The 113,613-nt window shown below is 69.7% G+C and carries 109 protein-coding genes (2 of these 109 running past the window's edge); 46 read left to right on the plus strand and 63 right to left on the minus strand.

Annotated features, from left to right (window positions below):
• Positions 1-216, plus strand: partial view of a 3-hydroxybutyryl-CoA dehydrogenase gene (locus KZJ41_RS24930; RefSeq protein WP_102800588.1) — the end only. 633 nt of this gene lie to the left of the window's left edge; the window shows 216 of its 849 coding nt (coding positions 634-849); its start codon lies off the left edge, out of view; its stop codon occupies positions 214-216.
• A 110-nt stretch (positions 217-326) separates the two neighbouring features.
• Here the strand turns inward: KZJ41_RS24930 and KZJ41_RS24935 are convergent, their stop codons facing one another.
• Genes KZJ41_RS24935 through KZJ41_RS24945 form a run of 3 tightly spaced genes read right to left on the minus strand, consistent with a single transcriptional unit; the run spans position 327 to position 3,315 of the window.
• Positions 327-971 carry a GTP pyrophosphokinase family protein gene (locus tag KZJ41_RS24935; protein ID WP_050035970.1) on the minus strand — a complete coding sequence of 215 codons (645 nt, stop codon included), beginning with the start codon at positions 969-971 and terminating at the stop codon, positions 327-329.
• Positions 943-2,277 (minus strand): nitrate/nitrite transporter, encoded by a 1,335-nt coding sequence (locus KZJ41_RS24940; protein WP_251549786.1) that lies wholly within the window; start codon positions 2,275-2,277, stop codon positions 943-945. The genes KZJ41_RS24935 and KZJ41_RS24940 overlap by 29 nt, the downstream gene beginning before the upstream one ends.
• A 42-nt stretch (positions 2,278-2,319) precedes the next feature.
• A complete protein-coding gene (locus tag KZJ41_RS24945; RefSeq protein WP_050035972.1) occupies positions 2,320-3,315 on the minus strand; it encodes an aldo/keto reductase in 996 nt (331 codons plus the stop codon).
• A 131-nt stretch (positions 3,316-3,446) separates the two neighbouring features.
• Between KZJ41_RS24945 and KZJ41_RS24950 the strand changes: the two genes are divergently transcribed.
• A complete protein-coding gene (locus KZJ41_RS24950; protein WP_050035973.1) occupies positions 3,447-4,019 on the plus strand; it encodes a TIGR03086 family metal-binding protein in 573 nt (190 codons plus the stop codon).
• The gene (ilvD, locus tag KZJ41_RS24955; RefSeq protein WP_251549788.1) at positions 4,016-5,767 is read left to right on the plus strand and encodes a dihydroxy-acid dehydratase; all 1,752 of its coding nucleotides are present in this window, start codon (positions 4,016-4,018) and stop codon (positions 5,765-5,767) included. Before KZJ41_RS24950 ends, ilvD begins: the two co-directional genes overlap by 4 nt.
• Positions 5,768-5,820: 53 nt before the next feature.
• Here ilvD and KZJ41_RS24960 read toward each other — a convergent pair whose 3' ends face one another.
• Both KZJ41_RS24960 and KZJ41_RS24965 read right to left on the minus strand, forming a co-directional pair.
• On the minus strand, positions 5,821-6,183 hold the full coding sequence (locus KZJ41_RS24960) for a helix-turn-helix transcriptional regulator (protein WP_006930324.1): 363 nt from the start codon (positions 6,181-6,183) through the stop codon (positions 5,821-5,823).
• A gap of 115 nt (positions 6,184-6,298) precedes the next feature.
• On the minus strand, positions 6,299-7,423 hold the full coding sequence (locus KZJ41_RS24965; RefSeq protein ID WP_231772402.1) for an MBL fold metallo-hydrolase: 1,125 nt from the start codon (positions 7,421-7,423) through the stop codon (positions 6,299-6,301).
• Positions 7,424-7,614: 191 nt separating this feature from the next.
• Between KZJ41_RS24965 and KZJ41_RS24970 the strand changes: the two genes are divergently transcribed.
• The 5 genes from KZJ41_RS24970 to KZJ41_RS24990 are packed head-to-tail and all read left to right on the plus strand — an operon-like array spanning position 7,615 to position 13,950.
• Entirely contained in the window at positions 7,615-8,124 is a 510-nt protein-coding gene (locus KZJ41_RS24970; RefSeq protein WP_006930336.1) for a DsrE/DsrF/DrsH-like family protein, read from the plus strand.
• Between the two features lie 24 nt (positions 8,125-8,148).
• Positions 8,149-8,382, plus strand: a complete 234-nt coding sequence (locus KZJ41_RS24975) for a sulfurtransferase TusA family protein (protein ID WP_029546361.1) — start codon at positions 8,149-8,151, stop codon at positions 8,380-8,382.
• Between the two features lie 4 nt (positions 8,383-8,386).
• A complete protein-coding gene (locus tag KZJ41_RS24980; RefSeq protein WP_102800585.1) occupies positions 8,387-9,907 on the plus strand; it encodes a 4Fe-4S dicluster domain-containing protein in 1,521 nt (506 codons plus the stop codon).
• 42 nt (positions 9,908-9,949) lie between these two features.
• On the plus strand, positions 9,950-12,817 hold the full coding sequence (locus tag KZJ41_RS24985; RefSeq protein WP_102800584.1) for a molybdopterin-dependent oxidoreductase: 2,868 nt from the start codon (positions 9,950-9,952) through the stop codon (positions 12,815-12,817).
• Positions 12,814-13,950: an Mrp/NBP35 family ATP-binding protein gene (locus KZJ41_RS24990; RefSeq protein WP_102800583.1), complete on the plus strand. Its 1,137-nt coding sequence runs from the start codon at positions 12,814-12,816 to the stop codon at positions 13,948-13,950. The genes KZJ41_RS24985 and KZJ41_RS24990 overlap by 4 nt, the downstream gene beginning before the upstream one ends.
• 26 nt (positions 13,951-13,976) lie before the next feature.
• On the opposite strand, the gene KZJ41_RS24995 is transcribed toward KZJ41_RS24990, so the two are convergent.
• Complete coding sequence (locus KZJ41_RS24995; RefSeq protein WP_006930345.1) at positions 13,977-14,639, minus strand: hypothetical protein; 663 nt, start codon at positions 14,637-14,639, stop codon at positions 13,977-13,979.
• A gap of 44 nt (positions 14,640-14,683) precedes the next feature.
• Positions 14,684-15,469 (minus strand): DUF6319 family protein, encoded by a 786-nt coding sequence (locus tag KZJ41_RS25000; protein ID WP_065922025.1) that lies wholly within the window; start codon positions 15,467-15,469, stop codon positions 14,684-14,686.
• A gap of 145 nt (positions 15,470-15,614) precedes the next feature.
• Between KZJ41_RS25000 and KZJ41_RS25005 the strand changes: the two genes are divergently transcribed.
• Both KZJ41_RS25005 and KZJ41_RS25010 read left to right on the plus strand, forming a co-directional pair.
• The gene (locus KZJ41_RS25005) at positions 15,615-16,649 is read left to right on the plus strand and encodes an adenylate/guanylate cyclase domain-containing protein (protein ID WP_029546367.1); all 1,035 of its coding nucleotides are present in this window, start codon (positions 15,615-15,617) and stop codon (positions 16,647-16,649) included.
• Positions 16,650-16,841: 192 nt separating this feature from the next.
• Positions 16,842-17,783: a diiron oxygenase gene (locus KZJ41_RS25010; RefSeq protein WP_102800582.1), complete on the plus strand. Its 942-nt coding sequence runs from the start codon at positions 16,842-16,844 to the stop codon at positions 17,781-17,783.
• A gap of 85 nt (positions 17,784-17,868) precedes the next feature.
• On the opposite strand, the gene KZJ41_RS25015 is transcribed toward KZJ41_RS25010, so the two are convergent.
• The gene (locus KZJ41_RS25015) at positions 17,869-18,795 is read right to left on the minus strand and encodes a DUF5996 family protein (protein WP_006930350.1); all 927 of its coding nucleotides are present in this window, start codon (positions 18,793-18,795) and stop codon (positions 17,869-17,871) included.
• A gap of 249 nt (positions 18,796-19,044) precedes the next feature.
• On the opposite strand from KZJ41_RS25015, the gene KZJ41_RS25020 reads away from it, so the two are divergent.
• The 3 genes from KZJ41_RS25020 (at position 19,045) to KZJ41_RS25030 (ending at position 22,446) form a co-directional block, all read left to right on the plus strand.
• Positions 19,045-20,157, plus strand: coding sequence for a glutamate--cysteine ligase (locus tag KZJ41_RS25020; RefSeq protein ID WP_043802883.1), 1,113 nt, complete (start codon positions 19,045-19,047; stop codon positions 20,155-20,157).
• Between the two features lie 174 nt (positions 20,158-20,331).
• A complete protein-coding gene (locus KZJ41_RS25025) occupies positions 20,332-20,844 on the plus strand; it encodes an OsmC family protein (RefSeq protein WP_006930353.1) in 513 nt (170 codons plus the stop codon).
• A gap of 276 nt (positions 20,845-21,120) precedes the next feature.
• Positions 21,121-22,446, plus strand: a complete 1,326-nt coding sequence (locus KZJ41_RS25030; RefSeq protein WP_065922022.1) for a bifunctional o-acetylhomoserine/o-acetylserine sulfhydrylase — start codon at positions 21,121-21,123, stop codon at positions 22,444-22,446.
• Positions 22,447-22,512: 66 nt separating this feature from the next.
• On the opposite strand, the gene arsA is transcribed toward KZJ41_RS25030, so the two are convergent.
• The 3 genes from arsA to KZJ41_RS25045 are packed head-to-tail and all read right to left on the minus strand — an operon-like array spanning position 22,513 to position 25,156.
• Positions 22,513-24,303 carry an arsenical pump-driving ATPase gene (arsA, locus tag KZJ41_RS25035; protein ID WP_102799537.1) on the minus strand — a complete coding sequence of 597 codons (1,791 nt, stop codon included), beginning with the start codon at positions 24,301-24,303 and terminating at the stop codon, positions 22,513-22,515.
• A gap of 26 nt (positions 24,304-24,329) precedes the next feature.
• Complete coding sequence (gene arsD, locus KZJ41_RS25040) at positions 24,330-24,716, minus strand: arsenite efflux transporter metallochaperone ArsD (RefSeq protein WP_006945082.1); 387 nt, start codon at positions 24,714-24,716, stop codon at positions 24,330-24,332.
• Positions 24,717-24,739: 23 nt separating this feature from the next.
• Positions 24,740-25,156 carry a low molecular weight phosphatase family protein gene (locus tag KZJ41_RS25045; RefSeq protein ID WP_102799536.1) on the minus strand — a complete coding sequence of 139 codons (417 nt, stop codon included), beginning with the start codon at positions 25,154-25,156 and terminating at the stop codon, positions 24,740-24,742.
• A 71-nt stretch (positions 25,157-25,227) separates the two neighbouring features.
• On the opposite strand from KZJ41_RS25045, the gene KZJ41_RS25050 reads away from it, so the two are divergent.
• The 6 genes from KZJ41_RS25050 (at position 25,228) to KZJ41_RS25075 (ending at position 29,461) form a co-directional block, all read left to right on the plus strand.
• Positions 25,228-25,629 (plus strand): helix-turn-helix transcriptional regulator, encoded by a 402-nt coding sequence (locus KZJ41_RS25050; RefSeq protein ID WP_043797947.1) that lies wholly within the window; start codon positions 25,228-25,230, stop codon positions 25,627-25,629.
• On the plus strand, positions 25,626-26,705 hold the full coding sequence (arsB, locus tag KZJ41_RS25055) for an ACR3 family arsenite efflux transporter (protein ID WP_050035983.1): 1,080 nt from the start codon (positions 25,626-25,628) through the stop codon (positions 26,703-26,705). The genes KZJ41_RS25050 and arsB overlap by 4 nt, the downstream gene beginning before the upstream one ends.
• A 23-nt stretch (positions 26,706-26,728) precedes the next feature.
• Positions 26,729-27,379: an arsenate reductase ArsC gene (locus tag KZJ41_RS25060; protein WP_006945075.1), complete on the plus strand. Its 651-nt coding sequence runs from the start codon at positions 26,729-26,731 to the stop codon at positions 27,377-27,379.
• Between the two features lie 19 nt (positions 27,380-27,398).
• The gene (locus KZJ41_RS25065; RefSeq protein ID WP_006945074.1) at positions 27,399-27,815 is read left to right on the plus strand and encodes an arsenate reductase ArsC; all 417 of its coding nucleotides are present in this window, start codon (positions 27,399-27,401) and stop codon (positions 27,813-27,815) included.
• A gap of 121 nt (positions 27,816-27,936) precedes the next feature.
• Positions 27,937-28,344: a DUF2703 domain-containing protein gene (locus tag KZJ41_RS25070; protein ID WP_006945072.1), complete on the plus strand. Its 408-nt coding sequence runs from the start codon at positions 27,937-27,939 to the stop codon at positions 28,342-28,344.
• 49 nt (positions 28,345-28,393) lie between these two features.
• On the plus strand, positions 28,394-29,461 hold the full coding sequence (locus KZJ41_RS25075) for an ArsO family NAD(P)H-dependent flavin-containing monooxygenase (RefSeq protein WP_251549791.1): 1,068 nt from the start codon (positions 28,394-28,396) through the stop codon (positions 29,459-29,461).
• A gap of 174 nt (positions 29,462-29,635) precedes the next feature.
• Here the strand turns inward: KZJ41_RS25075 and KZJ41_RS25080 are convergent, their stop codons facing one another.
• Complete coding sequence (locus KZJ41_RS25080) at positions 29,636-29,965, minus strand: three-helix bundle dimerization domain-containing protein (protein ID WP_006945068.1); 330 nt, start codon at positions 29,963-29,965, stop codon at positions 29,636-29,638.
• Between the two features lie 540 nt (positions 29,966-30,505).
• Between KZJ41_RS25080 and KZJ41_RS25085 the strand changes: the two genes are divergently transcribed.
• Both KZJ41_RS25085 and KZJ41_RS25090 read left to right on the plus strand, forming a co-directional pair.
• Complete coding sequence (locus KZJ41_RS25085; RefSeq protein ID WP_102799538.1) at positions 30,506-30,928, plus strand: hypothetical protein; 423 nt, start codon at positions 30,506-30,508, stop codon at positions 30,926-30,928.
• Positions 30,929-31,038: 110 nt separating this feature from the next.
• Positions 31,039-31,575, plus strand: a complete 537-nt coding sequence (locus KZJ41_RS25090; protein ID WP_006945064.1) for a DUF1269 domain-containing protein — start codon at positions 31,039-31,041, stop codon at positions 31,573-31,575.
• 72 nt (positions 31,576-31,647) lie between these two features.
• On the opposite strand, the gene KZJ41_RS25095 is transcribed toward KZJ41_RS25090, so the two are convergent.
• The 3 genes from KZJ41_RS25095 to KZJ41_RS25105 form a co-directional block, all read right to left on the minus strand.
• Complete coding sequence (locus KZJ41_RS25095; protein WP_180986969.1) at positions 31,648-31,851, minus strand: hypothetical protein; 204 nt, start codon at positions 31,849-31,851, stop codon at positions 31,648-31,650.
• 183 nt (positions 31,852-32,034) lie between these two features.
• The gene (locus tag KZJ41_RS25100) at positions 32,035-32,466 is read right to left on the minus strand and encodes a PLDc N-terminal domain-containing protein (protein ID WP_043797958.1); all 432 of its coding nucleotides are present in this window, start codon (positions 32,464-32,466) and stop codon (positions 32,035-32,037) included.
• A gap of 525 nt (positions 32,467-32,991) precedes the next feature.
• Positions 32,992-35,055 (minus strand): phage holin family protein, encoded by a 2,064-nt coding sequence (locus KZJ41_RS25105; RefSeq protein WP_043797961.1) that lies wholly within the window; start codon positions 35,053-35,055, stop codon positions 32,992-32,994.
• Between the two features lie 35 nt (positions 35,056-35,090).
• On the opposite strand from KZJ41_RS25105, the gene KZJ41_RS25110 reads away from it, so the two are divergent.
• Positions 35,091-35,912, plus strand: a complete 822-nt coding sequence (locus tag KZJ41_RS25110) for an MBL fold metallo-hydrolase (RefSeq protein ID WP_006945056.1) — start codon at positions 35,091-35,093, stop codon at positions 35,910-35,912.
• A gap of 16 nt (positions 35,913-35,928) precedes the next feature.
• Here the strand turns inward: KZJ41_RS25110 and KZJ41_RS25115 are convergent, their stop codons facing one another.
• The 4 genes from KZJ41_RS25115 to KZJ41_RS25130 all read right to left on the minus strand — a co-directional run bounded on the left by KZJ41_RS25115 (position 35,929) and on the right by KZJ41_RS25130 (position 42,807).
• Positions 35,929-36,939 carry a dihydroorotate dehydrogenase-like protein gene (locus KZJ41_RS25115; RefSeq protein WP_043797962.1) on the minus strand — a complete coding sequence of 337 codons (1,011 nt, stop codon included), beginning with the start codon at positions 36,937-36,939 and terminating at the stop codon, positions 35,929-35,931.
• Positions 36,939-40,511 (minus strand): pyruvate:ferredoxin (flavodoxin) oxidoreductase, encoded by a 3,573-nt coding sequence (nifJ, locus tag KZJ41_RS25120; protein WP_102799534.1) that lies wholly within the window; start codon positions 40,509-40,511, stop codon positions 36,939-36,941. Before nifJ ends, KZJ41_RS25115 begins: the two co-directional genes overlap by 1 nt.
• The gene (locus tag KZJ41_RS25125; RefSeq protein ID WP_161997090.1) at positions 40,508-42,184 is read right to left on the minus strand and encodes an NAD(P)-binding protein; all 1,677 of its coding nucleotides are present in this window, start codon (positions 42,182-42,184) and stop codon (positions 40,508-40,510) included. The genes nifJ and KZJ41_RS25125 overlap by 4 nt, the downstream gene beginning before the upstream one ends.
• A 128-nt stretch (positions 42,185-42,312) precedes the next feature.
• Positions 42,313-42,807, minus strand: a complete 495-nt coding sequence (locus tag KZJ41_RS25130) for an ArsI/CadI family heavy metal resistance metalloenzyme (RefSeq protein WP_029546394.1) — start codon at positions 42,805-42,807, stop codon at positions 42,313-42,315.
• 91 nt (positions 42,808-42,898) lie between these two features.
• Between KZJ41_RS25130 and KZJ41_RS25135 the strand changes: the two genes are divergently transcribed.
• Positions 42,899-43,258: an Rv2640c family ArsR-like transcriptional regulator gene (locus KZJ41_RS25135; RefSeq protein WP_006935749.1), complete on the plus strand. Its 360-nt coding sequence runs from the start codon at positions 42,899-42,901 to the stop codon at positions 43,256-43,258.
• A 69-nt stretch (positions 43,259-43,327) separates the two neighbouring features.
• Here KZJ41_RS25135 and KZJ41_RS25140 read toward each other — a convergent pair whose 3' ends face one another.
• From KZJ41_RS25140 to KZJ41_RS25160, 5 genes are all read right to left on the minus strand, one after another.
• A complete protein-coding gene (locus KZJ41_RS25140; protein ID WP_044475904.1) occupies positions 43,328-44,203 on the minus strand; it encodes an amidohydrolase family protein in 876 nt (291 codons plus the stop codon).
• A gap of 83 nt (positions 44,204-44,286) precedes the next feature.
• A complete protein-coding gene (locus KZJ41_RS25145) occupies positions 44,287-45,042 on the minus strand; it encodes an ABC transporter ATP-binding protein (protein WP_102799533.1) in 756 nt (251 codons plus the stop codon).
• Positions 45,039-46,025 carry an iron chelate uptake ABC transporter family permease subunit gene (locus tag KZJ41_RS25150; RefSeq protein WP_251549793.1) on the minus strand — a complete coding sequence of 329 codons (987 nt, stop codon included), beginning with the start codon at positions 46,023-46,025 and terminating at the stop codon, positions 45,039-45,041. The genes KZJ41_RS25145 and KZJ41_RS25150 overlap by 4 nt, the downstream gene beginning before the upstream one ends.
• Positions 46,022-47,050, minus strand: coding sequence for an ABC transporter permease (locus KZJ41_RS25155; protein ID WP_006935724.1), 1,029 nt, complete (start codon positions 47,048-47,050; stop codon positions 46,022-46,024). Before KZJ41_RS25155 ends, KZJ41_RS25150 begins: the two co-directional genes overlap by 4 nt.
• A gap of 13 nt (positions 47,051-47,063) precedes the next feature.
• Positions 47,064-48,032: a siderophore ABC transporter substrate-binding protein gene (locus tag KZJ41_RS25160; protein ID WP_006935723.1), complete on the minus strand. Its 969-nt coding sequence runs from the start codon at positions 48,030-48,032 to the stop codon at positions 47,064-47,066.
• A gap of 169 nt (positions 48,033-48,201) precedes the next feature.
• Here KZJ41_RS25160 and KZJ41_RS25165 point away from each other — a divergent pair, with 169 nt between their 5' ends.
• A complete protein-coding gene (locus KZJ41_RS25165; RefSeq protein ID WP_006935722.1) occupies positions 48,202-49,206 on the plus strand; it encodes an acryloyl-CoA reductase in 1,005 nt (334 codons plus the stop codon).
• Positions 49,207-49,213: 7 nt separating this feature from the next.
• Here KZJ41_RS25165 and KZJ41_RS25170 read toward each other — a convergent pair whose 3' ends face one another.
• Both KZJ41_RS25170 and KZJ41_RS25175 read right to left on the minus strand, forming a co-directional pair.
• Positions 49,214-49,801, minus strand: a complete 588-nt coding sequence (locus KZJ41_RS25170) for a ribonuclease H (protein WP_231772393.1) — start codon at positions 49,799-49,801, stop codon at positions 49,214-49,216.
• A gap of 94 nt (positions 49,802-49,895) precedes the next feature.
• Complete coding sequence (locus KZJ41_RS25175; protein ID WP_306430622.1) at positions 49,896-50,894, minus strand: IS30 family transposase; 999 nt, start codon at positions 50,892-50,894, stop codon at positions 49,896-49,898.
• 372 nt (positions 50,895-51,266) lie between these two features.
• Between KZJ41_RS25175 and KZJ41_RS25180 the strand changes: the two genes are divergently transcribed.
• Together KZJ41_RS25180 and KZJ41_RS25185 are read left to right on the plus strand one after the other, a co-directional pair.
• On the plus strand, positions 51,267-52,205 hold the full coding sequence (locus tag KZJ41_RS25180) for a DNA-3-methyladenine glycosylase (RefSeq protein WP_251549795.1): 939 nt from the start codon (positions 51,267-51,269) through the stop codon (positions 52,203-52,205).
• Between the two features lie 125 nt (positions 52,206-52,330).
• Entirely contained in the window at positions 52,331-52,795 is a 465-nt protein-coding gene (locus KZJ41_RS25185; RefSeq protein WP_006939806.1) for a MarR family winged helix-turn-helix transcriptional regulator, read from the plus strand.
• A gap of 36 nt (positions 52,796-52,831) precedes the next feature.
• Here the strand turns inward: KZJ41_RS25185 and KZJ41_RS25190 are convergent, their stop codons facing one another.
• From KZJ41_RS25190 to KZJ41_RS25210, 5 genes are all read right to left on the minus strand, one after another.
• A complete protein-coding gene (locus tag KZJ41_RS25190) occupies positions 52,832-53,983 on the minus strand; it encodes an acyl-CoA dehydrogenase family protein (protein ID WP_006939807.1) in 1,152 nt (383 codons plus the stop codon).
• A 77-nt stretch (positions 53,984-54,060) separates the two neighbouring features.
• Positions 54,061-55,578 (minus strand): acyl-CoA synthetase, encoded by a 1,518-nt coding sequence (locus KZJ41_RS25195; RefSeq protein ID WP_102800124.1) that lies wholly within the window; start codon positions 55,576-55,578, stop codon positions 54,061-54,063.
• Between the two features lie 56 nt (positions 55,579-55,634).
• Positions 55,635-56,435 (minus strand): enoyl-CoA hydratase, encoded by an 801-nt coding sequence (locus tag KZJ41_RS25200; protein WP_102800125.1) that lies wholly within the window; start codon positions 56,433-56,435, stop codon positions 55,635-55,637.
• Positions 56,436-56,445: 10 nt separating this feature from the next.
• Positions 56,446-57,333, minus strand: coding sequence for an alpha/beta fold hydrolase (locus tag KZJ41_RS25205; RefSeq protein ID WP_006939810.1), 888 nt, complete (start codon positions 57,331-57,333; stop codon positions 56,446-56,448).
• Between the two features lie 202 nt (positions 57,334-57,535).
• Positions 57,536-58,510: an LLM class F420-dependent oxidoreductase gene (locus KZJ41_RS25210; protein ID WP_065922004.1), complete on the minus strand. Its 975-nt coding sequence runs from the start codon at positions 58,508-58,510 to the stop codon at positions 57,536-57,538.
• Positions 58,511-58,594: 84 nt separating this feature from the next.
• Here KZJ41_RS25210 and KZJ41_RS25215 point away from each other — a divergent pair, with 84 nt between their 5' ends.
• The gene (locus KZJ41_RS25215) at positions 58,595-59,320 is read left to right on the plus strand and encodes an MOSC domain-containing protein (protein ID WP_065922003.1); all 726 of its coding nucleotides are present in this window, start codon (positions 58,595-58,597) and stop codon (positions 59,318-59,320) included.
• An 86-nt stretch (positions 59,321-59,406) separates the two neighbouring features.
• Here KZJ41_RS25215 and fahA read toward each other — a convergent pair whose 3' ends face one another.
• The 14 genes from fahA to KZJ41_RS25285 form a co-directional block, all read right to left on the minus strand.
• Positions 59,407-60,594: a fumarylacetoacetase gene (gene fahA, locus KZJ41_RS25220; protein WP_065922002.1), complete on the minus strand. Its 1,188-nt coding sequence runs from the start codon at positions 60,592-60,594 to the stop codon at positions 59,407-59,409.
• Entirely contained in the window at positions 60,591-61,475 is an 885-nt protein-coding gene (locus KZJ41_RS25225) for a hypothetical protein (RefSeq protein WP_065922001.1), read from the minus strand. The genes fahA and KZJ41_RS25225 overlap by 4 nt, the downstream gene beginning before the upstream one ends.
• Positions 61,472-62,668: a homogentisate 1,2-dioxygenase gene (locus KZJ41_RS25230; protein WP_006939821.1), complete on the minus strand. Its 1,197-nt coding sequence runs from the start codon at positions 62,666-62,668 to the stop codon at positions 61,472-61,474. Before KZJ41_RS25230 ends, KZJ41_RS25225 begins: the two co-directional genes overlap by 4 nt.
• 114 nt (positions 62,669-62,782) lie before the next feature.
• Positions 62,783-63,316, minus strand: coding sequence for a MarR family winged helix-turn-helix transcriptional regulator (locus KZJ41_RS25235; RefSeq protein WP_006939823.1), 534 nt, complete (start codon positions 63,314-63,316; stop codon positions 62,783-62,785).
• A 160-nt stretch (positions 63,317-63,476) separates the two neighbouring features.
• Positions 63,477-65,210 carry an iron ABC transporter permease gene (locus KZJ41_RS25240; protein WP_029546405.1) on the minus strand — a complete coding sequence of 578 codons (1,734 nt, stop codon included), beginning with the start codon at positions 65,208-65,210 and terminating at the stop codon, positions 63,477-63,479.
• 5 nt (positions 65,211-65,215) lie between these two features.
• Positions 65,216-66,382 carry an ABC transporter ATP-binding protein gene (locus tag KZJ41_RS25245; protein WP_065922000.1) on the minus strand — a complete coding sequence of 389 codons (1,167 nt, stop codon included), beginning with the start codon at positions 66,380-66,382 and terminating at the stop codon, positions 65,216-65,218.
• A 29-nt stretch (positions 66,383-66,411) separates the two neighbouring features.
• Entirely contained in the window at positions 66,412-67,584 is a 1,173-nt protein-coding gene (locus KZJ41_RS25250) for an acyl-CoA dehydrogenase family protein (RefSeq protein ID WP_006939831.1), read from the minus strand.
• Between the two features lie 40 nt (positions 67,585-67,624).
• Positions 67,625-67,906: a hypothetical protein gene (locus KZJ41_RS25255; RefSeq protein WP_006939834.1), complete on the minus strand. Its 282-nt coding sequence runs from the start codon at positions 67,904-67,906 to the stop codon at positions 67,625-67,627.
• Positions 67,907-67,949: 43 nt separating this feature from the next.
• A complete protein-coding gene (locus tag KZJ41_RS25260; RefSeq protein ID WP_065921999.1) occupies positions 67,950-69,011 on the minus strand; it encodes an ABC transporter substrate-binding protein in 1,062 nt (353 codons plus the stop codon).
• Positions 69,012-69,092: 81 nt separating this feature from the next.
• Positions 69,093-70,337, minus strand: coding sequence for an acyl-CoA dehydrogenase family protein (locus KZJ41_RS25265; protein WP_029546409.1), 1,245 nt, complete (start codon positions 70,335-70,337; stop codon positions 69,093-69,095).
• A 64-nt stretch (positions 70,338-70,401) separates the two neighbouring features.
• Positions 70,402-71,577, minus strand: coding sequence for an amidohydrolase family protein (locus tag KZJ41_RS25270; protein ID WP_029546410.1), 1,176 nt, complete (start codon positions 71,575-71,577; stop codon positions 70,402-70,404).
• Between the two features lie 144 nt (positions 71,578-71,721).
• Positions 71,722-72,783 carry an LLM class flavin-dependent oxidoreductase gene (locus tag KZJ41_RS25275; RefSeq protein WP_232334142.1) on the minus strand — a complete coding sequence of 354 codons (1,062 nt, stop codon included), beginning with the start codon at positions 72,781-72,783 and terminating at the stop codon, positions 71,722-71,724.
• Positions 72,780-73,997 carry a CaiB/BaiF CoA-transferase family protein gene (locus tag KZJ41_RS25280; protein WP_006939844.1) on the minus strand — a complete coding sequence of 406 codons (1,218 nt, stop codon included), beginning with the start codon at positions 73,995-73,997 and terminating at the stop codon, positions 72,780-72,782. Before KZJ41_RS25280 ends, KZJ41_RS25275 begins: the two co-directional genes overlap by 4 nt.
• Positions 73,998-74,254: 257 nt before the next feature.
• The gene (locus KZJ41_RS25285; RefSeq protein WP_065921998.1) at positions 74,255-75,061 is read right to left on the minus strand and encodes an SDR family NAD(P)-dependent oxidoreductase; all 807 of its coding nucleotides are present in this window, start codon (positions 75,059-75,061) and stop codon (positions 74,255-74,257) included.
• 126 nt (positions 75,062-75,187) lie between these two features.
• Between KZJ41_RS25285 and KZJ41_RS25290 the strand changes: the two genes are divergently transcribed.
• The 4 genes from KZJ41_RS25290 to KZJ41_RS25305 all read left to right on the plus strand — a co-directional run bounded on the left by KZJ41_RS25290 (position 75,188) and on the right by KZJ41_RS25305 (position 79,206).
• Positions 75,188-75,976, plus strand: a complete 789-nt coding sequence (locus tag KZJ41_RS25290) for a FadR/GntR family transcriptional regulator (protein ID WP_006939847.1) — start codon at positions 75,188-75,190, stop codon at positions 75,974-75,976.
• A 302-nt stretch (positions 75,977-76,278) separates the two neighbouring features.
• Positions 76,279-77,394 carry an MFS transporter gene (locus tag KZJ41_RS25295; protein WP_006939852.1) on the plus strand — a complete coding sequence of 372 codons (1,116 nt, stop codon included), beginning with the start codon at positions 76,279-76,281 and terminating at the stop codon, positions 77,392-77,394.
• A gap of 141 nt (positions 77,395-77,535) precedes the next feature.
• Entirely contained in the window at positions 77,536-78,438 is a 903-nt protein-coding gene (locus KZJ41_RS25300; RefSeq protein ID WP_065921997.1) for an enoyl-CoA hydratase, read from the plus strand.
• Positions 78,439-78,489: 51 nt separating this feature from the next.
• Positions 78,490-79,206 carry an SDR family NAD(P)-dependent oxidoreductase gene (locus tag KZJ41_RS25305; protein ID WP_043797999.1) on the plus strand — a complete coding sequence of 239 codons (717 nt, stop codon included), beginning with the start codon at positions 78,490-78,492 and terminating at the stop codon, positions 79,204-79,206.
• A 3-nt stretch (positions 79,207-79,209) separates the two neighbouring features.
• On the opposite strand, the gene KZJ41_RS25310 is transcribed toward KZJ41_RS25305, so the two are convergent.
• From KZJ41_RS25310 to KZJ41_RS25375, 14 genes are all read right to left on the minus strand, one after another.
• The gene (locus KZJ41_RS25310; protein WP_029546416.1) at positions 79,210-80,088 is read right to left on the minus strand and encodes a TIGR03619 family F420-dependent LLM class oxidoreductase; all 879 of its coding nucleotides are present in this window, start codon (positions 80,086-80,088) and stop codon (positions 79,210-79,212) included.
• Between the two features lie 88 nt (positions 80,089-80,176).
• Positions 80,177-81,298, minus strand: coding sequence for a phosphotransferase family protein (locus KZJ41_RS25315; RefSeq protein WP_065923375.1), 1,122 nt, complete (start codon positions 81,296-81,298; stop codon positions 80,177-80,179).
• The gene (locus KZJ41_RS25320) at positions 81,298-82,587 is read right to left on the minus strand and encodes an acyl-CoA dehydrogenase family protein (RefSeq protein ID WP_029546418.1); all 1,290 of its coding nucleotides are present in this window, start codon (positions 82,585-82,587) and stop codon (positions 81,298-81,300) included. The genes KZJ41_RS25315 and KZJ41_RS25320 overlap by 1 nt, the downstream gene beginning before the upstream one ends.
• 44 nt (positions 82,588-82,631) lie before the next feature.
• Positions 82,632-83,774, minus strand: coding sequence for a thiolase family protein (locus KZJ41_RS25325; protein WP_102800127.1), 1,143 nt, complete (start codon positions 83,772-83,774; stop codon positions 82,632-82,634).
• The gene (locus tag KZJ41_RS25330; RefSeq protein ID WP_029546420.1) at positions 83,771-84,208 is read right to left on the minus strand and encodes a Zn-ribbon domain-containing OB-fold protein; all 438 of its coding nucleotides are present in this window, start codon (positions 84,206-84,208) and stop codon (positions 83,771-83,773) included. The genes KZJ41_RS25325 and KZJ41_RS25330 overlap by 4 nt, the downstream gene beginning before the upstream one ends.
• A complete protein-coding gene (locus KZJ41_RS25335) occupies positions 84,205-84,693 on the minus strand; it encodes a Zn-ribbon domain-containing OB-fold protein (protein ID WP_102800128.1) in 489 nt (162 codons plus the stop codon). The genes KZJ41_RS25330 and KZJ41_RS25335 overlap by 4 nt, the downstream gene beginning before the upstream one ends.
• Positions 84,690-85,877, minus strand: coding sequence for a lipid-transfer protein (locus KZJ41_RS25340; protein ID WP_102800129.1), 1,188 nt, complete (start codon positions 85,875-85,877; stop codon positions 84,690-84,692). The genes KZJ41_RS25335 and KZJ41_RS25340 overlap by 4 nt, the downstream gene beginning before the upstream one ends.
• Positions 85,878-85,977: 100 nt before the next feature.
• Complete coding sequence (locus KZJ41_RS25345; RefSeq protein ID WP_050036000.1) at positions 85,978-86,790, minus strand: SDR family NAD(P)-dependent oxidoreductase; 813 nt, start codon at positions 86,788-86,790, stop codon at positions 85,978-85,980.
• On the minus strand, positions 86,787-87,614 hold the full coding sequence (locus KZJ41_RS25350) for a mycofactocin-coupled SDR family oxidoreductase (protein WP_006939872.1): 828 nt from the start codon (positions 87,612-87,614) through the stop codon (positions 86,787-86,789). Before KZJ41_RS25350 ends, KZJ41_RS25345 begins: the two co-directional genes overlap by 4 nt.
• Positions 87,615-87,698: 84 nt before the next feature.
• Complete coding sequence (locus tag KZJ41_RS25355) at positions 87,699-88,814, minus strand: extracellular solute-binding protein (protein ID WP_251549797.1); 1,116 nt, start codon at positions 88,812-88,814, stop codon at positions 87,699-87,701.
• A gap of 94 nt (positions 88,815-88,908) precedes the next feature.
• Entirely contained in the window at positions 88,909-89,673 is a 765-nt protein-coding gene (locus KZJ41_RS25360; RefSeq protein ID WP_029546425.1) for an SDR family NAD(P)-dependent oxidoreductase, read from the minus strand.
• A 125-nt stretch (positions 89,674-89,798) separates the two neighbouring features.
• Positions 89,799-90,869, minus strand: a complete 1,071-nt coding sequence (locus tag KZJ41_RS25365) for an NADP-dependent oxidoreductase (protein WP_102800131.1) — start codon at positions 90,867-90,869, stop codon at positions 89,799-89,801.
• A 62-nt stretch (positions 90,870-90,931) separates the two neighbouring features.
• Positions 90,932-92,419 carry a class I adenylate-forming enzyme family protein gene (locus tag KZJ41_RS25370; RefSeq protein ID WP_102800132.1) on the minus strand — a complete coding sequence of 496 codons (1,488 nt, stop codon included), beginning with the start codon at positions 92,417-92,419 and terminating at the stop codon, positions 90,932-90,934.
• A 275-nt stretch (positions 92,420-92,694) separates the two neighbouring features.
• Positions 92,695-92,892 carry a hypothetical protein gene (locus tag KZJ41_RS25375; protein ID WP_006939881.1) on the minus strand — a complete coding sequence of 66 codons (198 nt, stop codon included), beginning with the start codon at positions 92,890-92,892 and terminating at the stop codon, positions 92,695-92,697.
• Positions 92,893-93,103: 211 nt separating this feature from the next.
• Between KZJ41_RS25375 and KZJ41_RS25380 the strand changes: the two genes are divergently transcribed.
• From KZJ41_RS25380 to KZJ41_RS25395, 4 genes are all read left to right on the plus strand, one after another.
• A complete protein-coding gene (locus tag KZJ41_RS25380; protein ID WP_102800133.1) occupies positions 93,104-94,429 on the plus strand; it encodes a YhgE/Pip domain-containing protein in 1,326 nt (441 codons plus the stop codon).
• 260 nt (positions 94,430-94,689) lie between these two features.
• Entirely contained in the window at positions 94,690-95,355 is a 666-nt protein-coding gene (locus tag KZJ41_RS25385; protein WP_065921991.1) for a TetR/AcrR family transcriptional regulator, read from the plus strand.
• Complete coding sequence (locus KZJ41_RS25390) at positions 95,352-96,218, plus strand: 3-hydroxyacyl-CoA dehydrogenase (RefSeq protein ID WP_102800134.1); 867 nt, start codon at positions 95,352-95,354, stop codon at positions 96,216-96,218. Before KZJ41_RS25385 ends, KZJ41_RS25390 begins: the two co-directional genes overlap by 4 nt.
• A gap of 274 nt (positions 96,219-96,492) precedes the next feature.
• Entirely contained in the window at positions 96,493-98,040 is a 1,548-nt protein-coding gene (locus KZJ41_RS25395; protein WP_373566452.1) for a bifunctional 3'-5' exonuclease/DNA polymerase, read from the plus strand.
• Here KZJ41_RS25395 and KZJ41_RS25400 read toward each other — a convergent pair.
• From KZJ41_RS25400 to KZJ41_RS25415, 4 genes are read right to left on the minus strand one after another with little or no spacing between them, the layout of a single operon-like run.
• Entirely contained in the window at positions 98,019-98,882 is an 864-nt protein-coding gene (locus tag KZJ41_RS25400) for a DNA-3-methyladenine glycosylase (RefSeq protein WP_251549799.1), read from the minus strand. The genes KZJ41_RS25395 and KZJ41_RS25400 overlap by 22 nt on opposite strands.
• Positions 98,879-99,466 (minus strand): methylated-DNA--[protein]-cysteine S-methyltransferase, encoded by a 588-nt coding sequence (locus KZJ41_RS25405; RefSeq protein ID WP_029546432.1) that lies wholly within the window; start codon positions 99,464-99,466, stop codon positions 98,879-98,881. The genes KZJ41_RS25400 and KZJ41_RS25405 overlap by 4 nt, the downstream gene beginning before the upstream one ends.
• A complete protein-coding gene (locus KZJ41_RS25410; RefSeq protein WP_006939896.1) occupies positions 99,463-99,954 on the minus strand; it encodes an RNA polymerase sigma factor in 492 nt (163 codons plus the stop codon). The genes KZJ41_RS25405 and KZJ41_RS25410 overlap by 4 nt, the downstream gene beginning before the upstream one ends.
• Positions 99,941-100,438 (minus strand): methylated-DNA--[protein]-cysteine S-methyltransferase, encoded by a 498-nt coding sequence (locus tag KZJ41_RS25415; RefSeq protein WP_102800137.1) that lies wholly within the window; start codon positions 100,436-100,438, stop codon positions 99,941-99,943. The genes KZJ41_RS25410 and KZJ41_RS25415 overlap by 14 nt, the downstream gene beginning before the upstream one ends.
• A gap of 389 nt (positions 100,439-100,827) precedes the next feature.
• Between KZJ41_RS25415 and KZJ41_RS25420 the strand changes: the two genes are divergently transcribed.
• The 11 genes from KZJ41_RS25420 to KZJ41_RS25470 all read left to right on the plus strand — a co-directional run.
• Complete coding sequence (locus KZJ41_RS25420; RefSeq protein WP_102800138.1) at positions 100,828-101,865, plus strand: AraC family transcriptional regulator; 1,038 nt, start codon at positions 100,828-100,830, stop codon at positions 101,863-101,865.
• A gap of 56 nt (positions 101,866-101,921) precedes the next feature.
• A complete protein-coding gene (locus KZJ41_RS25425; RefSeq protein WP_029546435.1) occupies positions 101,922-102,965 on the plus strand; it encodes a YeiH family protein in 1,044 nt (347 codons plus the stop codon).
• 336 nt (positions 102,966-103,301) lie between these two features.
• A complete protein-coding gene (gene ppk2, locus KZJ41_RS25430; RefSeq protein WP_102800139.1) occupies positions 103,302-104,213 on the plus strand; it encodes a polyphosphate kinase 2 in 912 nt (303 codons plus the stop codon).
• Positions 104,214-104,241: 28 nt separating this feature from the next.
• Positions 104,242-107,028 (plus strand): cation-transporting P-type ATPase, encoded by a 2,787-nt coding sequence (locus KZJ41_RS25435; protein ID WP_065921982.1) that lies wholly within the window; start codon positions 104,242-104,244, stop codon positions 107,026-107,028.
• Between the two features lie 479 nt (positions 107,029-107,507).
• A complete protein-coding gene (locus KZJ41_RS25440; RefSeq protein WP_065923373.1) occupies positions 107,508-108,482 on the plus strand; it encodes a quinone oxidoreductase in 975 nt (324 codons plus the stop codon).
• Positions 108,483-108,546: 64 nt separating this feature from the next.
• Entirely contained in the window at positions 108,547-109,446 is a 900-nt protein-coding gene (locus KZJ41_RS25445; RefSeq protein WP_065921981.1) for a TauD/TfdA family dioxygenase, read from the plus strand.
• A 42-nt stretch (positions 109,447-109,488) separates the two neighbouring features.
• Complete coding sequence (locus tag KZJ41_RS25450) at positions 109,489-110,541, plus strand: 3-keto-5-aminohexanoate cleavage protein (RefSeq protein ID WP_006939913.1); 1,053 nt, start codon at positions 109,489-109,491, stop codon at positions 110,539-110,541.
• A 175-nt stretch (positions 110,542-110,716) separates the two neighbouring features.
• Positions 110,717-112,048, plus strand: coding sequence for an MFS transporter (locus tag KZJ41_RS25455; protein ID WP_006939914.1), 1,332 nt, complete (start codon positions 110,717-110,719; stop codon positions 112,046-112,048).
• Positions 112,049-112,099: 51 nt separating this feature from the next.
• Positions 112,100-112,693: an alpha/beta hydrolase gene (locus tag KZJ41_RS25460; protein WP_029546440.1), complete on the plus strand. Its 594-nt coding sequence runs from the start codon at positions 112,100-112,102 to the stop codon at positions 112,691-112,693.
• A gap of 97 nt (positions 112,694-112,790) precedes the next feature.
• On the plus strand, positions 112,791-113,555 hold the full coding sequence (locus tag KZJ41_RS25465; protein ID WP_006939916.1) for a CoA transferase subunit A: 765 nt from the start codon (positions 112,791-112,793) through the stop codon (positions 113,553-113,555).
• Positions 113,552-113,613: the 5' portion of a CoA transferase subunit B gene (locus tag KZJ41_RS25470; RefSeq protein ID WP_065921980.1), read on the plus strand. The gene runs 586 nt beyond the window's last position; 62 of the gene's 648 nt are visible here — the first part of the coding sequence; its start codon is at positions 113,552-113,554; the stop codon falls past the right edge of the window. The genes KZJ41_RS25465 and KZJ41_RS25470 overlap by 4 nt, the downstream gene beginning before the upstream one ends.

The following is a 113,613-nucleotide window of genomic DNA, read 5'->3' on the forward strand; positions in this document are numbered from 1 at the left end:
GACATCGACGCCGCGATGAAGGGCGGCTGCGGCTACCCGATGGGCCCGCTCACCCTCATCGACACCGTCGGTCTCGACGTCACCCTCAACGCCGCCCAGTCGCTGTACGACGAGTTCGCCGAGCCGCACTACGCGCCCCCGGCGCTGCTGCGCCGCATGGTCGACGCCGGCCGCCTCGGCCGCAAGACCGGCCAGGGCTTCTACAGCTACAACTGAGCCCCGCAGCACGAACCCCGTCGCGACGCGCTCGCGGCGGGGTTCGTCGTATCCGTGATCCCCCGCGCGCATCGGTGCCGTCCGCGCGCGGCCACGCCGGGCGAGCGGACCTACGCCGGGGGTGCGTCCCGGTCCGCCTCGGACCGCTCCTCCACGTGCCGCTGCAACGCGCCGATCCGCGAGTCGAGATCCCGGGCGCTCTCCGCGGCGGCGCGCAGTTCGTCGAGCATCTCCCGCGGGACGTGACCGTCGAACTCGGTGCGCAGCCGCGTCGCCACGCTCTCCCACGACTCCATGACCCCGGTGCGGATCTGCACCTCCACGTACACCGTCCGCACCCGGCCGGTCGACGCCACCGGCACCTCCACGACGAGGCACAGCCCGCGGTACCCGTCCGGGCCGGCGCGCTTGATGTAGTCCCTCGCCTCGATCACCCGCACGTCCCGCCGGGCGACGAGCAGGTCCCGTACGCGGTACACGTCGGCGGTGACGGCGCACGTGAGCCGGATCCCGGCGACGTCCCGCCCGAGGTCCTCGACCCGCAGCGGTGGATCGGCCTCGTCCAGGACCGAGTCGGGCGTGGTCAGCCACGTTTCGGCATGCTCGACGGGATCGTAACCGTGGGTGTCGGCGAACTCGCTGCGGACGATGTCGATCTTCGTCCGCAACTCTTCGACACCGAACCCGCAGGTCTTCAGGAACCGAGCCAGATCCCGCCGGAGGATGTCAGTCCGCCCGGGTCCGCTCCCCGTCATCGCCAGCCTCCTCGATCCGCGTCTGCGAATTCGCCGGCCCCGCGCGACGACCGTCGCGCAGCACCTCCCGCAGCGTCCGCGGCGACACGCCCGCCTCGCGGCGGGCCTTGCCGCGGGTGACGAGCACCCCGATGATCGCCACGACCCACACGGGATACTGCGCCAGCCAGGCGACCCGGAACGCCTCGAAGGTGTAGCCGCCGAGACGCTGCAGGATCAACCCCATCGCCTGGATCACCAGCAGGGACGCCAGGAATCCGCCGATGTTGACCATGCCCTGGGCGGTGCCGAGCGCGGTGCTCGGGTTGAATGTCCGCGCATAGTCGAATCCGATCATAGACCCGGGTCCGCCCACCGAGATGGTCACGATCAGGAGGACGAGCAGCCACATCGGGGCCGGCGCCGGCAACAGCAGCACGACCGTCCACATCGCGGCGTTGCTCACCATGATCGACAGCACCAGCCACGATCGGTGCAGCGGGAACCGGCCGCTGAGGATCCCGAGCACCGGGCCGGCCGCGATCGCCGAGACCACGGAGAGGGTGAGCAGCGAACCGGCGGCCGCCGCGGACAGGCCCTGCGCCGACTGGAGGTACGGCACGCCCCACAGCAACGCGAACGTGGTGATGGAGAATTGGGTGCCCATGTGGGTGAAGAAGCCGAGCCGTGTGCCCGGTCTGCGCCACACCACCCTGATCTGCCCGAGCACCTGCCGCATCCCGGCAGCCTCGGTCCGCACGACCACCCCCGGCGGCGCGTCGCGCACCACTGCGACCGCGAGCACGCAGGCGAGCACGCCGAGCGCCGCGGCGCTCGCGAACGCCGCGCTCCACCCCGCTCCGCCCAGGATCAGCACGAAGGGCAGCGCCGAGAGCACCTGACCCAGCTGCCCCAGGATGCCGGTCAGCTGCGACACCAGCGGCACCCGCCGCGTGTCGAACCACACCGGCACCAGCCGCAGCACCGAGATGAAGGTCAGCGCGTCGCCCGCCCCGACGAAGACGCGGGCCGCATAGGCGGCGGGCAGGGACTCGGTGAACGCCAGCACCAGCTGCGCCACCGCCATGATCGCCGCACCCGAGGCGATCATCACCCGGGAACCGAACCGGTCGAGCAGCACCCCGGCCGGGATCTGCATGCTCGCGTACACCACGATCTGCAGGACCACGAAGCCCGACAGCACGGCCGGGGTGATGTCGAAGCGTTCGGTCGCGGCGAGTCCGGATACGCCGAACGACGTGCGATGCATGACGGCCACGACATAGGCGAGGACACCCACGCCCCACACCCACCAAACCCGTTTCATGATGAAACGACCCTACGCGGCGACGCGACTACCCGCCGGTAGTCACTCCCGGCCCCACGACACCCAGGTCGGGTCCGCGGCCCGCCCACCCACGACCGCGTCGGCGAGGGTGTCGAGCCTGGCGACGTGCTCGTCGGTGAGACGCACGTCGAGCGCGCCGGCGTTCTCGGTGACCCGCGCGGCGGAGCGGCTGCCCGGGATCGCCACCGACGGCAGCCCGAACTGCCGCGCCTTGGCGTCGAGCCACGCCAGCGCCACCTGCGCGATCGTCGCGCCCACCTCGTCGGCCACCGCGCGCACCGCGGCACGCACCTGCAGGTTCGCGGGCAGCGCGTCGGCGGCGAATCGGGGGAAGCGCCGGCGCAGGTCCTTCTCCCCGATCCGGGCGGCATCGAACGCGTCGGTGAGCAGACCTCGGCTGACCGGCGAGTACGGCACGAAGCCGATGCCCAGCTCGGCGGCGGTCGGCACGACGTTCTTCTCGACGTCCCGGGAGACGATGCTCCACTCGGACTGGATCGCGGCGATCGGGTGCACGGCGTGCGCGCGGCGCAGCTCGTCGCCGGTGGCCTCGGACAACCCGATGTGCCGGATCTTGCCGGCCTGCACCAGCTCGGCCAACGCGCCGACCGTGTCCTCGATGGGCACGTCCGGGTCCACACGGTGCAGGTAGTACAGGTCGACGCGGTCCACCCCGAGCCGGCCGAGGGACTCGTCGAGGGCCTTCTTCGCGTACTCGGGACGGCCGTCGATGCCGCGATTACCGCTGCCCAGCGCACCGACGAGCCCGAACTTCGTGGCCACCTGCACCTCGTCGCCGCGGTCCTGCAGCAGCTTCCCGACGACCCGTTCGCTGGTGCCGTCGCCGTAGACGTTCGCGGTATCGACAAACGTGACCCCCAGGTCGACGGCGTGATGCAGCGTCGCCAAGGCCTCGTCGAGATCGACGGGTCCGTAGGCGGGCGAGACCGACATCGCGCCGTATCCCTGTGCGCTGACGGTCAGGCCGGGGGCGAGGTCGACGGTGGGGACGGGCATGACTACTCCAGTACTGTCCGGACGATCGGGGGACCGCACCAGGTGCGGCGACACCGATCCTTCCGAACATCGCGGGCCGCCGCACGCCGGGAAACCCGGTGCCGCCGCCACCGCCCGCCTAGGCTGAATCCATGTCGTACGACTGGCTCGAACTGCAGCACATCGCCCGGCAAGGTTTCGAGAGCCGGCTCTCGGCGGTCACCGACTGGTCCGCCCCCACCCCCGACACCGAATGGGACGTCGCCACCCTGGTCCGGCACGTCGTGGACGAGCAGCGGTGGGTGCCGCCGCTGCTCGCCGGCAGGACGATCGCCGAGGCGGAGGCCGAACTCGACCCGCTCGGCGACGACCTGTCCGCCGAATGGGACCGGCACGCCGTCGACGCCTCCGTCGCGTGGGCGTCCACCGACCCGGACAAGCAGGTGCACCTGTCCTACGGGATGGTGCCCGTCCGCGACTATCTGCGGCAGCAGGTCGCGGACATCGCGATCCACACGTGGGACCTGGCCCGGGCCGTGGGGGCCGACGAGCGCCTCGATCCCGACCTGGTGGCGGCCGTGTGGGAGGACATACAACCGCAGCGGGACATGCTGGCCGCGAGCGGGCTGTTCGCGCCGCCCGTGCCGGTGCCCGACGACGCGGCCGTGCAGGACCGGTTGCTGGCGCTGACCGGGCGTGATCCCCGGTCGGGAGGAACGCGATGAGCACGCCGACCGAGCCGGAGGCGAGCAGCGCGACCGAGCCGGAGGCGAGCAGCGCGACCGAGCCGGACATCAAGCCCCGCAGCCGCGACGTCACCGACGGCCTCGAGAAGACCGCGGCGCGCGGCATGCTCCGCGCGGTCGGCATGGGCGACGACGACTGGGGCAAGCCGCAGATCGGGGTGGCCTCGTCGTGGAACGAGATCACCCCGTGCAACCTGTCGCTGGACCGGCTGGCGCAGGCGGTCAAGGACGGCGTGCACGCCGCCGGCGGGTATCCACTCGAGTTCGGCACGATCTCCGTCTCCGACGGCATCTCGATGGGCCACGAGGGGATGCACTTCTCGCTGGTGTCGCGGGAGGTGATCGCCGACAGCGTGGAGACGGTCATGCAGGCGGAGCGGCTCGACGGGTCGGTACTGCTCGCAGGATGCGACAAGTCCCTGCCCGGAATGCTGATGGCCGCCGCGCGTCTCGACCTGGCGGCCGTGTTCCTGTATGCGGGGTCGATCCTGCCGGGCGTCGCGAAGCTGTCCGACGGATCCGAACGCGACGTGACGATCATCGACGCCTTCGAGGCGGTCGGCGCCTGCGCCCGCGGGCTGATGAGCCGGGAGGACGTCGACGCGATCGAGCGGGCCATCTGCCCCGGCGAGGGCGCGTGCGGCGGCATGTACACGGCGAACACGATGGCCAGCGCGGCCGAGGCGCTCGGCATGTCGCTGCCGGGAAGCGCGGCGCCGCCGGCGACGGACCGCCGCCGCGACGGGTACGCCCGCCGCAGCGGGCAGGCCGTGGTGAACCTGCTGCGCCGCGGCATCACCGCCTCCGACATCCTCACGAAGGAGGCGTTCGAGAACGCGATCGCCGTGGTGATGGCGTTCGGTGGGTCGACCAACGCGGTGCTGCATCTGCTCGCGATCGCGCACGAGACGCAGGTCGAGCTGAGCCTGGACGACTTCTCCCGCATCGGTGCGCGCGTCCCGCACCTGGCCGACGTCAAGCCGTTCGGCCGGCACGTGATGCAGGACGTCGACCGCATCGGCGGCGTGCCGGTGATCATGAAGACCCTGCTCGACGCGGGCCTGCTGCACGGCGACTGCCTCACCGTCACCGGGCGGACCGTCGCCGAGAACCTGGCCGAGATCGCTCCGCCCGACCCGGACGGGAAGGTGTTGCGCGCACTGAGCGAACCCATCCATCCCACGGGGGGCATCACGATCCTGAAGGGCAGCCTCGCCCCGGGCGGCGCGGTGGTGAAGTCCGCCGGGTTCGACGAGTCGGTGTTCGAGGGCACCGCCCGGGTCTTCGAGCGCGAGCGTGCCGCGATGGACGCGCTCGAGGACGGCACGATCACCGCGGGAGACGTGGTGGTGATCCGGTACGAGGGCCCGAAGGGCGGGCCGGGAATGCGGGAGATGCTCGCCATCACCGGCGCGATCAAGGGTGCCGGCCTCGGTAAGGACGTGCTGCTGCTCACCGACGGGCGGTTCTCCGGCGGCACGACGGGCCTGTGCGTCGGGCACGTGGCTCCCGAGGCGGTGGACGGTGGCCCGATCGCCTTCGTCCGCGACGGCGACCCGATCCGCCTCGACGTCGCGAACGGCACCCTCGACGTGCTGGTCGACGAGGACGAACTCGCGTCCCGCCGGCAGGGGTGGGAGCCGCTGCCTCCCCGCTACACCCGCGGGGTGCTGGCCAAGTACACGAAGCTGGTCGGTTCGGCGTCGAGCGGCGCGGTCTGCGGCTGACCCGATTCGCGGATCCGTCGAGGCGGTGGAGAATCGGCCTGCGCGACGGCGCCCTACAGATCGAGGCCGAGGTCGACGTCCCGGCCGTCGAGGGCGCCCCGCAGGATCGCCTGGTCGGCCAGGTCCTCGGCCAGGAATTCCCGGAGCAGGTCCACCGCCTGCACGATCTTCCGGCTGCGCAGCGAATAGAAGACGTTGTTGCCGGAACGTCGCGCGTTCACGATGCCGCGCTCGCGGAGAACGGACAGATGCTGGCTGGCGTTGGACTGGCTGAAGCCCAGCGCCTCGCACAGGTCACCGACGCTGAGTTCGCCGTCCCGCAGCTCGTTGATGATGAGCAGTCGCTTGGGGTCGGCGATGGCCTTGCAGACTCGGGCGTGGAGTTCCTGCAACTGTGCCGCGATGTCCTGTTCCATCACCCCTCCGAACCGAGCGTCGGGTGCCGATTATAGGTGCGCCGGCCGGGCGGCAGCGGATCGCGGCGGGGCGCCGGCCCGGCGAGCGCGACGGTGCCGTCGGTGGCCGCACCGCTCAGTGGGCGGTCTTCAGCGAGGTGGCTGCCGCGCATTGGTTGCGGCCGACGTCGAGGACCTCGAGCTCGTCGTCGGCGGGGGCGAGTTGTCCGGCGTTCACGCGGCGGATCGTCTCGTAGGTGTGCGGGGCTGCGGGCAGCGAGTTCACGATCTGCTCGACGAAGCGTTCGAGGGCGTGCTCGTTCAGCAGTGTGGCGGTGAAAACCTCCTCCAACGTGGTGACGACCAGTCCTTCGGCGTTGATCTCCTCGCTGCTCGACCAGTGGGCCGGGGCGATCATCGTTCGCGGGTCGAGGGGGCGCAGCCTGTCGTGCACGCTGCGGAACAGATCCCGCGCCAGCTCCTCGGCCCGGCCGGTCAGGTCGGGCCGGCCGAGTCCCCGGACGAAGACGGTGTCGCCGACGAGCAGGACCGAATCGCTGACCAGCAGCGCCGTCGTGCCGGGGGTGTGGCCCGGCAGGTGCATGGTCATGGCCCGGACGACGGTGGACCCCAGGTCGAGTGCGTCACCCTCCTTCAGCGGCCGGTTGGGGAACGGGACGATGCCGCCGGCGTCCTCCGGCGGCAGGTGATACTCCGCATCGAGCCGGGCGGCCAGTGCCGGGCCACCACTGACATGGTCCGCGTGCACGTGGGTGTCCACGACGTGCACGATCGAAACATCTTGCATTCGAGCAAGTTCCAGGTATGCCTCGGTCGATCTGGCGGGGTCGACGACGATGCCGCGGCCGCCGGGCACGCCGACGAGGTACGACAGGCAGGCCTTCGCCGGGCGCTGGAACTGCCAGATGCGCACGTCGCCGGGGAGTCCGGTGATCTCGACGGGAACGAGGAGCCGGTTCCACGCGTCGGTACCGCCCTCGAGGGAGCGGGTGCGCAGGCCCAGCGTCTCGAACTCCTCGGCGACCAGTTCGGAGCCGTTGCCCTGTCCGCAGACGACGACGGCGCCCGCCCGCGTGACGGCGGCCTGTTCCTCGAGTTCTTCCATCACCCGATAGACCGGGACGTGGCGAGTGGGAACGGGCCGGGGTCCTTCGATCCGGCCGGCCCGGAAATCCTCGGTGCTACGGATGTCGAGGATCTCGGGAACGGTGCCCGCCTGGAGCTCGCGAAACAGTTCCAACGCTGTGACGGTATCGGCCACGTGTCCTCCCAGGGACGAAACGGGCGGGTGGTCCGCACACCGGGAGGGTGACTTTCCGAACCATCTTGCGGTATGCGCATACACGAATGTAGTGTTCTGGATCACATATCGCAACACTCCGCGCGAAGGCCGCACGAGGCCTCCCCGGCAACCACGAAAGGGGCCGGCGCATGTCGGACAACCCGCAGCGTGACGTCGACGACGCCCCGGAGAGCATGACGATCGTGGCGTGGAGCGGCGATCTGGACAGAATGTGGCCAACCCTGATCCTCGGCTCCACCGGCGCCGCCTACGGCATGTCCACGACGATCTTCTTCACCTTCTGGGGACTGTTCCCCCTGGTGCGCGACGACGTCCGGATCACCGGCACCGACGCGATGACCAAGGCGCTGGCCGGCATGAACCGGCCGGGCATGCGGCACATGAAGCTGTCGAAGCTCCACCTGGCCGGCGCCGGGCCCTGGATGATGAAAAGACTTGCGCGCCAGAAGAACGTGGCCCACCCGGCCGAGCTGGTCGAGATGTGCACCGAGCTGGGCGTGAACCTGTGGCCGTGCGAGATGACCATGGACCTGCTGGGCCTTCGCCGCGACCAGCTCCTCGAGGGAGTGGGCGAGCCCGTCGGTGCCGCCACCGCCCTGTCCGCGATGAGCAGGTCCCAGATCAGCCTCTTCATCTGACCCTTCGGAACCCAGGAGCGGACCGTGGACTACCAGATCGACGTCGTCGTCGACGCCAAGGGACAGAAATGCCCGATGCCCGTGCTGCTCGCCTCGCGTGCGATCAAGAAGCTCGAGTCCGGGCAGATCCTGCTCGTCGAGGCCACCGACGGCGGATCGAAACGCGACATCCCGTCGTGGGCGACCGACACGGGAAACGAACTGCTGGACAACAACAGCGAGGACGGCGTCCACCGCTACCTCATCCGGAAGAAGTGAGACGGTGCGCTACGGCTTCGCGATCGATCAGCGCACGTGCATCGGCTGCCACGCCTGCACGGTCGCCTGCAAGACCGAGCACGAGGTGCCGCTCGGCCAGTTCCGCACGTGGGTGAAGTACGTCGACGCGGGTGAGTTTCCGAACACCACAAGATCTTTCGGTGTGATGCGCTGCAACCACTGCACCGACGCACCGTGCGTGAAGATCTGCCCCACCGGCGCGCTGTTCAAGCGCGACGACGGAATCGTCGACTTCGACAACGAGCGCTGCATCGGCTGCAAGAGCTGCATGCAGGCGTGCCCCTACGACGCCATCTACATCGATCAGGACACCCACACCGCGGCGAAGTGCAACATGTGCGCGCACCGCGTCGACAACGACATGGAGCCTGCCTGCGTCGTGGTGTGCCCCACCCACTCGATCTGGGTCGGCGACCTCGACGACCCGACCAGCGGCATCGCCACCCTGGTCAGCACGCAGCAGACCGCCGTGCGCTCGCCGGAACAGAACACCGGGCCGAACGTCTTCTATCTCGGTGCCGACCGGGCGGTCCTCGATCCGCTGGTCGCCCCGGTCGCCGACACCTACATCTGGGCCGAGCCGGACGCGCACCGCCGCGAGACCGCGGCCGACCTGCCCGGGGATCGCACCACGAAGGCTCGCACCACGCTGAACACCGCGCATCCCCGGCCGTGGGGATGGCGCGTGACGACCTACCTGTGGACCAAGGCCGTCGCCGCCGGCGCCCTCGCCGTCGCGGGGCTGGCCCACATCCTGGGCATCGACCTGGGGTGGCTGGGCGACTACGCGGCGCCCGCAGTGGCCATGGCGGGCGCAGCCCTCACCGGAGTCCTGCTGATCTGGGACCTGAAGCGGCCGGAGCGTTTTCTCTACATCTTCCTGAGATCCAACTGGTCCTCGTGGCTCGTGTGGGGCGCCTACGCGCTGGCCGCCTTCGGCGGGGTGGCCGCCCTGTGGGTCCTCGCCGCCTTCCTCGGATCGGCTTGGGGCGCAACCGTGCTCGCCTGGGCCGCCCTGGCCTCCGGCGCGCTGGTCGCCGGCTACACCGGATTCCTCTTCGGGCAGGCCGAGGGCCGCGACCTGTGGCAGTCACCGTTGTTGTTCTGGCACCTGCTGGTTCAGGCCGCCATGGTCGGGACCGGGGCGCTGCTCGTCGTCGCGCCGTTCGCGGGTCTCTCCGACGGGGCGGTCGGCTTCCTCGTGCGCGTCTTCGTGCTCTCGACCGGACTGCACCTGCTGATGCTGGTCATCGAGTACTCCGGCCGGCACGCCAGCCGGCAGGCGACCCTGGCCGCGCACATCATCACCCGCGGCCGCTACGCCCGGCTGTTCTGGCTGGGGGCGATCGTCCCGGCAGTGGTGGCGGCCGCACTGGCCGCCCCGTCGTGGAACGGCTCCGCCGGTGCCGCCCTCCTCGTCGCGGCCGGCCTGCTGACGCAGATCTCACTGCTGGCCTACGAGACTGCGTTCGTCCGGGCGGGCCAGGACCCACCCCTGTCGTGAGCGGCCCGACCGGCACCCGACCACCCACCCGAAGGGAACCCCATGACTGCCGAGACGGAGCACACCCCGACCGGGTCGGCGCTGCCCGGTCAGCGCACGCACGAGCGGCTGCGGAACTTTCCTCCGGTCGAAAACTGGGACCACCACGTCGAATACGACGCCAAGGCCCACCCTCGTAAGGTGCCGCACGAATACATGCTGGTGCCCACCACCTGCTTCAACTGCGAATCGGCGTGCGGCCTGCTCGCATACGTGGACAAGTCCGACCTGTCCATCAAGCGGCTCGAGGGGAACCCGGCGCATCCGGGCTCACGCGGACGCAACTGCGCCAAAGGTCCCGCGACCATCAACCAGATCAAGGACCCCGAGCGCATCCTGTACCCGCTCAAGCGCGTCGGTGCCCGCGGCAGTGGGCAGTGGGAGCGCATCGGCTGGGACGAGGCCCTCGACGACATCGCCGCCCGGATCCGGGCCGCCATCGTCGAGGACCGCCGGGACGAGGTCGTCTACCACGTGGGCCGACCCGGCGAGGACGGCTTCGCCGAGCGGTTCCTGCTGGCGTGGGGGGTGGACGGACACAACAGCCACACCAACATCTGCTCCGCCGGCGCCCGGCTGGGCTACGCCCTGTGGGGTGGCTACGACCGGCCCTCACCGGACTACGCGAACGCCAAGGTCATCCTGCTGATCTCGAGCCACCTCGAGACCGGGCACTACTTCAACCCGCACGCGCAGCGGATCATGGAGGGCAAGGTCGAGGGCGGCGCCAAGGTCGTCGTGCTCGATCCGCGGCTGTCGAACACCGCGTCCCACGCCGACCTGTGGATCGCCCCGTGGCCCGGCAGCGAGGCGGCGATCCTGCTGTCCGTCGCGTCGTACCTGCTGCGCACCGGCCACATCGACCGGGCATTCCTGCGCCGCTGGGTGAACTGGCCCACCTACATGAAGCACCGCCACCCCGACCTGCCCGCCGACGACTTCGACGTGTTCGTCGGCGCACTGACCGAGGACTACGCCTGCTTCACCTTCGCCTTCGCCGCGCAGGAGGCGCAGGTACCCGAGAAGCAGATCGCCGAACTCGCCCGGATCGTCGCCACCGCCGGCTCGGCCCTGTCGGCGCACGTGTGGCGGGCGGCGACCGCCGGCAACCTCGGCGGGTGGCAGGTCTCGCGGGCCCTGTTCTTCCTCAACGTCCTCACCGGCAGCGTCGGCACCAAGGGCGGCACCAGCCCCAACGGCTGGGACAAGATCATCGCCCACGGCCCGAACCTGCCCCAGGGACACGAGTCCTGGAACGAGCTGCTCTGGCCCCCCGAGTTCCCCCTGTCGACCAACGAGATGTCGATCCTGCTGCCGCATCTGCTCCAGGACGGCCGCGGCACGCTGTCGATGTACTTCTCGCGCGTCTACAACCCGGTGTGGACCAACCCCGACGGCTTCAGCTGGCTGGAGGCCCTGACCGACGAATCGCTCGTGGGCTGCCACGTCGCACTCACCCCCACGTGGTCCGAGACGGCAACCTTCGCCGACTACGTCCTGCCCATGGGGCACAGCACCGAGCGGCACGACACCCAGTCCTACGAGCAGTACGCCGGCAAGTGGCTCGGATTCCGCCAGCCCGTCACCCGGGTGGCGCTCGAGCGCATGGGCCGGAGCGTGTCCGACTCCCGCGAGTCCAATCCCGGAGAGGTGTGGGAGGAGAACGAGTTCTGGTTCGAGCTGTCCTGGCGCATCGACCCCGACGGCAGCCTCGGCATCCGCAAGTTCTTCGAATCCCCCTACCGGCCCGGGCAGAAGGTCACCGTCGACGAGTACTACCGGTGGGTGTTCGAGAACAGCGTGCCCGGCCTGCCGAAGGCCGCGGCCGACCAAGGGCTCACCCCACTGGAGTACATGCGCAGATACGGCGTCTTCGAGGTCGCCAAGGACACCTACCGGCTCGACGAGCGGCCGCTGACGGCCGCCGAGACCGAGGGGGCGGACCCGGACGAGCACGGGGTGCTGCGCAAACCCGTCACCCTGGACTCGACCCCGCCGCTCGTCGGCGAGGCGGGTGCCGTCGGTGTCGTCCACGAGGACGGCAGCAGGACCGCCGGGTGGCTCACCCCGTCGCGCAAACTCGAGCTGTTCAGCGAGACCATGGTCGACTTCGGGTGGGAGGAGTACGCCACGCCCGGCTACATCGAGTCCCACGTCGGGCACCGCTCGATCGACCCGGCGAACAACGAGATCGTGCTCGTGCCGACCTTCCGCCTGCCGACCCTGGTCCATACTCGGTCCGCGAACGCGAAGTACCTCAACGAGATCAGCAACACGCATCCGCTGTGGACGAATCCCTCGGACGCCGCGCGCTTCGGCGTCGGCACGGGTGACCTGGTCCGGGTCAACACCGAGATCGGGTACTTCGTGGCCCGTGTGTGGGCGACCGAGTCGATCCGCCCCGGCGTCCTCGCGCTCTCGCACCACATGGGCCGCTGGCGCACGTCCGAGAACGCCGGATCCCGTTGGGCTATGGGCCTCGTCGATCTCGACAACGACGGAGACGGGGTGTGGCGGTTGCGCTACAAGCAGGGCGTACAGCCGTTCCGCAGCGACGACCCGGACAGCGAGCGGATCTACTGGGAAGACCCCGGCGTGCATCAGAACCTCGCCTTCGCCGTGCACCCCGACCCGCTGTCGGGCATGCACTGCTGGCACCAGAAGGTGCGCGTGGAGAAGGCCCACACCGACGACCGGTACGGCGACGTGGTGGTGGACACCCGGCGGTCCCGCGAGGTCTACCGCGCCTGGCTGGCATATACCCGGCCCGGCCCCAGCCGGTCCGGGCTGCGCCGCCCGGAGTTCCTGATGCGCCCGGTCAAACCCCGCCGGCGTGCCTTCCGCGCGCCCGGGACGGAGGAGCGAACATGAGCCTGCTGTCGCGGAGGACGTCCGGCCCGGCGGTCTCCGCGGCTGCGGTGCGTGCCGCGCTGGCCCGGGTCGAGGATCCCGAGCTGCATCTGCCGCTCGAGCAGGCCGGCATGCTCGGCGAGGTGAGGATCGATCGCTCCGGACTCGTCCGGGTGACCGTCCGGCTCACCACCTCCTCGTGTCCGATGCAGGCCTCCCTCTCCGCCGACGTCACCGCGGCCGCCGGGGCAGTCGCCGGCGTGACCGGCGTCGAGGTCGTCTTCACGGCGATGAGCGAAGCCGAGCGGAGGCGGCTCGCCGCCCGCTTGCGCGGCACGAGACCAGAGGACGCTCCCCCCTTCGGTCCCGATTCGGCGACCCGGGTGTACGCCGTGGCCTCCGGCAAGGGCGGCGTCGGCAAGTCGACGCTCACGGCCAACCTCGCGGTGGCGCTGGCCCAGCAGGGCAAGCGGGTCGGCGTTCTCGACGCCGACGTCTGGGGTTATTCCGTTCCGCATCTGTTCGGGGTGCACCGCGCACCGGTCGCCCTGCACGGAACGATGCTGCCGGTCGAGGCGTGCGGCGTCGCCCTCATGTCCGTCGGGTTCTTCGTCCGCGACGACGAGCCGGTCGTCTGGCGCGGCCCCATGCTGCACAAGGCGATCGAGCAGTTCCTGCGCGACGTGTACTGGGGTGAACTCGACGTCCTGCTCATCGACCTGCCACCGGGCACCGGAGATGTGACACTCTCGCTGCTCGAACTCGTGCCGGACGCGGCGCTCCTCGTCGTCACCACGCCCCAGCCGGCGGCCCAGACCGTCGCTCAACGGGTGGGCCGCATGGCGCGTGATCTGCGGATGCCGGTTGCCGGCGTCGTGGAGAACATGTCGGCGCTGGTGTGCTCGTCGTGCCACGCGAGCACACCGTTGTTCGGTACCGGAGGCGGCGAGCGCCTCGCCCGGGCCGTCGCGGCACCGCTCCTCGGGCAGGTGCCCCTCGACCTCGACCTTCGCGCGGCGGGCGACAGCGGCATCCCGGCCATGGTGGCGACGCCGCACGCCCATTCCGTCTCGCAGATCCGGCAGATCGCCGCGGCCCTGCCGGCCCCGAGACGAAGCCTCGTCGGCCGGCCGCTACCGCTGTCGGTCCCGTAGCCGGCCGACGAGCCCGCGCCTGTACGTCAGATGGGGCGGTAACCCGCGCCGACGCCGCCCCGGGCGTCGACGTCGCCGAGGATCGTGACGAAGTTGGTGCCCACCTCCGGGCCGATGCACGGTGTGAGCAGGTAGGCGTTGACCATCGCGACGAGCGTCGTGCCGACGACCAGCGGGGCGCCGGAGTCGCCCTCGACGACGCACACCTGCGTCCAGGTCTCCTGGGAATTGAACACGTCGCCCCACACGACACCACAGGTGTTGCCGGTGGTGCGGCCTTCCTTGCACGCCACGTTGGGGAACCCCACGGGGGTGCCGACGCCGGTGATGGTGACGTTGCCGACCCGGTTCACCGGCGCGACGCGGCCGCGGTCGAACTCGATCACCGAGTAGTCGAGCACCTCGTTGGTGCCGACGATGCGCCCGACGACCCCGGCCCCGGGGTCCGCCTCGGACTTCACGGTCGTCCCGGGACCGCCGCAGTGGCCGGCGGTGAAGCCGACGAGCCGGCCGGCACGGTCGTTGCCGATCGTGGCGAGCGTGCAGTCGAACAGATCCTCGGATCCGTTGCCGAGCGTGATGCCCGACCCGCCCCCGAGCGGAACCGGCGGCGCCGCCACCGCGACCCCCGTCCCACCTGTCAGCAGTGCGACCCCCGCGACGATCGCCATCGCAACGCGCTTGAACATGAGCCCTCCCGCCCGGCCGGTTCCGGCCGCATCAGCGGATCAGACTACCCGGTCGGGCCCGATCCCAGGCTCTCCAACGCCTTTCTGGCCTCCTCGAGTTCGCGGCTGAGCTGCGCGACGCGTTCCTCCGCGGCCTGGCGCGCCGCGTCGATCACGGACCGGACCGCCTCGAGGGCCGCCTCGTCGCCGAGCTCGAGCACGGCGCGCTCCACGGCGTCGGGGCTGACGGGATTGGCCTTGCTCAGGCGCCGGGTGCCCTGCGCGACACCGACCGTCCACTCCTGCTCGGGGTCGATGGTGATGGTGACGGTCACGCCGGGCTGCTTCTTGGGCCGGCGCGACGCCGCCTTCGGCTTCGGGGTCGCGCCGGTCTGCGGTTCGGGTGCGGTCGGCGGCACGGTGGTGGTCTCCTTCGTGGCGGGGGTGGATGCCGGGGACGACGAGCTCTTCGGGGCGGGAGCGCGGGAGGGACCCGACGTGGTGGGCTGCGACGCGGACGTGCGCGGGGTGGTGGGGCGCGGGGTGGTGGGGCGCGGGGTCGATCGATCCGCGGCCTTGCGGACCGGCTTCGACGGCTCCTTCGTCAGACGCAGCTCCTCGGCCTCGAAGGGCAGCTCGTCGTCGACGCCCTTGGGACGGACGGTGACCGTGCGGCCCGCCACCGACACCGCCCGGGCCGACGCGCCCGGGGCGATGCCCAGGCTCGTAATGCCCTCGATGAGATAGACGGTGGCGCGGCGACCGTCCGCGACGGCGGTGGTCAGCTCGGCGAGCTGCTCGTCGGTGAGGTGATCCGGGCCGGTTGTGCCGGCTCGTCTGCGGGGCGGCATGCCACGTCCTTTCGGGCTGGGTGGTGCAGGAGGCGCGACCACTGTCGCACACAGGTGCGACACTCTCGCGGATTCGTTGCGCGCCCGAACCGAGGTGGGCCATGCTGGGTCGGCCGGTCACGTTCGGCGGCCGGGAAGGAGCGACGTGAGCGCGTCGGAGCAACCGGAGCTCGAGCCCGAGCTCCTGCAGGCCGTGCAGGCCGAACTCGAGCGGACCCTGCTCGGCGGCGAGCGCCGCTACACCCAGCGGGAGAGCGCCGACCTGGCCGGGGTGGACTCCGAACGCGCCCAACGACTCTGGCAGGCGCTCGGATTCACCGTGGATCCGGACCCGGACGCGCGGACCTTCACGGACGGCGACGTCGCGGCGCTGCGGAACATCGACGCGATCGTGGCGAGCGGCGCCCTGCACCCCGACCTGGAACTGGCGGCCGCGCGGTCGCTGGGACAGTCCATGTCGCGGCTGGCCGAGTGGGAGGTGGCCCTGATGAACACCCACATCCTCGATCGGCTCGAGACCGAGTACACCGGGACCACCCCCTCCGAGCGGGAGATCCGGTCGTTCGTCGACGAACTGCTGCAACGGGTCCTGCCCCTGACCGAGACCTTGCAGCTGTACGTGTGGCGACGGCACCTGGCGGCAACGACGGGACGCAACGTGGTGCGGGCCGGGGGCGAGTCGGCCGGCCGGGTCCTGGTCGTCGGCTTCGCCGACATGGTGGGGTACACGCGCCTGACCCGCCGGATCGACGCCGACGAGCTCAACGACCTGCTCGAGGACTTCGAGTCGACCGCGACGGGGATCGTGACCCAGGGCGGCGGCTGGGTGATCAAGACCGTGGGCGACGAGGTGATGTTCGCCGCCGAGGATCCGGCGGACGCCGCGCGGATCGCGCTGGCGCTGCAGGAGTCGTCCGGCTCCCGTCCCGACGCCCCGGATCTCCGGGTGGGAATGGCGCAGGGGCCGGTGCTGGCCCGGTTCGGGGACGTGTTCGGGTCGGCGGTCAACATCGCAGCGCGGCTGACCGGTGCCGCGCGTCCGGGAACGGTGCTGGTCGATTCGACCCTCGCCGGCGTGCTCGACGGCGACGACCGGTTCCGGCTGCGTCCCCTGCGCGCGCTGCGGGTCAAGGACTTCCACCGGCTGCGGCCGTCGGTGCTGCGTCCGCCTCAGGACTGAGCGGTGCCCGTGCCCGACGGGTTCGCGGCGGGCACGTCGTCGACGATCCGCCCGCATGCGTCGCGGCCCGTGCTGGCGGGCGCGGTGCCGTGCGCGTGGTGGCCCGGGCCGGAAGTCACCGTTGTGCGACGGCGGCCGTCGAGGTAACCTCGGATTAACAGTTACCAGTCGTCACACTAAAAAGGTGGAGACATGACCGCATCGCTCACCCGCCCGTCGGAAGCCGAGAGCACGGGCTTCGTCCCCGGCGTCCCGCTCTCCGACCGCGAGGAGACGGCGCAGCGCCTGCTCGCCTCGTCGGCCCGCAAGTCCTACGACCCGACGGTCGAGGTCGACTGGGAGGCCCCCGTCCCCGCCGACAAGTACGGAATGACCCCCGAGTGGAGCACGCTGTACGGCACCGCGCTGTGGGACGAGATGACCGAGGAACAGCGCATCGAGCTGACCAAGCACGAGGCCGCGAGCGTCTCGAGCGTGGGTCTGTGGTTCGAGATCCTGCTCATGCAGATGCTGCTGCGCGACGTCTACAACCGCGACAAGCACTCCCGACACGTCCAGTTCGCCCTCACCGAGGTCGCCGACGAATGCCGTCACTCCGTCATGTTCGGCCGCGCCGGCGAGCGCCTCGGCATGCCGGACTACGGTCCCGCCCGCTACATCCACCGCCTCGGCCAGCTGTGGGGCGGATTCTTCCGGGGCGCCAACGCCTACGCGAGCGTCATGGCCGCCGAGGAGATCCTGGACATGATGCAGCGCGACTTCATGCGCGACGAACGCGTCCAGCCGGTCACGCGCACGGTCAGCAAGATCCACGTTCTCGAGGAGGCCCGGCACATCCGGTTCGCCCGCGAGGAGGTCGCGCGCCGCCTGGCCGGCGCGAGCCGCACCCGCCTACAGTTCGAGCGCATCAACACCGCCGTGACCGTGTACTTCGTGGTCAAGAGCATGATCCACCCCGACGTGTACAGCAACGCGGGCGTCGACCGCGACCGGGCAATCGCCGAGGCCCGGAACAACACCCACTACCACGACCGCGTGCGCAAGTCCGGCGCCAAGCTGATGACGTTCCTCGACAGCGTCGGCCTGATCGGCGGTCCGTCGAAGATCCTCTACAAGAAGGTCCATCTCCTCTGAGCCGCCGACTCGGAGGTCGCGCGAGCTCGTGGGGTCTCGCGCGACCCCGCCCGGCCGTCGGGCCGCCCGGATTCGTCGAACGTGCTCACTGCGGTCGACGCTCGAGGTAGGCCCGATCCCAGTGGCCGAGCTCGGCGGCTGCCTCATAGGTGCTGCGCAGGAACCGCAGCAGTTCCGCGTCGGGGTCGGCGGCGGTCCGCACCGCCTCGTACGGCAACAGGAACTCACCCAGCTCGGCGGAGTAGTAGGCGGCGTCCGGGCGCACCGGATGCGCGGCGAAGCCCTCCGGTGCGGGGTAGGCGTAGGAATAGAAGGCCCCTTCGTCCGCACCGCCGGGCCAGAATCCGCAGCTGCTGAGCTCGTGCGAGTACGCCTCGGTCATCACCCAGTCGGCACAGTTGGGGATTCCTCCGGGGTGCGGTGGCGCGGTGCGTCCGGAGAAGCGGGTACAGGCGAGATCCATCGCGCCCCAGAAGAAGTGCACCGGACTGACCTTGCCGAGGAAGTCCCCTCGGAACTCGTGGAGGATGCGGTCGGCGTGTAGCAGTTGCCGCCAGAAGAGGTGGGCCGCATCGGGGTCGTACGTGTTGTGCTCGCGGTCCTGCGCGAACGGGATCGCCGGATCCACCTCGTTGGGGGTGCCCTGGATTCGCGTGGCGATGCCCAACTCGTCCAGGGCGCCCAGAGTGCGGGAGTAGAAGTCCGCCACCGATTGTGCGGTGAGCGGGACGAAACGGCTGCCGCCGTCGCTCGAGCGGATGTGCAGGCGGTGCTCGCAGAAGTCGAACTCGACGTCGAAGGCGGCGTGCCGGTAGGGGATCGACGAGGTGCCCAGCCCGCGTGGAGTGACATACAGCGTCGCCTGCCACCAGTGGTTGACCATCGGCGCGTGGGCCAGCCGGATCTTGCCGACGATCTGCAGCCACATGTGCAGGGTGTCCCGGGTCGCGGCCCAGTCGGCCGTCCGCAGAGTCGGCCACGCCCCTCCGGGAACCGGTGTCGATTCGTTCACTACGCCTCCCACGGTCCGGGAATCGACCCTACTCGGCCGGACCGCCGGCCGGGGCGCTGTCGACGGGATTCTCCGCTCCGGCCGAGGCACCGGTCCTGTGCGCGTTCGTCGCCCGCGGAGCCGGGGAGGGCCGTACTGTGCGGGCGGCGACGCACGCCGATCGGCAAACCCGGATTCGTGCAAGTGCTGCAGCACCGTCACCGGCGGCGCAGAATTCAGGTACGAACCGCGAGTCCCGCCGGGAGCACCATGGCCACATCGTCCGACCTCCCCACGGTGGGGGTCGAGGAGGAGTTCCTCCTCGTCGACGCGGAAACCGGGGAACCCGCCGTCAACAACTCCGAGGTCGTCGCGCAGGCCCGCGACCTCGGCGTGGAACTGCAGTACGAGCTGGACCGGTGTCAGGTCGAAACGGCGTCGGACGTGTGCCACGACGCCCTCGAGCTGTACACCGACCTGTCCACCCGGCGGTCCCTGGTCGCCGAGGCCGCCCGCCGCTGCGGCTCCCGGCTGGTGGCGGTCGGTGTCCCGGTCGTCGGGTCGCGCGAGCTGCCGGTCACGGCGAAGCCGCGCTACCTGCGCATGGAACGCGTCTTCGGCATGCTGGCCCGGGAACAGGGCATCTGCGGCTGTCACGTGCACGTGGCCGTGCCGGATCGCGCCACCGCCGTGCAGGTGAGCAATCATCTCCGGCCGTGGCTGCCGTCCCTGCTGGCGCTGTCGGCCAACTCCCCGATCCACCGCGGCGTCGACACCGGGTACGCGAGCTGGCGCTCGATCCTGTGGTCGCGCTGGCCGAGCGCCGGTCCGCCACCGTACTTCTCGTCCCTCGAGGAGTACGACCGCACCGTCGCGGCGATGCTGGAGTGCGGCAGCATCCTCGACAAGGCGATGGTCTACTGGGACGTCCGCCCGTCGACCAATTTCCCCACCGTCGAGGTGCGGGTGTGCGATGTCCCCTCGACCGTCGCCGAGACGGTCCTCGTGGCCGTCCTCGTCCGCGCTCTGGTGCTCACCGCTCTGCGTGCCCTCGATGCCGGCCGCATCGCCGAGCCGTTCTCCTCCGAAGTGCTGCGGGCCGCGTACTGGCGCGCGGCGCACGACGGGCTGCCCGGTGACGGCATCGACCTTCCGTCGACCGCCCGTCGCCCGACCGCGCACCTGCTCCGGGCGATGATCGAGCACGTCCGGCCGGCCCTCGAGGACCTCGACAGCTACCAGCACGCCCGCGAGGGCCTGCACACCGTGCTGGCGTGCGGCAACGGGGCCGTCCGGCAGCGGCAGGTGCTCTCGGCCGGCGGCACCGCCCGGGACGTGATCGCCCGGCTGGCCGAACTGACGCCCGCCGGGTGCCCCCACTGAGCCGCGGAACACACGCACCTATCCCTAGCTTTCCGGTCGGGAATTGGTTACGGTCTGCGCCGTGCTCCTGCTGACCCGTCGCCGCCACATCGACTTCGCCCGCACGGCGACGTCCACGTGTCCGTGCCCGTAGGCCCGTCTCTCCCCCGAACCGACTGTCGAGGAAGCACATTCATGACCACTGCTCCGTCCACCCACCTGCGCGCCGTCGTCGACACGAATCGTGAGGCGATCGCCGACGACCCCACCCGGGCTCACGCCGTCTTCCGCGCCGAAGCGCACGGGCACGACGCCGTCGCCAGCACCGTCGCCCTCGGCAGGTTCAGCGTCGAGGTCGACGAACCGCCGGCCCTGGGCGGGGAGAACACCGCGCCGAACCCCGTCGAGTACTACCTCGCCTCGCTGCTGTCCTGCCAGGTGGTGACCTACCGCGTCTGGGCGGAGCGGCTCGGGATCCGCGTCGACGACATCTCGGCGCGCGCCGAGGGCGATCTGGACGTGCGCGGGTTCTTCGGCTTCGACGACGTCCGCCCCGGATTCGGGGAGGTGCGGGTCGCCGTCACGCTGTCGGGACCGGAGCCGCGCGAACGCTACCTCGAACTGCAGGAAGCGGTGGACGCCCACTGCCCCGTCCTCGATCTGACGCGCAACCCCACCCCGGTGCGGACCGTGGTCGAGATCGCGTGAATTCCGGGGAGCGCTGGTCGGCGCCCCGCACAACAGATAGTGTCGGGCGCGTGAGCCGGACACGAATGCAGGCAATGCCGGGGCCTTCCGCCCGCTGCCGGGCCGTGCGCATGTGTATCTGCGGGTGTCCGGCCGCCTGACCGGCCGCACCCGGACCTCGCCCGTATCGGGCATCCCGATTGTGCATCCGACGTGGCGTTCCCCGTGTCGAGTCCCGCGCGGGAACCGTCACGTCACCTCGAGACGATTGTCGAACGAAAGACGGAGCAGCAACCCATGAGCGAAACCCCCGCAACCGATCCCGCCGCCGGCTGGAGCTTCGAGACCAAGCAGATCCACGTGGGCCAGCCCGGCGGCGGCGACACCCGCGCCCGCGCCCTGCCGATCTACCAGACCACCAGCTACACCTTCGACAGCACCGACCACGCCGCCGCCCTGTTCGGCCTCACCGAACCGGGCAACATCTACACCCGCATCATGAACCCCACCCAGGACGCGGTCGAACAACGCATCGCCGCCCTCGAAGGCGGCGCCGCCGCCCTGCTGCTGTCCTCCGGCCAGGCCGCCGAAACCTTCGCCGTGCTCAACCTCGCCGCCGCCGGCGACCACCTCGTCTCCAGCCCCTACCTCTACGGCGGCACCTACAACCTGTTCCACTACACCCTGCCCCGACTCGGCATCGAGGTCACCTTCGTCGACGACCCCGACGACCTCGACCAGTGGCGCGCCGCGATCCGCCCCACCACCCGCGCCTTCTACGGCGAAACCATCGCCAACCCCAAGAACCACCTCCTCGACCTGCCGGGCATCTCCGGGGTGGCCCACGAGCACCACCTGCCGCTGATCGTCGACAACACCGTCGCCACCCCCTACCTGATCCGCCCCCTCGAGCACGGCGCCGACATCGTCGTGCACTCGGCCACCAAATACCTCGGCGGCCACGGCACCGCCATCGCCGGCGTCCTCGTCGACGGCGGCACCTTCGACTGGACCGCCACCGGCCCCGACGGCACCGCGCGCCACCCCCAGTTCGTCACCCCCGACCCCAGCTACCACGGCGTGGTCTACGCCGACCTCGGCGCCCCCGCCTACGCCCTCAAGGCCCGCGTGCAACTGCTGCGCGACCTCGGCGCCGCGGTCTCCCCGTTCAACGCCTTCCTCATCGCCCAGGGCCTGGAAACCCTGTCGCTGCGCATGGAACGGCACGTCGCCAACGCCGCCCGCGTCGCCGAGTTCCTCACCACCCGCCCCGAGGTCACCGCGGTGTCCTACGCCGGCCTGCCCTCCTCCCCCTGGTACCGGCGCGGCCGGCAGCTCGCCCCCCGCGGCACCGGCGCCATCGTCACCTTCGAACTCGCCGGCGGCGTCGACGCCGGCAAGAAGTTCGTCGACGCACTGACCCTGCACAGCCACGTCGCCAACATCGGCGACGTCCGCTCGCTGGTCATCCACCCCGCCTCCACCACCCACTCCCAGCTCACCGCCACCGAGCAACTCGCCGCCGGCGTCACCCCCGGCCAGGTCCGCCTCGCCGTGGGCATCGAAGGCATCGACGACATCCTCGCCGACATCACCACCGGCCTCGAGGCCGCCGGCGCCTGATCACGGCCGCACGCATCGATCCCGCCCCGGATGCCGGGGCGGGATCGCGCATGTCGGAACCGGGCGCTACCGCACGGCGACCGGGGCGGACACTTCGCCGAGCGCCCTGAGCGCCGGCACCCCGACCGGTTCGGTCGCGAGCAGCGGCACGACCGCGTAGCGATCGGCGAGTTCGGTACGGATCTTGTCGATCTGCTCGAGCTCGGCGGCGGCGCGGCGGCGCAGCAGCGGCGCAGTGGGCGCGGCGGCGGCCACGGAGTTGTCGATCACCCACGCCCAGGGGTGAATACCGGCACGTTCGAGGTCGGCCTGGAGCCCGGCGGCCTCGAGCACGGGGGTGGTCTCGGCGAGGGTGATCAACAGGACCTTGGTCGAAGCCGGGTCCTGCAGGCGCATCATCGGGGTGACGGCGTGCAGGCCCGGGCCCAGCTGCCGGGTGACGTCGCGGTGGTAGGACCCGGTGGCGTCGAGCAGCAGCAGGGTGTGGCCGGTGGGCGCGGTGTCGACGACGACGAACTTGCGCCGGGACTCCTGGATCACTCGCGAGAAGGCTTGGAAGACAGCCACTTCCTCGGTGCACGGGGAGCGCAGGTCCTCGGCGAGGGTCGCGCGGCCCTGCTCGTCGAGGTGCGCACCCTTGGTGGCCATCACCCGCTCGCGGTAGGCGCGAGTGGCCTCGGCGGGATCGATGCGCGAGACGTGGAGGTGTTCGACGTCGCCGTGCAGGGTCTCGGTCAGGTGTGCGGCGGGGTCGGTGGTGGTCAGGTGGACCTCGTGTCCGCGTTCGGCCAGGGCCACGGCGACGGCCGCGGCGACCGTGGTCTTCCCGACCCCGCCCTTGCCCATGCACATCACGAGACCGTGCCCGTCCCGCTCGATCTCGTCGATCAGGGCGCGCAGCGGTGCATCCGCGACCTCCGACACCGCGCCGGTCTCCGGCGGGAGGTCCGTGCCGCCGTCGGCCGTCTCGAACAGCGTCCCGAGGGCATCGAGACCGATCATGTTCGCGGCCTTGAGCTCGATCAGGTCCAGTGGCAACGGTTTCAGCGCCGCCGGCATGCCCGCCAATGCGGCCTGTTCTCGACGGTGGATCGAGAGGGCGAGGGGGTCCGTGTCGCCGGACGGCGCCGGCAGGACGCCGTTGACGACGACGTGCTGGCGGCTCAGCCCGAGGGTGGCGAGTTCGCCGTGCGTGCGGTCGATCTCGGCGAGGGCGGAGCGAGTGGCGCGGGCGACGAGCACGAGCCGGGTGCGCTGCGGGTCCGCCAGTGCGTCGACCGCGGCGGCGTACATGGCTTTCTGCTTGTCGAGCCCGGCGAGCGGTCCGAGGCACGACGCGTCACCCTTGCCCGCCTCGAGGAACTCGGTCCAGTTCCCGGGCAGCTGTAGCAGCCGGATGGTGTGTCCGGTGGGGGCGGTGTCGAACAGCACGTGGTCGAACGAGGCGATCTCGCCGTCGGTGTCGGTCAGCAGGGAGGTGAACTCGTCGAAGGACGCGACCTCGGTGGTGCACGAACCGGAGAGCTGCTCGGTGATCGAGGCGATCTCCGCGTCGGGCAGCAAACCCCGCACCGGTCCGACGATGCGTTCACGGTAGGCGTCGGCGGCCTGCTCGGGATCGATCTCGAGCGCCGACAGGCCCGGCACCGCGGGAATTGCGGTGAGGGCGTTGCCGATCGCCAGGCCGAAGACCTGGCCGACGTTCGAGGCGGGGTCCGTCGAGACCAGCAGCACCTTCTTCCCGGCGCGGGCGAGGCTCAGCGCGCTCGCACAGGCGATGGAGGTCTTGCCGACGCCGCCCTTGCCGGTGAAGAACACGAACCGCGGCGGGTCGGTCAGGAACGTGGGGGTGGTCATCCGGTGATCTCCTCGTCCTCGACAGCTCAGCAGCAGGTGGAGTCGCCGGGTGTGCAGCAGGCATCGTCCGCGAGATTCAGCATCGTCGCGCCGACGGGCGCCTGCGCGGCGTCGAGTCCCGCCCACGCGGCGAGCTGGGTCCGATCGGGGTAGCGGCCGGTGAGCACGGTGACGTCGTCGACGAGCACGAGCGGCAGACCGGCGGAGCCGGCGACCTCGAGGAAGCGCTTGACGGCGGGATTGTGCGCGAAGGCCAGCGGATCGTTGGCGAGGTTGTGCCGGGTGATGGCGGCACCCTGATCCTTCAGCCACTGCATGTCGGCCGTGAAGGTGACGAGGTTCCGGTCCACGTCGTCGCCGCACACGCCGGTGTTGCAGCACAGGGCCGGCTCGAAGACTGCAATGGTGCTCATGAGTTTCTCCTGGATCGGTCGGATCAGCGGGTGGGGGAGGCGGAGTCGAGCAGGCGGGCGGCGAGCGCGTCGACGCGGGCGGCGATGTCGTCGCGCACGAGGCGCATCCGTTCGATGCCGTCGATGCCGCGCTCGGACGGCTCGTCGGTGTCCCAGTTCTCCACGTACGCCGCGTCGACGCGGGCGTCACGGCCGAGGGTGACGACGAGGTCGACCTCCCGCAGCAGCTGCGGATCGATCGGCTTGGGGTACTCGCCGTCCACCGGTGCGCCGACCTCCTCGAGCGCCTGCACCGAGAGGGCGTTGAGCGCCGGACCCGGTGCCGTTCCGGCGGAGTGCACGGCGATGCGGCCGCCGGCGGCCTTGCGCATCAGCGCGGCGGCCATCTGGGACTTGCCGCCGTTCTTCACGCAGACGAACAGCACCGAGGGTGTGCGCACGTGAGGGTTTCCTTCCGACCGGGCCGGCTGTCCGTTTGACGCCGTGTTTCGACAACCGTCAATATAGACGCATGCCGAATCAACCGCCGCGCGGGGACGAGCCCTGCTGCCCGCCGCTCAGCCGCGAGCCGCTCACCTCCGATTGGGCCGGTGACCTGGCTCGCATGTTCAAGGCCCTGGGCGATCCGGTGCGCCTGCGGATGCTGAGCCTGATCGCCAGCCACGAGGGCGGCGAGTGCTGCGTGTGCGACATCTCACCGTCCTTCGACCTGTCGCAACCGACCATCTCGCACCATCTGAAGGTGCTGCGGGAGGCCGGCCTCCTCGACTGCGAACGTCGCGGCACCTGGGTGCACTACCGGGTCGTCCCCTCCGCTCTGGCCCAGCTGTCCGCGGTGCTGTCCGTCGAATCCGGGATCGTCGCGAACTCGTCCTGCACGCCCGCCGTCACCCTCGAGGAGGTCGCCTCGTGACCACCACCAGCGACCACCCGGCCGTGGTCGGCAAGCTGTCCACACTCGACCGGTTCCTGCCGGTGTGGATCGGCGTCGCCATGGTCGCAGGCCTGTTGCTCGGCCGCCTGATCCCGGGCCTCGGCGACATCATCTCCGCCGTCGAGATCGACGGCATCTCGCTGCCGATCGCCCTCGGCCTGCTGATCATGATGTACCCGGTGCTGGCCAAGGTGCGCTACGACCGGCTCGACACCGTCACCGGCGACCGGCGGATGCTGATCGGCTCGCTGGTCCTGAACTGGATCGTCGGGCCGGCGTTGATGTTCGCCCTGGCCTGGCTGATGCTGCCCGACCTGCCCGAGTACCGCACCGGACTGATCATCGTCGGTCTGGCCCGCTGCATCGCCATGGTCATCATCTGGAACGACCTCGCCTGCGGCGACCGCGAAGCCGCCGCCGTGCTGGTCGCGCTGAACTCCGTCTTCCAGGTGATCATGTTCGCCGGCCTCGGCTGGTTCTATCTCTCGGTGCTGCCGGGCTGGCTCGGACTCGAACAGACCACCCTCGACGTCTCGCCCTGGCAGATCGCCAAGTCGGTGCTCATCTTCCTCGGCATCCCGCTGCTCGCCGGTTTCCTCACCCGGCACTTCGGCGAGAAGGCCAAAGGCCGCACCTGGTACGAGCAGAAGTTCCTGCCCAGGATCGGGCCGTGGGCCCTGTACGGGCTGCTGTTCACCATCGTGATGCTCTTCGCGCTGCAGGGCGAGCAGATCACCTCCCACCCGTGGGACGTCGCCCGCATCGCCCTGCCGCTGCTGGCGTACTTCGCGATCATGTGGGGCGGCGGCTATCTCCTGGGCGCCGCGATGGGTCTGGGCTACGAGCGCACCACCACCCTCGCGTTCACCGCGGCCGGCAACAACTTCGAACTCGCCATCGCCGTGGCCATCGCCACCTTCGGCGTCACCTCCGGGCAGGCCCTCGCGGGCGTCGTCGGGCCGCTCATCGAGGTGCCCGTGCTCGTCGGCCTCGTCTACGTCTCGCTCGCCCTGCGCAAGCGCTTCACCCCCTCCGCCACCCCCGCTGCTTCGTGAAGCCCGAGAGCCAGGGAGACGGCATGTCCGACCGCCACCAGCCCGAACTGCTCATGCCGCAGGCAGTACTCCAGCGTGCCGCCGAGCACCTCGCCGACAAGTACGACGGAATCTTCTCCCCGCAGACCGTCGAACGGGTGGTGTTCGAGTCCTATGCGGCACTGCGCCGCACCGCCACCGTCTGCACCCACCTGACCGCGCTCGCCCCGCGGTTCGCCGCCGAACGCCTGACCGCGCTGGCCCAGGCCGAAGGCGCCGTCGCCAAGGACGTTCCGGAGGTGCTGTTCGTCTGTGTACACAACGCCGGCCGCTCCCAGATGGCCGCCGCCCTGCTCGACCACCGTGCCGGTGGCCGCGTCCACGTCCGCTCCGCCGGCTCCGCGCCGATCGCGGCGATCAACCCGGTCGTGGTCGAGGCCATGGCCGAACTCGGACTCGATCTCGGCGCCGAGTTCCCCAAGCCGCTCACCGACGACGTCGTCGCCGCCGCGGACGTGGTCGTGACCATGGGCTGCGGCGACGCCTGCGCCGTCTACCCAGGCAAGCGCTACCTCGACTGGACCGTCCCCGACCCGGACGGACAATCCCTCGAGGTGGTCCGCACCCTCCGTGACGACCTCGACGCCCGGGTCCGCGCTCTGCTCGCCGACCTCACCGCCGTTCCCACCGTCTGACACCCGAAAGGTTCCCTCGATGACCACCAAGCCGTCCGTGCTGTTCGTGTGCGTGCACAACGCCGGCCGCTCCCAGATGGCCGCCGGATTCCTCACCGCCCTCGCCGGCGACGCCGTCGAGGTCCGTTCCGCCGGCAGCGCCCCCGCCGATCAGGTCAACCCCGCCGCCGTCGAGGCCATGGCCGAGCTCGGCATCGACATCTCCACCCAATCCCCGAAGATCCTCACCACCGACGCCGTCGAAGCCTCCGACGTGGTGATCACCATGGGCTGCGGCGACACCTGCCCGGTCTTCCCCGGCAAGAGCTACCGCGACTGGGTGCTCGAGGACCCGGCCGGCAAGGGCGTCGAGTCGGTCCGCCCCATCCGCGACGAGATCAAGACGCGGGTCGAGGCACTGATCGCCGAACTCGTCCCCGGCGCCGTCCGCAGCTGACCCGACCGCAGGGCGGGCCCCGGCCGGATCCGTCGGGACACGCCCTGCGGCCCGGCCGGGTCGGCCACACTGGAGCCCGGGGCGACTCCCACCTTCCCCGCGAACCGAGAAGGGGTGTGCGATGACGGCACTGCCCATCGTCTGGCAACGCCTGGTCAGCCAGGGCCAGACGTGCCGCCGCTGCGCCGGCACCGGTGAGCAGGTCCAGCACGCGGTCGGCACGCTCGAGCAGGTCCTGCGCCCGCTCGGCATCGCACCGCAACTCGAGGTCCGCGAACTCGACGACGCCGCCTTCGCCGCGAACCCGGCCGAATCCAACCGCATCTGGATCGCCGGCCGTCCGCTCGAGGACTGGCTCGACGCCGACGTCGGCAGCAGCCGCTGCTGCTCGGTGTGCGGCGACTCCCCGTGCCGGACCGTCGCACTCGGACCGGTCACGTTCGAGGAGATCCCCGAACGACTGATCGTCAAAGCCGCCCTGATCGCCGCGGCGAGCCTGCTCGACGCCCCCGAACACCCTGACGGCTGACACCGGTAGCTCTGCGCACGACGACGGGCCACGGGTGACGAGGGAGACGATGAGCGCGATCGAGGTGGACGTCGTGGTGATCGGGGGCGGGCAGGCCGGCCTGGCCGCCGGGTACTACCTGCGCCGGGCCGGGCACGAGTTCGTCATCCTCGACGACCGGTCCGCGCCGGGCGGGGCGTGGCCGCACACCTGGCCGTCGCTGCGGCTGTTCTCCCCGGCGGAGTACGCGTCGCTGCCGGGATGGCCGATGCCGCCGTGGCAGGACGGGTTCCCACCCGCTCGGCATGTGATCGAGTATCTGACCGCGTACGAGCGTCGCTACGGCCTGCCGGTGCGGCGGCCGGTGCGGGTGCGGGCGGTCACCCGTGACGACGACCGGGAGCGGCTGCGGGTGGACACCGCGGAGCAAGTGTGGCGGGCACGGCGGGTGATCAGTGCCACCGGCACCTGGCAGCAGCCGTTCTGGCCCGTCTATCCCGGAGCCCGCAGCTTCGCGGGCAGACAGTTGCACACCGTGCAGTACCGCACCCCGGATGACTTCGCCGGTAAGACGGTGGTGGTGATCGGCGGCGGCAACTCCGGGGCCCAGCTGGTCGCCGAGATCTCGGAGGTCACAGGCACCACCTGGGTGACCCCCCGGCCGCCGCGATTCCTGCCGGACGACGTCGACGGACGCGTGCTGTTCGAGATGGCCTCGCGGCGCGCGCTGGCGCTGGCGGCCGGACGCCCCGATCCGGGCGGCATCACCGACCTCGGTGACATCGTGATGGTCCCGGAGGTCCTCGCGGCCCGGGACCGCGGCGCCCTGGATCCGCTGCCGATGTTCGACCGACTGACCCGTGACGGCGTCTTCTGGGACGACACCGGCGAGAGCCGGCACGCGGAGGTGATCGTGTGGGCCACCGGTTTTCGACCCGCCCTGACGCCTCTGCGGCCGTTGCACCTGCGTGGGCCGGACGGTTCGATCGCTGTGGCGGGCACCCAGGCGTTGAAGGAACCCCGGCTGCATCTGCTCGGCTACGGGGACTGGACCGGCCCCGGCTCGGCCACGCTGATCGGGGTCGGGCGCACCGCCAAGGCCGCCGTCGCCGGGCTGGCGATGGACCCCCGCCCCTGAGCCCCCGTCGTTGATTCGTGTCGGATTCCCAACCGTTTCAGGACGTGACTCCGGTTTCGGGCATGGGTGTGTCGCCGACACCCTGGCTGCGTGCCGAGCATCCCGCCCGCCCGGGTGTGGTGGACGACCGTCGACTCCGGTTCCGACCCGGGTCTCGCCGTCTCTTGTCACCGCCTACGACAGGCGTGATGAGCGACGCACGAGAACGGCCCACCGCACCCGGACGCTGCTCGCGGTCCGCACCTCGCCGGTCTCGGTCACCGCGGGCGGTTCGGGGGTGCGCATCGGTTCTCGAGACTCCGGTGCACGGTGGTACGTCGCGTCGAGTGTGCGCGTGGCGGCCCGTTCGACCAGCAGGGGGACGAAGTCTCGGATGCGGCATCCGTCGAGCCGGCCGAGCGTGGCCTCGATCAGGCCCCCCACCACCTCGGGGTCGAGGTCGGGGTAGCGCTGGCCGAGTCGGATTCGGACGACGTCGATGGCGTGCACTTCGCTGTCGTCCATGAGAAGTATTGTCCCGCAGAACAGGACGGGTAGGAACACGTTTCGATACCACTTCGATCTGCGCACCCGCGGCGGAATCAGGCCCCTCTGCACGAGGCCGGTGGGGTCTGTTCGGATCGTCGGCCGGCCCGGGTCATGTCGAACGCCTGCGGCGGTGGGCACGGGCCGGCGGCGGGCCACTCGATGACGAGATGGTCGATTGGGCCAGGCTCCTCGCTGTCGATAACGGCCGTCGCAGAGCCTCTCCCACCGTAGAGAAACGCTCGAACCGACTCCGCCCGAGGCCCTATCCTCTGCACGGCGGGTCGGGTACGGGGCAGGAACCGGGTTCGTCGTTGACGGTCGCCCTGTGTGCCCACCTTCGGCGCGGTGTCCGCCCGGGGAAGGCACCTCGTGCAACCGAGCGAAAACACGTGAGACCGTTTCCCGGACCACGCACCGTTCACCCCGGACGGTGAGGAAGATCAGCACTTTCCCCGAGGCGGATGCGGGATCGGCGCATACTGCTGATGTCTCATCCAACCTGTGAAGGGGACCGCCATGTCCGAGGATGTACGTCACGACCCGGGAAGCATCAGCGTCAAGCAGGGCATCGCGGCGGGCACGTCGGTGGGGGCGGCGGTCATCATGGCCACCGTCGGCATCGTCCAGTTGCTCCAGGGCATCGCCGCGGTGGCCGAGGACGAGTTGTTCGTCCAGGGCCCGGAGTACACGTTCAAGTTCGACTTCACCGCGTGGGGGTGGATCCACATCGTCCTCGGAGTGGTGTTGGTGGTCGTGGGCATCGCCTTGATCACCGGCGCAACGTGGGCGCGGGTAGCGGCGATCGTCGTCGCGGCACTGTCGATCCTGGCGAACTTCCTGTGGCTGCCGTACTACCCGTGGTGGTCGATCCTGATCATCGCCTTGGACGTGGTGGTCATCTGGGCGGTGTCGACCTGGAATCCGCGAGCCGACTACTAGGACGAATCCTGCCGTCGGGCCGAGCTTCGCCCTCGGCAACGCGACGGCCGCCAGGCGCTGACGTCCGTCGGTCAGCCCCTGCAGGTCGATCAGATTTCGGAGGTTTGCACATGAGCAAGCACGAGCACGACATCCTGTACGTGAGCGCTGCGGCATACGACAGCGTCGAGGACGCCGTAGCGGACTACGAGGCACTCGAGCAGCTGTACCGCGAGATACGCACCTCCCACGACTTCGACGCGTCCGTCATCGCCAAGGACGAGAACGGGAAGGTCCACATCGTCAAGAAGCACGAACAACCCACCCGCCACGGGGCAGCGGTCGGCCTCGGCTGGGGACTGGCGGTGGGTGTGGTGGCGGCGCTGTTCCCGCCCGTGGGCATCGGTCTCGTCGGCGCCGCCGCCGGCGGGACGGCCCTCGGGGCCGTGGTGGGGCACGCCAGCGACCGGATGAAACGCAGCGACGTCAAAGAACTCGGTGAGACCCTCGACGAGGGCCAGGCCGGCGTGATCGTGGTGTACGAAACCAACCTCGCCGATCAGATCGTCGCAAACATCAAAGCCGCCAACCGGATCGTCTCCAAAGCCACCGACATGGCCGCCGACCAACTCGCCATCGACATCAGGAACGCCGAGCAGAATCGATAACCTCGCGAACGCTCGCATCGCCCCCTGAGCTCCGCGTTCGAGCGCGTCCGCACACGGCCGCATACCTGCCGCTCAGGCCGGCCGTCCCGGCGTCGTGCCCAGCCCGCGCCACTCGCTGTCCCACGCCGCCCCTCGGCGATGCTCGGCCCACCGGTGCAGCCCGTACAGCCCCGCGCCTGCCGCCGCCGTCACCGTCCACACCGTCAGGGCCGCGACGACGGCGGTGGCGGCACTGTCCGCCCCACTCCGCGGAGGGGCGACCGGAGTGCCGGTCACATCGACCCATTCGATCCGGTCGTACCGGCGCATCAAAGGACTGCGGCTCCACGGGGCCCGACGCCACAGGCGAACGGTCCGGGACGGTCCGGTCTCCATCACCTTCACCCCGCACGTCTACTTCGGCCCGAGGTCACGGCCGGCGCAGGCGGTCCCCGCACCGGCACCTCGTGCAGTCGCTCGTCAGCGACGGGGCATGCTGTCGCGCCCGGTGGTGCCCTGCCCGGCGGTATTCTGCCCCACCGCCTTGGCCTCGAGCTGCGCGAACTCCGCGGGGGTGATCGCACCCGAGTCGAGCAGGGCCTTCGCGTCGGCGATCTGCCCGGCCGGAGATCTGCCGGCCGTCACCTGCCGGATGTACTCGTCGGTGGTCTGCCTGGCCGCGAGCTGCGCCTGCCCGGCCCGGATGGCCATCCCCTGGCCGCGCACCACGAGGTAGATCAAGGCGCTGAAGAACGGGACCACGATCAGCACCACCACCCAGAAGGCCTTGGCCACGCCGGAGACGGTGTGGTCCCGGAACAGATCGATCAGGATCTGGAACAGCACGATCAGATACGCCGCGAACACGAACACGACGATCGTGTACCACAGGAAATCCCAGAACGACTCCATGATGTGCACCTCCTCGACCGGACCTCCTCGACCGCCACAGCGGCGTCGACGCCGCTGCTACGGCACCGCACACTGCCCGGACTCGACCGGATCGAGCAGGCGCCGCCGGGCGAATCGTTCGACCAGCTCGGGGCAGGTCCGGCACCGGAACCCCCGCAAGTCCTCGACGCCGGCGCCACGACCGCCTCCACTCGATGCAGGTGGGGACGGCCGTCGAACTCGGCGACGAGCCGCTCCACCGCTCCGCGGTGAGGGGAACCGCACCCGCCTCGGTCATGCTCGTCTCGAATCACGCAGTCCCGGTGTGCTCCGCCGGATAGGACTGCCTCGAGTGTATGTCCGGCCACTGCCCCGGCACCCGGGAACGAGATGACGGTGATCATCCGGTCGGTGACCAGCGCAATCCGCTTCCCATCGGGTGAGGTGTTCGACCCCGACCTCGAGGTCCTCCCACGCCGCGCCGAGATCCCTCGGCCTCGAAGCGGTCGGCCGACTCCACCCCTCCTCGGCCGGTCTGTCCCGCGGTCAGCCCCGGGATGCCGGGCGTCCCGGGTCATCCGCACCGGTCGTCGCGTCCTGCTTCGTCACCGCTGGGCGCGGTCCCGTCGAAAAATCCCGCCAGCCGACGAGCACCGTGTGCACGGTTTCGGCGCCGTGCAGCGGTTCGGGCGGGGCGGGCAGATCGGCGGGGTAGACGAGAAACGGAGTGCTCTGCGGTCCGCCCATGCCGCCGTGCGAGCCGACCTGCTCCTCGAACGCCGCGACCTCGTCGGTGTCGGGCCAGTACGTGCCGCCGACCATGATGTCGGCAACGTTGTCGAAGGTGTCGGTGCGACGCACCTTCGCCAGCGCGTCGGGGCCCATCACCGCCAGCGGGTTCCGGCCGGTGACCTTCCCCGTGGTCACGTCGACCTCGCCGTGGGGCCCGAGCACCACGGACCCCCCGGGAGCGGCCACGAGCAGGAAGCCGATCCCGGGATGCTCGCGCAGCCCGGTGAGCAGACCGGGGTGGGCGGCCTCGATGGCGTGGACGTCGGCGCGTCCGGGCAGGTGCGGGAAGTAGACCAGGCCGAGGTTGCCCGAGCCGAGCACGATCGGCTCACCCGCGCAGGCGTGTGCCTCCTCGGCGGCGGCCGGCGAGTGCACGCTGGCCGCGGCGTAGGCGCGCCCCTCCGACCCGGGCTGGGCGGAGACGTCGGATTCGCGCTCGTACCAGTGGCGCTTCGCCGGTTCGCGCCGGGTGGCCAGCCGGATGACCAACTGCCCCAAGGTTTCCCCGTAGCGTTGCAGAAAGGTCGCGCCCTGACTCTGCCCGTGGTCGGACAGCACGACGACGCGGTAGGGCCGATCGGCCTGCGCCACCACGGCGAGCAGCATCTCGACGACGTCGTCGAGTTTGGTCAGCACCGCGAGGGTCTCGGGCCGGGAGATGCCGGAGTGGTGCGACACCTCGTCGTAGCCGATCAGATCGACGTAGACGACGCTGCGCCCCTTGATCAGATCGCCCACCACCGCCGCGACGGCGACATCGGTGGCGAGCACGGTCGCGAACGCCCGCACGAACGGATAGAGCCCGCCCCGCGGCACCCGCGGCTGGATGTCCTTCCGCTTCTGCCGCAGCGACTGGCGTAGTTCCCGTTGCAGTTCCGCGAGCATCCGGATGAACGTGCGCAGCGCGCTCGCCGGGTCGGCGAAGTAGTCGCTGTAGCCGGCACCGCCGCCGAGGCGGGCACCGCGCATCCGGCTGACGACGAGCACGTTGTCGTGCGCGCCGCCGGTGAACAGGTTGCCCCGGCTCGTACCGTCGTGCGCCAGCAGGCCGGGGATGTGGGTGCGTTCGAGTTCGCGTTGCTCGTTGTCGACCGGGTTGCTGAACACCGAGACGTGCTCGGTGGTCTTGTCGTACCAGCGGAACGCCGGCACGTTGTGGTTGGAGCCGTGCAGCACGCCCAGCTGGGTCGCACCCGTCTGACTGCTCCAGTCGGTGTGCCACGGCATCAGCCGGTGGGTCTCGCGCACCAACTTCGCCAGCGCGGGGGTCACACCGTCGGCGATCGCGCGACGCAGCACGTCGTAGCCGAGGCCGTCGATCTGGATGCACAACAGCCCCGGGGACGCGTCCACGAGTGCGGTGTTGCGACGCAACCGGAACCGCTGTCGGCGCACCTGCATCAGCCGGTACGCGGTATCGGAACGGGACGCGATGGCGCCCGAGACGACTGAGGTGAACAGCGAGAGCAGCGCCGCGAGGTAGAACGCATCCCGGCGCTGGTCCACCGACGCGACCGGTACCAGGTAGAGCGTCAACAGCATGATCACACCGCCGGCCACGAACACCCCGACGAACAGCAGCACCGGACCGATCCACGACATCAACCGCATCATCACCGGCCACAGCGCCGCGTTCAGGAGGCCGAACACCAACGCGAGCGCCAGCGCGGCCGGCAGCGTCGGTAGCGGAGTGAAGCCCGACGGGTCCAGGGTGATGCCGTCGAGGATGCGGTCGAGCACGATGAGCGCGAGCGCCGACGACCCCCACAGCACCAGGAACTCGACGAGCACCCGCACCATGCCGCCCACCGTGCGCATCGCGGCCCCTTCCCTCGTCTGGAATCGTAAGGGTCGTGAGCACGCCACCGGGTCCGGATGCCGCCACATCCGGTGTGCGCTGGCTCGGACATGCCAGCGCGCTGATCATGGACCGCGGGACGGTCGTCCTGACCGATCCGGTGCTGACCGACCGCGTCGCGCATCTGCGCCGCCGCCGGGGGCCCACCCCGATCGGGCCGCACGTGCGCAACCCGGACGCCGTCCTGCTCTCGCACCTGCACGCCGACCACACCCACCTGCCGTCGCTGCGGCTGCTCGACCCGGACGTTCCGATCGTGGCCCCGTGGCGGGCGATCGACGGCCTGCCCGCGCTGCGCCGATTCGCCGACCGCCTGGTGCCGCTGCGGCCCGGCGACGAGACACGGATCGGCACGCTCACCGTCCGGGCGGTGCCCGCCCGACACGACGGGCGGCGCTGGCGACGCGGCCCGGAACTCGCCCCGGCGATCGGGTACGTCGTCGAGGGGGACCGGCGGACCTACTTCGCCGGCGACACCGACCTGTACCCGGACCTCGCCGACCACGTCGGCCCGGTGGACCTCGCGTTGCTACCCGTCGGGGGCTGGGGTCCGACCCTCGGCAACGGCCACCTCGACCCGTCCCGGGCCGCGGTCGTCGCGCGCCTGGTGGCAGCGGGCCTGGCGGTGCCGATCCACTACGGCACGCTGTGGCCGATCGGCCTCGACGCCGTACGCCCCCGGTTGTTCTTCGGTCCGGGCGCCGAATTCGTCCACCACGCCCAGCGGGCGGGGATCGTCGCGGTGGAATTGCCCCCGGGTGGCGCACTCGGCGCACCGGGCGCCGGCCCCGGTTCGCCGGGACCACACCGCGTATGAACTCGGCCACCTCGGCTCACGGGATGCCGTAGGCGCGGTGGTCGGCCTCGCGGAGCGCGCTCACGTAGTCGCCCCGTCCGCGGCCGGTCCCGTCCGCGCCGGGCGGCACGGCGAGCATCCCCCGGAACTCGTCGACGCTGCGATACCCCTTGCGGCGCATCCACTCGCGCACGCCGTCGAGCAGGACGGCGGCGTACTCGGGACCGTGGCGCAGCAACGCCGAGGCGGACTGCACGACGTCCGCGCCGGCGAGCAGGTACTTGATCACGTCGGTGGCGTCCTCGACGCCGGTGGTCGCGGCCAGGTCGGCACGCACCCGTCCACGCAGCAACGCGATCCAGGTCTGCGGCAGCCGGGTTTCCGCGGGGGTCGAGAGGGTCACGGCAGGCACCACGGTGAGGGTTTCGGGATCGATGTCGGGCTGCAGCAACCGGTTGAACAGCACCAGCCCGTCGGCCCCGGCCTCGTCGAGGCGAAGCGCCATCTCGGCGATCGAACTGAACTGGGGGCTCACCTTGACCGCCACCGGCACGGTGACGGCGTCCGCGACCCGGGCCAGGACGTCGAGGTGCCGTTGTTCGACGTCCCGGCCGCTGATGTGCGGATCACCGGGCAGGTAGTAGATGTTCAGCTCGATCGCGGCCGCACCGGCGTCCTGCATCGACCGGGCGTAGCCCGCCCACCCGCCCGGGGTGACGCCGTTCAGGCTGCCGATCACCGGGACGGTGACCGCCTGCGCGGCGCGTTCGAGCAGACTCAGGTAGCGGCGCGGTCCGTGGTCCTCGACGGCTTCCTCCGGAAAGTACGACAGGGACTCGGCGTAGCTCTGCGAACCGTGCTCGGTCAGTGCCGCATTGCGCTCCGCTTCGCGCAGCAGCTGCTCTTCGAACAGCGAATAGAGCACCACCGCACCGACGCCTGCCCCGGCGAGCCGCCGGACACCGTCGACCGTGCGGGACAGCGGGGATGCCGCCGCCACCAGTGGGTTCGGCAAGGCCAGGCCCAGATACCGCGTCGACAGGTCCATCAGCGGTCCTTGCGGGCGTCGGCGGTGAAGTGGTGCGACCCTTGCGACGCCATGTCCTCGTACCGGTCCCAGCGCTGAGCGATCGCCTCCTCGGAGAGGCCGAGGAGCCGGTCGTATTCCGCCGGATCGGTGTTGGCGAGCGCGCGGTACCGCAGTTCGCGGCTGCGGTAGTCCTCGAGCGGAATCCTCGGCCGGTGCGAATCGAGCAGGAACGGATTCTGCCCGGCCGCCCGCAACACCGGGTCGTAGCGGATCAGCGGCCAGTGCCCGCTGGCCACCGCGCGGTACTGCTGGTCCATCCCGTGACGCATGTCGATGCCGTGCGCGATGCACTGACTGTAGGCGATCACGAGCGAGGGTCCCTCGTAGGCTTCGGCTTCCCGCATCGCCTGCAACGTGTGTTGCGGATCGGCGCCCATCGCGACCCGGGCGACGTAGACGTTGCCGTAGGCGATGGCCTGCAACGCGAGATCCTTCATCGGCACCGTCTTGCCGCCGGCGGCGAACTTCGCGACCGCCCCGAGCGGGGTGGCCTTGGACATCTGCCCGCCGGTGTTGGAATACACCTCGGTGTCGAGGACGAGGACGTTGACGTTGCGGCCGCTGGCCAGGACGTGGTCGAGGCCCCCGGCACCGATGTCGTAGGCCCAGCCGTCGCCGCCGACGATCCACACGCTGCGCCGCACCAGGTGGTCGAGCACACTGCGCAGGTCGGCGGTTACGGCGGGATCCAGCTCTGCGAGCAGGGTTTCGAGTTCGGCCACCCGCTCCCGCTGGGCGCGCAGCTCGGACTCGCGCAGTTGCGGCGCCGTCAGGATGTCGTCGACGAGGTCGGCACCGATCGCCTCCCGCAGTTCGGTCAGGCGCCGCCGGGCGAGCCGGGTGTGCTCGTCGGCGGCCAGCCGGAACCCGAGCCCGAATTCGGCGTTGTCCTCGAACAGGGAATTGGACCAGGCGGGGCCGCGTCCGTCCGCGTTGGTCGTCCAGGGGGTGGTGGGCAGATTGCCACCGTAGATCGACGAGCAGCCCGTGGCGTTCGCGATCATCAACCGGTCGCCGAACAGCTGGGAGAGCAGCTTGAGGTACGGGGTCTCCCCGCAGCCCGCGCAGGCGCCGGGAAACTCGAACAGCGGCTCGAGGAACTGCGTTCCGCGGACGGTGCCGAAGTCCACCCGGGCCCGGTCGGCCGTCGGCAGCGTCTCGAAGAAGGTGATGTTCTCGCGTTCGGGGGCCACCCGCGGTTCGCGGGGGGCGAGGTTGATGGCCTTGGTCACCGTCGCGCCGGGGGCCACGGCAGGACAGGCCTCGACGCACAGCCCGCATCCGGTGCAGTCCTCGGCGTAGACCTGCAGGGTGTACCGGGCATCCGGCAGGCCCACAGCGCCCAATGCCGCCGAGCCGAACTGCTCCGGGGCACCGTCCAAGTGGGACTTGTCGTAGAACTTGGTACGGATCACGCTGTGCGGACAGACGAAACTGCAGTTTCCGCACTGGATGCAGGTGTCCGGGTCCCACACCGCGACCAGTTCCGAAATGTTGCGCTTCTCGTAGGCGGTGGTGCCGCTCGGGTAGGTGCCGTCCACGGGAAACGCGCTGACCGGCAAGGCGTCCCCGCGCCCGGCCATCATCTCCGCGGTGACGGTGCGGACGAACTCGGGCGCGTACTCGGGCACGATCGGCGCCGGCACCCGCGTGGTGGTCACCCGGTCGGGCACATCGATCCGGTGCAGCTCTTCCAATGCCCGGTCCACCGCGGCCAGTTCGCGCCGCAGCACGTCGGCTCCGCGGTTGCCGTAGGTCTTCTCCACCGACTTCTTGATCCGGGCGACGGCCTGCTCGCGCGGCAGCACATCCGAGATCGCGAAGAAGCAGGTCTGCAGCACGACATTGATCCGCCCGGCGAGCCCGACCTCACGAGCGATCCGGCCCGCGTCGACCGCATACAGCGTGATCCGTTTGTCGAGGATCTGTTCCTGGACCCGGCGGGGCAGCGCGTCCCAGACCTCGTCCGGCCGGTGTCTGCAGTTCAGCAGGAGGGTCGCTCCCGGCGCGGCCGGCCCCAGGACGTCGATCTTGTCGAGGAATCGGAACTGATGGCAGCCGACGAGGTCCGCGCGGCTCACCAGATACGGTGCGCGGATGGGCCGTGGCCCGAAGCGCAGGTGCGAGACGGTCTGCGAGCCGGACTTCTTCGAGTCGTAGACGAAGTAGCCCTGCGCGTGCAGGTGCTCCTCGTCGCCGAGGATCTTGATGGTGTTCTTGTTGGCCCCGACGGTGCCGTCGGAGCCCAGGCCGTAGAAGATCGCCCGCACGGTGTCGGAGGATTCGATGTCGAAGGACGGGTCGTAGGTGATGCTGGTGCCGGACACGTCGTCGTCGATGCCGACGGTGAACCGGCGCCGGGGCCGCTCGCGGGCGAGCTCGGTGAAGACGCCGGCGACCATGCCGGGCGTGAATTCCTTCGACGACAGGCCGTAGCGTCCGCCGCAGACCCGGGGCATGACGGCCCGCTCACCGTCGGCATGTGCCTCGGCGAGGGCCGCGACGACGTCGAGATACAGCGGCTCGCCGAGCGAACCCGGTTCCTTGGTGCGGTCCAGCACGCCGATCGTGCGCACCGTCGCCGGCAGCGCCGCCGACAGCGCCTCGGCGGGGAAGGGCCGATACAGCCGCACCTGCACCACCCCGACCCGCTCACCGCGGGCGGTGAGCGCGGCGGCGGTTTCGGCCGCGGTGTGCGCCCCGGAACCCATCAGCACCAGCACCCGTTCCGCCTCGGGGTGCCCGGTGTAGTCGACGATGCGCATGTCGCGGCCGGTGCGCTCCCCCAACCGCGTCATCAACTCGTCCACCACCGCCGGAACCCGGGCGTAGAACGGGTTGACCGTCTCACGCGCCTGGAAGTAGGTGTCCGGGTTCTGCGCGGTGCCCCGGATGAACGGCCGCTCCGGCGACAACGCGCGTCCGCGGTGCTCGCGGATCAGCTCCTCGGGCACCAGGGCCCGCAGGTCGTCGTCGGCCAGCGTCTCGATGGTGTTGAGCTCGTGCGAGGTGCGGAAGCCGTCGAAGAAGTGCACGAAGGGCACCCGCGTCCGCAGGGTGGCGGCCTGCGCCACCAGCGCCAGATCGTGCGCCTCCTGCACCGAGGCCGAGGCGAGCAACGCGAACCCGGTCTGGCGCACCGCCATCACGTCCGAATGGTCACCGAAGATCGACAGTCCCTGCGCGGCCAGGGACCGGGCGGCGACGTGCATGACCGCCGAGGTCAGCTCGCCGGCGATCTTGTACATGTTCGGGATCATCAGCAGCAGCCCCTGCGACGCGGTGAACGTCGTCGCCAGTGCCCCGCCCTGCAGCGCGCCGTGCAGCGCGCCCGCCGCGCCGCCCTCGCTCTGCATCTCCACCACACTCGGCACGGTGCCCCACACGTTCGGCCGGTGCCGGCTGGACCATTCGTCGGCCAGCTCGGCCATCGCCGACGACGGGGTGATCGGATAGATGCAGCACACTTCGTTGAGCCGGTAGGCAACCGACACGGCCGCCTCGTTACCGTCCACCGTGGCACGCGTCATGTCGGCTCCGGAAACATCTCGATGGCGTGGACCGGGCACTGCTCGAAGCACTCTGCGCAGCCGGTGCACTTGTCGTAGTCGTACCGGTAGCCGTGGCCGGCACCCAGCTTGACGATCGCGTCCTCCGGGCACGCGCCGAGACAGCCGTCGCACTCGAAGCAGTTGCCGCACGACAGGCACCGGCCCGCCTCGAACGTCGCCGCCTCGGCCGATACCCCGCCGACCACCTCGTCGAACCCGGAAACGCGTTGCTCGACAGGCAGTTCGGGCTGCACCCGCCGATCCGCGTCGGCGAAGTACCACAGGTGCAGCTGGTCGAACGTCGCGATCGGATGCTTGGCAGGCCGCTCGTCGGGCACTCGGCGCAGCCAGGCGTCGATGTGGTGTGCCGCCTTCTTCCCGTGCCCCACCCCCACCGTCACGGTGCGCTCGCCGGGCACCATGTCGCCGCCCGCGAACACCCCGGGGCAACCGGTCATCAGCGACCCGTCCACCCGCACGCTGCCGTCGCGCTCGAACTCGACTCCGGGCAGCGTGCGCATGAACGCCGACTCGGTCTCCTGGCCGATCGCCATGATCAGGGTGTCCGCGGCCAGGGTCTCGAAACGTCCGGTCGGCCGCGGACGACCGGACTCGTCGAGTTCCATGACCTCGACCTGCAGTTCGGGACCGTCGAAGGCGGTGACCGTGCGCAGCCAGTTGATCCGTACGCCTTCGCGTTCGGCGTCCTCGGCTTCCTCCTCGTGGGCGGACATCTGCTCGCGGGTGCGGCGATAGACGATGACCGCGTCCTCGGCCCCGAGCCGGCGGGCCACCCGGGCCGCGTCCATCGCCGTGTTGCCGCCGCCGTAGACGGCAACGTGCCGCCCGACGGCCGGGGGTTCCCCGGCGGCGACACCGCGCAGGAACGACACCGCGTCGATCATCGTGCCCGCGTCGCAGGCCGGGATATCGACCCGTTTGGCCAGATGCGCGCCGACCGCGACGAAGACCGCGTCGAAACCACCCTCGGCGCGTTCCGCCGCGAGGTCCTCGACCCGGTGGTTGCAGGTCAGCTCCACGCCCAGCGCCGCGACCCGCTCCAGTTCCGCCTCGAGCACGTCGCGCGGAAGCCGGTAGTTCGGGATGCCGTAGCGCATCATCCCGCCGGGCTCGGAGCCGGCGTCGCGGATCTCGACGTCGTGGCCGCGGCGGGCGAGGTGACAGGCAGCGGACAGCCCGCTCGGTCCGGCACCGATCACCAGTACCCGCTTGCCGCTGCGGGCGGGCGGCGGCTCGAACATCCAGCCCTGCTCGCGCGCCCGGTCGCCGAGAAACCGCTCCACCGAATGGATGGACACGGCGCTGTCCAGAGTGGCGCGGTTGCAGACGGATTCGCAGGGGTGGTAGCACACCCGGCCGTGGATGGCGGCGAACGGATTGTCGGCGACCAACTGCCGCCAGGCCTGCTCGTAGCGGCCGGCCTTCGCGTGCGCCAGCCAGGCCTGGATGTTCTCCCCGGCGGGGCAGCGGGCGTTGCACGGCGGCAACAGGTCCACATACACGGGCCGACGCCGGCGCACCGGCCCCGCGCGGGGACGGCCGTGCACCAGATCCGGCAGCGGTGTGAGCTCCTCCGACGGCCGGGCCGGACGCCCGCCCGTCGCCCCGCCACTGCGCTCGTCGGCAGTCATCCCCTCACGATAGGGCTCCGGCCGGGTGTCCGGCACCGGATTGCGGCGGCACGGACGTGCCGACGACCCGTCTCCGACGGATCGGGCCCGCTACGGACGTGCGTCCGTAGCGGGCCCGTGGGTGTCGCTCAGCAGCACGTCGTCGCGGCGGGCGCCTTCTCGGTGCCGGTCGCCGGTTCTTGTTCGGCGGCGGTGCCGCAGCAGACTCCCTCCGAGTTCTCGCCCTGGTCGAGCAGCTTCGGGCTCGTGCCGAAGGTGTCGCTGTCGGCGAGGACGGTGTAGACCTCCCACTTCTCCCCCGCCGGGCCCGTGACCCACACCTTGTCCTGGGTGGCGAAGCAGCACGTGGTGCCGATCTCCTCGTCGGTGAACAGCCCTTCGTCCGTGAGGCGGGCGATTTCGGAGTGCACCTTTTCGCTCGACTCCACCTCCACCCCGAGGTGGTTGATCGAGCCGCCCTTGCCCGCGTTCTCGATCAGGACGAGCTTCAGCGGCGGCTCGGCAATCGCGAAGTTCGCGTAGCCGGGCTTCACCTTCGCCGGCTCGGTGCCGAACAGCTTCGAGTAGAACGTCACGGCCTCCTGCAGATCGTCGACGTTGAGGGCGAGCTGAACGCGGGACATGATGACCTCCACCTGTGAGACATACATCGAATTAGTACGCCCACTGTCACCCCCTTTTTGACATATGTCAAGAGGGGTGGATGATGGGGACATGCCCAAGGCGCTCCCGGTCATCGACGTCTCCGCCCCCATCTGCTGCGCGCCGGTCTCGGCCGCACCGATGAGCGAGGCAGCCGCCCTCGAGGTGGCGCTGCGGCTCAAGGCGCTCGCCGACCCGACCCGGATCCAGCTGATGTCGATCCTGCTCACCACGCGGGAGGACGACGTCTGCACGTGCGACCTGGCGTCGGCCGTGGGCCTGACGGAGTCGACCGTCAGCCATCACCTCGGCCAGCTCCGCAAGGCCGGGATGGTGCAGTCGACGCGCCGCGGCATGAACGTCCACCATCGCGCCTGCAACGAGGCTCTGCAGGCACTGCGTCTCGTCCTCGACCCCAACTGCTGCACGTGAGAGGGGCCGAATGTCACATGGGTTCGATCACATCGAACCCATGTGACATTCGGCCACACAGCCCCCGGCTCACACCGCGCCGAACAAGACCTGTGCGTTGTCCCAGCACACCGCGCGGACCCATTCGCTGCCGAGACCGAGCCGTTCGACCGCCTCGAGCTGATGGACGTACGGGTACGGGATGTTCGGGAAGTCGCTGCCGAACAGCACCTTCGAGCCCAGTGCCTGCAGCCGCGGCAGCTCGTCCTCCGGGAACGGCATCGACTCCTGCGTGAAGTCGGTGAACGCCATGGTGGTGTCCAGGTGCACCCGCGGGTACTTCTCCGCCAGATCGAGGAACTGGCGGTACTCCGGCATGCCCATGTGCGCGACGATCAGCGCCAGCCGCGGGAACCGTTCCAGCAGCGCGGCGATCGGTCCGGGCCCGGTGTGCGTCCCCGGAGCCGGTCCCGATCCGCAGTGGATCACGATCGGCACGCCGGCATCCTCGAGCAGTCCCCACACCGGGTCGAGCAGCGGGTCGTTGGGGTCGTAGTCGCCGACCTGGATGTGCGACTTGAACACCCGTGCCCCGTGCTCGAGTGCCGCGGCCACGTAGCCGGCGGCGTCGGGCTCGGGATAGAACGTCGCAGTGTGCAGGCAATCGGGGGTGCGGGCCGCGAAGTCCACCGCCCACGCGTTCAGCCACGCGGCCATCGCGGGCTTGTGCGGATAGAGCATCGCCGTGAACCGGCGGACCCTGAAACCCCGCAGCCGCTCGACGCGCTCCTCCTCGGCGTGCCGGTAGGTGATGGGCCACGCCCGGCCCACCAGCGGCCCGGCGGAGTCGAAGTAGCTCCACACCTTGTCCATCACGTTCGACGGCATGAAGTGGGTGTGCACGTCGATAAGGCCGTTGAGGCCGTGCCGGGCCCGGAAGTCGGCCACCTGCTGCGCTTCGTCCATCACCCGAAGGTAGCGACCCCGTCGCCGGTGCGTCTTTTGGGCTGCCCCAGCCGCCCGAAGGACACACCGGCGCCGGAGGCGCCTCAGAAGTACACAGCGATGCGACGGCCGTCGATCTCGTGCACGGCGATGTCCATGTCGTACACCTTGCGCAGCACCTCGGGCTGCAGGATCTCGTCGACGTCGCCGTCCGCGACGACGGCGCCGTCGCGCATCGCGACGATGCGATCCGAGTGGCACGACGCGAAGTTGATGTCGTGGATCACCAGGATCACGGTCTTGCCCATCTCGTGGGCCATGCGTCGCAGCAGCTGCATCATGTGTTGCGAGTGCTTCATGTCCAGGTTGTTGAGCGGTTCGTCGAGCAGCACGTAGTCGGTGTCCTGCGCGAGCACCATCGCGACGAACGCGCGCTGCCGCTGTCCGCCGGAGAGCTGGTCGAGGAAGCGGTGCTCGAGCCCGCCCAGGCCGGTGTACTCGAGGGCGCGGTCGACCGCGTCGTGGCAGGCCGCCGAGAGCCGGCCCTTCGAATGCGGGAATCGCCCGAACTCGACGAGTTCGCGCACCGACAACCGCACCGCCGTGGTGTTGTCCTGGCGCAGCACCGACAGCTTCTTCGCCAGCGCGTCCGAGGGGGTGGCCCGCAGGTCGAGCCCGTCGATGCTGACCGATCCGGCGTCGGTGTCGAGCAGCCGCGCGACGATGGTCAGCAGTGTCGACTTGCCGGCGCCGTTGGCACCGATGATCGACGTGAGGCCGCCGCGCGGGACGTCGAGGTCGACGGGCCCGAGCACGGTGGTGCCGGCGTAGTTCTTGGCGAGGTCCCGAACGGTGATCACAGGCGCGCACCCCTCACGAGCAGGGAGATGAAGTAGATGCCGCCGACGAAGTTGACGACGACGATGAGGCTCGAGTTGTAGTCGAGCAGCCGGGCGAGGACGAACTGCCCGCCGACCAGGGCGACGATCGCGACGAGCGTCGCGGCGGGCACCGTCCAGCGGTGCCGGAACGTGCCGACGAGTTCCCGGGCCAGGTTGGCCACCAGCAGCCCGAGGAACGTGATGGGCCCGACGAGCGCTGTAGACACCGAGACCAGCACCGCGACGACGATCAGCGCGCGGGTGACGACGCGCCGGTGGTCGACGCCGAGGCCGATCGCGTGCTCGCGGCCCAATGCGACGACGTCGAGCTGACGCAGCAGCGGCACCGAGAACGCCGTCGCCGCGACGACGAGCAGGGCCGACACGGCGAGCAGGTCGACCTGCACGTTGTTGAAGCTGGCGAACAGCACGTCCTGCAGGGTCATGAAGTCGTTGGGGTCGATCAGCCGCGACACCAGCGACGACAGCCCACCGAACAGCGCGCCGAGCACGATGCCGACGAGCACCAGCACGTACAGGTCGCGGGATCCGCGGTCGAAGAGCCATCGGAACAGCACGAGCGCGAAGCCGACCATGGCGAGCACCTCGACCCCGAACTTCAGGCGCGGATCCAGTGTCGCGAGGGCGCTCGCGCCGAACAGGAACACCACGAGGGTCTGCAGCAGCATGAACAGGCTGTCGAAACCCATCACGCCCGGGGTGAGGATGCGGTTGTTGGTGACGGTCTGGAAGATCACCGCGGCGAAGGCGGTGGCGTAGCCGACGAGCACCATCGACAGCACCTGCCGGCCGCGGATCTTCATGGCGAAGTCCCACGAGCCGGTGACGAAGAGGAACAGGTAGGCGCACACCGCCAGTGCGGCGACGACGGCGAGCACGACGAGCACACGGGCAGGGTTCCGGCGACTCGTCACGGCGGGTGCGGCGACGGCCGGGCTCATCGCGCACCTCGCCGGGTGCGCAGGATCAGCGCGATGAACACGACGGCGCCGACGACGCTCGCGACGGTGCCGACCGGGATCTCGTACGGGTAGCGGAGGACGCGGCCGACGACGTCGCACGCGAGCACGAATCCGGCGCCGGCGAGCGCGGTGATCGGCAGGACGCGGCGCAGGTTGTCGCCGAGCGCCAGGGTGACAAGGTTGGGCACGACGAGACCGAGGAACGGGATGGCGCCGACGACGACGGTGACGACGGCGGTGGTGACGGCGACGACGACCATCCCGATGTTGATCACCAGCTGGTACGGGACGCCGAGGTTCTTCGCGAAGCCCTCACCGAGGCCGGCCACGGTGAAGCGGTCGGCGTACAGATAGGCGACGGCCATGACGGCGACGACGACCCAGATGATCTCGTAGCGGCCGCGCAGGATGCCGGAGAAGTCACCGCTGGTCCAGGTGTTCAGGGCCTGCATCAGTTCGAGCCGGTAGGCGAAGAACGTGGTGACGGCCATGACGACGCCGCCGAACATGAGGCCGACGAGCGGCACGACGATCATGTCGGTGAACCGGACGCGGCGCAGGAGCCGCAGGAACAGGAAGGTGCCGACGAGGGAGAAGGCGACGGCGACGAGCATCTTGCCGAGCACGGACTGTCCGCCGAGGAACAGGGTGGCGACGAGGATGCCGAGCAGGGCCCATTCGACGGTGCCGGCGGTGTCCGGCGCCACGAACCGGTTGCGGGTCAGGTGCTGCATGATCAGGCCGGACACGCTCAGGGCGGCGCCGGCGAGCAGGATCGCGATCAGGCGGGGCACGCGCGAGACGAAGAACACCTCGAGGGTCGCGGTGTCGCCGCGCAGCAGGTCGGCGGGGGTGACGTCGGCGACGCCGACGAACAGGGACGCGAAGGCGGCGACGGCGAGCAGCGCCGCGCCGATCAGGACGGGACGCAGACGCGCGGCGGGGCCGGCGGCCGCACGCGGGGTGCGGTCGCCGGCCCTGCCGGTCGTTACCGGGGAGCTCACGGGCGGGAGGCGGTCATGCCGCCGCGGCCTTGCCGACGGCCTGCCCGACGACGTCGATCTGCGACTGGACGGAGCTCAGCGCGCTCGGCGCCATGTACCAGGTGTACAGGTCGAGGTAGGTGATCCGGCCTTCCTTCGCGGCGGTGGTGCCGCCGACGAGCGGGTTGTCGAGGACTCGGGACGCGTTGGGGCCGGTGGTGTCGCCGAGGGGTGCCTCGCGGTCCTGAACGAACATCAGGTCGGGGTCGGCCTGGGCGATGTACTCGAAGGACACGGCGTCACCGTGGGCGACGTCGTCGGCGAAGGTCTCCGACACGGGCTTGACGCCGAGGTCGTGGATGATCCCGTACCGGGAGCCGGGTCCGTACGCGGTGACCTCGGCGGCCTCGACGCGCGTGATGAGTCCCCGCAGGTTCGCCTGTGCGGCGGCAGCGGACACCGCGTCGAACGACGCCTCGATGCCGGCGAACTTCTCCTCGAACGCGCCCTCGGCGCCGAAGATGGTGGCGAGGTTGCGGTTCTGCTTCGCAACGCTGGCGAGGAAGTCCTTGGCGTCGACGGAGAGGTCGACGGTCGGGGCGATCTCGCTGAGCGCGTCGTAGCTGGTGGCCGACCGGGCGGCGACGATGATGAGGTCGGGCTCGAGGGCGTTGACGGCCTCGAAGTCGGGCTCGAACAGCGAGCCGACCTTGGCGACGTCGTCGCCCCGGTAACGCGCGAACGATTCGGGCCAATTCGTGAGCGCGGGGACGCCGACGGCGTCGGGCAGGTCCAGGTCGATCATGGACTGCAGCACGCTCTGGTCGAAGACCACGACCCGTTCGGGATCGACGGGCACCTCGGTATCGCCCTGGGCGTGACTGATGACGACGGTCTCGCCGGTCTCCGCCGCGGTGTCGGAGGAGGTGTCGGAGGAGCAGGCGGAAAGCCCGAGCGAGGCGGCCGCGACTAACGCGACGGCGGCGGACAACCGGATACGCATGGGCAATCTCCTTGAAAATTGAACTTCCGAGGTAGACGGAGCCACCCGCGCAGCCCCACCCACCGCCTCGAACTCAGCCAAGCGTTGCCTAACTTAGCATGCCTTTACTTACTGTTGGCAAGGGTCGTGTCGCCCCACGGACGAGCGCGCCGCCACTACGGTCGGACCCATGACCTCCACCACGTTCTCCGCCTGGGTCGCGCGCGAGCACGACGACGCGATCGACTTCGCCCCCGAGACCGTCGACGAGACGATGCTGCCCGACGACGGCATCACCGTCCGCGTCCTGCATTCGAGCATCAACTACAAGGACGCCCTCGCCGTCGTCCCGCGCGGCGGCGTGGTCCGCAACTACCCGATCATTCCCGGCATCGACCTCGCCGGTGAGGTCGTCACCTCCGATCACCCCGACTTCGCGCCCGGGGACCGGGTCCTTGCGCACGGCTACGAGATCGGCACCGGCCGCCACGGCGGCTACGCCGAGTACGCCCGCGTCCCCGCCGACCAGCTCGTCCGGCTCGGCGAGCTCTCCACAGCCGACGCCGCCGCCATCGGCACCGCCGGATTCACCGCGGCGCTGAGCGTGCAGGCCCTGCTGCGGCACGGCCTGACCCCGGACGACGGGCCCGTCGTCGTCACCGGCGCCTCCGGCGGCGTGGGCACCGTCAGCGTCGACCTGCTCGCCGCCGCCGGATTCGAGGTGGTCGCCTCGACCGGCAAGCCGGAAGCCCACGACCTGCTCACCGAACTGGGCGCCGCCTCGGTGATCGGGCGGCTGCCCGAGGACCCCGACGCGAAGCCGCGACCGCTCGGCAAGGCGATCTGGGCCGGGGCCGTGGATTGCGTCGGCGGCGCCACACTCGCCCACGTCCTCAGCACCGTCCAGTGGGGCGGCGCGGTCGCCGCCAGCGGACTCACCGGCGGCGCCGCCCTGCAGACCACGGTGATGCCCTTCATCCTGCGCAGCGTCGCCCTGCTGGGCATCGACTCGGTGCAGCTGCCCATCGGCCCGCGCCGGGCGCTGTGGGAGCGCCTCGCGGGCGACCTGCGGCCCCGGCACCTGGCCGACATCACCCGCCACATCCCCGCGCGAGAGCTGGTGCCCGCGCTCGACCTCGTGCGGGCCGGCAAGTTCACCGGGCGCGCGGTGATCGAGGTTGCCGGCGGATTCTGAGGGCTCGTCAGAAGAGGGTGAGCTCGACCTCCTCGACCACCTTCACCGTCCGGCGCACCGCCTTCTTCGCCCGCGCGGGTGCGGCGGTCGGCTCGGGCCGCGCAGCCGCGGCGGTCGGCTCGGGCCCGGCCGGTTCGGAGACGGGCGCGTTCGGGGCGGGCGGGGCCGCCGCCTGCGCGCGCGCCGCCTCGCCCGCGAGGGTGTCGGCGAGTTCGTTGAAGTGGTTGCCGACGTGTCCGCGCACCCACCGGAACCGCACCGGCCCGGACCGGTCGGCGAGGACGCGGTCGATGGCCTGGACCAGATCGAGGTTCTTCACCGGCGCGCCGGTCGCCGTCTTCCAGCCCTTGCGCTTCCAGCCCGGCAACCATTCCGAGGCGCACTTGATGGCGTACTGCGAGTCGGATTCGATGATCATCGGTTCCGGACCGGGATGGGCCTTCAGCGCCTCGAGCAGCGCCCGCAGCTCGGCGATCTGATTGGTGCCCGAGTGCTCCCCGCCCGAGCGGCTCGGTCCCTCGTGATTGACCCACGCCCATCCGATGGCGCCGCCCGGATTGCGAAGGCAGGAACCGTCGGTGCTCACGATGATCATGTGCCAGACCATATCCCGTGGCAGGGGCGACGTCGCGCCCGAGGCGCCGACGCGCCGCGGCTGCGCAGAAATCGCGGCACCCATCGGGGCAGTTTCAGGAAGCCAGTGCAACACCTGCGATCAGTTCGGCCAGTCTGTCACACGGCTTTCGCCACCCGAGGGTTTGCCGGGGCCGGAGGTTGAGCAGGCGTTGAGTTTCGGCGAGATCGGCGTCGCTGACCTCGTTGAAATTCGTGCCCTTGGGATAGAAGTCCCGGATCAGACCGTTGGTGTTCTCGTTGGTGCCGCGCTGCCACGGCGAATGCGGATCGCAGAAGAACACCCGACAGCCCGTGGCGACGGTGAACTGCGCGTGCGAGGCCATCTCGTTGCCTTGGTCCCAGGTGATCGTGCGGGTCAGCTCGGCGGGCAGGCCCTCGATCATACGAGTGAGCACGTCGATGACCGTGGTGCTGTCGCGAGTGCCGGGAAGCCGCCCGAGCAGCGTGTACCGGGTCGACCGTTCGACCAGGGTGACGATCCCGGAATTGTCCGGTCCTACCACCAGATCGCCTTCCCAATGCCCCGGCACCGCCCGGTCGGCCACCTCGGCCGGGCGGTCGCTCAACAGCGCCCCCTCGAGCCACGGCCGTTTGCTGCGGGCCGGCAGCTTCGACCGGGGCACCCGGGTGGTGCGCCCGGATCGCAGTGCCTTGACCACGGTCAACTCGTGCCGCAACGTTCCTTTGCCCTGCACGTAGAGGGCTTGGTAGATCGTCTCGTGGGACACGTGCATCTCCGGCTGCTCGGGGAACAGGATCTGCAGTTCCGCCGCGACCTGCTGCGGAGAGAACCGGTGATTCAACAGTGCCACGACCCGGCCTCGCAGGGCTGGGCCGGCGAGCTTGGCCGGTCGTGGACGGGGGCGCTGCGTCAACGCCCGGTAGTGGGCGAGTTCCGCGTCGTAGTGGCTCTCTCCCCAGTCCGTGACGCTGTGTGCCTCGAGCTCCCGCGCGATCGTCGACGGAGCCCTTCCCAGTTCCGCAGCGATCGCGCGTATCGACAGCGGTTGGGGCAGCGACAGCGCGGCCTGGATGAACGACCTGTCCGCCAGTGAGCCGACGGTAGGACCTACCCGGTGTCCGTGGTGGCTCGGCGTCCATCGGCACCGGCTTCACACCGCCGACATGCCCCAGGCAGATCTCCATGCCCGCACGCTCAGCCCACCGGTTCACCGTCGTTCTCGACACGCCCAGAGTATCGCCGAGCTCCAACGCGGATCGACCACGGGCCAACCCCCGATATGCCGCTGCTCGTGTCTCCCAGGGAATCTTCCTCGTCACCAACACACCCTTCGACTAGGGGTGTTGCGTTGGCTTCCTGAAACTACCCGGCGTGTCGGCGCGAGAAGCGCACGCTCGGCGGGTCGCCGCCTTCGATCCGCACCTCGTCGCACGGTCACCTCGTCGCACAGTACGGTGGACCGGTGCCCGCCCCCGCTCCACCCAGCACCGGCGCGCTCGTCGTCCGCGCCGAGCTGCCCCGGCCGGTGGACGTCGCGCTGACGTTGCAACCCCTGCAGCGCGGGCCCTACGACCCTTGCCATCGCCGCGACGGGCAGGCCGTGTGGCGCACGTCCCGGTTGGCGTCGGGGCCGGTCACCTACCGGCTCGTGCAGGACGGTCCGCGCGGCGTGCGCTGCCACGCGTGGGGTGCCGGGGCCGAGGAACTGTCGGCACACCTTCCCACCCTTCTCGGTGCCGAGGACGACCCGACCGGGTTCCGGCCCGAGCATCCGAGTCTGGCCGAGGCCCATCGCCGCCTGCCGGCCCTGCGGATCCCGCGCACCGGCCGCGTCCTCGAGGCCCTGGTCCCGGCGATCCTCGAACAGCGGGTGCACAGTGTCGCCGCGTTCGCGTCGTGGCGGCGGCTCGTCACGTGGTTCGGCGACGTCGCGCCCGGTCCGGCACCGGAGGGGATGCGGGTGCCCCCGGCCGCCGAGACGTGGCGCCGCGTCCCGTCGTGGGAGTTCCACCGCGCCAACGTCGACCCCGGCCGGGCCCGGACCGTCGTGAGCTGCGCCCGGCTGGCCGACCGCCTCGAGCGGCTCGTCGACCTCGCGCCGGCCGAGGCGCAGCGGAAGCTGCGCTCGATCCCGGGCGTGGGCGTATGGACCGCCGCCGAGGTCGCGCAGCGCGCCTTCGGCGACGCGGACGCGCTGTCGGTGGGCGACTACCACCTCGCGACGATCGTCGGCTGGTCGCTGCTGGGCGCACCACTCGACGACGCCGGCATGGTGAAGTATCTGGAACCGCTTCGGCCGCACCGTTATCGAGCGGTGCGACTGATCATGGCGACCGGCGGGGCGAGGCGGGTCCCGCGACGGGGACCACGCACGCCGATCACCGATCACCGCGGGCGCTGAGCAGTTCCCCCGCGCCGGTCGCGCCGCCGGGGCCGGAATCGTCGGCCCGGTACCGCGGGGCTGCGCTGCCGCGGCGCCGACGGCTGACCGTCGGATTTCCGGCCGTCGAACCGTACCCTGGTGGCATGTCCGACCCAGACATTTCGACCGCGCCCACGAGGCTCGAGCGGCTCCCGAGCTGGCTGCTGACCCAATCCGCCCGCCACGTGCACCGGGTGGTGGTCGACCGGCTCGGCCAGGCCGACGCCCGCGGCTACCACTACCGCGCGCTCGCGGCACTCGAGGAGTACGGCTCGCTGTGTCAGACGGATCTCGGCCGTCGCGCGGGGATGGACCGCAGCGACATCGTCGCCACCGTCAACGAGCTGGCCGACCGGCGGCTCGTCGACCGCAGCCCCGATCCCACCGATCGGCGCCGCAACATCATCAGCGTCACCCGCCGCGGGCGGCAGCACCTGCGCACCCTCGACGACGTGCTCGTCGCGGCGCAGGACGAGGCGTTCGCGCCGCTCGACCCGACCGAGCGCGACCAGCTCGCCGTCCTGCTCGCGAAGGTGCTGGCCCACCACACCCGGCAGGCCGGCAGGTGAAGGGTTCCTCGCGGGAACCCTCCACCCGGGGCGGGCTCAGAGAGAGCGGGCGATGATCTGCTTCATCACCTCGTTGGCGCCTGCGTAGATCCGCTGCACGCGGGCGTCCTCGTACATCCGCGCGATCAGGTACTCGCGCATGTAGCCGTAGCCGCCGTGCAGCTGCACGCAGCGGTCGATCACCTCGCACTGCCTGTCGGTCAGCCAGTACTTGACCATCGCGGCGTCCGCGTCGTCGAGCTCGCCCTTCAGGTGCTGCTCGATGCAGTGATCCAGGAACACCTGGCACGTCCGGGCGATGGTCCGGCACTCCGCCAGCTCGAACGCGGTGTTCTGGAACTCGAACAGGCTGTGCCCGAACGCCTGCCGCTCCTTCGTGTAGCGGACGGTCTCCTCGACCGCGCGCTCCATCGCGCCGGCCGCCTGCGCGCCGATGATCAGCCGCTCCTGCACCAGCTGCGCCATCAGCTGCGCGAAGCCCTGCCCCTCGCTCCCGCCGAGCAGGTTCGCCACCGGCACCCGCACGTCGGTGAACGACAGCTCGGAGGTGTCGGCGCCGTGCTGGCCGACCTTGTCCAGCACCCGCCCGACCGCGAAGCCGGGGCAGTCGCGCAGGTCGACGATGAGCAGGGACACGCCCTTGGCACCGGCCTTGGGGTCGGTCTTGACGGCGAGCACGATGACGTCGGCCGACGAGCCGTTGGTGATGAAGGTCTTCGAGCCGTTGACCACGTATGTGTCGCCGTCGCGGATCGCGGTGGTCTTGATGGCCTTGAGGTCCGAGCCGGCGCCCGGCTCGGTCATGCCGATCGCGCCGAGGATCTCACCGGTTGCCATGCCGGGCAACCAGGTCCGCTTCTGCTCCTCGCTGCCGTACTCGAGGATGTAGTGGGCGACGATGCCGCTGTGCACCGAGATGCCCAGTGCGAGGTCACCCGAGTAGCCCTGCGCCTCGAAGACGGCCAGATCGTGGGCGAAGGTGCCGCCCCCGCCGCCGTACTCCTCCGGCACCGAGCACAGCAGCAGCCCGAGCTTGCCTGCGGCGAGCCACACGTCGCGATCGATGCGCCGCTGCGCGTCCCACTTCTCGGCGCGGGCCATCACCTCGCGCTCGAAGAAGTCACGGGCGAGTTCGGAGACCGCCTGTACCTCGTCGTCGTGCCAGGACGGCACGTGCTTCTTGACCATCGGTGTCCTTCAGCCTTCCGTCGCGTGTGACCGAATGTCACACCGCTCCACTTCGATCGAACTCATGTGACATTCGGTCACGTGGTGCGCAGCTCGCGCTTGAGCAGCTTGCCACTCTGGTTGCGCGGCAACGTGTCCACGAACCGGACGAGCTTCGGCACCTTGAACGGCGCGAGCCGCTGCTTGACGTGGTCGATCAGCTCGCGCTCGTCGACATCCGCGCCGTCGCGCAGCACGACGACGGCGGTGACGGCCTCGATCCACTTCTCGTCGGGCGTGCCGATGACCGCCACCTCGGCGACGGCCTCGTGGGTGTAGAGCGCGTCCTCCACCTCGCGGGAGGCGACGAGGATGCCGCCGGTGTTGATGACGTCCTTGATGCGGTCGACAACGGTGATGTAGCCCTCGGCGTCGCGCGTGACGAGGTCGCCGGAGTGGAACCAGCCGTCGCGGAACGCTTCCGCGGTGGCCTCCGGGTTGTCCCAGTAGCCCAGGCACAGCTGCGGCGACCGGTACAGCACCTCGCCGGACTCACCGTCGGGCACGTCGTTGCCGTCGGCGTCGACGACGCGGGTCTCGACGAACAGCACCGCCCTCCCGCACGACGACGGCCGGTCCTCGTGCTCCTCCGGGCGCAGAACCGTTGCCAGCGGACCGATCTCGGATTGGCCGAAGCAGTTGTAGAACCCCAGGTCCGGGTAGCGTCCGCGGAGCCGGTTCAGCACGGTGACGGGCATGATCGACGCGCCGTACTGGGCCTTGCGCAGCGACGACAGATCGCGGGTCTCGAGGTCGGGGTGGTTCGCCAGCGGCACCCACACCGTGGGGGCGAGGAACAGCGAGCCGATGCGCTCGGACTCGACGAGCCGGAGGATCTCCGGGATGTCGGGGGCGGGCAGCAGCGTGATCGTGGCACCGACGGCCAGGTACGGCATCATGAACACGTGCATGCCGGCCGAGTGGTAGAGCGGCATGCAGACCAGCGGGTTGTCGTCCGCAGCCAGGTCCAGCGCGACGATCGACGAGGTGTACTCGTGCACCAGCGCCCGGTGGGGCATCATGGCGCCCTTGGGCTTCGACGTGGTGCCGGAGGTGTAGAGCAACTGCACGAGGTCGGCGTCGGAGACGGTCACGTCGAGTTCCGGAACCTCGCCCGCGCACGCGGCGGTGAGCAGCGAGTCGTCGGCGTCGCGTAGCGGCAGGACGTGTTCGGCCGGGACGTCGGCGAGCACCTGCTCGAGGTTGCCGGCCAGGGCGGGGTCGACGAGGACGGCACGCGCCCCGGACTGACCGAGCAGGTAGCTCAGTTCCTCGCCGCGCAGCGCGTAGTTGATCGGCACGTGTACCAGGCCGGCCCGGGCGACGGCGAGGTACCCGACGACGTAGGCGTCGGAGTTGGTGCCGTACGCGGCGACGCGATCGCCCTGGTCCAGGCCCAGCGCGCGCAGCCGGGCGGCCGCCCGGGTGACCGCGTCGTCGAGTTCACGGTAGGTGAGGGTGCGGTCGCCGAACCGCAGGGCGGTGCGGTGGGGGAAGCGGGCGGCGCTGCGGTGCAGCACGCCGTCGACGGTGTTCGCGCGCGGGTCTGAGCTCATGATCGGACACGTTATAGGACGTCCAACCAATGGTCCAGACTTAACGCTCGATAAGCCTAGCGGCCCTGCCATACGGGACGGCGCTTCTCCACGAACGCGGTCATGCCCTCCTGCGCGTCGCAGATCATCGCGTTGGTCGCCATGGTCTCGGCCATCGCCTCGTAGGCCTGTTCCTGCGGCAGCTCGATCTGCCGGTAGAAGGCCTCCTTGCCGATCCGCACCGTCGCCGGCGACGCCGAGACGATCTTCGCGGCCAGCGCGGCGGTCTCGGTTTCCAGCGCCGCCGGGTCGACGACGAAGTTGACCAGCCCCCAGTCCGCGGCCGTCTCCGCATCGATGGTTTCGCCCGTGAGCAGCATCTGCATGGCCCGCTTGCGCCCCACCGCGCGGCTGAGCGCGACCATCGGCGTGGAGCAGAACAGGCCGATCTTCACCCCCGGGGTGCCGAACACCGCGTCCGACGACGCGACCGCCAGGTCGCACGACGCCACCAGCTGGCACCCGGCCGCGACGGCCGCACCCTGCACCGACGCGATCACCGGCTGCGGCACCGACTGCACGGTCTGCATCATCTCGGTGCAGGTGTCGAAGATGACCCGCTCGTCCTCGAGGGTGCGGCCGATCATCTCGCGCAGGTCGTGACCGGCGGAGAACACCGGTCCCTCGGCGCGGATCACGATCACCCGGGTCGTGGACTCCGCGGACAGCGCGCGCAGTCCCATCGTGACCTCGCGCATCGCCGCCGCGGACAACGGGTTTCGCTGATCGGGACGGTTCAGGGTGAGCAGGCCGATGCCGGAGGCCTCGTCGACGGCGATGAGAACGGCGGCGGGCTGGTCGGTGCGCGTGTCGGTCATGTGCTCCTGCCTACACGACCCCGACGGGGGTGGCCACCCCCCGAACGTGGGTGAGCAGTCGCAGCAGCGCGGCCGCCACCTCGTCGGCGCGCTCGACGATGAGCGAGTGCCCCGCGCCGTCGACCCGCACCAGTTCGGCGGCCGGCAGCCGCGCGGCGATGGCCCGCGAATGCGCGAACGGGGTCAGCTCGTCGGCCGACCCGCCGACCACCAGGACCGGGATCGCCGCGAGCACGGCCAGCGCCGCCGACTCGTCCAGCACCGCGAACGCCGCTAGGAAACGCGAGAGCGTCACGATCGACGTCTCGTTCGTCAGGGTCGTCGCCAGCGAACGCGCCCACGAGTCCGTGGTGCCGCGACGGACCACCGGCGCGCACATCCGCCCGCCGACGCGCATCGATCCCTGCATCACCCGCGGTGCCCGTCGCACCGCGCGGTGCAGCACGGACACCGCCGGGTGCCGCAGGTAGCGGCCGAGCCCCAGGTCGGCCAGGCCGCTCGCCGCGGTCGCGACGAGCGCGGCGGCGACGACGCGGCTGCCGATCGCCTCCGGGTACAGCCGTGCGTAGGCCATCGCCACCATCCCGCCCATCGAGTGCCCCGCCAGCACCACGGGCCCGCGGGGCACGACGGTGCGCAGCACGGCGTCGAGGTCGTGGGCGAGCTGCTCGATGGTGTACGTCTCGGGCGCGCCGACCCCCGACCGGCCGTGACCGCGCTGGTCGTAGGCGACGATGCGGACCGCCGCGCCGGCCTGCCCGGCAAGGCGCTCGCGCACCGCCGACCAGCTGTCGGTGCGCAGGCAGTGCCCGTGCACCAGCACGACCGTGACGGGCGCGTCGGCGGGTCCGTGCACCCGTACCGACAGGGGCAGGCCGTCGTCGGCGGCGACGGTCACCCGACGCAGATCCGGTCCAGGCATCGCGGCCTCCCAGCGGTCGATCTGCCCGGAATGTCGTCGGTGCCCGACGGGGACGTTACCGCCGCGACCGAATCGTGACGACGCTGGGCGCCGAACCGATCGGCACGGAACTGCCGCACGGGTCCCGGACAGTGGCGCGCTCAATTCGCGGTCGACCGCCCCGGCGCGGATCCGGTACTCAGCGTGGGGCGAGGGCCCGGATCATCTCCGTAGGATCGCCCGCGGTGGTCATCGCGATCACGGGGGTGGTCACACCCGCCTCGACGTACCGTTCGATGTGCTCCCGGCACGCCTCCGGCGGACCGTGCACGACCAGCTGATCCACCACGTGATCCGGGATCGCGGCGAGGGCCGCCGACCGCTCCCCCTCCCCCCACAACCGCCACATGCCCTCGAAATCCTCTCTGCGGCCCAGGAATTCGTGGAAGGCACGGTAGACGGGGACGTTCATATAGGCGGCGATCATGCGGCGGCCGATGCTGCGGGCGGTCTCGGCGTCGAAGCCGGGCAGCACGAAGATGCGGGCGACGATTTCCTTGCCCGCTCCGCCCTCGTGCACGTACGGCGCGACGGTGCGCACGTCGTCGGCCGAGAGCCAGTTGACGATCGCACCGTCGGCCTCGCGTCCGGCGAGGCGCAGCATGCCGGGCCGCAGGGCGGCGAGCAGCAGGGGCGGGGCGGGATCGGGGACGAGGCCGGCCCGGAACCCGCTGACCTCGAACGTGTCGTACTTGTGGGTGACCTTGTCACCGGCGAGCGCGGCGCGCAGGAACTGCAGCGTGTCGCGGGCCCGCTTGAACGGCTCCTCGAACGGGGTGCTGTTCCACTTCTCGACGATCACGTTGGACGAGGTTCCGACGCCGAGGACGAAGCGGCCCGGGGCGGCGGCGGCGAGAGTGGCCGCGGAGATCGCCAGGGTGGCCGGGCCGCGCGTGAACACCGGGACGATCGCGGTGCCCAGGCGCAGCGTCGGTGCCCACACGCTCGCCAGCGCCAGGGGCGTGAAGGCGTCGGCCACGCTGCTCTCGGACGACCACACGTCGGTGTAGCCGAGGTCGGGCAGTTCGGCGATCAGGTTTCGCTGATCCGGCAGGGAAATGCCGTCGAGGGGGATCGTCAGGCCCCAACGGCGCGGCGTCGCATCATCGCTCATACGCCACACCTTAGGCTGCGCCGGTGCGTCCTTCGGGCTGCCACGACCGCCCGAAGGACACACCGGTCCGTATGCTGGCCCGTTGTGCAGGTCTCTCAGCTCTGGCGTTACCCGGTCAAGTCGTTCGGCGGCGAGCAACTGCAGTCGGCGGCGATCGAGTCCGACGGGCTGCGCGGCGACCACATGTGGGCGGTGATCGACGCCGAGACCGGCACCGTCGCGTCAGCGAAGAAGGTGCGGGCCTGGTCGCGGCTGCTCGAGTGCCGTGCCCGCCTGCTCGACGACGCCGACCCGTCGGATCCGTCCGTCCTCGAGATCACGCTGCCCGACGGCCGGTGCACCCGCGGCGACGACCCGCGCACCCCCGGGCTGCTGTCCGAGCTGACCGGGCGTGCGTTGACCCTGGAGGCCCGCCCCCGCACCTACGACGAGGCGCCGTTGCACCTGCTCACGACGGCCGCCGTGGAGGCGCTCGGCACGGGCGACACCGCCGGTGTCGCGCTGCGCCGCTTCCGGCCCAACCTCGTGGTCTCGACCGACGACACCGGGTTCGTCGAGGACGACTGGCTGGGCCGGCGTGTCGAGGCCGGTTCCGTCGCGCTCGTGCCGACGCAGCGCACGGCGCGGTGTGTGATGGTGACGCTGCCGCACCAGGAGGTGCCGGCCCGGCGCGACATGCTGCGCACCGTCACCGACCGCAACCGCGTCCCGAACCGGGCGGGCGGCAAGCCCGCCCCCTGCATCGGCGTCTACGCCGACGTGGCATCGGACGGCGTGCTGGCCGTGGGTGATTCGCTGATCGTCCGCTGAAACGGATCCGCGCGCCGACCGGACGTCGACACGCGGTATGCACCGCGCCGCTGTCGAACCGGCGCGCGGATCCGGGGAGAGTCGGCTCAGCGGCCGGCGTCCTTCGCGGGCAGGATGCGGGTGCGGACCTCGCCGAAGCCGATTCGGGTGCCGTCCGGACCCGGCGCGGTCGCGGAGATCGCGATCTCGTCGCCGTCCTCGAGGAAGGTGCGGGTCTCGTCGCCGACCTGAACCGGTTCCTTACCGCCCCAGGTGAGTTCGATGAACGCGCCGCGCTGGTCCTTGTCCGGCCCGGAGATGGTGCCGGATCCGAACAGATCGCCGGTGCGGGTGGCGGCACCGTTGACGGACGTGTGCGCGAGCATTTGCGCCGGCGACCAGTACATCTGGGCGTACGGCGGACGCGAGACGACGTGGCCGTTCCATTCGACCTCGAGATCGATGTCCAGGCCCCACTTCTCGGTGCCCTTCAGGTACGGCAGCGGCTCCGGGTCCTGCACCGGGGTGTCGACGCGGGCGGCCTCGAGTGCGGCCAGCGGCACGACCCACGGGGAGATCGAGGTCGCGAAGGACTTGCCGAGGTTCGGGCCGAGCGGCACGTACTCCCACGCCTGGATGTCACGGGCCGACCAGTCGTTGAGGATGACGGCCCCGAAGCAGTGGTCGGCGAACTCGTCCGGGGTGATCGACGATCCCATCGGCGAGCCGACACCGACGACGAAGCCCATCTCGGCCTCGATGTCGAGACGGATCGACGGACCGAAGACGGGCGCCGGATCGTTGGGGCCCTTGCGCTGGCCACACGGGCGCACGATGTCCACGCCGGAAACGACGACGGTGCTCGACCGGCCGTGGTAGCCGACCGGCAGGTGCTTCCAGTTCGGCATCAGCGGCGACGGGTTGTCGGGCCGGAACAGCCGTCCGAGGTTCGACGCGTGGTTCTCCGACGCGTAGAAATCGACGTAGTCGGCGACCTCGATCGGCAGGTGCAGTTCGACGTCCGCGACGGCGTGCACGGCCTCGGCGGGCACGTCCCCGGTGACCAGGCTCTGCAGCGCGGCGCGCACCTCGTCCCAGCGGGCGCGGCCCTGCGCCATGAAGGCGTTGAGGGTGGGCTCGGCGAAGGCGGGGTCGTCGAACACGACGGAGAGGTCGAGGACGGAGTCACCGACGCGCACACCGACGCGGGGCTCCGTTCCGGCCGTGGAGAACACACCGTAGGGCAGGTTGTTCGCGCCGAAGAGCGAACCTTCCGGAATGTCGATGACGGTCATGCAAGGGATCCTTCGGTGATCGGGGACATCGTCGACGGGGCCAGGCCGACCTCGACGAGATCGGCGAGCGGCTCCGCAATGCTGCAGGTGCCGAACGAGCGGAAGCTGTTGCGCAGCTCTTCGATTCGAGTAGGCGACAGGTCGCGCAGTCGGGCGGCGAGGCCGGCGCCGTCCCGGTCGGCGAGCACCGCCGCGACGGCCGCGGTGTCCGCACCGTCGAGCACGGCGTCGACGGCGGCGAGCACGTTGAGGAATCCGTGCTGTTCGAATCCGGTGTGCGGGTCGGTGTTGCGGACCGCGTGGTGCAGGCCCGCCGTGGCCTTGAAGGGGACCTTCGTGCGGACCACGGTCGAGAGGGCGTCGGCGAGTTCCCGTTCGTCGGGGTACGCCTCCGCGACGACCCCGCCCGTGCGGAACTTCGCCGCGTAACGCGACCCCACGAGTCCCTGGAGGATCTCGGCGCGGCGCTCGTCGCGCGGGACCTCCACGAACAGTGCGACTCCGGGGTACTCGGCGGCGATCAGGTCGAGGGCGACGAGCACACCGGCGGGGCTCTCCCCGGCGGGCACGGCGATCTCGAGGGCGGCCACGGTGACGCCGTCGACGTCGCGCAGGCTCTCCATCGCGGGAACGACCGCGGACGGCCCGCCCGGAACGGTCAGGCTCAGGGTGAGGTCGCCCCCGAACGGGCGCTGTCCGAGTGCCTCGAGCAACTCCGGGATCCGCGGCGCCGGGAACACGAACGTGCCCACCAGCCCGGCATGGTCGGCGACGCGGTGCGCGGCGTGGGCCGGCAGGGCGCGATCGAGCGGGGCGTTGCCGGGCGGGAACAGCGCGGCGTCGTCGCACAGTTCCGTCAGCAGGGCTCCGAGAGTGCTCACTTCTGCAGCCCCCGGTTCCAGCTTCCGGCGTAGGCCGCATCCTCGCACGCGAGCGCACCCTCGCCGAGTTCGAGCGGCCGGAACGTGTCCACCATGACGGCGAGCTCGTCGAAGAAGTCGACGCCGATGCTCCGCTCGTAGGCACCGGGCTGCGGACCGTGGGCGTGGCCGCCGGGATGGACGGAGATCGAACCCTGGCCGATGCCGGAGCCCTTGCGGGCCTCGTAGTCGCCGCCGCAGTAGAACATGATCTCGTCGGAGTCGACGTTGGAGTGGTAGTACGGCACCGGGATCGCCAGCGGGTGGTAGTCCACCTTGCGGGGCACGAAGTTGCAGATGACGAAGTTGTTGCCCTCGAACGCCTGGTGCGCCGGCGGCGGCTGGTGGACTCGGCCGGTGATGGGCTCGTAGTCGTGGATGCTGAAGGTGTACGGGTACAGGCAGCCGTCCCAGCCGACGACGTCGAACGGGTGGTTGGGCACGAGGTAGCGGGTGCCGACGATGCCGTGCGAGGTGCGGTGCTTGACCAGGACCTCGACGTTGGTGTCCTCCACCTGGATCAGCTCGGTCGGGCCGTGCAGGTCGCGCTCGCAGAACGGCGCGTGCTCGAGGAACTGGCCGAACCGCGACAGGAAGCGCTTCGGCGGGACGATGTGGCTGTTGGCCTCGATGACATAGGCGCGCAGCGGCTCGTCGCCGGTGGGGATCCAGCGGTGCGTGGTGGCCATCGGCAGCAGCACGTAGTCGCCGGCCTTCGCGTCGAGCACACCGAAAACGGTCTCGACGCGGGCGGTGCCGGACTCGACGTAGACCATCTCGTCGCCGACGACGTTGCGGTAGAGCGGCGACTCCTTCGTCGAGACGACGTAGGAGAGGCGCACGTCCGCGTTGCCGAGGATCAGCCGGCGGCCGGTGACGACGTCGGTCTCGGCCCAGACGGTCTCCGGGAACAGATCGTGCAGCTTCAGGTGGCGCGGCTTGAGGGGGTGGTTCGGGGTGGTGGCCTGCTCGGGCAGCTTCCACTCGGTCGCGTCGACGATGGCCGACGGGATGTGGCGGTGGTAGAGCAGCGCCGAGTCCGAGGAGAAGCCCTCCTCGCCCATCAGCTCCTCGTAGAACAGCCCGCCGTCCTCGTTGCGGTGCTGCGTGTGCCGCTTCGGCGGGATGACGCCGAGCTGTCGATAGAACGCCATGAGATTCCGCTCCTCGGGCTCTGGGTGGCTGATCCGCGGAGATCCCCCGCGGTGTTAGTAAATACCTTAACTAGTTTTCGGACGTGAGCGCAACCACATCGGGAAGATCGGTTGTCAGTTGCGGTCGCGCATATCGAACCGGCTGCGCTTGGTGATGAGCTTGTTGAGCAGCATGACGAGGATCTGCTGCTCCGCCTCGGTCAGCACATCGACCCAGGCGGCCTCGCGCTCGTTCTGGGCGCGGAACGTCTCCACGATCTCCCGCTCGCCGGCCTCGGTGAGCGACAAGCGGACCGACCGGCCGTCCTCCGGATCCGGGGTGCGAGCCAGCAGGCCGGCCTCGACCAGCGGTTTCGCCAGATTGGAGACAGCGGCGCGGCTCATGCCGGTGAGCTTGGCGGCCACCTTCGGCTCGATGGGGCCGGCAAGCCAGGTGACGAACATCAGGCGGTACGCCGACCACGACCGCCCCCTCGGGCGGTGCACGGCCGCCTCCAGGTCGTACGTGACGATGTCGGAGGCCCGGTTGAGGGTCAGCAGCACCTCGGTGGCCTGCTCGTGGTAATCGCCGTATCGGCTGCTCAGGCGCCGGTTCGCGAGTTCGACGAAGGACCAGTAGTCGAGGTCGCGGGCGTCCGCTTCGGTCATGGGCGCCACCTTATCCGAGGACGGCCGCGTTAGTATATGTGTTAATCAATTCCGATACGGAAACCCGGGCTGTCCGCCGTTGTGTGTCGGCACCGCACAATCGGGCAGAACGCACGACCGCCCGGCCGACACGTGGTCGGCCGGGCGGTCCGGGGACATGTCACATCTTGCTCATCGCGTCCGCGCCGCCGGCGAGCATCGCCGCAGTGACACCCACGGCGGTCACGCCCGTCATCACGAGGGCCACGGCGGCCACCAGCGGGTACCCGCCGTTGGACCAGTACTCGAACAGGATGGTGCCCATGACCTGGGTCCGGGACGCGCGCACGAGCAGCGACGCCGTGAACTCGTGGGTGAGCAGCACGAACAGCAGTGCCGCGGTGCCGCCCAAGCTGCCGCGCATGAGCGGCAGCAGGATCTTCACATTCGTGGTGACGAAGCCCGCGCCGCTGACGCGGGACGCTTCGAGGTAGCTGTCGCCGAGCGCGAGCATCGACGACAGCTGCATGCGGGTCGCGAACGGCAGCATGAGCGTGACGTACACCAGAATCACGACCCACGGCGTGCCGTACAGGATGATCGGACCGGTGGTGTAGGTCAGCAGGAACGCTGCGCCGAAGATCACGGCTGGAACTCCGAGCGGCATCGATACCAGAACGTCGACGAGGAGGCGAAGGGCCGGGTAGCGCTGGCCGCGCACGATCAGGCCGGCCGCGACGAAGCCGAGCGGCAGCACGATCGCCATGGCCGCGAACGAGAACATCAAGCTGTTGCCGACCGCGGCCGGCACGGCCGTGCCGGAGAAGATCGTGCGGAAGTTGTCGAACGTCAGGGTCGAGAAGTCGATGGTGCCGCGCCAGTATCGGGACAGCGCGACGAACACCAGGGCGAGCAGCGGCAGGATCGTCGACAGCAGCGAGAACACCAGGATCACCGCGACGCCGGCCTTGGAGGGCCGACCCTGTGATTTGAACGCCTTGCCGCCGTGCGTGACGAACCGACGCTGATTGCCGAGCATCGCCTTCTGCGCGAACACCACGACGACACCGACGACGAGCAGCGGTGAGCCGAGCGCTGCGGCGGTCGCGAACTGCGCGGGACTGTCACTGATCTGGAAGTACATCTCGGTCGTGAGCACGCTGACGCCGGAGTTGGTGCCCAGAAGCAGTGGTCCGGTGAACTGGCCGAGACCGAGCAGCAGCGCGACACCGGAGCCGTAGATGAGGGTCGGGCGCAGCAGCGGAAGGGTGATCCTGAAAAAGACCTTCCATTCCGGCATGCCGGAAACCTGTGCGGCCTCGATCATCTCGGAGTTGATGTTCTCGAATCCGGAGCGGACGAACATGAAGACGAACGAACTCAGCGAGAAGCCGGTGATGATGACGATCCACTCGATCGAGTAGATGTCGACCGGGCCTTCCTCGAGGTGCGACCACCACGGCAGATTCCGCAGCATGGCGTTGAGGTAGCCGGGCCGCGGCGACAGCAGAAACGCCCAGCCGACGATCGAGGCGACAGCCGGAATGACGATGGGCAGAATCGGCAGGACTTCGAGGAACGCGAATCGGCGGGGCAGGCGGCTGGCCGCCCACGCCAGAGCGGTTCCCAGCACCATCGCGATGGCCAGTGATCCGATCGCCAATCCAAGTGTGTACCAGAGGATCTGACCGATACGCGACAATCCGAATGCCCGCGAGTAACCGGCAGCGCCGTCCTCGAACGCGGTCAGTTGCAGGCGCACGATCGGGAGGACGACCAGGTAGGCGAGCAACGCGGTGAACGCGACGACACCCATTCGGCGTGCCCCGGCGCGCACCGCCGTATTCCGCATGCCGTTCGGGGCGGTTGTGACGGACTCGTGCTCCTCGGTCCGTGGCAGTGTCAGAATCGCCATCGCCCTCACCCCACCAGGGCGCTGACGAGCGCCTGCTGATCCATCGGCAGCGCCCTGCCGTCGGTGTCGAAGGTGCGCCCGTCGATCGGGTCGAAGGCGAGAACCATCCGCGCATCGCGTTCGATCAGCCGCGGTGCGCGGAACGAATCGAACGTCGCGACGCGGGCGTGCAACTGGCGGCGTGGGGAGCCCTCGACCGCGACCGAGAGCATGACGTCCAGGTGCAGGCCACCGTACTCGACGTCGTCGACGTTGACGAACATGCCCGCCTCGCCGGGCTGCAGGTCCGCCACGTCCGGGACCAGGCGTACCTTTTCGGGGCGCAGGCGCACCACGAACGCGCCGACCGACGCGGCCGCACGCGGCTGCATGCCGTGGATCTCGGTGCCCAACGCGTACCAGCGGCCGTCGACGTACTCGCACGGGACCCGGTTCGACATGCCGGTGAAACCCGCGACGTACTCGTCGACCGGCTCCTCGAAGACCTCGCGGGGCGGGCCCATCTGGACGATGCTGCCCGACCTCATGATCGCCATCCGGGTTCCCAGAGCGAGGGCTTCGCTCTGGTCGTGCGTGACGAACACCGCGGTGAACGGCTTGCGCTGGTGCAGGTCGTGGAGCTCCGCGCGCACCTGGTCGCGCAGGCGGGCGTCGAGGTTGCTCAGCGGCTCGTCGAACAGCACCAGGTCAGGGTGGGAGACCAAGCCGCGGGCCAGAGCCACGCGCTGCTGCTGACCGCCGGACAGCTCGGCGGGGAGACGGTCGAGCAACCGCTCGCAGTCCACCAGCGCCGCGGTCTCCTCGACGCGCCCGCTCGCGAGAGCGTCGGTGAGCTTGCGGGACTTGAGCGGATAGGCGATGTTCTTGCGCACAGTCATGTGCGGCCACAGAGCGTAGGACTGGAACACCATTCCGATGAACCGCTTGTCCGGGGTGAGGTTGATGCCGCGCTGCCGGTCGAACACCACCTGGTCGCCGAGGGTGATGGAGCCTCCGGCCGGCTGTTCGAGGCCCGCGAGGCAGCGGAGTGTCGTGGTCTTGCCGCAGCCCGACGGGCCGAGCAGCACGAGGAATTCGCCGTCCTCGATCTCGAGGTCGAGGTGGTCGACGGCGACGGTGGGTGGTTTTCCGTCGAAGTTCTTGAGCAGCTGGCGTACGGAGACGTGGGACACGGTGTACTCGCTTTCTGAACGAGCGGGGTTCAGGACTCGGTGGAGGAGAGCACGGCGGATGCCGGCTCCTGCCTCGGATCGGTGGATGCCTCGCTGCTTGTCGCGGCGCCTGCCGCGGCCAGAGCATAGAGGCGCTGGGCATGATCGTCACCGCTCCCCCACAGGACGCCGGAAGTCAGAGCACGGCGGTAGTACAGGTGTGCGGTGTGTTCCCAGGTGAAGCCGATGCCGCCGTGCACCTGGACGTTCTTCTCGACGGCGAGGCGTGCGGCGTCCCCGCAGGCGAGGGCTGCGATCGCAGCGGCCTCGGCCAGATCGTCGTCGCTCCCCTCCACGACGGCCCACACGGCGTGGGCAACGGCGGACTCGGCGAGTTCGACGGCCACGGAGACCTCGGCGAGCATGTGCTTGATCGCCTGGAATCCGCCGATGACGCGGCCGAACTGGACGCGCCGGCCGGCGTAGTCGACGGCATTGGCCAGGCAGGTACGCGCGACGCCCAGGCTCTCGCACGCGAGGGCCACGACCGCCCTGTCGTGGATCCACCCGAGTGGAGCGCGCTCCGCGAGGACGGTCGCCGGGGCGGCCTCGGCACGAACCCGGGACAAGATCCGGGTCGCATCGGTAGTGTCCATCCGCTCGGACGTGAGCACGGCTGCGTCGACGGCGTAGAGGCCCACCGTCCCGGATTCGTCGACGGCGGGCAGCAGCACGGTGTCGGCGACGTCGCCATCCACGACGAAACCGGCTCGGCCCGTCACGAACACGTCGTCACCCACGTGTTCGGCCCGAAATCCGGGGTCCGTACCCGGTGCGGTGACGACCGTGGCGACGACGGTCTCCCCCGTCGCGATGCCGGCGAGCAGCTCCGCGGCACGCGGCGCGCCGTCGCAGCGCGACAACGCCGCGGCGGCAACGACGCCGCTGAGGACCGGGACCCTGCACAGTTCCGCACCGAGCAGCTCGAGGACGGCGGCGACGTCGGCGAACGACGCGCCGAGACCACCGGCGGCCTCCGGAACGGCGAGTGCACCCACGCCGATCTCGGTGCCCAGCACGGCCCACAGGTCACGATCGACCGGACCGTCGCGGTATACGCGCTCCGCGCGTCCGTCGACCGGGTCCGTCCGACGGATCACCGAGCGGATGGTGTCGGTGAGCAACGCGGTGTCCTCTGCCGCGGCCGAGGTTCCGAGAATCATGCTGTCGCCTTTCGTGGATGAGGGAGCGCCGGGTGCCCGGTCAGTCCGAGGACGGGAGGGGCTTTGCCTGCTTCTGGCTGAGGACCTCGTCGCCGACCGCGAGCGGCCCGGCGCCGCCGCGCACGACCACGACCTCGACGCCGCCACCGGAGTAGCGCTTACCCATGAGAAGCTCGCCGCCCTGCGCGGGTGCGGCCGGCGCCGCATCCGCACTCATCGGCTCGCCGCCGCACAGCAGCGGCCCCGTCGCGCCGTCGTCGATACGGACGACGATGACCTCCGCGGTGCACACCGCGCTCTTCAAACGTTCACCGACGTTCATCGGAAGTTCCTCTCGTGTCAGGTCCGTACCGAACCCGGTGTGCTTATTGGGAAGCGCCGAACAACTGCTCGAACTCGGCGCGGAAGGCCTCCACATCGGCGGCGGTGACGGTCCGCGAGTTGACCCAGATGTTCTCGGCCGGAGTCGCCGCCGTCGCGATGTCGGGCAGGACCGCGCCGGCCCGGTTGGCGACCGCTTCCTGACCGGCCTTGGTCACGAGGAAGTTCGCGAACAGTTGCGCCGCGTTGGGATGCGGAGCGGCGCCGCTGACGCCCGTGTAGAAGGCCGCACCGAACACCGGCTTCGGCATGGCCGACTCGACCGGAGCGCCGGCCGCCTTCTCGGCGGTCAGCGGGACGGTGTAGACGGTGGCGGCGAGTTCCCCGGAGGCCAGGGCCTGACCCATTGCCTGCGCACCCGGATAGGTGCGTGGTTGCTGCGCGGCGAGTTTCGCGACGAAGTCGGGTGAGACAGTGTCGGCGAGGTAGTCGTAGAAGTCGACGATCGCTGCGGATACCGGCAGGATCACGCCGATCTTGCCGCCGGCCAGCTCGGGGGCGAGCAGGTCCTCGTAGCTGTCCATGCCCTCGGGGACCCGGTCGGTGTTCCAGCCGTAGGTGAGCACGGCCGCCGACGAGGTGAAGATCGTGTCGCCGATCATGAACTTCTCACTGTCGAACTCGGCTGCGTCGAACGCCGGGCCGGTGACCGGGGCGTAGTAGCCCTCGGCGATACGCTCGTCGACCCACGGGCGGGCCGCCGAGGCGACGACATCGGCGACCTGCCGGCCGGTCGAGGCCTCCGCGGCCAGTTTGGTCTGCAGATTCGCGTCGTTGTCGCGGACGATGTCGACCGTGACCCCGTACGCCGACTCGAAGCGGTTGGCGAGGTTCTCGAGATTGTCGGTCGCCTGCCCGGTGTAATACGTCACCGAGCCCTCCTGCTTGGCCGCCTCGATCACCTCCTGCCACGCGGCGTCCCCCTGCGGGCCCAGGTCCTCTGCGGCGACCTCGGTGGTGGTGCCGGAACCGCAGGCGACCGCGGTGAACGTCAGCGCGGCGACCCCCAGTCCGGCGATCGTGCGGCGCAGCGTCGAGATTCTCATGGAACACGGCCTTTCGTGAAGAGCAGTACTCGAGGGGTAGTACACAAGGGTGATGTTCGGATCGTGGCGCCGAGGGTCGGCTCAGGCGGTCGCGGCGGCGGCACGGGCGCGCGCTTCCCGCCAGGTCACTCCGCGGTCGACTCGAACTTCCGGCGGCAGTCCGAGCAGTCGCTCGGCAACGATGTTGCGCTGGATCTCGTCGGAGCCACCGGCGATGCTGTACCCGGGCGCGCCGAGCACGTGCGCGTTCCAGCCGAACGTGCCCGGCACGCCGGTGTCCGCGACGAGATCACGTCCGAGGATGATGCGCGCAGCCTCGGAGACCGCGGCGAGCTTGTCGACCCACTGGATCTTGCGCACCGACCCGACCGCCGTCGGGGCGGCGTCGGCCTCCCGGGCCTGACGATCTCGCAGCATGTCGACCTGGGCGAGCTTCTGCCGCAGGTAGACCCGCGCGAGGAGCTCGCGCACCCGCGGATCGGTGTCGCGGCCGAGAGTGCGGGCGGTGGCGAGGAGCTGGTCGAACTGCCCGCCGACGTTCGCCGAGTTGGACCCGCCCTCCCGCTCGAACGCCAGCGTGGTCAGCGCGACGGACCAGCCCTTGCCGATTCCACCCAGGCGCAGCGAATCGGGGATGCGCACCCGGTCGAGGAAGACCTCGTTGAAGCTGCTGCCACCGGACATCTGCCGGATCGGGCGGATCTCGACACCCGGGGCGTCCAGCGGAATCAGAAACGCCGTCATGCCCGCATGCTTGGGCTGGTCCGGGTCGGTGCGCGCGATGAGTTCACCCCAGTCGGCGAACTGTGCGCCCGAAGTCCACACCTTCTGTCCGGTGATCACCCAGTCGTCGCCGTCGCGCACGGCTCGGGTACCCAGGTTCGCCAGATCGGATCCGGCATCGGGCTCGGAGAAGAGCTGGCACGCAAGCAGGTCGCCTCGCAGCATCGCAGGCAGGAACTCGCGCTTCTGCCCCTCCGTTCCGAGGAGCCGAATAGTAGGAGCGATCAGATGCATTGTCACGGAGAATAATTCGTGCGGTCGCAAAGGACAGTGATCGTTCTCGATACGGGAGAACGCCTCCGCGACATCGGCGCCGAGACCTGCGCCACCGAACTCCTCCGGCCAGTCGAGAGCGCCGTAGCCGGCTTCGAGCTTGACCTTCTGCCACACGCGGTGCTGATCGAGTAGTGCCTTCTCCTCGTCGAATCCGAGATCGTGGAACACGGCCACGTCGTAAGGGTCGTCGACCCGGTCGAACCCGAGTCGGGCGACGTTCTCGACGACCCACGCGCGGGCGCGGGACTCGAACTCCGAGAGGGACATCTTTCCTCCACAGTGCTGGGCCGTGCGAATGCGCGGCAGACGGGGTAGCGGCGGGGCTGCGGACTCAGGAGTCCAGGTTGTACAGCGCGGCGGCGTTGTCGTGCAGGATCTTCCGGGCGTCCGCCTCGGACAGGTGTGCGAAGTTGCGACGCAGGTACTCGTCGGGAGCCAGCGCATCGGAGGCCGGACCGGGCGACATCGACGTCGGGTGCGGGTAATCGGTTTCGTACAGGACGTTGTCGGCGCCGAGCTGCTCGATCGCGCTGCGGGCCGAGTCCTGCTCGAACCAGAAGCAGCCGTAGATCTGCCGCTTGAAGTACTCGCTGGGGAGCAGTTCGTACTCCGGGTGCTCCTTGTGCACACCCGAGTTCTTCCACTGCCAGTCCAGGCCCTCGAGCGCGAACGGGATCCAGCCGATGCCCGACTCGACCGAGACGAACTTCAGGTCGGGGAATCGATCGCAGATGCCGCCGCAGATGAGCTGAGAGATGGTGCGGGCGTTGTCCATGAAGAACGAGATGCCCATCATCGCGTAGTTGGCGTGCACGCCGTTGCTCTCGTGGCCGAAGCCGCTGAGGTCGACCTCGCCGGACGCGATGTGGAAGTTGATCGGCAGCTTCTTCTCCTGCGCCGAAGCCCACAGGCGGTCCCAGTACGGGTCGGTGAGCATCGGCAGACCGAATGCCGCCGGATTCTGCGTGAAGACGAGCCCCTTGTGACCCGCCGCGGCGACGCGCTCGACCTCGGCGAGCGTGGCCTCCATGTCCCAGAAAGGCAGAATGCCGACCGGAATGTACCGCCCGGGAGCGAATTGCGCCCACTCGCTCAGGTAGTCGTTGTAGGCCTTGATGCACGCGATCTGCAACTCGTTGTCACCGTTGGACTGCAGCGTCTTGGAGCTGAACACCGCGACGTTGGGGTAGAGGATCTGCGCGTGGATGCCGTAGTCGTCCATGATCGTCAGGCGCTTGGCCGGATCCCACGAGCGCGGGTCGGTGTCCTCGAATCGCGGCGGGCAGCTCGGCGGGTACTCGTGCCAGCCAGCCATCGCCGGCGAACCGACCGCGCTCATGCGCTTGCCGGCAACGAACCACGCCTGGTCACCGCGGTGATCGTCCCAGCGCACGTGCGGCACCAGATCGCCCCACTTCTTGGTCGACATCCGCGATGTCCACAGGTCCGGGGGCTCGACGACATGGGTGTCGGTGTCGATGATCTTGATATCGCGAAGGTCGTACACGTAATCCTCCTGAGAATCGGATGGAGTTCGAACGGAAGATCCGCTCGGCGGATTGCATGCCCTTACTATTAGGAACATGCGAATATTAACGGAGATTTAGATCACAGTCCATACCCGGAAGCGTTCCGCGTCACGAGGGCCGAGTCACTCGGCCAGAGCCGGGAATACGTCCGTTCCCAGCAGCCGGATCGACTCGCGGGTCGCTGCATCGTCAACTCCGGGGAACACCACACGCACCGTCACGTGCGCGCTCACCGTCTGCGGCAGCGCCCTCAGCAGTTCCCACCACGGACGCAGTTGGTCGACACACTCTTCGGGCGTGCCGGCCACGACATGGTCCGGCCGCGTCGAGACGGGCACGTTCGTGCCCGGCCCGTCCGGGACGGCGCCGTCCCCGGCCTGCGCCATCCAGCGCCGGTACCGGTCGCCGACAAGGGAATGCCCGGCCGCCACCGTCTCCCACGCCCCCGAAGCCGCGGTGAACGCGCACATCGTCAGGGCGATGTGGAAGGGCCGGTCCAGGTCTGCGAGTTCGAGCGTCCCGATCCGGCGGGCCAGCTGCGCGACGGACGCGAGCTCGGGCGCGATCCAACCGTCGGCGATGCGCGCCGCGCGGCGCACACCCCGACTCGCGAACGCCCCGAGGAGAATCGGCGGTCCCCCGGTCTGTGCGGGGAGCGGGCGCACCGGCACAGCATGTCCGGTCCGTCCGTCCGTCACGACCGCCTCGCCCGACCAGGCCGCACGCAGTGTGCAGACGGTCGTCTCCAGAATTCGTCCGCGCCGCGAACGATCGACGCCGAGGGCCGCGAATTCCTCCGGGCGATAACCGAGTCCGAGGCCCAGAATCACGCGCCCGCCGCTGAGCTGGTCGACGACCGCGACATCCTCGGCCAGCCGCAGCGGATCGTACAGCGGCCCGATCGCGACGTTGGTCGCGAGGTCGACAGCGGTGGTCTCGCGAGCGAGCGCACCCATCACCACCAGGGGACTGGGAAGATGGCCGTCCTCTGCGAAGTGGTGCTCGCTGAGCCAGACCGAGTCGAACCCGGACTTCTCAGCGGTCACGGCATGCCGCACGAGGGCGTCCAACGCCCGGCCCGACTCCGCCGCGGTCCCGCCGACAGTCTGGGCGGTCAGCGCTCCCAGGCCGACCCGGATGCGACGGCGTCGGTGGCCCACCGTCGCGTCCCGGAGCCGGCTCACTTGATCGCGCCGTCGACCTTGAGCTGGACGATCTGATCCCAGTCGAGGCCGTGCTCGAGCAGCACCTCCTCGGTGTGTTCACCGTGCTGGGGGGCACGGGTGAGCACCGGCGCCTCGTTTCCGAACCGCATCGGCGCCGTGACGAGATCCAGAGTGCGCCCGTCTTCGTACTCGACGGTGCGGACGTACTCGTTCGCGATCGCCTGCGGGTCCGTCAGCACGTCGAGGGGCTTGCGGAAGACGTCCCACTGTCCCTCCTGCTTGCCGAGGATGTCCGTCCACTCCGCGAGGGTGCGGGTCCGGAACACCTCGGTGAGCTCGGCGGTGCACTCGCGAGTGTTGCGGGCGCGGTCCTCGAACGTCGCGTAACGCGGGTCGTCGATCAGGTCGGGTCGGCCGATCGCCTCGCACAGCCCGGGCCAGTACTTCTGGCTCTGCAACAACGCCAGATGGATGTACCGGCCGTCGCTGGTCCGGTAGATGTTCGAGACCGGGTTCACCGGCGCGGACCGGTCCGGATAGGGCAGTTCCGCGGCCCCGACGAGCTGGGCGCCGGCGATGGTCGCCTGCATCGCCCACGCGCCGACCGCGAACAGCGACGTGTCGACGACGATGCCCTCCCCGGTGCGTTCGCGGTGCAGCAGTCCGGCCGCAATCCCGCCGGCGAGCGCCATGCCGCTCTGCACGTCGCCGAAGGCCGGGCCCGGCATGTTGGCCGGCCACTCGAGGTCGCCGGGGGCGATCGACCCCGCCGCACCGGAGCGCGCCCAGTAGGTGATGCCGTCGAATCCCCCCTTCTCGGAGTCGGGTCCGGCCACCCCCTGGGCGGTGCCGCGCGCGTAGACGATGCGCGGATTGCGCGCCATGATGTCGTCGACGTCGATACCCAGCTTGGTCCGCGCATCCGGCAGGAAATTGGTGGAGAAGACGTCGGCCGTCTCGACCAGCTTCATGAGGACCTCGCGACCCTGCGGGGTGGCGATGTCGAGGGCGATGGCGCGCTTGCCACGGTTGTTGATCTCCCACAGACCCGACATGCCGTCGACGTCGCCGGGCACGCCCCACGCCGCGGTCGTGCGCATCGGATCCCCGAAGTCGGAGTGCTCGACCTTGATCACGTCGGCTCCCCAGTCGGACAGGATCGCGCCGGCCGAGGGGACGAACGCATACAACGCGACCTCCACGACCTTGATTCCGTTCATCACCTTGGTCATCGAGCGTTCTCCTTCGTCGTACCGCAGTCACGTTCTACTGCAAAGATTTTCGGGCCACACGGCAGCTACGCTGCGTGTGGTGGTGGTTCCGTCGGCCGGCGCGGCGACACACGGGCGCGGATTCGACGGAGCGGCCTCCAGAGCCGGGGTGAAAAACACCGTAACTATAGCAATGTTTTATGAGTTGTACATCACATCACCGTTGAAGGCCTGTTCGATACGCACGGGATCCGGTCCCGCGGCTTCCGCGCGACAGGTCAGTACAGGGACTCCCCGCCGTCGACGACGAGGTTCGTCCCGGTGACGAACGCCGAGTCCGGGCCCGCGAGGTACAGCGCCGCGCTCGCCATGTCCGCCGGCGTACCGGCGCGCCCCATCGGCACGGTGGCGGCACGCTCGTCGAACAGCGAATTGCGCTCCTGCGTAAGTGGCGTCGCAGTGATCCCGGGGGACAGTGCGTTGACCCGAATGCCCGTGGGGGCGAGCTCGTAGGCAGCCATTCGTACCAACTGGTTGAGACCGGCCTTTGCGGTGCCGTACGGCACCAGGCTCGGCCGCACTCCCAGCGCCCGGATCGACGAGACCACGACGATCGAGCGATTCGTCCCCTCTCGGCGGACCATCGCGCGGGCCGCGGCCTGCACGCACCGGAACGTGCCGGTGAGATTGAGGTCGATGCAGGCCTGCCACTGCTCCTCGGTGAGTTCGAGGAACGGCGCCACGGTGCCGCTGCCGGCGTTCGCGACCAGGACGTTGAGCGAACCGAACTCCCGCTCGACCCGTTCGAACATCGCCGCTACCGAGTCGGCGTCGGCGATGTCGGCCACGATGCCCGCGACCCGCGACTCGTCGCCGCACCGGGCGCGCAACGATGCGACGGCCTCGTCGAGGATCTCGGGGCGGCGGGCCGCCACCGCGACCGTCGCGCCGGCGTCGAGCAACCGCTCCGCGATACCGCGGCCAATGCCTTCGCTACCGCCGGTGACCAGGGCATTCTGCCCGACCAGCGCCTGGTGCCGCGAGCCGGAGTGCGTCGAATAGGGTTCCACTGTGTGCTGCGTCATAGCTTTGGTATAGCATTAGATACGAAATATTGGCATGGTTAAGGAGGAGTGCCCGGTCGGGACGGTCCCCGTCCCTATACTCATCACCACCCCGATCGCCGACCGAACAACCGACGAGGACATCGAATGACGCGCAACACCATGGGTTCTCCCACAGGAACCGCCGCCCTCCGACGCGCCATCGCGATGACACGGAACGAGAAGGTCTCGCGGACGGTCGCGCGCATGGTCGCCAAGGACATCGCCGACCGCCGGCTCGGCCCGGGTTCCGCGCTCGAGTCCGAGAACGACATGGCCAAGCGGTTCGGGGTCGGCCGCGCGTCGGTGCGAGAGGGCCTGCGCCTGCTCGAGGCGCAGGGGCTGGTGACGGTCCGGCAGGGCCTGGGCGGGGGCCCGATCGTGTCGGAGCCCTCGGGCTCCGAGTTCGGCGACACGCTGTCGATGTATCTGCAGGCGAACGGCATTCAGTTCCGCGAAGTCGCCGAGGCTGCCCTGGAGATGGAGGGGCTGGCCGCAGCAATGCTCGCCGATCGGATCGCCGCCGGAGAGGACGTCGACCTCACTCCCCTGGCCGCCCACGATCTCAGACCGGACATGTCGAACGAAGAGGTCACCGAGACCGCCACCGGATTCCACAGCGCGCTGCGGAACCTGACCGGCAACTACGTCCTCGACCTCACCGGTTCGGCCCTGGCCCACCTGTATACCGACCGGATGCTCGGCGCCCACCCCGAGGAGTGGAACGAGAAGGAGCGGGAGGCCTTCACCGAGCCGCACCGCCAGATCCACGACGCCATCGCTGCCGGCAACGCCGAACTCGCCCGCACTCTGACCCGCGCACACATGCGCGAGGTCATCGACCGCATCAGCCGCCAGAACCCGCGCATCCTCGACGAGCGGGTGGAGTGGCTCTGACCGACTAGCCTGCCCTTCGTCGTCCGGCCGCCGCCTCCCCGGGTCCACCCGGCAGGTGCGGCCCGTTCGTATGCGGCATGACCGTATCCGGAGGAGTTCCGCGGCGTTCTCGGTCGAGCGTGTCCCGTCGGGTGACGAACGAGAGCGGAGACCCCTTGACGACCAGACCCTCCATACCCGCCGCCGAGACTTCCCTCCCGGCGCGTCCGGCAGAACCGCTCAGAGCCGCTGCCGCGCCTCCCCCGGGTGCGGCACCGGGACAGCCGAAGCAACCGCGCGCGGTATGGGCCATCACGTTCGCCGTGATCGTCGCGTTCATGGGTATCGGCGTGGTCAGCCCGATCCTGCGCCCGCTGGCCGAGCAGCTCGGCGGCACGCCGTCACAGGTGTCGTTGCTGTTCACCGGCTACATGGCCGTGATGGGTCTCGCGATGCTGGTCACCGGCGCGATATCCAGCCGCATCGGCACCCGCAAGACCCTGTTGCTGGGCCTGTTCGTCATCGCCGGGTGCTCCCTGGGCGCGAGCCTGTCGGGGACGCTCGGCCAGATCATCGGCTTCCGCGCCGGATGGGGACTGGGTAACGCGCTGTTCGTCGCGACCTCGCTCGCCGCGATAGTCGGCGCCGCGACCGGCGGTGCGCCGAAAGCGATCGTGTTCTACGAGTCGGCCGTCGGCATCGGCATCGCGACGGGCCCGCTCGTCGGCGGGCTTCTCGGCCAGATCTCCTGGCGCGCCGCCTTCCTCGGCGCCTCCGTACTCATGGCCGTGGCCTTCGCGCTGCTCGTCGTCCTGCTGCCGCCCGCCACGACGCCCGACCGGCCGATCCCGCTCATCGCACCGCTCCGGGCGCTCGGGCACGCGGGCCTGCTGTCGATCGCCCTCGTCTCCCTGCTGTACCACCTCGGCCTTTTCGCCCTGTTCGCATACGCGCCGTTCGTCCTCGAACTCGATCCACTTCGGCTCGGATTCGTCTTCTGCGGCTGGGGCGTGTGCGTGGTGATCTCGTCGGTGTCCGTCGCGCCTCGGTTGCGCACCGCGCTCGGCGCGATCGGCGCGACCGCCCTGGGCCTGGCCCTGTTCGCCCTCACCCTTGCAGTCGTGGCCGTATTCACCGGCAACCGACCGGCGGTCGTGACGTGCATCGTCGTCTCGGGCCTGTTCCTGGGCGTCCTCAACACCCTGGTGACCGAAATCGGTATGGACGCCGCGCCGGTGGACGGGAGCACCGCAGCCGCGGCGTACAGCTTCGTGCGCTTCGGCGGCGGCGCGGTGGCCCCGTGGCTCGCAAGCCGGATGGGCGAGATCTTCAACCCTCACGTTCCGTTCGCCGCCGCCGCCGGCGCCGTCGCGCTGGCGTTGGGGGTGCTGGCCCTCGGCCGGCGCCGACTGCCCGTTCACCACCGTCGGCAGCGTTGAACCGCAAAGCCTTACAGCGGCCCGGTGACTTGCGCCACAGCAAAGGATACGGTACATATCGATAACCACACCAAATATTGCAATATTTAGCCGGGCGCGCGGACACACCGTCGGCCGGCGCCGGACTCCGTGAGGACCGTGATGACCGACTACCAGTACCTGACCTACGAGTCCCTCGACGCGGGTCGCATCGTCCGCATCATGCTCGACCGCCCGAAGCAGCGGAACGCCCAGAACCGGGGCCTGCTCGTCGAACTCGGCAAGGCCTACGCACGCGCCGAGGCCGACGACACGGTGCGCGTGGTCATCCTGGGGGGCCACGGACCGTCCTTCTCGGCCGGGCACGATCTCGGGTCCTCGGACGACGTGCGCGAGCGCGCTCCGGGCTCGGGCCAGCACGTCTCCTACGCCTGCAACGGAGCCACCTACTCCGAGATAGAGATGCGGCTCCACCAGGAGTGGCACTACTACTTCGAGAACACCCGCCGATGGCGTAACCTCCGCAAGATCACCATCGCGCAGGTGCACGGAGCCGTGTACTCCGCGGCGCTCATGTTGATGTGGAGCTGCGATCTGATCGTCGCAGCCGAGAACACCACGTTCGCGGACGTCGTCGGCACCCGGTTGGGGATGTGCGGCGTCGAGTACTTCGCACATCCGTGGGAGTTCGGTCCCCGCAAGACCAAGGAACTGCTCCTGACCGGTGACTGCCTCGACGCGGCCGATGCCCATGCCCATGCCCTCGGCATGGTCTCGAAGATCTTCCCCGAGAAAGAACTCGCCGACTCGACCCTCGCGTTCGCGCGCCGAATCGCCCGGATCCCCACCATGGCAGCCCTGCTGATCAAGGAATCGGTGAACCAGAGCCAGGACGCCGGCGGATTCCAGTCCGCCCTCGACGCGGGCTTCACCCTTCACCAACTCAATCACGCCCACTGGTCCGCGCTGACCCGTGGCGAAACTTGCATCGGCACGGTCGAGCACGGGCTGGACGACTGGCGCGCGGCCCCCGAGATCCGGCGCGCCGACCCTCGCGTGCCCTGACCGCACCTCCCATCCCGATACCACCCGTTCGCACCTCGAAAGGCTCTGCCCATGAACGAGACGTCCCCCGCCCGCACCGTGATCGTCACCGGCGGCACCGGCGGCCTCGGCGCCGCGGTCACCCGCCACCTCCTCGACGCCGGCTGGCGGCTGGTGGTCCCCTGGTACGTCGAGGCCGAACTCGACCGCGTCGCTCCGCACCCGAACCTCGAGACGATCCGCGCCGATCTGTCCGACGAGCAGGACGTCGAGGCGGTCGTGGAGTGCGCGACGAAGGACGAGGCCCGGCCGCTGTACGGCGTGGTCAACCTCGTCGGCGGATTCGCTGCCGGCCGCCGGGTCCACGAAACGCCCATCGAGGTCCTCGAAGCCCAGTTGTCGATCAACCTCACGATCGCCTACCGCGTCATCCAGGCCGCCCTACCCGAACTCATCCGCCACGGCGGCGGGTCCGTGGTGTGCATCGGCTCCGCCGCCGCAGTCCGGCCCTTCCCGGGCGCCGCCACCTACGTCGCTTCCAAGGCCGCCGTCTCCGCCCTGGTCCAGGCGCTCGCAGTCGAATACGCCGGCGACAACATCCGCGTCAACGGTCTGCTGCCTACCATGGTCGACACCCCCGCCAACCGGGACGCAATGCCCGAGGCCGACCGCTCCAGCTGGGCCCGCCCCACCGACATCGCCGAGGTCATCGGCTTCCTGCTCGGTGATTCCTCGCGCGCGGTCAGCGGCGCGTCGATCCCGGTCGTGAACGTCGCAGGCTCGGACTGACTCTTACACCCGCGACGGTCCCACACCCAGGCGATCGGCGGCCGCGGTCAGGAAGGCGCGGCGCTCTTCGGCGGAGTCGCCCTTCCAGACCGAGTCGGCCCAGACCACGAGGTCCTCGATGCCGTGGTCGCGATACCGGCGCAGGTCCGCCGAAGTCGCCGCGTCGACGCGCACGTAGCACGGAAACTCGCCGATCCGACCGAATTCGCGCCGCAGCCTGCGAATCTCGTTCACCATCTCCACCGCCTGCCCGAAGCTCGGGGTGCCGGAGGAGAACCATCCGTCTCCCAGCCGCGCCGCGCGGGCAAGCGCCTTCGGGCCGTTACCGCCGTGGATGACAGGCACGTGCACGGGGCGAGGATGCAGTTGTACCTCATCGAACCGGTAGTGCTCGCCCTCGTGGGAGAACGGCCTGCCCGACCACGCCTTCCGCAGGATCGTCACGCACTCGTCGGTGCGCGAGAAACGTTTGCGGAACGGCACGTCCAACGCTGCGAACTCCTCCTCGAGCCATCCGGCGCCGACCCCGAAGAGCAGACGACCGCCGCTGAGTTCCTGCACGGTGATGGTGGTGCGCGCAGTGTGCAGTGGGTGCCGCAGGGCAGTGACATACACGGCCGTGCCCAGTTTGATGCGGTTCGTGGTCGCGGCCACGGCCGCGTGCACCGCCCACGGATCCGTCAGCTCCGTCGACACATCGACGATGGGTCCCGTGTGGTGCTGCGCCGTCCCCGTCGAAGGGTGGCTGCTGGAGTAGGCGACCGGATGGAGCACGTGCTCCCCCAGCCACAATGCGTCGAATCCCAGGTCGTCGGCGCAGACCGCCAGTTCGACGAGTTCGGTGGGATTCATTCCGTATGCGCTCAGTCCGATGGAGGCCATGGGGTTCGCCTTTCGTGTGATCGATGGTGAGACGACTCGTCCGCGCGGTGGCCGGTGCCACCGCGCGGACGGGCGTGCGGAGGCGGGGTCAGGCGGGGAGCAGGCCGAGCGCGCGACGGGCCAGGGGCGCGACGAATTCGCCGCGTTGACCCATCCGCGCGTCGGTGGTCTCGCCGCGCACGAACCGTGCGTAGAGCTGCTGCAGAATGACCACGGTCTTCCAGCATCCGAACGCCTCGTACCAGTCGATGTTCGACAGGTCCAGATCGCTACCGGCCGCGTACCGCGCGACCACCTCCGCCCGCGACGGCAGGTCGAGGCCGTGCATACCGGGCACGACGATGAACGCCGCGTCCGAGGCCGGATCCACGGTCCGGTCCGGCCAGTAGTTGAGCAGCGTGCCCAGGTCGACCAGCACGTCCCCGGTCGTGGCCATGTCCCAGTCGAACACCGACTTGACCCGGTCCGGGTCGCCGTGCGGGAACTGGCAGTTGTCGACCTTGTAGTCGTTGTGGACGATCCCGGCCCGCTGGCTCGCCGGGATCGCCGCACGGATCCGCCGGGTCACCTCGGCCACGAGCGCCGCGGTCTCGGCCGGGGCGTACTCGGCGACGGCGTCCCATCGTGCCAACCAGCCCTGCACCTGCCGCTCCAGGTAGCCCTCGGGCCGGCCGAGGCCGGCCAGGTCGCATGCGGCGGGGTCGACCGCATGCAGATCCGCGAGCGCGTCGATCACCGCGAAGCCGATCCGCCGTCCGGCATCGTCGACGCCGGACATCGACTCGGGCACCGAATCCCACACCACGACACCGTCACGGTACTCGGAGACGAAGAACTCGGCGCCGACGACACTCTCGTCCGCACAGTGCAACAGTGCCCGGGGGGCGCGATCGTACTCGCGGTGCAGCCGGGACAGCACCCGATATTCGCGCGTCATGTCGTGAGCGCCCCGAGCGAGCTGACCGAAGGGCGGGCGGCGCACGACGAGGAGACGGTCGCCGAAGCCCACGCGGTAGGTGAGATTCGCCGAGCCGCGCGGGAACTGCAGGACGGAGAACTCCCCGTCGACGTCGTCGAGGTGCATCCGCAGGTATGCCTCGAGCGCGGCCCAGTCGAGGTCCTCCCCCGTCCGGACCGGCGCAACCTCCGTGCGCGGCTCCCCGACGTTCGAGGCCGACGGCTGCTCGCCGGACACGACCGAGCCCGTCATCACTGGGCTCCCACCGCGGGCAGGCCGAACTTGAGTTCGGCGGCCGCGTCGAGCGCCGGCAGGTGCGTCGTCGGGAACAGGCCCGACGCCGGCGTGGCGTTCTTCAGCAGCTGCTTGGCGATCTGCTGCTTGTGCAGCTCGGTGGCGCCGTCGGCCAGGCCCATGTGGTAGCTCTCGAGCAGCCACTTGCCGAACGGCATCTCCTTCGAGATGCCGAGGGAACCGTGCAGCTGGATCGCCCGGGACACGACGTTGTTGAGCACCTTCGGCATCACCATCTTCACGGCGGAGATATCGGCGATGACCTTCTTGTAGTCGTCGAGCTTGTCGATCTTCCAGGCTGTCTGCAGGACGAGCAGGCGGAACTGCTCGAGCTCGGCCCACGACTCGGCGATCATGTCCTGCACCAGCTGCATGTCGGCGAGGCTCCGGCCGCGCGTCTCACGAGACACCGCGCGCTCGAGCATCATGTCGAGCGAGGCGCGGACCAACCCGACGGTGCGCATCGCGTGATGGATGCGCCCGCCGCCCAGGCGGGTCTGCGCGACGGCGAAGCCCTCACCCTCCTCGCCGAGCAGGTGGTCGGTGGGCACCCGCACATCCGTGTAGCGGATGTAGGCGTGCGTGCCCTCCGACTCGTTGTGTCCCCACACCCCGACGTTGCGGATGATCTCGATGCCCGGGGTGTCCATGGGGACGACGAACATCGACGCGCGCTTCGTCCGCGGGGCATCGGGATCGGTCACGGCCATCACGATCAGGAACGACGAGAACCGTGCGTGCGAGGAGAACCACTTCTCACCGTTGATGACGTAGTGGTCGCCGTCCCGGACGGCACGCGTGACGAAGCTGGTCGGATCCGAGCCGCCCCGCGGTTCGGTCATCGAATAGCACGACATGATGTCGCCGTCGATGAGCGGGCCAAGGTACCGCTCCTTGAGTTCGGGTGTGCCGTAGTGCGCGAGGATCTCGGCGTTGCCGGAGTCCGGGGCCTGGCAGCCGAAGACCACGGGGCCACTGTGGGTGGCGCCGAGGATCTCGTTGAGCAGTGCGAGTTTGAGCTGGCCGTAGCCCGGGCCGCCGAGCTTCGGGCCCAGGTGGCACGCCCACAGGCCCTGCCCGCGCACGACGTCCTGCAGGGGCCGGATGAGCTTGTTCCGGGTGGGGTCGGTGACGTCCCATGCGTGCTCGACGACGCGGTCGACCGGGGCGACCTCCGCGTCCACGAACCGCTGCACCCAGTCCAGCTTCTCCTGGAACTGCGGATCGGTCTCGAAATCCCATGCCATATCGGTGGTCTCCTACTCGGAAGGTGAAAGTCGGGATGCGCCGGTCAGCGCGTGAGGACGGTGCAGGCGCTGATGCCCGGCGCGCCGTAGACGTGGGTGAAGCCGACCTTCGGCTCCCCGGGGACCTGCCGGTCCCCTGCCACGCCGCGGAGCTGTACGACGTTCTCGTAGACCTGGCGCAGGCCGGTCGCGCCGATCGGCTCGCCGTTGGCCAAGCAGCCGCCGTCGGTGTTGACCGGGATCGAACCGCCGATTTCGGTGGCACCGGACCGGATGAGGGACTCCTGCTCGCCGTGCTTGCACAACCCCGTCTCGGCGAGGTGCATGATCTCGGCTCCGGCCTCGGTGTCCTGGATCTGTGCGACGTCGACATCGCCGGGTTCGATGCCGGCGGCCTCGAACGCCGCGCGGGAGGCCGTGACGGTCGGGCCGTCGGCCCGTGCGGGCGACGTCCACGGACTGAACACCTCGAACGAGCCGAACTCCCTGGAGCGCAGTTCCGCGGACTCGAGAAACACCGGGGCATCGGTGTATTCGTGAGCCCGGTCCGCGCGGGCGAGGACGAGAGCCACCCCGCCCTCGGCGGGTGAGCAGAACATGTACTGCGTGAGCGGGTCGTTGACCATCGTGGAGCTGGCGATCTGCTCCTCCGTCATCGGCGTGCGGCGCCACGCGTGTGGGGCGAGCGCGCCGTTGCGAAACGCCTTGGCGGCGACTGTCGCGAGCAGCGACCTGGGCAGGTTGTGTTCGACGAGGTAGCGCTGGATCTTCATCGCGAAGAACTGGGTGGTGACCATCATGCCGCTCTCGCCGTACCAGCGGCCGATACCGTTGTCCTCGGGGCGGGCATTGAACGCGCCACGCGGATGTTTGTCGAACCCGACGACCAGGCCCAGATCGGACTCGCCGGAACGGATCCGGCTGACCGCGGAGGTCAGGGCACTGCCACCGGTCGCGCAGCCGTTCTTGACGTTGACGAACGGCAGCCCGGTCAGGCCCAGGGCAGAGACGAGCGTGTCGGCGTTGCCGGCCGAATCGCTGCCACCGTACGCGAACTGGATGTCCTTGAACTCGACTCCGGCGTCGGCGAGTGCCTGCCGTGCCGCATACGCGCCCTGCTCGAGCCCGCTCACGCCCTCCGTGCGGCCGAACTTGTGGATGCCGACGCCCACGATCGCGACCTTCATCGCTGCTCCTCACTGCTCGGGGCGAACGCGAACGTGACGATCTCGGTGCCGTCCTCGTCCACGTGGTTGACGATCGTTTTCAGCCGCATCGGCATGTCGATCCGCAACGCATCCGCATCGGCGACAGTCAGCCGCGCCTCGACGATCACGTCACCGAGGTCGACATAGCCCACGCCGAACGGTTCGAACGGCTCGACGCACACGAACGGGTGTTTCGGCGGGAAGGACTGCACGGTGTAGGACCACAGGGTACCCTCGCGCGGCAGTTCGAGATCCGTCATCGCATTCCCGCCGCACCGCGGGCAACCGCTCTGGTACGGGAAGGTGACCGTGCCGCAGGACGGGCAGCGGGCACCCCGCAGTGCGGCCCCGGGGTTGCCGCCGACGAACAACTCCGGGTCGATGGGGCGCCACGTTGCGGTGGAGGCGCTCATCGGCCGGCTCCATCCGTAGCGGCCGTGCGTTCGGTGTCGATCTCCCACACCGGCAGCACCACAGGGTTGCCCGCCGCGTCGGTGCCGAGGTCCTCGAACGCACTACGCACGGGGGTACCGGCCGCGACGTCGATGCGGCCGGGCAGGTTGCCGATCAGCCGAACCCCGTCCGCCTCACCGTCGACGTCGACGACGATCACCGTGTACGGCACCGGAAACAGCGGATGGACCTGATGCTCGACGATCGTGTAGGCATAGACGGTGCCTGTGCGGGCGACCGGCTTCCAGCGCACCGACGTGCTCGCGCAGTACACACAACGCGGCCGGGGCAGGTGTATGCGGCGGCCGCAGTCCTCACAGGTGAGGATCGCGAGCTCTCCGTCCGCGGCGGCGTCGAAGAAGCCCTTGCTGCCGCGCTCGGTGACGAGGGGGCGCAGCCGGTCCCGCGTGGTGTCCGCCGGTACGGCGGTGCCGCGGGCGCTCATGCCGACACCAGGATCAGCGCGCTGGCCGCCGGCGGCGGCGCGGAGGTGACGAGGGAGACCCGGGCTCCCTCGACCTGGCTGGTGGAGGTGCCGCGGATCTGCCGCACTCCCTCCACGACGTGGTTCATTCCGTGGATGTATCCCTCGGACATGTGTCCTCCACTCGTATTGATCGGGATCGACCCGCCGAGGTCGATCTGCCCGTCGGCAAGGAAATCGCCGGTGTCCCCGCGCTTGCAGAATCCGTAGTCCTCGAGCTGAATCAGCGCAGTGATCGAATAGCAGTCGTAGATCTGTGCGACGTCGACGTCGGCCGGGCCGAGACCGGCCCGCGAGTACAGCGTCTCCTGGCACACCCTCGACGGCAGGGCGGTGATGTCCTCACGCAAGAGCGTCGGGTACATGAGGCCCGGCTGCGGGTGCGGACAGGTGGACATCGCGACCGACCGGATCAGGGCCGGTGTCTGCCTCAGGTCCTCGGCCCGTTCGGTGGTGGTGACGACGACCGCGGCGGCACCGTCGGTCTCGAGGCAGTAGTCGTACAGACGCAGCGGCGACGACAGCATGCGCGAGTCGAAGTAGTCGTCGAGCGTCATGGTGCGCTCGTACATCTGTGCGGCCGGATTGGAGTTGGCGCGGCGGCGGGTTACCAGGGCGATCTGCGCGAGCTGCTCGGAGGTCAAGCCCGTTTCGGTCATATAACGCTGCGCGACCAGGGCGAAGTACTGACCCGACGACAGCAGGCCGTAGGGGCCGAAGAACTCCTCGAACGTCTCATTACCGCCGACCTCGGGGGTGGCGACCGGGGACAGACCGAAGCGACGGCCGGAGCGGCCGTTGAGGGAGCGGAACACCACGACGGTAGTGGCCTGCCCGCTCATGATCGCGGCGACGGCCTGCGCGACCATCGCGGCCGGGCCGGAGCCGCCCGGGCCGGCCTCGCCCCAGTAGGTCAGGTTCGGAACGCCCAGTCCGTCGGCCAGGGCCGCGCAGGAGACCAGGTCCATGTCGTTGCGGACGATGCCGTCGACATCGGCCGGGGTCAGTCCGGCATCGGCGAGGGCGTTCGCTGCGGCCTCGACGGCCAGAGCCGTAACCGACACGCCGGAGTCGCGGGAGTACTCCGTCGTGCCGATGCCGGCGATCGCGCAGGCATCCCTGCGCCAGGTGGGGTCGGTGGACATAGGCGGTCACCTCTGCGTAGCGCTCGCCGGGAAGCGGCGGGCGGATGGGTTCTGTCGTTTTCGGAATGCTCGAGGTCGAGGCCGGATTCCACCGGTCTCGTCAGTTCGCGGTCAAGCCGCCGTCCGCGGCAATCGCGGCTCCGGTCATGAACGAGGCGTCGTCGGAGAGCAGGAACGCGACCACCGACGCCATCTCGCCGGGGTCCGCGGACCGCGCCAGCGCCGTGTTCTCGACCACCCGGCTGCGCGTGGCCTCCGGCTCCGGGCCCTGCAGCGCGGCGGAATTCGCGCGCAGTCCGGTGCTCACCAGACCCGGGCACAGGCAGTTGGCCCGGATCCCCCGGGCGGCGTATCCCATGGCAACCGAGCGGGTCAACTGCAGGACGCCCCCCTTCGACGCGTCGTAGCCGGGGGTGTTCAGATTCGTGGACACCAGCGACGCGACCGATCCGACGGTGACGATCGACCCCCCGTCCGCGTCGAGCAGGTGCGGAATCGTCGCGCGCAGCGGCAGAAATGTGCCGGTGAGGTTCACCCGCAGGATGCGCTCCCAGTGGCCCAGGTCCATCTCGTGCAGCATCGCGGTCCCGGAAATGCCCGCGCACGTGACCACCCCGTCCAATCCACCGAACTCGGCGACGGCCGCTTCCACGGCCGCGGCGACGGAAGCCTCGTCGCCGACGTCGCACACCGACCCGATCACGGTGCCGCCGGCCGCGCGCACCGCATCGGCGACCTCCACGGCCGCGTCCTCACGGGCGTCGGTGACCGCGACGGCCGCGCCCTCGGCGGCGAGGCGGTGTGCGACGGCCGCGCCGATTCCGCTGCCGCCACCGGTGAGGAACACCCGCCGCCCGGCGAGCCGCTGCGTCAGGTCCGCGGACGTCGTTCCGCTGGTCTCGGTGATCGTCACAGCCGCACCCCCATGTCGACGGGGAGCGCGACCCCGGTGATGTACTGGGCCTCGTCGGAAGCCAGGAACAGCACCGCGTTGCTCAGGTGGGCCGCCGAAACCCACCCGACGCCCATCGGATTGCGGTTCTTGGAGCGTTCCCACAGGTCGTCCGGCCCCGGGTTCTCCAGATCCGGGCCGAAGATGCGGAAGGTGGCCTCGTTCAGCAGCATCGGGGTTTCGACGGCGCTCGGGTTGACGGTGTTCACCCGGATGCCGTGCGGGCCGAGTTCCGCGGCGAGCGTGCGCATCAGGCCCATGACGCCGCTCTTGGAAGCGTTGTAGTGGGCGATGTTGGCGGAGCCGAGCATGGCCTGGATCGAGCTCGTGATGACGATCGAACCACCCCGGCCGGCCTCGATCATCGCCGGCACGACCGCCTTGACGGTGTGAAAGGCGCCGGTGAGGTTGACGTCGAGCATGTCCTGCCACTCGGTGTCGCTGAGCTCCCACGTGGGACGGAAGCCGACGATGCCGGCGTTGGCGGCGACGATATCGATGTGGCCGAACTCCGCGAGGGCCTCGTCGACGACCGCGTCGAGCTGCTCCTGGCTGCGCACATCGGCGGTGCGTGCCAGTACGCGCCGCCCGGTCGCGGCGACCAGCGCCTCGGTCTCCTTCAGTTCCACCTCGGTCGGGAGTGGGTAAGGCACCGAGTCGATCTCGGTGCATGCGTCGAGGACGACGACGTCGGCGCCCTCCTGAGCGAGCCGCAGCGCGTGGGACCGGCCCTGTCCGCGGGCTGCGCCCGTGACGAGCGCAACCTTGCCTTCAACTCTTCCCATCGATCCGTCTCCTTCTCGGAATACCACTGGTTGTCGAGACCCGCTCGAGAGCGCTCGGTGACCGGAAGTCACTGCCGGCAGGGATCACTGGTTGAACAGCTGGCCGAACCGGACCTTCAGGGCCTCGAGCGCCTCGGGCGTCATCGCGCTCAGGTCCTGCGGCGCCACCGTGTCGATCGTCGTCACGGCCGACGAGACGTTCGGCAGCACGGCCGCGTTGCGGAACGAGAGCGCCTCCTGCCCGGCCGGGGTAACCATGTAGTTGGCCAGGAGCTGAGCAGCGTTGGGGTGCGGAGCTTTCGCCAGAATCGACGTGTACATCGGGGCCCCCCACACGAGCTTGTCGAACCCGCTGTCGACCGGTGCGCCGTTCTTTTTCTCCACCGTCTGGTCCTGGGCGAACACCGTCGCGGCGATCTCGCCGGAGGCGAGGGCCTGCGCGACCGGCAGCGCGCCCGGGTAGATCCGCGGCTTCTGCGCGGCGAGCCTTTCGACGAAGCCGTCACCACCGACCTGCTCGAGGTAGCTGCCGTAGAAGTCGACGTGCGCGGTCGACGTCGGCAGCACGATACCGATCTTGCCGTCGGCAAGCGCCGGGTCGAGCAGGTCCTCATAGCTTTCCAGTCCCGCGGGGTACCGGTCGGTGTTCCAGCCGAAGGTCAGCACGGAGGCGCCGGTGACGAAGTCGCTGGACCCGCGCAGCAACGTGTCGGTGTCGTATTCGGAGGACGGGTCGGTGAAGGCCGGACCGATCGGCTCGGCGATCCCACCGGCGGCCGCGAGCTCGACCCAGGGTGAAGTGGCCTGGGTGACGATGTCGGCGACCTGGTTGCCGGTGTCCGCCTCCGCGCCGACCTTCTGGTGGATGTTCGCATCGACGTCGCGGACGACGTTCACGCGGATCCCGTAGTCCGCCTCGAAGCGGCGGCCGAGTTCGGCGAGGGCATCGGCCGCGTTCGAGGAGTAGATAGTTACCTCACCTTCCGCCTCGGCGGCCCCGACGATCTTCTGCCACGACTCGTCCCCGGCGGGTCCGGTCGCTCCGACGGCCTCGGAGGTGATGCGATCGTCACCGCCCCCGCCGCACGCGGCGAGCAGCGTGGACACGACGGCGACGGCGATCACGGCGGTGGGTCGGGTGAGAGAGAACCGGCGACGGACGGTGCGGTCAGCGTGCGAGCGCCGGGAGGGAATACGCATGTGGGACGACTCCTGTCGAACGGTCGGCACGGCCGACGTAAAGGGGATCACCGCGTTCCGGCGATCACGGGTTCGCGATCACGGGTTCGCCCGATCAGGCGGTCGACGTCCGACCACCGTCGACCGGGATGATCGCGCCGGTGGTGTAGGTGGACCCAGGGCCGGCCAGGTACAAGGCGGCACCGACGATCTCGTCCGGATTCCCTGCTCGCTGCAGCGGCAGGGCCTCGAAGATCTCGTTGGCGTAGTCCATGTCCCATGCCTTGCTGATGTCGGTGAGAAACGCACCGGCCATGACCGTGTTGACGCGCACCGTTGGCCCGTACGCCTGCGCGAAGCCCTTGGTGAGGGCGTTCAGTCCCGCCTTTGCCGCGGCGTACGGCAGGTCGTTCGGCGTCGGGCGTTCGGCCGCGATCGAGCTGATGTTGATGATCGAACCGCCTGCACCGGCGGCCATCCGCGGCGCGATCAGTGCGGTGAGGCGGAAGGTGCCTTTGAGGTTGACGTCGATGACCTTGTCGAACAAGGCTTCCGAAACCTGGTCAAGGCTCGGGTACAGCGGGGCCATACCCGCGTTGTTGACGAGGACGTCGATGCGGCCGAATTCCTCGTAGACACGTTCGACGAGCGGTTGGTGAGCGTCCCAGTCACCGACATGGAAGGCCAGCGGAAGGGCCCGGCGACCGGTGGTCTCGGCGACCTCCGCGGCCAGTTTCTCGCAGCTTTCGACCTTGCGGCTGACAATCACGGTGTCAGCACCGGCACGGGCGAACGCGAGGGTCATCTCCCGGCCGAGGCCGCGGCTCCCGCCCGTGACGAGGGCGACCTTTCCTTCCAACGGCAGCGCCTGGTCGGTCATCGTGTGACTCCTTCGGGTATGGGGCCGCACCGTGTACTTCGGGTGCTGTGCCGGATTTTCGGTAGGTTCGAGGCCGGTACCGCAGCAGCGGTGCCGATCGAGGTGTGCTTTCGGGTTCGGTTCGGTCAGCCGCCGGCGGTGTCCGCGGCAAGCGGGACCACGGCCTTCCCGGTGGCGGTACCGTCGAGCATGCCGAGGAATGCGTCCCACGCGCCCGCGACGCCACCGGTGAACTCGGTGTGCACCGAGCGAATCCGATCCGAGCGGACGAGACCGGCCATTTCCGACTCGAATTCGTCGCGGGCATCGAGGTGGTCGCCGAGCAGGAAACCCTCCATGCGCGCGCGCCGCCAGATCAGCTTGAGGAGATTGCTAGGGCCGGGTTGCGGCGCGGCCGCGTTGTAGATGCTGATCATTCCGCACAGCGCGATGCGGGCGTGATCGTTGATCACCCGGATTGCGGCCTCGAGATGTTCTCCGCCGACGTTGTCGAAGTACACGTCCACGCCCGTGACACCGAGTTCGGTCATCGCACGGCGCAGAAGGTCCTTGATCGGGCCGTCGTGGTAGTCGAACGCGGCGTCGGCTCCCAGGCTCCGCGTGAGCGCGACCTTCTCGGGCGACCCGGCACTCGCGATCACCGTGGCACCGCGCAGTTTCGCGAGCTGGACAACCGTCGAGCCGACCGCTCCGGCGGCGGACGACACGAACACGACATCGCCGGCCACGACGCGAGCGATCCGCTCGACGCCGACCCATGCCGTCATGCCGGGAGTCCCCAACAGTCCCAAATGCATGGCGGGCGGGAGGTCGTCGTGCCGCAGGACACGGCACTCGGATGCCGGGACCAGCGAATGCTCCCGCCAGCCGTGGTCGTGCAGGACGAGAGCACCGACGGGGACGGCGCTCTCGGAGGACTCGGTGACGCGCCCGACGGTCGGGGCGAGCATCGGCTCGCCGATCTCGTAGGGCTCCGCGTAGGTGGCCTCGCCGCCCATGCGCCCCCGCATGTACGGCTCGACCGACATCACCAGGTTCGCGACGCGGACCTCGCCGGCCCCGGGAGCGCCGATCGTCGTCGCCACGAGTTCGACGTCGGTGTCGCGTGGCCGGCCGCTCGGCCGGGCGCGCAGCACCCACGCCTGCTGAGTCGGATCTGCTGTGCCGGTGAGGTTCACGTCGGTCTCGTCCTCCATGTCGGATCGGGAACTGTGAAAGAGCTGATGAGCGCCCGGGGGGGGGTACCCGGAAGTGGCGGTCAGGCGACGGCGCAGATCCGGTCGACGAGGTCGCGCCGCACGAGCTTGCCGGTCGGCGTCCGCGGCAGCTCGTCGACGAACACGACGTCGTCCGGTGTGCGGGAGCCGCGCAGCCGCTCACGGCACCAGGCCCGGAACGACTGTGCATCGTCGTGAACCTCGCTGTTCGGCACGATCACCGCGCAGATCCGCTCGCCCCACTCGTCGTCCGGCACACCGATCACGGCCGCCTCACGGACCTGGCCGTGATGCACAAGGACGTCCTCGATCTCGGCCGGTGCGATGTTCTCACCGCCCCGAATGATGGTGTCGTCGGCGCGGCCGCCGATGTAGAGGAAGCCGTCCTCGATCCGGGCGCGGTCGCGGGTGGGGAACCAGCCGTGCGCGTCGAGCACCGAACCCTTGCCCATGTACTCGCCACTGACCTGTGCGCCGCGAACCCAGAGCAGCCCCGTCTCCCCCTCGGCGAGGACGGTCACGTCGTCGTCGTCCCGGACCTGGGCCTGCATCCCGGGAACGATGCGTCCCGCAGAAGCAAGCCGGCCGCGGAGGGCAGGGTCGGCGAGCGCTGCCCGATGATCCTCGGGACCGAGCACGGCGATCGTCGAACTGGTCTCGGTGAGACCGTAGGCATTCACGAAACCGGTGTCGGGGAAGGCCGTCAGGGCCTTTTCGAGTACCGGCTGTGGCATGCGGGCTCCGCCGTACGCGAGAGACGCGAGAGACGGTGTGTCGGCGGGTGCGCCGTCGAGATGTTCCACGATGCGCGCGAGCATCGTCGGCACGACCATCGCGCTCGATACCTCCTCCTCTCGGACGAGATCGAGCCACGCCTGGGGCGAGAAGTCGGGCAGATGCACCATCCTACGGCCGGCGTAGATGTTGCTGAGCACCGCCCCCAGACCCGCGATGTGATAGGGCGGGGTGCTGACGAGCGTCGCCTGTTCTTCTCCCGCAGAACCGAATTCGACGGTATTGAGCAGATACGACAGCAGATGCCGGTGACGGAGCAACACCCCCTTGGGTGCCGAGGTCGTTCCCGACGTGAACAGCACGATCGCCGTGTCGTCATCGGCCGAGCGATCCCCCGTCGCCCGCTCCGTCGTGCGTGCGAGCTCGAGGAACTGCGAGGGCGTGACGATCCGGTGCGAGAGCCCGGAGAGCTTGTCGACGTACACGTCGTCGGCGACGACGATCGGCTGGTCGAGCCGCTCGATCAGTTCGCGTAGCTGGTCGGCGCCGAGTCGGTAGTTCAGCGGCGCGAGCGGGATGCCGGCGCGTGCCGAGGCGAACATCAGGACCGGCAGAACGGGGCCGTTCACGCCCACGAAGACGACATGGCGGGCCCCGAGTTCCTCCAGGACCGTGGCTCCCCTCGACGCGATCTCGTCGAGCTGCCCGTAGGTAGCCCCATCGGCCCGGCGTCCCATTGCGAGCCGATCGGGTGTGGCCGACGACGCCATGTCCAGGACCATTGCGATGCCCATTTCACCACCTGTCTGAGAACACGCTCACGATGCGACGACCTCATCCGTGCTTCCGGCCGACGCCCTCCTCGAAGGAACAGGGGAAGTGCTTCACGTCACTTCTCCCTTCCGATGTGAACCATAGCAACTATGGCAATATTTGTGAAGGTAATAGTAGTTCTGCGTCCCGATGCGGCATAACCCCAGGAAGACGACCTGCCGAGGCGGCAAGAGGCACTCCTGACGCAGCGCAGCCCTCCGACCATGAGGTCGAAGGGCTGCGTCAAGCCTCGGGCTCAGACGCTTGTGCGGCTGACCAGTTTCGTGGTGTCCACCGGCGCCGCAACCCGCGGCAGCTTCACCAGCGCCAGCATCACTCCTGCCACGAGCAGGCACCCGATCGGGAAATACAGGCCGATGGTGACATCGTCGGCGGTGGCGTTCTTACCGATGACGGCGCGCCCTGCGGGATGAACAGCGAATGTATCGCTCACTCGATCAGACCGACAGCACGATACATTCGCTCATTCGGCCCCCAGCGTGCCCATGAGTGAGCCATCTCGCGCGAGAGGCGGGGACGTGTCTCCTGCCACGAGTGGGCCGAGTAGGACGCTTATCTGCTCACGGGCGTGCACAATTGAGTGGCCGGCCCGTTCCGACCGGCCACCCGCACTACCCGACTGCACGCACCATGGAAGGCCCGGAATGAGTTCGACGGAGATCAGCGCCGACCCCCACGCCGGCACACTGCGCAGCCCCCGCTTCTGGCTGGCGCCGGTCGTCGTGGTGACCGCCGTGATGGCGGCCCTGGCGGCCCTCTACATCGGCAGCATGATCAATCCGGCCGACAATCTGCACAAGTTCCCGGTCGCGATCGTGAACCAGGATGTCGGCGACGTGCTCCCCGGTTCGGATCAGCAGCGCAACCTCGGCGCCGAGATCACCGCCGCCATCGCCGACGGGGTCGATCCGGAGGAGATCGATCTGCAACAGGTCGGGATCTCCGCGGCGACCTCGGGACTCGATTCGGGCCGGCTCTACGGGGCGATCGTGATTCCGAGCGACTTCACCAAACGCACGTCGATTCTTGCGCAGGGCAGCGTGATCCCCGGCGACATCGAGAAGCCGATCATCACCGTCTACACCAACCCGCGCACCGGCACCTTCGGCAAGGGCATCGTCGAGTCGATCGCCGACCGCGCCCTGACCACCGTGAACACGACCGTCGGGGAGCAACTCACCACCACGGTCACCGATACCCTCGCCACCAGTGCCCCGGATCTGCAGTTGTCCGGCGGAAGCCGCTTGGTGCTGGCGGATCCGATCGACATCCGCTTCGTCGAGCACAAGCCCCTGCCCGACGGCACCGGGCTGGGCCTGTCCGCGTTCTACTACACGCTGCTGCTCATCCTCGCGGGCTTCACCGGCGCCACCATCGTCAACTCGCTCGTCGACAGCGCCCTCGGCTTCGTCCCCACCGAGTACGGGCCCTGGTACGTCGACCGGAAGACGGCGCACCTGTCGCGGTTGCGGGTCCTGCTCGTGAAGTGGGCGATCATGGTGATCCTGGGACTGATCGTCTCCGCGCTCTACCTCTGGATCGCCACCCTGCTCGGCATGCCCGTGACCCGCGCCCTGCTGCTGTGGGAGTACGGCGCCCTCGCGGTCACCGCCGTGGGTGTCACCTCGATCTCGGTGATGGCCGTGTTCGGTTCCGCCGGACTGCTGGTGAACCTGTTGATCTTCATCATCCTGGGCCTGCCGTCGTCGGGGGGCACCGTGCCACTCGAGGCCATGCCGCCGTTGTACTCGTGGCTGTCGACGTTCGAACCGATGCACCAGGTGTACATCGCGACCCGGGCCATCCTGTACTTCGACGGCAGCGGGCCGGCGGGTCTGACCCGGGGCGCCCTGATGACACTCCTCGGACTCGGCATCGGCCTCGTGCTGGGTGGGGTGGTGACCCGGATCTACGACGTGCGCGGATTCCACCGCCGCAGCGACGCGGAGCCTGTGTCCGCCGCAGCGTAACGACGCGAAAGACAGGACCCCGCTGCTCCTCGAGGGCAGAGCAGCGGGGTCCCAGGTCTCGAACGTAGCGTTCCGATTCCGCCCGGCCCAGCCGCGACGGGGTGAAACGGGGGATGAAATGGGTCCTCGACGGCGACGCCGGGCGGGCACATCGGGTGCCTGCAGGACGGTATCGGAGTACGCTCATTAATGAGTACACTCATTTTGGGAGGCGCGGGATGGTTACCTCATCGGGAACTCCGGGTCGTCGAGACCGGAACATGCGTGACAAGCAGTCCCGCATCTTCGCCGCCGCCGCATCGTTGTTCGCCGAGAAGGGCTTCGCGGGAGTCACGACACAGCAGATCTCCGAACGTGCGGACGTCGCGGCTGGAACGTTGTTCCGCTACGCGACGTCCAAGGGCGAACTGCTGATGATGGTCTACAACCAGCAGTTCCGGTCGGCCCTGAGCGCCGGCGACCGCGAGTCACGATCGCGGCGCGACCCGGTGGACGCGGTGCAGGCCGTCGTCCGACCTATTCTCGAGGCCGCCGACAGCAACGTCGAGAACACGGTGAACTACCAACGTGAGCTGCTGTTCGGCTCCGCAAGCGAGAAATACCGTTCCGAGGGACTCGATCTCGTCGCCCGCTTCGAGGAGACGATCGCGCGTCGGCTCGTCGAGGCCGCGCGGAACCGCGGGCTGGACGAGAGACGAGCGGAGGACCAGGCCCGGCACGCCGGCCGGAGCATCTTCGCGATCCTGCACCTGATACTTGCGCGCGCATTCACCGGTGCGCATCCCGACGACGACCCCGAGGCCGACCTGCACGCCCAGATCGACCAGATCGTCACGGGTTTCTTCGCGGCACTCGACGACGACCGCCCGGCCCGCAGCGGGCCGGAACCGGGCGCGTCCTCCCCACAACGAAAGAAGGAAGCATGACCAGCCGGATCAGCAAGGTGACCGTCCTCGGGACCGGAGTCCTCGGCGCGCAGATCGCGTTCCAGTCCGCCTACAGCGGATTCGCCGTCACCGCCTACGACATCAGCGACGACGCCCTCGCCAACGCGCAGAAGCGCTTCGGCGGGCTCGCCGAGACGTACCAGCGTGAGGTTCCCGGTGCCGGCGACGGGAAGGCGGAGGCGGCCGCGACCGGCATCCGCCTGTCCTCCGACCTCGCAGACGCCGTCCGGGACGCCGACCTCGTCGTCGAGGCCGTGCCCGAGGTCCTCGACATCAAGCGGGACACCTACACGAAGCTGGGCGAGGTCGCACCCGCGGACACGATCTTCGCCACCAACTCCTCCACACTCCTGCCGAGCGACATGAAGGACTTCACCGGCCGTCCCGACAAGTTCCTCGCGCTGCACTTCGCCAACCAGGTGTGGAAGTTCAACACGGCCGAGATCATGGGCACCGACGACACCGACCCCGCGGTGTTCGACCAGGTCGTCGACTTCGCCGCGGCCATCGGCATGGTCCCGGTCCCGATCCACAAGGAGAAGGCCGGCTACGTCCTGAACTCGCTGCTGGTGCCGTTCCTCAACGCCGCCGGTGAGCTCGCCGCGGGCGGCTACGCCGACCCCGAGGACGTCGACAGGGTGTGGCGGATCGCCACCGGCGCACCCATGGGTCCCTTCCAGATCTACGACGTCATCGGACTCACCACGCCTTACAACATCCTGTCCCACGGCGACGAGAAGGACCGGACCACCGCCGCATGGTTGAAGGAGAACTACATCGACGCCGGCAAGCTCGGTGTGGCGACCGGCGAAGGGTTCTACCGCTACCCCAACGACAAGTAGCGGCAGATACCGCGAAGGGGCGACGCCTCACGTCCTACAGCAGCCCCGCAAGCCCACAGGGGTGGACGAGAGGACAGCATGGTTCGTCGGGGCCGGGCTCGCCTCCCTGTCCGAAACTGTTGCGTGAGAATCTGATCGCAAAGCTGGAGACGACGGAGATCGGCGACCTACTCGAGGAGTCCGGCCTGCTTTCCGAGTAACCGTGCGGGTCCGGAGGCGACGGTGGACGGGACCGTCCGCCGGCGGTGTCGGCACGGCGGTGCAGACTGGACGGGTGCGCACCGTACTGGTTCCCGACACCGCCGGCGGGCAGCCGCCCGGCGGATGGACCGTTCCGGTCGGCGCCGACGGACGCCCGCTCGCCGCGGCCGAATACCACGACGACCTCGCGACGGCCGCGCGGACGCTCGAGGCGGCGGACCCGCCGCGGTGGATCTGGACCGGCACCGCGACCGTGTACCCCGCCCTGCTGCGCGCCGGGGTCCGGGTGCGCCGATGCCACGATCTGGCGTCCACACGCGCGATCCTGAACGTACGCGCCGGGATTCCCGCACCACCGGAGCAACAACCGGTCGACGAGCGCCCCGGGCTGTTCGACGTCGCCCCCACCGTCGACCCCGAGACCGTGCTCGCCGAGTTCGAGCGGCAGCGCACCGAACTCGCCGGCAATGCCCGGCTCGAACTGCTCGTCGCCGCCGAATCGGCGGGCACGCTGGCCGCCGCGGAGATGGGTTTCGACGGGTTGCCGTTCTCCGCCGACGCCCACCGCCGCGTGCTCGAGCGCACCCTCGGTCCGCGTCCCGCCGACGACGGGCTGCCACCCCGGATCACCGAACTGAACGCACGGATCGGCGAGGTGTTCGGCCGTGCGCTGAATCCGGCCTCGCACACCGAAATTCTCGAGGCGTTCCGACGCGAAGGCATCGACCTGTCGTCCACCCGCAAATGGGTGCTGCGCGAACTCGACCATCCGGCGGTGCCGCTGCTCTTGCAGCACCGGGATCTGTCGAAGCTGCACAGCACCAACGGGTGGCAGTGGCTCGACACCTGGGTGCGCGGCGGGCGGTTCCATCCGGTCTATGTGCCCGGTGCCGTGGTGTCCGGGCGCTGGGCGAGCCGCGGCGGCGGGGCCCTGCAGATCCCGAAGGCGCTGCGGTCGAGCGTGATCGCCGAGCCCGGGCACGTCTTCGTGATCGCCGACGCCGGCCAGCTCGAACCGCGCATCCTGGCCGCGATGTCCGGCGACCCGCGGATGACGGCGGCGGCGGGCGGCGACGACCTGTACGCACCGGTGGCTGCGGCCGCGTTCGGCGGTGACCGGGCGAAGGCGAAGGTGGCCGTGCTCGGCGTGCTCTACGGTGCGACGGCCGGCGAGTCACGTGCGCTGCTCACCCTGCTGCGCAGGAGCTTTCCCGAGGCGGTGGAGTTCGTGGAACGCGCCGCACGTGCCGGCGAGCGCGGTGAGGTGGTGCATTCGTGGCTCGGCCGCGCGTGCCCGCCGCCGGGTGCCGACTTCTTCGCGCACGGCGACGCGCGGGCGCGGGGGCGGTTCACCCGCAACTTCGTCGTTCAGGCGACGGCCGCCGAATGGGCGCTGTGCGTGCTGGCCGATCTGCGCCTGCGCCTGGCCGCCGACGACACCGGCGAACTCGTCTTCTTCCAGCACGACGAGATCGTGGTCCACACCCGCACCCCGGAGGCCGCGACGGCGCACCTGTCCGCCGCGGTGGAGTCGGCGACCCGGCTGTTGTTCGGTGACACGAAAGTTCTTTTCCCCATGCATGTCTCGATACGGGACCGTTACGGCGAGGACGAGCCGTAGGCGGCGTGCGTCCACAGGTGGAACGCGGCGTAGGCCCGCCACGGACTCCACTGCCGGGCCCGGGCCGTCGCCTCGCGGGCAGAACCCACGCCGAGGGCCCTGCGCAGCACCAGATCTCCGGCGGGATACGCGTCACGGTCCCCGAGGACGCGGACGGCGAGGTAGTCCACGGTCCACGGCCCGATGCCGGGCAGTGCCGCCAGATCGGTGCGGAACCGCACCGGTTCGGCCGGATCGAGCCCGTCGGCCGCGGCGCGAGCGAGCGCCAGCACGGTCCGCACCCGCGCCCGGGTGAGCCCCACCGCCCCCTGCACCTCGTCGGCATCCGCGGCGGCGAGCCGCTCCGGGGCCGGAAAGCAGCGCATAGCACCGGATCCCGGATCTCCGTAGCGGGCGACGAGCCGGCCGGCGAACGTGGCGGCGGCGGCGACGCTGACCTGCTGGCCCAGCACGGTCTGCACGGCGGTGTCGAACCAGTCCGTCGTCCCGAGCACGCGCAGTCCCGGCCGGGCAGCCACCATCCGGGCGAGCTGCGGATCGGCGCCGAGCGCCGCGTCGATCACGGCAGGCTCGGCGTCGAGGTCCAGCCACCGCCGGACCAACTGCTCGACCTCGGGCAGGTCGCGGCGGTCCGCGTCGATCCGGATGGGCACGTGCTCGGCGGCCGGCCGGGGCCGGATCGCGACCACCGCCGGGCCGTGCCGGCCCCGCACCGACCGCACGTGCGTGCCGGTGGCCGCGTCGTGTCGTTCGAGACCGGCGACGGTGTGGCTGCGCAGGGCCGCCAGCATCGGGGCGGTGGCCAGCGGCGGCGTCACCGCCAACCGCAGGGCGACGCTCACGCCGCGGCCTCGAGCCGCAACAGGGCGCGCTTGGCGTCCACGCCGCCCACGTACCTGCCGAGGTCTCCGTCGCTGCGCACCACCCGGTGGCACGGCAGGACGACGGGCAACGGATTCCGCGCGCACGCCGTACCCACTGCCCGGACGGCACGCGGGCTGCCGGCCACGGCCGCCACCTCGGCGTAGCTGGCGGTACGGCCGTAGCCGATGCGCGGCAGGTGCGTGATGACCTCGCGGCGGAAGCCCCGGGCCAGGCGCAGGTCGAGCGGCAGGTCGAACGCGGTGCGGGCGCCGCGGAAGTACTCGTCGAGCTGGCGGGCGGCGTCGTCGAGCCGGGCGGGCGCGGCGAGGATGCGCGGGCTGATGTCGGCGGCGAGCCGGGCGAGGACCGCCTCGTGATCCTCGGCGGCGTAGGCGACCCGCACGAGGCCGGCGGGGGTGGCGGCGAGCAGCAGCGGTCCCACCGGGGTGTCGACGATCCGGTAGGCGACGTCGAGCAGGTCGGCGGCCTCGGCGTCGAGGATCAGCCGCGCGTGCAGGCGCGTCAGGTCGGCAGCATCGACAGGCGACGATTCGAGCGTCATGACGGTTCCTCCGTCGGGTAGCGGCGGCGCAGCGCGGCCCGGCCGTCGGCGGCGGCGCGGCGCGCGGCGTCGGTGGAGTTGCCGAGGATCGCGGCTATCTCGGCGTAGGGCAGGCCGACGACGTGGTGGTAGACGACGGCGGCGCGCTGAGTGAACGGCAGCGCGGCCACCGCCGACCACAGGTCGTCGTCGGGCTCGGGCATCCCGGAGGCGAGGGGGCGTTCCGGCAGGGCGGCGACGGGCACCGGGGTCCGCGCCCGGGCACGGTGGACGTCGACGGCCTTGCGGTGCGCGATCGTGACGAGCCACGCCTCGACGTTGCTGCCCGGACGCAGCGCCGGGTAGGCGCGCAGCGCGGCGAGGAACGTCTCGGACCACGCGTCGTCGGCGTCGACCGGACCGAGCAGCGCGCGGCACACCCGCAGGACGGTGGCGCCGTGCTCGGCGACGACCCGCTCGAACGGCGGCAGCGGGTCAGGGGACGGCATGGGTCACCTGCGCCTCCCGGTCGAGCAGGTAGCGCTTGCGGGCGAGACCCCCGGCATATCCGGTGAGGCTGCCGTCGCGGCCGATCACGCGGTGACACGGCACGACGATGCTGACGGGGTTGCGGCCGTTCGCGGCGGCGACCGCCCGCACGGCCGTGGGGTGCCCGACGGCGGCGGCCAGGTCCGTGTACGTGCACACCGTGCCGTAAGCGACGGTCCGCAGCGCCTGCCAGACGCGGAGCTGGAAGGCGGTGCCGTGCAGTGCCAGGGGCACGGTGAACTCGGTGCGCTGCCCGGCGAAGTACTCGGCGAGCTGCTCGGTGACCTCCTCGAAACCGGTCGCCGCGACGTCTCCGAAGGTGCGCGGGCCGGGCCGGTGCCGGTGTTCGGCGAGGTACAGGCCACTGAGTGCTCCGTCCGTCCGCACCAGGGTCAGCGGTCCGATCGGTGAGTCGACGACCGTGTGGGTTCGCGTCGCGTTCACGGGGTTGATCCTTCCATCCGGCGTATACGAGGTAGACGCATCGGCGGAGAGAAATGTGAGAAACCAGCGATCCGAGATGCAGTTCACCCGGGCGGGGATGGAATATCGGGGACAGGGGCGGTGTTGAAGAGTTCGGATCGGCACGCTCCGTGTCCCCCGGGCTCAGTTGTTTTGCCTTTGCAGAGTTCCGTCCGGCTGGAGCTGCATTGCGCCTGTCGCCGTGAGGCGACCGGACGTGCCGGTCCTTTTTCTTTCTTCCCGTCTCGGCGGGCGTGGCCCCGTCCCGGGGCCGGGCGAACCGCGGTCGCGGCGTCGAGCCTCCCGGTCGACGCCGATATAGTCGTCATCACTCGTCGCGTGGCTTATCGATTCGGGACAGGAAGCGGCAGTTGAAGCCTCTCGCACGCTATGCCTCACTGAACAACTACGTCGAGCTCGCCCACTCGCTGGGCTTGAATCCCGCCTCTCTCGCCAGGAGCGCGGGCCTGGACCCGGCCAGCCTGAGCCTGCAGGACCGCTGGGTGCCGGCGGCGGCGATCGCCGAGTTGCTCGAACGCTCCGCCGCCGAGTCCGGCCGGGACGACTTCGGCCTCGCCCTCGCCGAGCGCCGGCGATTCTCCAACCTCGGCCCGCTGAGCCTGGTCATCCGGGAGGAACCGGACGTCCGCAGCGCCCTGAAGGTCCTCATGCGCCACGAGCACATGTACAACGAAGCCCTGCGCATCCGCCTGAACGAGCACGGCGGTGTCGCAACCCTCCGGCTCACCCTCGACCTGGGGCAGCCGGGGACCTTCCGCCAGTCTGTCGAACTCGCCGTCGGAGTTCTGCACCGGTTGCTGCAAGGCTTTCTCGGGCCGGCCTGGCAGCCCGTCACCGTGTCGTTCGCCCATCCGGCTCCGCGCAGCATGCGCACTCACCTCCGACTCTTCGGACCCGTCGTCGAATTCGAGCAGGACTTCGACGGAATCACCCTCTATGCCAAAGATCTCGACGCCCCCAATACGATGTCCGATCCGCTGTTGCGGCCGTACACCCAACAACTCCTGGACTCGATGCACGCCACACGCGAGGCGACGACGCTCAATCGTGTCCGCGAACTGATCGAACTCCTGCTTCCCACCGGTCGTTGCTCGATCGAGCAGGTCGCTCGCAGCCTGGGGGTGGACCGCAGGACGGTGCACCGCAGACTCGCCGAGGAAGGCCACACCTTCTCGTCGCTCCTGGATTCGGTCCGCGCCGAACTGGCCGGGCACATGGTCGGCAACCGGCGCTACTCCCTGACCGAAGTCTCCGACCTGCTCGGATTCTCCTCGCCCAGCAGCTTCTCGCGCTGGTTCCGGAAGCGCTTCGGGTGCACCCCCAGCCGGTGGCGCGCCGGAGAATCGTCGTCGGATCAGCACCGGGTGCGTCATATCGAATCGATATGACGTGATGCGGAAACACGGTCTATCCGCCCGACCCGGGAGCCGTCAGGCTGGGCACCATGGCCGTATCCCCCACCACGCCCGCACCGCCGGTCTCGGTTCGCCTGCGCACGCCCGTCCCCGGACTCGTTCTCTGCGGCGCGGGTGCCGCGGCTGCGCTCGCTGCGTCGGCACTCGTCGACGGCCTCAGCCCCCTGCTGATCGCGATTCTCGCCGGTGCACTGCTGGCCAACACCACGAGGTTGCCGACCGTCACCGAACCGGGCATCACCATGGCTTCCCGGCGGTTGCTCCGCGTCGGAGTCGCGCTCCTGGGACTTCAGCTCCTGGTCACCGACGTCCTGGACCTCGGCTGGGGCGTGCTCGGCATCGTCGTCGCCGTCGTGTCCTGCGGCATCGCCGGAACCATGGCACTGGGCCGGATCCTCGGTCTCGGCTGGACGCAGCGACTGCTCATCGCGTGCGGATTCTCGATCTGTGGAGCGGCCGCCGTCGCAGCCGCGGACGGGGTCGTCGAGGCCCGGAAGCAGGAGGTGGTCACCGCCGTCGCACTGGTGGTCGTCTTCGGCACTGCGATGATCCCCGGCCTCCCGCTCGCGGCGTCCGTGCTCGGGCTCGACCACACTCGGGCAGGCGTGTGGGCCGGTGCCGCGATCCACGAGGTGGCGCAGGTCGTGGCCGCCGGCGGGGCCATCGACGCCCACGGTGCCGGCGCGGCCGGAGCGACCGCTCTCACGGTGGCGGTGACGGTGAAACTCGCCCGGGTCGCGCTGCTCGCGCCCGTGATCGCCTGGATCGGCGTGGCCTCGCGCCGCGTCACCGCCACGCAGGCCGACACGCGGCGCCCACCGCTGGTGCCGCTGTTCCTGCTCGGCTTCCTCGGCTGCGTGGCCCTGCGCGCCACCGGTCTGCTCCCTGATCAGGTCCTCGGGTCGGCTCGACTTGCGCAGACCGCGCTGCTCACCGCCGCCATGTTCGCGCTCGGGACCGGCGTACGCATCGACGTCCTCCGAGGCGTGGGCTGGCGGCCCTTCGCCCTCGCCGCCGCATCCACGGCATGGGTCTCGGCCCTCGCACTCACGGGAATCCTGCTGTTCGGATGAGCGAACCCGTCCGGTGACCGGCACCGAGCAGGGTCGCAGGAACGAGGGCAGGGGGCACCCCGCCGCTCCGCGAAATCGGCACAGCTCCTCGAAATCGGCACAGCGCCGACCGTCCTGCCGCGAAACGCGGCCAATCGGGCGGGGTGGGGAGGAGAATCCCACCCATGCACGCCATCGACGGAACACGCGAGCGCGACGTCCGGCGATTCCCCCTCGATTCATCCGCATCGTCCGCACCTCCGGTGCAGGACTCGAGAACTCGACGTCGGACCGGAAAGGCCCCGGGCCGGTCCCGGGTTTGACCGCATCGGATTCCTGGTGGCAGGAGATACAGCTGTGGGATCGAAATCCGCACCCTCGAAATCGAAGAAGAAGAAGAAGAAGAAGAAGGGCACGGCGCACAGGGACGCGAAGCACGGGCCGCAGCCTCGTGCCGATACCGGCGAATTGCACGCGCCGACCGTCGAGTTCACCCCACCGATGAAGAACAAGGAGTACCGGCGCCTGCTCAGACCGCTGCACGCCGAACTCGTCGCGGTGCAGGAATGGGTGAAAGCGTCGGGCGCGAAGATCTGCATCGTGTTCGAGGGGCGTGACACCGCCGGGAAGGGTGGGGTCATCAAGGCGATCACCGAGCGGGTGAGCCCGCGGGTGTTCCGCGTGGTCGCGTTGCCCGCACCGACCGAGCGGGAGAAGACGCAGATGTATGTGCAGCGGTATCTGCCGCATCTGCCCGCCGGTGGAGAGGTCGTGATCTTCGACCGCAGCTGGTACAACCGCGCCGGCGTCGAACGGGTGATGGGCTTTTGCACCGAGGAGGAGGCGGGCCACTTCCTCCAGCTCGTTCCGGCGGTCGAACGCGCAATCGTGGAGTCGGGTGTAATCCTGCTGAAGTACTGGCTCGAGGTGAGCGAGGAGCAACAGACCGCACGTTTGCAGAGCCGGATCGACGATCCGCGCAAGATCTGGAAGCTGTCGGACCTCGATCTGCAGTCGTACAGCCGGTGGTACGACTACTCACGGGCGCGGGACGAGATGTTCCGGTTCACCGACACCGGCTGGGCACCGTGGTACGTCGCCGACAACGACGACAAGAAGCGCGGACGGCTCAACATCATCAGCCATCTGCTGAGCAAGATCCCCTACGAGCCCCTGGAAGTTCACGACATCACCCTCCCGGCGCGGCAGAAGCCCGACGGTTACCGGGTGACGACACCACCGCTGCACTGGATCCCCACTCCCTACTGACATCCGCGCCGGGAAGGACCTGTCAGCCATGGCCTCGACAGAACGCACGCCGAAACGGTCGGACATCCCCGCTACGGGGCAAACGCACACGACGTGGCACGCCCAGAGGGCCGACGTCGTGGTGTCCGCACTGGCCACCGACACGCAGACCGGACTGACGAGCGACGAGGCGGGCGAGCGTCGACGACGCTACGGGTCCAACAGCATCGTCTCCGAACCCGCACCGTCGGCACGGGCGCTCGCGCTGCTCCAGCTGAAGGACCTGATGAACCTGATGCTGGTCGCGGTGGCGGTCGTCAGCGTCGTCATCGGGGAGATCCCCACGGCGATCGTCGTTGCCGTACTCGTCGGACTCAACGTGGTCCTGGGCACCCGGCAGGAGTTGAAGGCCCGCGCCAGCGTCGACGCACTGGCGAAGATGCAGACCCCGCAGGCGCGGGTGACCCGTGACGGGACACTGGTTCAGCTCGCCGCCACCGACCTGGTGCCGGGCGATGTCGTGCAGCTCGAGGCGGGCGACATCGTCCCCGCGGACGGCCGACTGCTCACCTCGGCCACCCTCGAGACGCAGGAGGCGGCACTGACGGGCGAAAGCGCCCCCGTCCCGAAGGATCCCCAGACCCTCGGCGCCGCCGACGTCCCCCTCGGCGATCGCAGCAACATGGTCTTCCAGAACACCTCGGTCACGCGCGGCACCGCCACCATGGTGGTCACCGAAACCGGCATGCACACCCAGATGGGCCGCATCGCCTCGATGCTCTCGGCCGTCACGCCGAGCAAGTCGCCGCTGCAACGCGAACTGAATTCGCTCACCAAGGTGCTCGGCATCATCGCGTGGACCGCGGTCGCCCTCATCGTCGTCCTCGGAGTGATCCGCGGACAGAGCGTGACCACGGTCTTGCTGCTGGGCATCTCCATGGGCGTCTCCGCGATCCCGACCGGCCTGCCGACGTTCGTCCAGGCCATGCTCGCCTACGGCGCCCGCCAGCTGGCCGAGGCGAAGGCCGTCGTGAAGAACCTCACCGACGTCGAGACCCTCGGCGCCACCAGCGCGATCAACTCCGACAAGACCGGCACGCTGACCATGAACCAGATGACCGTGCGATCACTGTACTTCCATTGCCGCTGGTACAGCGTCGACGGTGAGGGATACAGCAAGTCGGGGCGCGTCACCCACGTCGCGGGCGAGTCGGCCCCCGACTTCACCCTGCTCGCCTACGGGCTGTGCCTCGACAGCGACGCCACCGTCTCCGACTCCGGACAGGTGGTCGGCGATCCCACCGAGGCCGCCCTGGTGGTGCTCGCAGCGAAGGTCGGCGTCGACGCTCCCCAGACCCGGCGGACGTATCCCCGCGTCGCCGCCGTGCCGTTCGACTCCGCGTACAAGTTCATGGCGACGTTCCACCATCTACCGGTCGACGGCACCACCCGATTCGTGGAACTGGTCAAGGGCGGACCGGACGTCGTTCTCGCGCGGTGCACGAACGCCTTCCGTCCCGGCCGGCAGGCGGTACCGATCGGCGACGTCCGGCAGGAACTGATCGCGGCGAACCAGGCCATGTCCGAGAAGGGCCTGCGCGTCCTGGCGTTCGCAGCACGCGTGCTCGACGGGCAGGAGCAGGCTGTGCAAGCCGACCCCATGTCGTTCGTCGAGGACCTCACGTTCGTCGGTATGGTCGGCATCATCGACCCACTCCGGCCGGAGGCAATCGATGCCGTGCGCACCGCCCACGAGGCCGGCATCGAAGTCCGAATGATCACCGGAGACCACGCGATCACCGCATCCGCCATCGCCGCCGAACTCGGCCTCGGACCGGGCGCGATCGGTGGCACCGAACTGCAGGCCATGACCGACGAGGAACTGTCGGCTGCCCTGCCCGACCTGCACGTGTTCGGTCGCGTCACCCCGCAGGACAAACTCCGCCTCGCCGACGTCATGCAGAAGACCGGCGCGGTCGTGGCGATGACCGGCGACGCCGTCAACGACGCCGCCGCGCTGAAGAAGGCCGACATCGGTGTCGCCATGGGATCGGGCAGCGAAGTCACCAAACAGGCCGGCAAGATGGTCCTCACCGACGACAACTTCGGGACCCTGATCAGCGCGATCCGCCTTGGCCGCAACATCTACGACAAGATCGTCTCCTACATCCGCTACCAGATGTCGAAACTGTTCTCACTGGTTCTGCTGTTCCTCGTCGCGAGCATCTTCGACATCAACGACGGCGTCGCACTCACCCCGCTGATGGTGCTGTTCCAGCACTTCTTCATCACTCTGTTCCCGGTCGCCGTCATCATGCTCGACCCGCCGGCGCCCGACCTGATGAACAAAGCGCCCCGCGATCCGAAGCTGCCCATCGCCAACCGGAGGGCGTTCACGCAGTGGCTGGCCTACGGCATCCTGCAGTTCGCCGTTACCCTCGCCGCGATGCTCCTCGCCCCGGGCGAGATGAGCACCACCGAAGCGAACGTCCCCATGACGACAGCATTCGTGGTGCTGTCGTTCGGATCCGTTCTCGCCGGACTCGTCATGCGCCGCGATCCGGAATCCGGCCTGGAGGCCCCGATACTCGGGGCGCTGAAGATCCTGTCGATTCCCGTCGTGGTCACCGTATTCGCCGTCGAAATCGGCTTCCTCCAAGAACTTCTGATGACCACGTCGCTGACCGGAGGCCAGTGGCTCGCCTGCCTCGGCTGGGCACTGATCGTCCCGATCGTCGTCGAAGCGGAGAAGGCGCTGCGCCGCCGTCGATCGGGACCGCCGGCACTGCTTCCGCCCGAGGCCGCGGTCGGCCCGCAACGAGCCGGTACGCACTGACGTCGACTCCGGCGGGCACGAGCCGGTTCGGTAGTCGACACCGGTGGGGCTGTCGGCCTGCTGCGCCGTCCCCTGGAACCGGCCCGGGACGCGCTGATTCCTCACCGGATTCGCGGCCCACGTCGACCTGATCCGATCGATGAGGCCGGATGTGGTGAGCCGCCCGGACCGGGAGCCTTCCCCAGTGCACAGGGCATGTCCCCAAATGAACAGAATTACGTCCCTCAGGGATAAGCATTCGGGCATGCACTCCACTACTGTTAGGTCCATCACACAGAGCCGGTTGGGGAGAGGGAACGTCGGCCACGGCCGCGACATCGCCCACCTCCTCCCGCCGGAACACCGACCGCAGTCGAGCACGGCAACGTGCCCTCGACAGCCCGGATCCCGTACAGCGGGAAGCAATTACATCCCGAGAAACATCAAGACGCCGAGCCTGCCCGGTGGAACGGGCCGGCAGGCGCGACAAGGAGAAGACTGTGGCAAAAGCCGTCCGCTTCTACGAAACCGGTGGCCCCGAGGTCATGCGGTGGGAAGCCGTCGAGGTCGGAGACCCCGGCCCGGGCGAGGTCCGGATCCGGCATGAGGCCGTGGGTCTCAACTTCGCCGACACGTACTTCCGCACCGGCCTGTACCCCGCCCCCCTGCCGGCCGGCATGGGTGTCGAAGCCGCCGGCGTGGTCGAGGCCGTCGGACCGGACGTGGCGCACGTGCGGGAAGGCGATCGGGTGACCTACACCGGCAGCCCGCTCGGCGCCTACAGCACCGAGCGCGTGATGCCCGCCGAACACCTGATCCCCTTGCCCGATGCCATCGGGTTCGACACCGCCGCGGCGATGACCATGCGCGGCTTGACCACCGCCTATCTGCTGCGCCGCATCCACCCGCTGAAGGCCGGGGACACCGTGCTGCTGCACGCGGCGGCGGGAGGCGTGGGCCTGATCTTCACTCAGTGGGCGAAGTTGTTGGGAATCAACGTGATCGGGACGGTCTCGAGCGAGGAGAAGGCCGAGACAGCGCGCGCCCACGGGTGCGATCACGTCGTGATCTACACGCAGGAGGACGTCGCGAAGCGAGTGCGGGAACTGACGGACGGCGCCGGCGTTCCCGTGGTGTACGACAGCATCGGCAAGACGACGTACCCGACCTCCCTCGATTCGCTGGCGCGCCGCGGTCTGCTGGTCTGCTTCGGTACCGCCTCCGGGCCCATTCCCCCGATCGACGCAATGCAGCTCGCGGTCAAGGGATCGTTGTTCGTGACCCGTCCGGCGCTCGCGGACTACATCGCCGACCCGGCCGAGCGCGCCGAACTCGCCGGAGAGCTGTTCTCCCACGTCGCCACCGGGAAGATCGCGATCGAGATCAACCAGCGGTATGCACTCGAAGACGCGGTCCGCGCCCACCACGATCTCGAAGCCGGTCGCAGCATCGGCTCGTCGGTCTTCACCCTCTGACCCCGGCCGGGCGGGATGTTGCTCCGGACGCCACCGCCATCCCACCACCCACGAAGGATCTGTCATGACTACCACCACCCGGCTGTCGGAGACGACCACGGCCACCACGCGGGAGTTCCGCGTCGAACCGCTCACCTGCACCATCGGCGCCGAGCTGTTCGACGTCGACCTCGGGGAGGTTTCGCGTGACCATGCGCTGTTCGAGCAGCTGCACGCGCTCCTGCTCGAACACAAGGTGCTCTTCTTCCGCGACCAGGACATCACTCGCGCCGAGCATGTGGCGCTGGCCGAACGGTTCGGTCCGCTCGAGGATCACCCGATGGTCGGCAGCGACCCCGACAACCCTGGCCTGGTGCGGATCTACAAGGACGTCGACAGCCCGCCCGAGCACTACGAGAACGCCTACCACTGCGACGCCACATGGCGGCAGAACCCGCCCATGGGGTGCGTGCTGCGGTGCGTGGAGACGCCGCCGGTCGGTGGCGATACCGTCTGGGTGAACATGGCCGAGGCGTACCGGCGGCTGCCCGCGCCGGTGAAGGAACAGGTCGCCGGACTGCGGGCCCGGCACAGCATCGAGGCGAGCTTCGGTGCCGCCCTGCCGATGGAACAGCGCCATCAGCTGCATGCGCGGTACCCGGACGCGGAGCACCCGGTGGTGCGCACCCACCCCGAGACCGGCGAGAAGATCCTGTTCGTCAACGCCTTTGCCACGCACCTGGTCAACTACCACACCCCCGACAATGTCCGGTTCGGGATCGACTACGCCCCCGGCGCCGGCAATCTGCTGCAGTACCTGATCAGCCAGGCCGCGATCCCCGAGTACCAGGTGCGCTGGCGGTGGACGAAGAACAGCATCGCCATCTGGGACAACCGTTCCACCCAACACTATGCGGTGCAGGACTATTGGCCCGCCGTACGCAAGATGGAGCGCGCCGGGATCATCGGCGACCGCCCCTTCTGACTTCCTCTTCCTTCCTCATCGACTCTGAAACGGAGACCACAGATGCACTTCCTCGACGATTCCCTGTTCCCCGAGAACCAGGAGAAACTGGTCATCACCGCCGCGCCGTACGGCCCGGAATGGGAACTCGACGACTTCCGCGAGGACCTGCCGTTGACCATGGACGAGCACGTCCAGCAGGCGGTGGACTGCTACGACGCCGGCGCGACCGTCCTGCACATCCACGTGCGTGAACTCGACGGCAAGGGCTCCAAGCGGCTGTCGAAGTTCAACGAGCTGCTCGGCCGGTTGCGTGAGGCCGTGCCCGACATGATCCTGCAGGTCGGTGGGTCGATCTCGTTCGCCCCCGAGGGGGAGGGCGCCGACGCCAAGTGGCTCTCGGACGACGCCCGCCACATGCTGGCCGAGCTCGATCCAGCCCCGGATCAGGTCACCATCGCCATCAACACCAGCCAGATGAACATCGTGGAGTTGATGACCCCCGACGACATCCGCGGTACCTCCTTCGAGCGTCCCGAGGTGTGGGAGGCGTACCGTGAGATGGTCGTCCCGGCCGGCCCGGAATGGGTCGAAGAGCACCTGAAGCGCTTGCAGGCCAAGGGTATCCAGCCGCACTTCCAGCTCTCGAGTATCCCGCAGCTCGAAACCGTCGAACGGCTGATCCGCCGTGGCGTCTACACCGGCCCGCTGATGGTGACCTGGGTCGGTATCGGCGGTGGGTTCGACGGCCCCAACCCCTACAACATGATGGAGTTCATCCGCCGCACCCCCGACGGCGCGGTGCTGACCCTCGAGACCCTGATGCGGTCGGTACTGCCGATCAACACCATGGCAATCGCGATGGGCCTGCACTGCCGGGTCGGCAACGAGGACACCCTGTGGACGCCGACCAAGGAGAAGATGACCTCGGTCCAGCAGATCGAACAGCTCGTGCGCATCGCCGGTGAACTCGGCCGGCAGGTGGCCACCGGCAAGGAGGCCCGCGAGATCTACAAGCTCGACGAGCGCTACGCCGACGCCGACGAGACCCTCGCCAAGGTCGGCTTCGCACCCAACCGCAAGCCCGGCCAGCGCGGCTTCACCCAGCACGCCTGAGCCAGGCACACCGGACACCTCCCCGGAGGGGCACGCACACAGCACCGTGCGTGCCCCGGCCGTGGGTGCCACCTCTCCCGTGGCGGTGCCACGGGAGAGGCCCACGACGTCTCGTTCTGTCCTCCTCGCGGTCGTTCCTCCGCATTCACCGCCACCCTCGCCCACAGGAGTTCCCATGGGACTGCCCACCTCCCCCGTGGAGAATCCGACCGGCACACCGGCCGCCGGTCCCCGCCCCCACACGCGCTCACGGACGTACCCGTGGATCGTCTTCGCCCTGACCTTCGGGCTGCTGCTCTCGGACTACATGTCCCGACAGGTCCTCAGCGCCGTCTTCCCGTTCCTGAAAAGCGAATGGGCCCTGTCTGATTCACAGCTCGCTTCCCTCACCAGCATCGTCGCCCTCATGGTCGGCCTGCTCACCCTGCCGTTGTCGCTGCTCGCGGACCGGTGGGGCCGGGTCAAGAGCCTCGTGCTCATGGCCGTGTTGTGGAGCGCGGCCACCCTGCTCTGTGCGGTCGCCTCCAACTTCGAGCAGATGCTCGGTGCCAGATTCCTCGTCGGCGTCGGCGAAGCCGCCTACGGCAGCGTGGGCATCGCGGTGGTGCTGAGTGTATTCGCCCCGCGGGTGCACGCCTCACTCAGCGGCGCCTTCATGGCCGGCGGATCGTTCGGGTCGGTGATCGGCGTCGCCCTCGGCGGAGTGATCGCCGTGCACCTGAGCTGGCGATGGTCGTTCGCGGCCATGGCGGTCTTCGGCCTGATCCTGGTTGCGCTGTTCCGGACGCTCGTCACCGAACGCAGGCTCGCCGAGAACGCCGCCGACGAACACCCGAGGCAGACCGCAACCCCACCCGACGGCTTTCGCGCCCCGGTGTCGAGCCTGTTCACCAATCCGGCAGTGCTGTTCGCCTACATCGGTGGCGGACTGCAGATATTCACCGCCGCAGTGCTGCTGTCGTGGACTCCGAGCTACTTCAACCGGTACTACGGCCTCGCCCCGGACAAGGCCGGAGCCGCCGCCTCGATCGTCGTACTTCTCGTCGGCAGTGGCATGGTCGTCTGCGGCATCATCACCGACCGCCTCGGCCGCCACGACATCACCCGCAAGTGGACCGCTGCCGTCGTCTTCTGCATCATCGCGCTGGTGTGCCTGCTTACCGCCTTCCGGCTCGAGGCCGGCCCCGCCCAGCTTGTGCTCATCGGAATCGGTGCCTTCTTCTCCGCCGGCTCCTCGGGTCCAACCGCAGCGATGGTCGCGAACCTGACCCACACGTCGGTGCGCGCGTCCGCGATGGGCACGCTCACCGTCGCCAACAACCTGCTCGGTCTCGCCCTCGGCCCGTTCGTCGTCGGCATCCTCGCCGATCGGCTCGGCTTGCGAGAGGCGCTGCAGCTGTCGCCCCTGGTCTACCTCGCTGCCATCGCCGCGCTGCTGGCCGGCAAGCGCCTCCATCCTGCGGGACTGCGCAAACTCCTCGCACTGAGCACTCCCGTCGCCCGCTGAGGCAGACACTCCTGCTTCCCCGTCACTTCGAACAAGCTCCTGGAGCCGATCTTGAACAGCCCCACCTCTCCGACCGTGGTGATAGTGCCGGGTCTGCGAGACCACGTCGCGGACCACTGGCAGACCCTGCTCGCCGAACGCCTCGACGACGCGCGCACCGTGCCCCCGCTCGAGCACGACAAGCTCGACCGTGCCGCCCGCGTCGCCGCTCTCGACACCGTCCTGAACGACATCTCCGGCCCGGTCGTGCTCGTCGCCCACAGCGCCGGAGTCATGACCACAGTCCACTGGGCCCAGAACCCCACCCGGCCGATCCAGGGCGCCCTCCTGGCGACCCCGGCGGACCTGGAGTTGCCGCTGCCCGCCGGCTACCCCTCCGGCGAAGACCTCGACCGTGGCGGCTGGAACCCCATCCCTCGCCGGAGGCTGCCGTTCCCGAGTGTCGTCGCAGCAAGCCGCAACGATCCACTCGCCTGCTACCGCCGTGTGACCGGCATGGCCGAGCTGTGGGGCAGCCGGCTGGTCGACCTCGGCAACGTCGGGCACCTGAATCCCGCCGCCGGCTACGGATATTGGCCGCGCGCCGAGGAGCTGCTGCAGGAACTGATCGAGCACACCGCAGCATCCGCCGCAGCGCGGTGCTGATTCCGGGGCGGGCCACGACTCGAGGTCGCCGGCCCGCCCCTCACGCCAGCCACACGCCCCCTGCATCGCGCGTCCTGCGCCAGTACGGAGAAAGAAATTGAGCAAGATCTACACAACTGCGGCCGAGGCCGTCGCCGACATCCCGTCCGGTGCCTCGCTCGCGGTCGGAGGTTTCGGCCTGTCAGGCATCCCGGACGAGCTGATCGCGGCGCTCGCGGAGGGGAAGGGCACCGATTTCGAGGTGTTCTCCAACAACTGCGGCGTCGACGGGCACGGACTGGGAATCCTGCTCGGCGACAAGCGGATCCGCCGCGTCACCGCCTCCTATGTGGGGGAGAACAAGGAGTTCGCCCGTCAGTACCTCTCCGGTGAACTCGAGGTGGAGCTGACCCCGCAGGGCACCCTGGCGGAGAAGATGCGTGCCGGCGGCGCCGGCATCCCGGCGTTCTTCACTCCCGCCGGGGTCGGCACCCCCGTCTCGCAGGGCGGGCTGCCGTGGCGCTACCACGCGGACGGATCCGTCGCACTCGCGTCGCCGCCGAAGGAGATCCGCGAGTTCCGCGGCAGGCGGTACGTGCTCGAAGAATCGATCACCGCGGACTTCGCCCTGGTCCATGCGCTGCGCGGCGACACCGAGGGCAACCTGGTGTTCAACAAGGCCGCGATGAACTTCAACCCGCTGGCCGCGATGGCCGGGAAGATCTGCATCGCCCAGGTCGAACAGCTCGTCGAACCCGGCGAGATCGACCCGGACCAGGTGCACCTTCCGGGAATCTTCGTCGACCGCATCGTGCACACCGGAATGCAGGACAAGCAGATCGAGAAGCGCACCGTGCGCGCCGCCAAGGAGGCCCGAGCATGACCGCAGTGATCGACACCCTCGGCTGGTCACGTACCGAGATGGCGGCCCGCGCCGCGCA

Origin of the sequence: Rhodococcus sp. 11-3 (assembly GCF_023704055.1) — a bacterium.
Taxonomy (GTDB): Bacteria; Actinomycetota; Actinomycetes; order Mycobacteriales; family Mycobacteriaceae; genus Rhodococcus; species Rhodococcus aetherivorans.

What these genes read in the sequence shown, in the direction of transcription:
- KZJ41_RS25385 (WP_065921991.1), top strand. Translation starts at nt 94,690, where the DNA reads ATGCGTGACAAGCAGTCCCGCATCTTCGCCGCCGCCGCATCGTTGTTC.
- KZJ41_RS25300 (WP_065921997.1), top strand. Translation starts at nt 77,536, where the DNA reads ATGACCGACTACCAGTACCTGACCTACGAGTCCCTCGACGCGGGTCGC.
- KZJ41_RS25330 (WP_029546420.1), bottom strand. Translation starts at nt 84,208, where the DNA reads ATGAGCGCCTCCACCGCAACGTGGCGCCCCATCGACCCGGAGTTGTTC.
- KZJ41_RS25255 (WP_006939834.1), bottom strand. Translation starts at nt 67,906, where the DNA reads ATGAACGTCGGTGAACGTTTGAAGAGCGCGGTGTGCACCGCGGAGGTC.
- KZJ41_RS25360 (WP_029546425.1), bottom strand. Translation starts at nt 89,673, where the DNA reads ATGACCGACCAGGCGCTGCCGTTGGAAGGAAAGGTCGCCCTCGTCACG.
- KZJ41_RS25170 (WP_231772393.1), bottom strand. Translation starts at nt 49,801, where the DNA reads ATGATCATCGTGAGCACCGACGGTTCCTGCCTTCGCAATCCGGGCGGC.
- KZJ41_RS25230 (WP_006939821.1), bottom strand. Translation starts at nt 62,668, where the DNA reads ATGGCGTTCTATCGACAGCTCGGCGTCATCCCGCCGAAGCGGCACACG.
- KZJ41_RS25060 (WP_006945075.1), top strand. Translation starts at nt 26,729, where the DNA reads ATGTCCGACCGCCACCAGCCCGAACTGCTCATGCCGCAGGCAGTACTC.
- KZJ41_RS25000 (WP_065922025.1), bottom strand. Translation starts at nt 15,469, where the DNA reads ATGCCGCCCCGCAGACGAGCCGGCACAACCGGCCCGGATCACCTCACC.
- KZJ41_RS25030 (WP_065922022.1), top strand. Translation starts at nt 21,121, where the DNA reads ATGAGCGAAACCCCCGCAACCGATCCCGCCGCCGGCTGGAGCTTCGAG.
- KZJ41_RS25100 (WP_043797958.1), bottom strand. Translation starts at nt 32,466, where the DNA reads ATGGAGTCGTTCTGGGATTTCCTGTGGTACACGATCGTCGTGTTCGTG.
- KZJ41_RS25235 (WP_006939823.1), bottom strand. Translation starts at nt 63,316, where the DNA reads ATGACCGAAGCGGACGCCCGCGACCTCGACTACTGGTCCTTCGTCGAA.
- KZJ41_RS25310 (WP_029546416.1), bottom strand. Translation starts at nt 80,088, where the DNA reads ATGGCCTCCATCGGACTGAGCGCATACGGAATGAATCCCACCGAACTC.
- arsA (WP_102799537.1), bottom strand. Translation starts at nt 24,303, where the DNA reads ATGACCACCCCCACGTTCCTGACCGACCCGCCGCGGTTCGTGTTCTTC.
- KZJ41_RS25165 (WP_006935722.1), top strand. Translation starts at nt 48,202, where the DNA reads ATGACCTCCACCACGTTCTCCGCCTGGGTCGCGCGCGAGCACGACGAC.
- KZJ41_RS25085 (WP_102799538.1), top strand. Translation starts at nt 30,506, where the DNA reads ATGTCCGAGGATGTACGTCACGACCCGGGAAGCATCAGCGTCAAGCAG.
- KZJ41_RS24960 (WP_006930324.1), bottom strand. Translation starts at nt 6,183, where the DNA reads ATGGAACAGGACATCGCGGCACAGTTGCAGGAACTCCACGCCCGAGTC.
- KZJ41_RS25340 (WP_102800129.1), bottom strand. Translation starts at nt 85,877, where the DNA reads ATGTCCACCGACCCCACCTGGCGCAGGGATGCCTGCGCGATCGCCGGC.
- KZJ41_RS25185 (WP_006939806.1), top strand. Translation starts at nt 52,331, where the DNA reads ATGTCCGACCCAGACATTTCGACCGCGCCCACGAGGCTCGAGCGGCTC.
- KZJ41_RS25010 (WP_102800582.1), top strand. Translation starts at nt 16,842, where the DNA reads ATGACCGCATCGCTCACCCGCCCGTCGGAAGCCGAGAGCACGGGCTTC.
- KZJ41_RS25405 (WP_029546432.1), bottom strand. Translation starts at nt 99,466, where the DNA reads ATGACGCTCGAATCGTCGCCTGTCGATGCTGCCGACCTGACGCGCCTG.
- KZJ41_RS24970 (WP_006930336.1), top strand. Translation starts at nt 7,615, where the DNA reads ATGTCGGACAACCCGCAGCGTGACGTCGACGACGCCCCGGAGAGCATG.
- KZJ41_RS25290 (WP_006939847.1), top strand. Translation starts at nt 75,188, where the DNA reads ATGACGCGCAACACCATGGGTTCTCCCACAGGAACCGCCGCCCTCCGA.
- KZJ41_RS24985 (WP_102800584.1), top strand. Translation starts at nt 9,950, where the DNA reads ATGACTGCCGAGACGGAGCACACCCCGACCGGGTCGGCGCTGCCCGGT.
- KZJ41_RS25020 (WP_043802883.1), top strand. Translation starts at nt 19,045, where the DNA reads ATGGCCACATCGTCCGACCTCCCCACGGTGGGGGTCGAGGAGGAGTTC.
- KZJ41_RS25250 (WP_006939831.1), bottom strand. Translation starts at nt 67,584, where the DNA reads ATGATTCTCGGAACCTCGGCCGCGGCAGAGGACACCGCGTTGCTCACC.
- KZJ41_RS25445 (WP_065921981.1), top strand. Translation starts at nt 108,547, where the DNA reads ATGACTACCACCACCCGGCTGTCGGAGACGACCACGGCCACCACGCGG.
- nifJ (WP_102799534.1), bottom strand. Translation starts at nt 40,511, where the DNA reads ATGACGCGTGCCACGGTGGACGGTAACGAGGCGGCCGTGTCGGTTGCC.
- KZJ41_RS25160 (WP_006935723.1), bottom strand. Translation starts at nt 48,032, where the DNA reads ATGCGTATCCGGTTGTCCGCCGCCGTCGCGTTAGTCGCGGCCGCCTCG.
- KZJ41_RS25260 (WP_065921999.1), bottom strand. Translation starts at nt 69,011, where the DNA reads ATGAGAATCTCGACGCTGCGCCGCACGATCGCCGGACTGGGGGTCGCC.
- KZJ41_RS25200 (WP_102800125.1), bottom strand. Translation starts at nt 56,435, where the DNA reads ATGACCGACACGCGCACCGACCAGCCCGCCGCCGTTCTCATCGCCGTC.
- KZJ41_RS25105 (WP_043797961.1), bottom strand. Translation starts at nt 35,055, where the DNA reads ATGCGCACGGTGGGCGGCATGGTGCGGGTGCTCGTCGAGTTCCTGGTG.
- KZJ41_RS25320 (WP_029546418.1), bottom strand. Translation starts at nt 82,587, where the DNA reads ATGGCATGGGATTTCGAGACCGATCCGCAGTTCCAGGAGAAGCTGGAC.
- KZJ41_RS25025 (WP_006930353.1), top strand. Translation starts at nt 20,332, where the DNA reads ATGACCACTGCTCCGTCCACCCACCTGCGCGCCGTCGTCGACACGAAT.
- ilvD (WP_251549788.1), top strand. Translation starts at nt 4,016, where the DNA reads ATGAGCACGCCGACCGAGCCGGAGGCGAGCAGCGCGACCGAGCCGGAG.
- KZJ41_RS25090 (WP_006945064.1), top strand. Translation starts at nt 31,039, where the DNA reads ATGAGCAAGCACGAGCACGACATCCTGTACGTGAGCGCTGCGGCATAC.
- KZJ41_RS25365 (WP_102800131.1), bottom strand. Translation starts at nt 90,869, where the DNA reads ATGGAGGACGAGACCGACGTGAACCTCACCGGCACAGCAGATCCGACT.
- KZJ41_RS25325 (WP_102800127.1), bottom strand. Translation starts at nt 83,774, where the DNA reads ATGAAGGTCGCGATCGTGGGCGTCGGCATCCACAAGTTCGGCCGCACG.
- KZJ41_RS25315 (WP_065923375.1), bottom strand. Translation starts at nt 81,298, where the DNA reads ATGACGGGCTCGGTCGTGTCCGGCGAGCAGCCGTCGGCCTCGAACGTC.
- KZJ41_RS24945 (WP_050035972.1), bottom strand. Translation starts at nt 3,315, where the DNA reads ATGCCCGTCCCCACCGTCGACCTCGCCCCCGGCCTGACCGTCAGCGCA.
- KZJ41_RS24940 (WP_251549786.1), bottom strand. Translation starts at nt 2,277, where the DNA reads ATGAAACGGGTTTGGTGGGTGTGGGGCGTGGGTGTCCTCGCCTATGTC.
- KZJ41_RS25210 (WP_065922004.1), bottom strand. Translation starts at nt 58,510, where the DNA reads ATGAGCGATGATGCGACGCCGCGCCGTTGGGGCCTGACGATCCCCCTC.
- KZJ41_RS24995 (WP_006930345.1), bottom strand. Translation starts at nt 14,639, where the DNA reads ATGTTCAAGCGCGTTGCGATGGCGATCGTCGCGGGGGTCGCACTGCTG.
- KZJ41_RS24990 (WP_102800583.1), top strand. Translation starts at nt 12,814, where the DNA reads ATGAGCCTGCTGTCGCGGAGGACGTCCGGCCCGGCGGTCTCCGCGGCT.
- arsD (WP_006945082.1), bottom strand. Translation starts at nt 24,716, where the DNA reads ATGAGCACCATTGCAGTCTTCGAGCCGGCCCTGTGCTGCAACACCGGC.
- KZJ41_RS25455 (WP_006939914.1), top strand. Translation starts at nt 110,717, where the DNA reads ATGGGACTGCCCACCTCCCCCGTGGAGAATCCGACCGGCACACCGGCC.
- KZJ41_RS25240 (WP_029546405.1), bottom strand. Translation starts at nt 65,210, where the DNA reads ATGGCGATTCTGACACTGCCACGGACCGAGGAGCACGAGTCCGTCACA.
- KZJ41_RS25115 (WP_043797962.1), bottom strand. Translation starts at nt 36,939, where the DNA reads ATGGACCTGTCGACGCGGTATCTGGGCCTGGCCTTGCCGAACCCACTG.
- KZJ41_RS25335 (WP_102800128.1), bottom strand. Translation starts at nt 84,693, where the DNA reads ATGAGCGCCCGCGGCACCGCCGTACCGGCGGACACCACGCGGGACCGG.
- KZJ41_RS24935 (WP_050035970.1), bottom strand. Translation starts at nt 971, where the DNA reads ATGACGGGGAGCGGACCCGGGCGGACTGACATCCTCCGGCGGGATCTG.
- KZJ41_RS25065 (WP_006945074.1), top strand. Translation starts at nt 27,399, where the DNA reads ATGACCACCAAGCCGTCCGTGCTGTTCGTGTGCGTGCACAACGCCGGC.
- KZJ41_RS25195 (WP_102800124.1), bottom strand. Translation starts at nt 55,578, where the DNA reads ATGAGCTCAGACCCGCGCGCGAACACCGTCGACGGCGTGCTGCACCGC.
- KZJ41_RS25050 (WP_043797947.1), top strand. Translation starts at nt 25,228, where the DNA reads ATGCCGAATCAACCGCCGCGCGGGGACGAGCCCTGCTGCCCGCCGCTC.
- KZJ41_RS25130 (WP_029546394.1), bottom strand. Translation starts at nt 42,807, where the DNA reads ATGTCCCGCGTTCAGCTCGCCCTCAACGTCGACGATCTGCAGGAGGCC.
- KZJ41_RS25280 (WP_006939844.1), bottom strand. Translation starts at nt 73,997, where the DNA reads ATGACCAAGGTGATGAACGGAATCAAGGTCGTGGAGGTCGCGTTGTAT.
- KZJ41_RS24950 (WP_050035973.1), top strand. Translation starts at nt 3,447, where the DNA reads ATGTCGTACGACTGGCTCGAACTGCAGCACATCGCCCGGCAAGGTTTC.
- KZJ41_RS25190 (WP_006939807.1), bottom strand. Translation starts at nt 53,983, where the DNA reads ATGGTCAAGAAGCACGTGCCGTCCTGGCACGACGACGAGGTACAGGCG.
- KZJ41_RS25140 (WP_044475904.1), bottom strand. Translation starts at nt 44,203, where the DNA reads ATGGACGAAGCGCAGCAGGTGGCCGACTTCCGGGCCCGGCACGGCCTC.
- KZJ41_RS25075 (WP_251549791.1), top strand. Translation starts at nt 28,394, where the DNA reads ATGAGCGCGATCGAGGTGGACGTCGTGGTGATCGGGGGCGGGCAGGCC.
- KZJ41_RS25070 (WP_006945072.1), top strand. Translation starts at nt 27,937, where the DNA reads ATGACGGCACTGCCCATCGTCTGGCAACGCCTGGTCAGCCAGGGCCAG.
- KZJ41_RS25390 (WP_102800134.1), top strand. Translation starts at nt 95,352, where the DNA reads ATGACCAGCCGGATCAGCAAGGTGACCGTCCTCGGGACCGGAGTCCTC.
- KZJ41_RS25125 (WP_161997090.1), bottom strand. Translation starts at nt 42,184, where the DNA reads ATGACTGCCGACGAGCGCAGTGGCGGGGCGACGGGCGGGCGTCCGGCC.
- KZJ41_RS25285 (WP_065921998.1), bottom strand. Translation starts at nt 75,061, where the DNA reads ATGACGCAGCACACAGTGGAACCCTATTCGACGCACTCCGGCTCGCGG.
- KZJ41_RS25410 (WP_006939896.1), bottom strand. Translation starts at nt 99,954, where the DNA reads ATGCCGTCCCCTGACCCGCTGCCGCCGTTCGAGCGGGTCGTCGCCGAG.
- KZJ41_RS25370 (WP_102800132.1), bottom strand. Translation starts at nt 92,419, where the DNA reads ATGGGCATCGCAATGGTCCTGGACATGGCGTCGTCGGCCACACCCGAT.
- KZJ41_RS25435 (WP_065921982.1), top strand. Translation starts at nt 104,242, where the DNA reads ATGGCCTCGACAGAACGCACGCCGAAACGGTCGGACATCCCCGCTACG.
- KZJ41_RS25305 (WP_043797999.1), top strand. Translation starts at nt 78,490, where the DNA reads ATGAACGAGACGTCCCCCGCCCGCACCGTGATCGTCACCGGCGGCACC.
- KZJ41_RS25425 (WP_029546435.1), top strand. Translation starts at nt 101,922, where the DNA reads ATGGCCGTATCCCCCACCACGCCCGCACCGCCGGTCTCGGTTCGCCTG.
- KZJ41_RS25150 (WP_251549793.1), bottom strand. Translation starts at nt 46,025, where the DNA reads ATGAGCCCGGCCGTCGCCGCACCCGCCGTGACGAGTCGCCGGAACCCT.
- KZJ41_RS25080 (WP_006945068.1), bottom strand. Translation starts at nt 29,965, where the DNA reads ATGGACGACAGCGAAGTGCACGCCATCGACGTCGTCCGAATCCGACTC.
- KZJ41_RS25355 (WP_251549797.1), bottom strand. Translation starts at nt 88,814, where the DNA reads ATGCGTATTCCCTCCCGGCGCTCGCACGCTGACCGCACCGTCCGTCGC.
- fahA (WP_065922002.1), bottom strand. Translation starts at nt 60,594, where the DNA reads ATGACCGTCATCGACATTCCGGAAGGTTCGCTCTTCGGCGCGAACAAC.
- KZJ41_RS25380 (WP_102800133.1), top strand. Translation starts at nt 93,104, where the DNA reads ATGAGTTCGACGGAGATCAGCGCCGACCCCCACGCCGGCACACTGCGC.
- KZJ41_RS25135 (WP_006935749.1), top strand. Translation starts at nt 42,899, where the DNA reads ATGCCCAAGGCGCTCCCGGTCATCGACGTCTCCGCCCCCATCTGCTGC.
- KZJ41_RS25265 (WP_029546409.1), bottom strand. Translation starts at nt 70,337, where the DNA reads ATGTCCCTCTCGGAGTTCGAGTCCCGCGCCCGCGCGTGGGTCGTCGAG.
- KZJ41_RS25450 (WP_006939913.1), top strand. Translation starts at nt 109,489, where the DNA reads ATGCACTTCCTCGACGATTCCCTGTTCCCCGAGAACCAGGAGAAACTG.
- KZJ41_RS25350 (WP_006939872.1), bottom strand. Translation starts at nt 87,614, where the DNA reads ATGGGAAGAGTTGAAGGCAAGGTTGCGCTCGTCACGGGCGCAGCCCGC.